Below are 115,343 nucleotides of genomic sequence, written 5' to 3' on the forward strand. Positions count from 1 at the left end.
CCATCGGCCTGGAGCTCCAGACGATGGAAGAGCCTCTGTCGATGATCGCTGAGCTTTCGGGAAACAGTGAAACGGGGAGGGCCGCCTCGGAGCAGACCTTAACGCTTCAGGGAGGATTTGCATACAGGGTGGCTCGCTCTTTCTCTTTAGACCTCTCGGTGGGACTCGGACTGACGAAGGACAGCCCAGATTATCTGATGAATGTCGGCTTTACCTACCTTTTCCAGTAAATAAGCTCAAATCAATTACAAACGGCCTTCTTATCGGATCACCGATTTTGAGGGAATTCCTTGCCGGAAGAGATCTTTTTCCGCCTCCACGATAAGATTGCCTTCTTTTTTAGGGAGGCGATAATGATCGCTAAAACCAAAGGCGGCAAGTAAGTTTAACTTTTTGTTTTGCACTTCCCACTGGAATGACTCAACGAGTTTTCTCACCTCTTGGCCCAATTGATGGGCCTGATCTATATCCCGATTCGGTAGGAGCCAGAAGAAGATACCGTCTTCCTTATAGCTGATTACCTCATTGGATCTTTTAAGCGCGGCCACTTTCGCGGCGAGCTTAAATAGGATTTCATTTTTCTGTTGCGACAGCTTAATGAGTGGAGGAAATAAGATCTGTATCGCCATACAGGTGAGCGCAGAATGCTTTTGATTGACATGCGTCAGCTCTTCACTGAGCCGAACCTCGAGATACAAAGAAGAAGCCAATACGTGAGCGGGGTCTTGCCAGGAAGGATTTCCATTCTCTCCGAGGGGAGCAGGTCTTTCGGCCGCTGGCTCCGTCGTGAGTGGATGGAGGCCTTCTTCCTTTAATTTTTGAATCTTCTCTGCCGCTTTGCTCACAAAGAAGCCTTCCTCGATCAGCATCTTAACTTTCTTTAGCGTCTCAACATCCTCATCGGTATATCGGTTAAACACCTTTGCCCCGCGGATGAGTTTGGCCGGATTGATTACTCCAATCATTCCCCAATATCCGAGCTGCCGTTGCGATATTCCTACAGCTTGGCAAACCGATTTGGGGCCATATGTCTTCTGCATTTCTCTCCCTCTTAATTCAAGAAAAAACGAAGAAAATTCTCTTTAGCACACAGAATTTGCAAGGGAAATGCCAGTTTAGACGGAGGACCTTATTTTTGAGTCGTTATTTTTTTTCTACTGAGAATCCATGCGCTTACGCTGGAGGTGCTCCTTCGACGGGAGCGGGAGGAATGGGGGTAAAAACAGAAGGAAGGTTTAAAGGAAGCAAACTACTTAGACATCGGACACAATTTGTCACCAAGGTCGGGGATCTATCCCGCCTTGATGACTTTTCCTGCTTTAATGCACGACGTACAAACCCGAATTCGCTTTACAGCCTTTCCGATCAGCGCACGAATGGTCTGGAGATTCGGTAGAAACCGACGTTTACTTTTATTGTTCGCGTGGCTTACCAGATTTCCGACTTGATGACCCTTGCCGCAGATTTCACATGTTCTTGCCATGAGACTCAATTCCTTTCATTCTAAAGTTCATTGATAAAAAAACAGGCCTATGTTATCATGAACTCCTCGAATAGGCAAGAGAAAACCGTGGACATCTAAGAGAGTTGCTTCGAGCACATGGACGAAAGGACCCCTCCGCCGCTTGACGTTGCCGTACCTCAGTGGGATTTGCCCATTCAATATATTAAGGGAATCGGCCCGAAAAGGGCCGTTCTTTTTAATAAGCTTGGCATCCAAACCCTCGAGGACCTTCTTCTCTTTCCCCCCTTTCGATATGAAGATCGTACCGCTTTAAAAAAGATCGCCCACCTTCAAGCCGGGGAGGAGCAGACGATCTTAGCCCAGGTCAAAGCCGTTTCCTTGGTGGAGACCTCTCGCCGCAGGATGAAGATCGTCGATATTGCGGTCATGGATGAGACCGGCCTGCTCCATGCAAAGTGGTTCAATCAACCCTACCTCAGAGAGCTCTTCAAACCGGGCGACAAGATCATGCTGAGTGGAAAGGTGAAAGGGAGCCACTACGGCGGCTATCATTTAGAAATGGAAAGTCCTCAATACGAGAAGGTTGACGAAGAAGAGATCCAGATTCATATGGGGCGGATTGTCCCGGTTTATCATGAGACGAAGGGATTGACCAGCCGGCAGATTCGATCCCTCATGAGATCGGTACTCCATCAGCATGGAGCGAAGATAGCCGAAGCCCTTCCGTCGAGACTCATCGAGAAGTACCGTCTTCTTCCTCTCTCCAAGGCGGTCCAGGAGCTTCATTTCCCAGCGGCCGGAACATCGCTGTCAGAGCTCAACCTCGGTCGCACCCCGGCGCACCGACGCCTTTCATTCGACGAACTCTTTCTTCTTCAAACCGGCCTCGCCCTTCGGAAGAGCCGGATCGCGACACAGGAAGCCGGAATTTCCTTTCATTTGAATGGAACGCTGACCGAGCGGCTGCGCGGCATTCTGCCGTTTCGTCTCACAGGCGCCCAGGAGAGAGTCCTTTCAGAAATTAAGAACGACATGGCCTTGGATCGGCCGATGAATCGATTGGTTCAAGGAGATGTCGGATCGGGTAAAACGCTGGTTGCGCTGATGGCCATTCTGATCGCATTGGAAAACGGCTATCAGGCCGCGTTGATGGCGCCGACCGAAATTCTGGCTGAGCAGCATTTCTTCTCAATCAAAGGATATCTGGAAGCCCTGGGGAGAATAGCCGTGCTCCTGACGAGCGACATGAAGAAAAAACCGAAAGAGGAAGCGCTGCAAGGAATCCAAGCGGGTCGATATGATCTCATCATCGGGACCCACGCGTTGATTCAAGAGGGGGTTGCGTTTAACCGCCTCGGCCTGGTCGTTGTCGATGAGCAACATAAATTCGGGGTGCTGCAGAGAGCAAAGCTGGCAGGAAAAGGGGTTCGGCCGGATGTCCTTATTATGACCGCCACGCCGATCCCGCGAACCTTGGCGCTGACCCTCTACGGCGATCTAAACATCTCGGTCATCGACGAAATGCCTCCGGGCCGGCCGCCGGTTCGAACCTCCCTCTTCTATGGAAAACAGAGAGAGCGGGCCTATGCCTTGATTGAAAAAGAGCTCGCCCAAGGAAGACAGGCCTACGCGGTCTGTCCCCTCATTGAAGAATCTGAAAAGACCGACCTCAAGGCAGCGATTGAACTCTCGGCCCTGCTGCAACAGGAGACTTTTCCCCATCGGCGGATCGGTCTTTTACATGGAAGGCTGAAGCGTGAAGAGAAGGAATCGATCATGCGCGATTTTAAAGAAAAGCGGATCGACCTACTCGTCGCAACCACGGTGGTCGAAGTCGGAATTGATATCCCGAATGCCACCGTGATGTTGATCGAGCATGCCGAGCGCTTTGGGTTGGCGCAGCTCCACCAGCTGCGCGGTCGCGTCGGTCGGGGAACCGATCAGTCATTTTGCTTTCTGGCGGCGGAGTACCCTTTGAGCGCGGAAGCTAAACGTCGCCTGGAAGCGATGGCCAGGAATGCGGATGGGTTCAAGATCGCCGAGATCGATCTGGAGATTCGCGGGCCGGGAGAGTTCTTCGGCACCCGCCAATCGGGGATCCCTGAACTGCGCATCGCCAATTTAATGCGGGACGCGGCCATGCTCGAGACCGCCCGCCAGGAAGCCTTTGCCTGGATCGACCGGGACCCGCACTTATCCGAATCGGAAAGCCGTCCGATCCGCACCCTCTTGGAGAGAAAATGGAAAGGAAAATTGGAGTGGCTCACGGCCGGATAATGGAGATCATCTGATGTCTCTTTCATGGGAGTTCTTTCTGAGAAAGTGGTTTAAAACCGACCCGGACCTCTTTCCAAAACGGTGGAAAGAAGATATGATCCGAGGATGGCAGACGGTGCGATCCCGGGCCGCCTCCGGGGTCGATCACACCTTCACCCATGTCGAGCTGGTTCGAATCCGCTATCGCTTGGAGCGGGTCAATCGGAGGCTCTTCGAAGCGTACCAGAATCTCGGCAAACGGGTTGTCGATCATTGGGGAGGAAAGGGGAGTCTCGCCGAAGAAGAAAGAAAAAGGGAATTTCGACGGATCGGCCTTTTGCTGGAGGAGCAGAAACATCTGATCGAGCAAATCCGTGAGTTGAACCAATCTACCGCTTCAGAAGAAAAGAGCGCACCTTAGAATCCAAATTAAAGCTTAGATCCAGTTTTATCTGCATCAATGGCCTTCAGTATCAGTATGAGATTGAGGAGAAGAAAGCAATGGCGGTTTTAGCTGGGATCGATATCGGCACGAACACCTTTCGTCTTCTGGTGGCAGAGATGAACGATGCACAATCGCTGAAGGAGATCTGCTCGGCCAAAGAAATTACACGGCTCGGCGAGGGGTTTTCGATCAACAAGGCCTTTCTTCCCGCCGCCGTCGAGCGATCGATCGTTGCATTAAAGCGCTTTAGAGCGCTTCTCCAAAAACATCCGGTGGACGATTTGATTATCGTCGGTACCAGTGCCGTCCGGGAAGCACAAAACCGAGAGGCTTTCCTGAAAGAAGTAAAACAGCAGACCGGATTCGATATCCAAGTCATCTCGGGAGAGGAAGAAGCCCTCTGTACTTTTCTCGGAGTGAACCTCGTCATTCAAAACGAAACGGAGCCGATGCTCGTCATCGATGTCGGCGGCGGAAGCACCGAGTTCATCGGGGCGGAAGGGGATGCGCCGAACTTCCTCCTCAGCACCGAGCTCGGTGTGGTTCACCTGACCGAGAAGTATTTAAAATCGGACCCGCCGACCTCGGAAGAGTTAAAAGCGTTACGGCTGGCGATTGACAAGGTCATTAAGCCGATCGGTTATCATTTCCCCCCAAAGGGCCTCTTTGCAGGAACGGCGGGGAGCATCACGACCTTGGCGGCGATCGACCAGAAGATGAAGGAGTACGATCCGGAAAAAGTCAATCGCTACCCGCTCTCACTCGGCGCCATCCAGCGCATTTTTAAGGAGCTCTCCGTGATGCCGCTGGAGCAGCGGCGGAAAACACTCGGCCTCGAGAAGGGGCGGGAAGATATTATCCTCACCGGAAGTTTGATTTTAATCGCCGTCATGGAGCTTTTCGGATATGATCCTGTGTATGTCAGTGATTATGGTTTGAGAGAAGGGGTATTGATTCATTTATATCAAAAGAAATATGACCCTCTCTCATAAATTGAGAAAACGGCTGCTCGTCCGCCCGACATTCAACGTGATAAGGAGATCAGGCAGAGATGATTGAGAAGCGGAAGCACATTCGGGTCACGATCAAATCGATCGCTGAAGTGATCTTGCCGGAGGGAGATTTCGATCAGGCTTATGTCGGCGGCATCAGCCGGGGCGGGCTGGAGATGTATACCGGAAAAGAGATGAAGCGCGAGACCCCCGTAAAAATCACCCTGCATTTCTTGCTTGAAGGACAGGAGGTCACCGAAGCGGTGCAAGGCGCGGTGAAGTGGAGCGCCTCCTTTAAAAATGCGTTCGTCTCCGGGATTGAATTTTCGAGCGTCCTCTCCGCAGAGGCAAACCCCAATCTCGTCCGATGCATCGAGCAGGCGGAATTGTTTTACAAATAATTTGATTTGTTAGGAGTAGCATGCAACCTCCAAAGTGCAGCGCGGAAGTGACCGACATTCAGATCTTGACCCACGATGTGAAGGAAATCAGCCTGAGAATGATCGATCCGCCGCAGTTGGGTTTTACCGCCGGCCAGTATGTCTCGATCGAGGTCACCGAGATCAGGGATGGACATCCCCGGCAAAACAATCGGCCCTATTCGATCGCCTCCCCTCCGGAAGAAAAAGAGGTGATTCGACTCTGCGTGAACCTGGTAAAGGGGGGACCCGGATCGACCCACCTTCATTCCCTTCGGCTCGGCGACAAGCTGAAATTCCTCTATCCGCTCGGTTATTTCACGGTCAACGAGACGGCAACGACCCCGCTCCTCTTCGTGGCAACCGGCACCGGCATTGCGCCGATTAAATCGATGATCGTTCACCTTCTTCGGAGCGGAAGCCAGCGGCCGATGACCCTCTACTGGGGGGTCCGAAACGAAGTTGATCTCTATTATCAAGAGGAGCTGACTGCGCTGGCCGGAAAGCATCCTCACTTCAAATTTTTCATGACCCTCTCCCAGCCGAGCGATAGATGGCAGGGATTGAAGGGACGGGTCACGCATCTCCTGCCCCAGCTGATTCAGACCGTCGATTCTCTCGATGCGTACCTTTGCGGCAACGGGGAGATGATCAAGGAAGTCCGCACCCTTCTCCTCGAAAAAGGAATGCCGAAAAAATCGATTCACTACGAAAAATTTTATTAAACGTCTTCCGAGGCCTCCCTCCCGGAAACCGCCTTTTTCTCGTTCCGACGAAATCTGTCTAAAGGGGATTGATTTCTCTATACCGAAAGCAGTCGGTCGTGTGATCCTGAACCATTCCGACCGCCTGCATAAAGGCGTAGCAGATCTTCGTTCCGACGAACTTAAAACCCCGTTTTGCGAGCGTTTGGCTCATCCGATCGGAGAGATCGGACCGGCAGGGGACCTCCTTGAACGTTTTAGACGCGTTTCGAACCGGGCGTCCCTCGACAAATTGCCATAGGTATCGATCGAGCGATCCGAACTCCTTCTGAACTTCAAGTGTCTTTTGCGCATTGAGAATCGCGGCGGCCACCTTCAGACGATTTCGAACGATCCCCGGATCATCCAAGAGGCGCTTAATCTTCGCATCGGTATATCGGGCCACCTTGGCGGGATCGAAATGGTCAAATACTTTTCGATAATTCTCCCTTTTTTCCAGAATGGTCCTCCAACTCAATCCCGCCTGAGCCCCTTCTAAGACCAGAAATTCGAAAAGGCGGTCCTCCTCATGCAACGGCACCCCCCATTCTTTATCATGATATTCGATCATCAGGGGGTGCTCTCCCGCCCAGGTGCACCGGATCATCACTGACTCCTCTTTTGGAATGCGTGGAATGGGCGGAATGGGCGGTGCGCCACCGGAATGACCCATTTATTGGCGGTGTGGGTCTCGGAAAAGCGGGCGACTTTCACAGCGACCCACCCCGCCTCTTTGGCGGCGGCAAAGATCTCACCCTCCTTTATCCCATCCTTGCCTTTCGGTGAGACCACCCAAATCGCCCCTTCGGGCTTGATCATCTTTAGCAACGGTTTCAGCTTCTTCAGCGCCGACGGCGCTTCAATCCCGAGGAAAACCAGATCGGACCCCTTTGCACACTTTCCTTCAACGACCTCTTTGGCCCGTCCCCGCAGCTCCTTAAGGAACGGTTCCGCCCTAATTCCCAAGATCGAGACGATCAAATCAGGCTTAACCCCGAGCTTATCGAGGAGGCTTTTCGGATTCCGAATCTTTTCCGCCCATTTCTCCGCCTGCGGGCCGAGATGAAAGAGGGCAACCCCATCCGAAAAGATGACCTTTAATCTCTTGCCGTCGGCCGCAACCGATTGGATCGACTTGAATGAAATCGAAAGCCGAAAATCGCCGCGAAATAAAAGCGCATCGGTCTCCAGCAGCGCCCTCCCCTTTGATGTCCGGTCGGAAAAATCGACCGTGCATTGCGCCTCCACTCCCATCTGTTCCCCCTGCGATCAGATCCGTTTTGGGAAATGTATCAAAACCGGCTTTGGAAAGCCACCTTGATCTCGGTCGATCCGGCAAAAAAATCGGTGCCGGAGACCCGGCCGCTCGGAGAAGAAAGATCGATTTCATCTTGACAATTTGGAGGCAAATCGTACATTATCTAGCGATTCTTCTTCATCTAAATCTAAATTTCCCTCTCGCGGAGAGGGCACGGGGAGAGAGGCGATTCGATGAGCATAACGAGCATTTATACCAGTCCGGGAAAACAGCTTCAAAAGTGGCGGGAACTCAACGATTGGATCAAGAAACAGTTTGCAAAAGATGCCATTCCGGAGGAGGCCTTTAAGCAGATCGAGCCGCAACTCAAAGGGCTCACCAGCAAAAGCCGGATTTTCTATGGCTTCGGCGACAACGGCCAAGGGCAGGCCGATCCGTTTCTCACCGGGAATATCTTCGCAACTTATTTGACCGGAAAGCACCACCTTGAGCGGTCGCGGTATATCGACTTTTATCCGACACCGCCCGATCCATCGCGCTTTGACTTCTACCGTCCCAAGATCAAGATGCGCGACGGCGCCGCACCCCGTCCGAAGGGGTTTTACATCAAGGAGCTCCTGCCGAAAGATTACGAAGAAGGAATCGGAACCACCTACAAAGAGCAGTCGCCGAATGAGGTCCGAAAACAATCCCCATGGGGCTTCGGTCCGGAGGGTTTCGAGTTTCTCGCGGTCGAAGAGGTCTATCTCCCGCTCTTGGCGGAGAAGAAGGTCCCGGTCTATGTCCTCGGCGACTATTCCGTCTCTCCGTATGGAGAAGGAGATTTCTCGAGCACGATGTTTATCGGCGCGGCCCGCGATAAAGTCGAACTCGGCTGTACCAACTCCCGCGACAACATCGCCAAGTACCGCGCTTCTCATTTTGCCTAAGACCGTCTTCCTGCGGGGCGAGCCGTCGCGCTCGCCCCGCAGCGAAAATCCAAAGAACGAGGATGTCCTTCATGGGTTCCAATTTAAAGCACAAAAGCCACATCATTACCGACGGGCCCGACCGGGCCGCGGCGCGCTCTTACTTTAAGTCGATCGGCTTCACCGAAGAAGATCTGCGCAAGCCGATCATCGGCGTCGCGAACACCTGGATCGAAGCGATGCCGTGCAACTTCCATCTTCGGCGGCTCTCGGCGAAAGTGAAAGAGGGGATTCGCGCCGCCGGCGGAACACCGATGGAGTACAACACGATCGCCATCTCCGACGGAATCAGCATGGGGACCGAGGCGATGAAGACCTCATTGATCAGCCGCGAGGTGATCGCCGACTCGATCGAGCTTTGCGCCCGCGGCTATCTCTTCGACGCGGTCGTCGCCCTCTCCGGCTGCGATAAGACGATTCCGGGAACGGTCATGGCGCTCGCCCGTTTGGATCTTCCCTCCATCATGCTCTATGGGGGATCGATCGCTCCGGGCCGTTTTGAAGGGCACGATGTCACGATTCAAGATGTCTTCGAGGGGATCGGCGCCTTTGCAAAGGGAAAGCTGACCGAGCTTCAGATGGCCGACCTCGAAGACCACGCCTGTCCCGGCGCCGGCGCCTGCGGCGGCCAGTTCACGGCAAATACGATGGCGATGGCGATGGAGATCATGGGGATCTCATTGGCCGGAAGCGCCGGCGTGCCGGCGGAAGATCCCGAAAAGGATCAGGTCGCTTTCGAAGTGGGACGGCAGGTGGTCGAGGCCCTCAAGCGCGACATCCGGCCGAGCCAAATCATCACCCGCAAATCGATCGAAAACGCAATCGTGTCGGTGGCGGCCAGCGGCGGCTCGACCAACGCCGTGCTTCATTTTCTCGCCATCGCGCAAGAGATGAACCTCCCGCTCGATATCGGCGACTTCGACACGCTCAGCGCCAAGACCCCGCTCCTGGCCGATCTCAAGCCGGGGGGGAAATATGTCGCCACCGACATGCACCGCGCCGGCGGCATTCGGCTTCTCGCCAAGCGGTTGTTGGACGCCGGGCTGCTCCATGCCGATCAGAAGACGGTCAGCGGAAAGAGCATCGGAGAAGAGGCCGCCTCTGCGAAAGAGACCGCCGGACAGGCGGTCATCCGACCTCTGTCCGATCCAATCAAGAAAACCGGTGGGCTCGTCATTTTGAAGGGAAATCTCGCGCCGGAAGGATGCGTCGTCAAGGTCGCCGGCCACGAGCGGCTGCTCCATCGCGGCCCGGCACGCGTCTTCGACTGTGAGGAAGAGGCCTTCGCTGCCGTTCAGTCGGGGAGTATCAAACCCGGCGATGTGATCGTGATCCGATACGAGGGACCGAAGGGAGGCCCCGGAATGCGGGAGATGCTCGGCGTGACCGCCGCATTGATGGGAGCGGGCCTCGGCGACTAGGTGACGCTGATGACCGACGGACGTTTCTCCGGCGCCACCCGGGGATTGATGGCGGGACATGTCGCCCCGGAGGCGGCGGTCGGCGGACCGATTGCCGCACTGAAGGATGGGGACACGATTACCTTCGACATCAAAGCGCGGCAGCTGAGCGTGGCGCTCTCCGACGAGGAAATTCAAGCAAGACTGAAAAACTGGAAAGCGCCGGAGCCCCGGTACAAAAGCGGCGTCATGGCAAAGTATGCGCGGCACGTCTCGTCCGCCTCAGAAGGAGCGGTGACGAGATAATGACCGAGCCGATCTCTTTACCTCCTTCCATCTCGAAATCAAAACAGGGACAGACCGAATTTGTCACCGCCGACTTCGGCCACGTCTATGTCCCGATGGGCGTTCTCTACAAGGGGACCACCGGCCTGCAGGAGATCGAGATTTATACGACCAACACCTTCGGCCGGATCATGTTCCTCGACGGGAAGATCCAGGTCTCCTACCTTGACGAAGAGCGCTATCATCAATATCTCGTTCAAGGACCGTTGCTCGCCTGCGAGAATCCGAAGAGCATCTATGTCATCGGCGGCGGCGACGGCGGCGCGATCGAGGAGGCGGCGAAACATCCGGGGATCGAGCGGATCGTGATGGCGGAGATCGATCAGGTCGTGATCGACAAATCGAAAGAATACCTCCCCGATATTTCACGCGGCGCGTTCGACGACCAGCGGCTCGACCTTCGCTGTGTCGATGCGTTGAAAGATCTGCAAGAAGAAAAGAACCGATACGATGTCATCATCGTCGATTTAACCGAGCCGCACGGTCCTTCGAAGATGCTCTATACCAAAGAGTTCTATCAGCTCCTCGCCTCACGTTTGACAGAGGGGGGAATGGTCGGCGTCCACACCGATAACTTCGATCTCTTCCCGGAATCGTACGGCACGATCTACAACACGCTGAAATCGGTCTTCGGCGCCAACATCTTGACCGCCCACGTCGGCATGCCCTGCTTCGGAATGGAGTGGTCCTACCGAATCGTCTCGCCGTATCGGATCAACTTCGAGCGGATCGAGAAAAACTTCCGCGCCGCCGTCCAACGCGGGATGCAGCTCGACTCCTTCCACCCCTCCACCTACCTCGCCCAGCCGACGGCACGCGAGCGGGCCGTCATCGAAAAATTCAACCGCGTCTCCACCAACGCCGGCCCCTACGACAAGTTCGAGCGGGCGGCGGGCTACATCACTGGAAAAATCTAAAGGATAGGAAATCATGGAAACGGCGTCGGGCGAATGGTCAGAAAAAGCACCGCTGAGCGCCCCTCGATCTCATCCGGCTGTCGCTGTTTACAAAGACAAGATCTACTCCTTCGGCGGCGGCGGACCAGCTTTTAAAAGCCTCAACCTCTCCGAAGTCTACGATCCCAAAACCGACCGCTGGTCCTCACTCCGACCGATGCCGACCCTCCGCTCCGGCGCAATGGCGGCAACCATCGGCGATGCAATGTACGTGATCGGCGGCGGATTCAAAAAGCCCGACGGAAAATTCAAATTCCTTACCACGGTCGAGACCTACTTTCCAAAGGAGGATCGATGGGAAACCGGTCCCGACCTTCTTGAGCCGCACGACTATCCCGCTTCCACGATCCTTGACGGAAAGATATATATCATCGGCGGCCATCACCCAAACGCCACCGAAGGGGGGCCGCAAACCGACCCGGCATTTTCCTTCTCGGAAAGATGGCAGCCCGGCATGCCCGAATGGGAAGAGGTCGCCCCGATGCCGACGCCGCGCTTTGCCGCGTCCGCCGTCGTAATGAATGGAGCGCTCTGGGCGCTCGGCGGCGTCGCCTTCACCCCGCAGGGATTTAACGAATACGATCGGATTGAGATCTTCGATCCGAAGACGGGAAAGTGGACGGTCAATTCGCTGAAGCTCCCCTGGGGGTCGGCAGGGCAGGGGGCCTGTGTGGTGAACGGTCGGCTTTATATCTTCGGCGGTTTTCGAGGAGATGAGGGGATCGGCACTCATGGTGCAGTCTTGGATTTAGCTTCAAAGAAGTGGTCGGAACTTCCTCCGATGCCGGAAGCACGTGCCGCGATGGGGGTCGCGATGATTGGTCAGACGATTTATCTCCTCGGCGGCTGGGCAAAGGATCGGTCGGTGATGGGGTCGGTTGTCGCCTACGAATCTGCCTGATTCTTTGATCGATCGGAGAGCCCGATCCCGAAAGTGTATTCAATTCGCCCTAATACCGCTCGACACGGGAGCGTGACCCGACGCAGACGATTCGGGGCAAATCGTCTCATCGCTCCACCCGCTTAAAATCAATAAATCCCTTCTCCACATCGGTACGAACCAGCTGCACGCGAACCCGCTGGCCGACGTCGACCCGCTCAAACCCGCTCACCAACCTTCCTTCAATCGGCGGATGGAGAAGACGGACCCAGGTTCCTTTGGAGGCTGCGCCGGTCACGATCGCATCAAACTGCTCCCCAATCCGCGATGCCAGAAGGAGCGCCGCCGCCGACTTTCTCACCTGCCGTTCGACCTTCCTTGCCGCATCCTCTTTTTCCGTGCACTGTTTGGCCAGGACGGAAAGGGCCTCGCTGCCATAGGGGGGCGGTTCTCCGCCGATCGCCGCTTTCAGCAACCGCTGTGTGATCAGGTCGGGATAGCGCCGGTTCGGCGCGGTGGAGTGGGTGTAATCTCGGATCGCCAAACCGAAGTGACCGGCGGACGGCTCGCCCGGACCTTCGACCGTATATTCCCCCGGTCCCATCAATTTGATGATCGAAAGGGAGAGATCCGGAAAGCCGACCGGGTCGGCGGCGCGCGCTTCAGTTAAAAATGCCTCCAACGCCTTTGAATCGGGTTCTTGAGGAAGGTTGAAGCGGCGCTCCGAGGCAAGCGCGACGATCCGGTCCCAGCGCTTCGGAGTTCGGACGACCCGCCGGAGCGAAGGAATCTTTTTCGAAGCCAGAAAGCGGGCGGTTGCGCCGTTGGCCGCGATCATAAAGTTCTCGATCATCTCCTTCGCCTGGTTCTTTTTGTCGGCCAGAACCTCTTTCACTTTGCCGTCATCGAAAACCAGGCGCGCTTCTACCGTCTCAAAGCTCAGCGCGCCGCATTCCTGTCGAAGCGCCTTCATCCGCTGGGCCACCCGATCTTGCAGCTGAAGGTTTTCGATCAGACCGGGAACCGCCCCGGCCTTCGGCGGGACCGGCGCCCTTTGCTCCAGCCAAGAAGCGAGGTCGTTGTAGGTCAGCCTCGCTTGATTGCGGACCCGCGCGACATAGACGTCGCTTTGCTCAAACGATCCGTCGCCGCCGAGGACCATCTCGACAATGATCGCCGATCGCTCCGATGCCTCGTTGAGCGAAGTTAAATCGGTCGAGATTGCTTCGGGGAGCATCGGAAAGATTTTAGCGACCGTATAGACCGACGTCGTGTTTTGACGCGCATGCTCATCGATCTCGGAATCCTTTTTCACCCACGCATCGACGTCGGCGACCGCAACCAGGAGCTTCACCCGGCCGTCCGACAGCGCTTCCGCAACCGTGAGCTGATCGAGATCGCGCGAGTCGTCATTGTCGATCGAGCACCAGAGGAGATGCCGCAGGTCTCGCGGCGCCGCCGGTCCGACAGGTGCCTGAAGGTGGCGCAACTCGGCGAGCGCCTGGGGTGAAAAGTCGGGGAGGAGACCTCGCTCGATCATGGCCTGGTCGGCGATTCGCTGCAGGAGGGGACGGTGCTGCGGATCCTTTGTCTCAATGGCCATATTCAGCGGTACCAGAGGGGAATTAAATGAAGGCTCTCTTTATGATCATTCCAAGGAGATGAAGATTACAAGGGAGGCCCTCTCTTCATAAATATAAAGTAGGGCTTTAGGTTTTACAGAATCACTTCTGCTTCTCTTTCTTCTCCGACATAATCGCATGGTGCTCCGCGAAGCAGCGCTCAAGTCTGTCTGAATCGACCGGGACCCGCGCCGGGGTTCCTTTCGGGGCGGCTCGGAGATATTGCGGGGGCCAAGGGATCGGGACGTCGAATTCAGAGGCCGCATGGAGCGGCCAGTAGGGATCGCGCAGGAATGCTCGAGCGAGCAGAACCAGATCGGCCCGGCCGTTCCGAATAATCTCTTCGGCTTGAGTCGGCGAAGTAATCAGGCCGACGGCGCCGGTCGGCAGGCCGGCCTCCCGGCGAATCCGCTCCGCAAAGGGAACCTGATAGCCGGGAGCGACCGGAATCTTGACATCAGGACGATTGCCGCCGGAGGAGCAGTCGAACAGATCGACCCCCAGCGGGTTGAGTTGTCGGGCAAGTTCGATCGATTCGTCGATGTCCCAGCCCCCCGGCGCCCAATCGGTCGCCGAGATCCGAGCGAAGAGCGGCAAACGATCGGGCCAGACGCCCCGAATCGCCGTGACCACCTCACGCAGGAGACGGGTTCGGTTCTCGAACGAGCCGCCGTATCGATCGGGTCGTCTATTACTGAACGGGGAGAGGAACTCATGGAGAAGATACCCGTGCGCCGCATGAATCTCGATGACGGAAAAGCCGGCCTCCAACGCGCGGCGAGCGGCCTCGGCGAATCCATTGACGACTTCTTGAATTCCCGCTTCCGTAAGCGCCTCCGGAACGCCATACCCTTCCGCAAACGGCAGCGGGCTCGGCGCGACGATCTTGCGCCATCCTCCCTCCGCCTCGGGAGCCACACCTTGTCCTTCCCACGGCCGGTAGGTGCTCGCCTTTCGCCCGGCATGGGCGAGCTGGATGCCCGAGAAGCTACCCTGCTCCTGAATAAAGCAGGTGATCCGCTTCAGCGGCGCGATGTGCGGGTCGCTCCAAATCCCGAGGTCTTGCGGACTGATCCGCCCTTCGGGAAGGACCGCCGCCGCTTCGGTGAAGACGAGGCCGGCGCCGCCGACCGCGCGGCTGCCAAGATGAACGAGATGCCAATCGTTCGCGAAACCGTCTCGGCTTGAATATTGACACATCGGAGAGACGACAATTCGATTTTGAAAAGTGATGTCACGGAGGGTGAAGGGTTCAAACAGACCGGCCATGGTTTTTTCACCTTTGGTTTGCCATTTCGTTTCCCGTCGTGAGAACGACCCGAAATCGTGCTTTGCCGCTCATCATCCGTTCATAACCCTCGGCGGCCCGCTCCAGCGGAAAGAGCTCATTCGTCGACCGGACCCCCGTCTGTGTGCTGAAGGCAAGGGTGTCTTGCGAATCGATGGATGATCCGGAAGGCCAGCCGACGATCGATCGCCGCCCTCCGATAAGCAGGCCGGCCGGCACCTGGAGCGGATCGGCCGGTGCGCCCAGGACGATCCGCTTCCCATTCATTGCGAGCCCTCCCAAGACGGCACTCATCGCTTCACCGTTCGTGACGGTGGCCAAGATCACTTTGGCGCCGCCGAGTTTGGACAACTCCGCTGCAGGATCTTGCGCCTGACTGTCGATGTAATGCTCCGCTGTGTACGAGTCGCTGTTACAAATGCCGCACGCTTGGACCTTGATTCGGACCGATCCGGCGCCCGGCTCCGGGATATCGCGTTCCACCCACTCAAAAGGTCCCTTGGCACGCGCTACTTGCACCGCTCGCATCTTTGCCATGACCCCTCCCATCTTCAACAGAATCTTAATTAAGTCATTTCCAGTCCGATATCGAATGTCCCCGCATACCCATCGGCTTCCTGGGTCATCTGAAGGATCAACTCCGGGCCGCCGTCGTTGAAAATGCCGTCTTGTTGATTCTTGACGGTCCGCTGGCCTTTCGTGTTGTAGGGCGGGTGTGCATGGATCTGGTCGGTCTGGGCATCGTCGAAATAGATCTGCGATGTGAATTCATATCCGCGTCTCGACTCCGGCGCGGTCCGAATCTTAAAGTGAATGTGGACGGTTCTTCCCTGATACCAACCGGGATAGATCGTCAGAAATACGGCCTTGCCGGCGGTATCGGTCGTTTGATAGCCCCGCAAGAATTTTTTCCCCCGCGTGTCGAAGGAACGATCCCGAACGTCGGAATAAACACCGGCCGCATCGCAGTGCCAAAGATCGACCCTCGCCCCCGCGAGTGGAGTGCAGGCGTTGTTTGTGATCTCATGAACCCGAATCGTCAGCCGGAGCGGCAGCCCCTCCTTCACCGAACCATCCGAAGGGTCGGAGCGAATGTCGGCGCGGTTGAGTTTCTCGTCGACAAAATAAGGACCTTCGGTCTGCTCCGGCCTCACGATGCAGGGCGGGATCGATGCCGCAGCCGTCTTCCCAGACCAGAGGCGCCGCCACCATCGTGGACCCGAGTTGGGTCCACATCCCGACAAGATCGTTATGGCGGCCGTGCCGATTAAACCGAGCATCATTCGCCGGCTCAAGCGCATCACAGCACTCACATTTTCCGATAAGCGGCCGCCAACTGATCGGCAAACTTTTCGAACGTCGTCGGCGTCGTGTTTCTTGGATTGCGTCCTTCGAGAGATCGAATCTTGCCGGTGTTGAACGCCTGAGACATCTCGACGAATGCGTCCGCGGCGCCCTGCGAGAAGCCGGCCTGAACGAGCGCTTTCGCAAACTCCGCGTCGGGAAACCGGACATACTTCAGATCGGGTTTGCCGATTTTTCCGCCGAGAATGCGCGTCGCCTCCGACATCGTATAGTCGCGGGGGCCGAGCAGCTCCCGCACCCCCGTTCCGTTAAATTTTCCGCCGATCAATTCTTCCGCGGCAACCGCGCCGATGTCGTTCGTCGCCGTCATGGTCACCGGGATCTCCGGTTCCATGGCGCCGCCGTTGATTCCTTGATGTTTGATGAGTCCTAATGACGAATAGAAATTCTCATAGAAGTAGCCGGGGCGAAGAACCAAGAGATCGATGCCGAGCCTCCGAAACCGCTCCTCCAGATCGTGCAGCCCCGTGATGGGGCCGGTCCCTTCCGACCGCTCGCCGCCGAGGCTGCTTAAAAAGACCACTTTGCGGACGCCCGATGAACGGAGCGCATTTTCGATTGCCGCGCCGATGCGATTGTAGTAGGCGCGCTGATCGGGCGCGGCATAGTCGGGGGGGACCATCGCATAAACACCCTCCGCTCCTTGAAAGGCCGAGGTGAGGAAAGCAACCTCATTCGCATCTCCCACCGCCGGCTCAGCGCCGCGCTTTGTCAGCGGCTGCAGTCGGTCGGTGGAGCGACCGATCGCCCGGACCTTCTTCCCCGCGGCCAGCAACCGATCCGCAACCACCCCTCCCGTATGTCCCGTCGCACCCATCACCGTAAACATCGCCGTCTCTCCTCTTCTTACCCGCTTCATGCGGGCATTCATCCATCCTGAACGCGCCTCTTCTCACACTACCGTGATCATAGGGAAACACCGGTTTGGTTGTCAAATAGCCCTTCTCGGTTTCCTTCATAAAACCTCTTTTCACGTTTCACTCAATGGGGTATTATAAGCATATTTCCAAGTTTGGAGAGCCGAGCTTCCATTCTAAGGGAGGGTGTCCGATGGGTTCCAAGATTCCTGGCATGCTCACGCAGGATGAGCTGAGACGGCGGGTGAGCGCGGGGGAGATCGATACCCTCCTGCTCGTCTTCACCGATCACTATGGCCGGTTCATGGGAAAGCGGCTCGATGCCGACTTCTTCTTGGAAGATGCCGCGAAGAAGGGAACCCACGCCTGCGACTATCTGTTGACCGTCGATATGGAAATGGAGCCGGTGCCGGGATATCGGCTGGCCAATTGGGAAAAGGGCTACGGCGATTTTCATCTCGTTCCCGACTTCACGACCCTCCGCGTTGCAAGCTGGCTGGAGAAGACGGCGTTGATCCTCTGCGATGTCCGGAACGATAAAAGCCACCGCCCGGTGGCGCAGGCCCCCCGCTCGGTGTTGAGAAAACAGATCGACCGGGCCGCCCAATTGGGATACCGCGCCGCGGCCGCTTCGGAATTGGAATACTACCTCTTCAAGACCTCTTATCGAGACGCCGCAGCCAAAGGCTACACCGGACTGGAACCGGCCGGCTGGTATCTGGAAGACTATCATGCGCTGCAGGGGGCGCGCGAAGAAGCGTTCAACGGCGCGGCGCGCCGCCACCTCAAGCAATCGGGGATCCCGGTGGAGAATTCGAAAGGAGAGTGGGGGCGGGGACAACACGAGCTCAACGTCCGCTACGCCGACATCCTGACGATGGCCGACCGCCATGCCATCTTCAAGGAGTGCTTGAAAGAAATCGCGGAGCAGATGGGGCTGAGCGTCACCTTCATGGCGAAGCTCGCCGCCGACCAGGCGGGATCGAGCTGCCACATCCACTTGAGTCTCTGGCAGAAGAACCAAAACGCCTTTCCCGGAAAGGGGCGGCTCGGGCCGGTCGCCTGCTCCGACACTTTTCGCTGGTTTCTCGGCGGATGGATCGCCCATGCGCCGGAGGTGATGGTCTTCTACGCGCCGACCGTCAACGCCTACAAGCGCTACCAGACCGGCTCCTGGGCGCCGACGCGGCTCGCCTGGAGCTACGATAACCGGACCGCCGGGTTCCGCGTCGTCGGGGAGGGGAGCAGCCTGCGGATCGAGTGCCGGATTCCCGGCGCCGACTGCAATCCCTATCTCGCCTTGGCGGCGGCGCTTGCCTCCGGGTTGGATGGGATTGAAAACAAAATTGCGCCGCCGCCGATTTTCGAGGGAGATATCTACGCCGCGCAACATCTCCCCCGGGTGCCGCGCACACTCCGCGACGCGACCGACCTCTTCGAGAAGAGTGCCTTCGCCAAAGAGGCATTGGGCGAGGAGGTCGTCGAGCATTACCTCCACTTCTACCGGACCGAGCAGGAGGCATACGATAAAGCGGTGACCGACTGGGAACGGCAGCGCTACTTTGAGCGGATTTAGAAGACCATGTCCACGCTGATCGGAATTACCACATATGGCCGTGGTGAAGAGAATCGTTTTTATCTCCCTGCACCCTATGTCGACGCAGTCCGGCGGGCGGGCGGCATTCCGCTCCTGATCCCACCGGGAGCGCCCGATTTAAAAAGGGTGATCGATCGGATCGACGGGCTGATTTTAACCGGGGGCGGCGACCTCGATCCATCTCTGTACGGCGGCGTTCGTCATCCGACGATTTATTCGGTCGATCCGGAGCGGGATCGGAGCGAGATCATGCTGGTGAAGCAGAGCCTCGACGCCCGATTGCCGACCTTCGGGATCTGCCGCGGCAGCCAGGTGATCAATGTCGCGCTGGGCGGAACGCTGGTCGAACACCTTCCCGATTTCGTCGGAGAGGCGGTGCCGCATCGCCTCCCGCCGCGCGAGCCGACCACGCATTCGATCCAGCTGGCGCCGGAGAGTCATCTGGCCGAGATCCTCATTGCGGAAGCGTTCGTCGCCCCCTCGTGGCATCACCAGGCGGTTCGCCGGCTCGCTCCCGGCTTAAAATCGACGGCGCAAGCACCGGATGGAACGATTGAAGCGGTCGAGCACATAGAGCACCCTTGGCTGATCGGGGTCCAGTGGCACCCGGAATTAGCCGCCGAGAAAGACCCGCTGCAGCAAAGATTGTTTGACGCGCTGGTAAAGGCTGCCGCAGATCGGCGAAGGAAATGACCTTCAGAAAGGAGAGACGATGCGATTAGCAAATAAGGTCGCCCTCATTACGGGGGCGGGGAGCGGGATCGGCCGGGAGTCGGCGCTCCTCTTTGCAAGCGAGGGGGCGCAGGTCGTCGCCGTCGATCTCAATGAAGCGAGCGCCAAAGAAACGGCGAAAATGATTGAGGCCAATACAAATAAAGGACAGGCGCTCCCCCTGCAAGCCGACATCATGCGGGCCCTCGATTGCGAGGCGATGATCGCGGCGACGGAAAAGGCGTTCGGCAGACTCGACATCCTCTTCAACAATGCCGGGATCATGGACAGCCGGGACGACGACGCCGTTCAGACGGAGGAAGCGGTTTGGGACAATACCATGGCGGTGAATCTCAAAGGGGTTTTCCTCGGCTGCAAATTTGGCGTCCCGGCGCTGCGACGCGCGGGTGGGGGATCGATTATCAACACCGCTTCCTTCGTCGCCTTCCTCGGCGCGGCGACGCCACAACTGGCGTACACCGCGAGCAAAGGGGGAGTGCTGGCGATGACGCGGGAGCTGGCGGTGATTCATGCGCGGGAGAAGATCCGGGTGAATGCCCTCTGTCCCGGCCCGCTCCGGACGGAGCTGTTGATGAAGTTCTTGAACACCGAGCAAAAGAAGCAGCGCCGGCTGGTCCATATTCCGATGGGCCGATTCGGCGAGGCGAAGGAGATCGCGAAAGCGGCCCTCTTTCTCGCCTCCGACGATTCATCGTATATGACCGGAGCGTCGCTGATGGTCGACGGCGGGATCACCGCCGCCTATGTCACACCCGAATAGGAGGAGAGCGTTGTATCTCAAAATCGTCAATCCTTACGATCAAAAAGTAATTGCGGAGCTTCCCTTCGACGAGGGGAAGACGCTCGAAGCGAAAGTCGCCGCCGCGCGCAAGGCGTATGAGCGGTGGCATCGCGTTCCGCTGGAAGAGCGGGCGCATCGGGTCGGGCAGGGGCTGAAGTACTTCCGAGACCAGACAGACCAGATCACCCGGGAGATCAGCCATCAGATGGGAAAACCGTTGGCCCAGGCGCACGCCGAGATGAAGACCTTCTTCGCCCGGGCCGAGTATATGCTCTCAATTGCAAGAGAGACACTCTCCCCTGGAACCCTCCCCTCGAAACCAGGCTTTCACCTTCGGGTCGAACATGCGCCGCTCGGCGTGATTTACAACATCGCCCCCTGGAATTACCCGCTCCTCACCGCCGTCAACGTTGTCGTTCCGGCGCTCCTTGCCGGGAACAGCGTGCTGTTAAAACACAGCCCGCTGACGCCGTTCGTCGGCCGACATTTCGAGAATGCCTTCGGCGACCTCGATCCTCCGAGTCTGGTGACCAGCCTGATCTTGACCGATAAACACGCGTCCCGGCTGGTCGGCGATTCCCGGATTAACTACATCGCTTTTACCGGATCGGTTGCCACCGGAACGAAGGTCTATGAGCAGGCGGCGAAGCATCTCCTCGGCGTCGGATTGGAGCTCGGAGGAAAAGACCCGGCCTACGTTGCGGCCGATGCCGATCTCGACTTTGCGGCGGAGAACATCGTCGACGGCGCCTGTTACAATGCAGGGCAATCGTGCTGCGCCGTGGAGCGGGTCTATGTTCATCGGACGCTTTACAAAGATTTTCTTGCCCGGGCAAAATCGGTGTTGGAGAAATATCAGCTCGGCGATCCGATCGACGAGAAGACGACGATGGGACCGCTCGCGCGCCGTGAGGCGATTGCTTTTTTAGAGGGCCAAGTCAAAGAGGCGGTCCACCGCGGGGCGCGGCTTCTTCTCGGCGGCAAGCGCCTGAAGGGAACGAAGGGAAATTTCTTTGAGCCGACGTTGCTCGCCGATGTTCCGAACGAGGCGAAGGTGATGCAGGAAGAGAGCTTCGGGCCGATCGTGCCGGTCCTCTCGGTTGCCGACGATGCCGAGGCGCTCGCGAAAATGAATGAGAGCCGCTTCGGCCTGACCGCCTCGGTCTGGACGCGCGACCGGATGCGCGCAGAGCTCTTCGCGCGGGAGTTGGAAGCGGGCACCCTCTTCCAAAATCGATGCGACTACCTGGAGCCCGCCCTTCCCTGGTCGGGCGCCCGTGAGAGCGGGCTCGGATCGACCCTTTCAACGTACGGCTTCTATCACCTGACCCGACGGAAAGCGATTCATTTCAGAAAAAGGCCGTAGCGCCCTTCAGGTTGAAAACCGCGCAGGGCTATTTTAACTGCCAGAGGTCATTCAACGCCGCCGACGCGCTTGAACCGCCGAACAAGAGTAGCCGTCCCACCGGAACCGCGGTCGGGAAGGTCCGTGCCGCAGGCCCGCCGCCCGGTCCGTCGGCGGATGAAAAGGTGGTCGCTCCCAAAACGAGCGCGTGAACCCGGTCATCCGAAGCGGGATTCCCGAACTGACCTCCTCCGAAGACGAGAAATTGGCTCCCATCCCAGAGACCGACCCCGCAACAGCGGGCCGCAGGGGCCGTCCCGACCGAAGGGGTCAGCTGCTGCCAAGTGGCCGTTGAAAAGGTCGGGTCGAACGTCAGCGTCCAGAGATCGCCGAAAAGAGCGGCGCCTCCAAAACCGCCGAAGATAATCATCCGTCGGTTTGCCGCATCGTATCCTGCCGCCATGCAACAGCGAGCCGAGGGAGGACCCCCGGAGGGGGTCACCTGCTGCCAGATTGGAGAGGTCGATGTTTGATGGAGGACCCACACCTCGGATAAAAGGGTCTGGCCCGTCTGCTCAATCCCGCCGAAGACAACCATCGTATCCGCTGCTAAATCGTAGACCGCCGAATGTCCCCAGCGATGGGTTGGAGCGGAACCGGCGGAGCGCGAGGTCCAATGAGAACCCGAAGGAACATCCGCATTGGTTAAACCCCAGAGGTCGTTCGTTAGCTGGTTGCCATTTGAGTCCAGCGCACCGCCGAAAATGACCATCTGATTCCCTTGATCGTTGTAAACAGCTGTATGACCGAGGCGTTTTGGAGGGAGAGTTGGAGCAAATGATTGGCTCCAGGTCGGAATCGTCCCTGAGGCGTTCTGCAGAATCCAAAGATCATTTTCCGGAGCGCCTGCGACCTTTCCTCCAAAAACAATCATTCTGTCGGAGGTGGAATCATACACGGCCGTGTGGCTGTCCCGCGCGGGAGGAAGGGAAGAAGGGGAACAGGGTGGCGTAGAACAGGTCTCCACTTTGAACCAGGTGCCCGGCATACTGCCGACGACATCGGACGGAAAGCTGGCGCCGGTGCTCAAATCGGAAGTGACCACATAAAAGACCGGGGTGCCGTTGGTCAGACCGGTATGGTGAAAGGTCGGTTGCACACTCGGAATCTTTGTCCCGGTCGTCACCGTCACGGTCGGCGAGGTAGACCAGTAGAGCGTAAAGGTCGATGCGGAGGTTCCGGTGCCGGGGGCCATCGTTAAGATATTCTCGCCATTTCCGGCGGCAATCGAAACTGCAGGGGCGCCGGGCAGCCCCGTCCCTCCCCCTCCGCTGTCATCCGTTGCACCCCCCCCGCCGGCGCATCCGGCGAGAAGGAATATCAATAAGCCGCTTAAAAGAGAGACGCTGATCCGCTCGGTCGAAATGACTTTCATCGATGATCCCAATGGTTAATTTTAAAAAACCCTCTCATTTTTACCCGATTTCCGAATGAGAATCAAGCCACCCCGAATGGATCCCTCCGTTGCTTGCCTCGCTTCTCGGCTTTGCTTTACCATAGAGAGAGAGAACTTCGTTGATTGAAATTTCGAGGCTGGGATAACGTATGGCCCTTCAGACCGTCCCCAAAATCTCCGATTATGCCGTCATTGGCGACGCGCGTTGCGCGGCGCTGATCTCCAGCACCGGCTCGATCGATTGGCTCTGTCTTCCCCGTTTCGACAGCCCGTCGGTTTTTAATCGTCTGCTCGATGCGCTGCGAGGCGGTTATTTCTCGATCCGTCCGACCCGCGGCTTCGCCGCCGACCAACGTTATATCAAAGACACGAATTTATTGATGACCGACTTTTATACCCAAAGCGGGCTTGTCCGGGTCACCGACTTCATGCCGGTCCTCACGGAGGAGGAGAAGCGGGAGATCATGATCCCGTTTCGAAGCATCGTTCGGATTGTCGAAGGGATCGATGGAAGCGCCGAGATGGCGGTCGACTGTCTGCCGCGTCCGGCCGACGGTCAATATATTCCGATCTTCAAACGCCGAGGCCGGGAAGGATACTTCTCCAATATCGACGGCGGGCTCTTTCACCTCGCTTCCACCATTCCGCTGGAGATGACGCGGGAGCGGCTGTCGGGGAAATTCACGGTTCGGGCCGGCGAGCGATTTATCTTTTGGCTCGCCTACTCGAAAGATGGGCCGGCGGTCTACCCGCGTCCCGATGATCGGGTGGAAGAGCTGAAGGAGCGCTCGATCCGGTATTGGCGTGCTTGGTCGCACCGCTCTCATTACCGCGGACCCCATCGAGACGCCGTCGTCCGAAGCGCGCTCACCTTAAAGCTCCTCTCGTTCGCCCCTTCGAACGCCATCGTCGCGGCGGCGACCTCGTCGTTGCCGGAGGCGATCGGCTTTAATCGAAATTGGGATTATCGCTACTGCTGGTTGCGGGATGCCTCCTACACCGCCCAGCTCTTCTTCCGACTCGGCTATCACGAGGAGGCAGCCGGATTCGTTCAATGGCTGATGAATGCAACCCGGCTGACCCAGCCGGCGTTAAAGGTGGTTTATGATATTTACGGCCGGCTCGGCATTCCCCAAAGTGAGGTCAACTACCTGGAAGGCTATTGGGGCTCCCGACCGGTCCATGTCGGGAACAATGCGCAATCACAGTACCAGTTGGATATCTATGGCGAGGTGATGGATGCCCTTTGGCTCTATGCAGATCATGGCTATCCGCTCGATCGAGAGATGCGGAAAAGCTTCTGCGGCATGGCCGATTATGTCGCCGACCATTGGACCTATCCCGATCATGGCATCTGGGAAATCCCCGGGCCGCGGCGGCACTATGTTCACTCCAAAGTCCTCTGCTGGACGGCACTCGACCGCGCCTCTCAACTGGCCCGGAAACTCGGCATGACCGGCAACCTGCGGCGCTGGGAGCGGGTCGCGCTGCAGATTCAGGAGGTGATCTTCAACGAAGGGTTTAATCCCTCTCTCGGCAGTTTCACACAAACGCTCGGAGGGGTGGCGCTCGATGCGACCGCCTTTATTTTTCCGCTGGTGGGCTTTATCGACCCCAAGGACTCTCGGCTGGCAACCACGATCGCCGCCCTCGAGAAAGACCTCGCCTCGGACGATCTGGTTTACCGATACCGAATGGATGACGGACTGCAAGGAAATGAGGGAACCTTCGTTGCCTGCGCCTTTTGGCGGGTCGAGGCGCTCTGCTTGGCCGGCCGCCGCGCCGAAGCGGTGGCGCTCTTCGATCGCCTCAGCCGCCGGGCCAACCATGCCGGCCTCTACTCGGAAGAGATCCGAGAAGACGGCCTCTTCCTCGGCAACATTCCCCAAGCGCTCTCACACCTCTCCCACATCGGCGCGGCGCTGAGGCTGAGCGGTTACCACCTGTAAAAGAAGCCAAGCACCAGACCAAAAGCAAGATGAGCGAGCATCGATACGATCGGGGTTTGATAGCCGTAATTCAGCGCGAGAAAGCCAGGCGGCTCCAAGAGACGGGTCGGCGTCGGACCCCAAAAATCCGAGGCCATTCGAGGATGCCCTCCCGGTAAGAGCGGAAGGGCGACGATCAAGACAAACGCGCCATGGGCGAGCCCCATGAGCGCTCCGAGCCACCAGGAGGCGAAACCGAAGGCATGAAAAAACACGGCGTAAAGAATCGAAATGAAGAGGCCATTCATAAAATGTAAGATCGATCCGATGACCTTGGCAAGATCGCGATCCGGGGTGAAGATTGTCCCCAGCATGAATGGAATATCCATTCGAGTATAACGCAACCCTTCCGCCGCGCGCATAATCGTCGTCAGCAAACCGGTCGCCAATAGCCCCCATAGGAGAATGCCATGCCAGTTCATATTCGCTCCTATCTTCAATTTTACAGAAAGGAGCTTCCCGAGGGCAACCGGGCTGGAATAAAGGCGGGGCTCAGGACCGGTCGAAGATCACCCGATCCTGAGCCCCTTCCTCAATTCTGTTTTATGCGGTCGTATTTATTCCATTGTGCCGACCGGCTCAAGCATCACTTTCACCCACCCCGGCTCTCTTTTATCGAATGCCTTGTAGGCATCGAGAACCGAATCGAGCGGCTCGTGCTGCGTGAGGACCTGGGTCGGATCGATCACGCCGGTCAAGATCAGATCAATCAGCTTGGGAATGTAGGTGCGATGGTTACAGTTTCCCATGTTGATTGTTAAGTTTTTATTCATCGCTTTTCCGATCGGGAAAAACCGATCTGTCGGAGGATAAACCCCGATGATCGAAACGGTCCCTGCCTTCGCCACCACCTCGACCGCCCATTGGGAGACGGCGGAAGGGGCGTCGCCCGGATGCCAATTGTCCCCCTGCGGTTGGGTTTGCGGCGCAATCTGCTGGACCTCCTGTTGAAATTGTTTTTCCATCTGTTTGAACTGCTCCGAGGCCGGTCCTTGATTCGGCTGCGAGGCGTCGACGCCGACCGCATCGATCGCCCGGTCGACCCCGATGCCGCCGGTGAGCCGGCGAATCGCCTCAATCGGATCTTCCTGGTTGTAATCGATCGTCATCGCCCCCTGCGCACGGGCCATCTCCAGACGGGACGGAATGGTATCGATCGCAAAGACCAACCCTGCGTCGAGGAGCTTGGCGCTTGCGATTACGAATTGTCCGACCGGACCGCAGCCGAAAACGGCGACGGTGTCCCCGGGCAGAATCTCCGCCAGCTCCGCGCCGAAATAACCGGTCGGGAAGATGTCCGACAGCAGAATCGCCTCATCGTCGGTCAAGCCGTCCGGAGCCAGGATGAGGCTCGAAGCGGCGAAGGGAATCCGCGCCTTTTCCGCCTGGAGTCCATTGAACGGACCGGTCTCGGCCGGCCCGCCGTAGAAAGCGGTTCCCGCCGTCGGCCCGTTGGGATTGGCGTTGTCGCACTGCGCGGTATATCCCACCCGGCAGTAAGTGCAATAGCCGCAGCAGATGGTGGAGGGGATGATCACCCGGTCGCCGATGTTGAAATTGCGGACGTCCGGTCCGAGCGCTTCAATGATGCCGACCCCTTCGTGCCCCAAAATCGTTCCCGGCTTCATCCCCGGCAGCGTTCCCCGGATCATATGCAAGTCGGTCCCGCAGATCGCACTGGCGATGATCCGGACCACGGCATCATTCGGTTTCTCGATCCGGGGATCGGGAACCTCTTCTAAACGAATATCACCCACGTTGTGAAAAACAACCGCTTTCATATCGCCTCCTTTATGATTAAGACGCTCCTCATAATTAAGACCCTTCTCGGTTTAAGCTCTTCATCGAAGAATACCGTTTCGATTCTTCGGCTGTCTATTTTACCGAAGAGAGTAATCCAACCGAGTAGGACCCGGTTTGCAGATTCAGATTGTCAACCGATTTTTGATCTGGTATAGATGTGTCAAGGCGGAGCCGAGGGGATCGATGAAGGTTGCATTTTTAGGGTTGGGCATTATGGGGAGCCGAATGGCCGAGCGGCTGATCGGCGCCGGCTTTGAACTAACCGTCTGGAACCGGACGCCGGGGAAAACCGAGGGGCTCAAAGCACTGGGGGCAAAAGAAGCGGTTTCACCCTGGGAAGCTGGAGCTGAAGCGGATGTGGCGATCACCATGCTCGCCGATCCCGCTTCGGTCGAAGCGGTCGCCCTTTCTAAAAAGGGTCTGCTCGAGGGCTTAAAAAAAGGAGCGCTCTATATCGACATGACGACGGTCTCCCCGGAGACGTCGAGGAAACTCGGCGCCGCCTGTCTGGAACGGGGAGTCGCCTTCCTCGATGCGCCGGTCACCGGCAGCAAGCCGGCGGCGGCCTCCGGTGAGCTGGTCCTCATGGTCGGAGGGGAGGCGGCGGTCCTGGAGCGGGCCCGGCCGGTGTTGCAGCCGATGTCGAAGAAGATCGTTTACATGGGGCCGGTCGGTCAAGGATCCCGGATGAAGCTGATCAACAATCTGTCGATGGCCGGAGCGATGGCAACGTTCTTTGAAGGGCTCACCCTCGGACAACGGGGCGGTCTCGCCCCAGAAGCGGTGCTGGAAGTCCTGACATCGGGCGCGCTCGCCTCACCCTTGTTGCGGCTGAAAGGAGAAGCGGTCTTAAAGGAAAACTTCGAGCCGCTATTTTCTTTAAAGCATATGGCGAAAGATGTTCGGCTCGCTGTCGAAGAATCGGAGCGGGAGCGGTTTGATGCGCCGCTCTCTCATCTTCTCGATCGCCTCTTTCAATCGGCGCTGGAAGCCGGTCTGGGAGAGGAAGATTACACGGCGCTGATCAAGCTTTTCAATTTCAACGGTAAAAAGAAGGGAACCATCCTGGATGGGAGTATACCGCAGTAATGAACTGCGCCATCCGATGCATCTACGTATTTTGTCCAAGAAGCCGGTTTCATCGTTCGACTGAGTGATCGGACACCAATACGATCAATTGAAAAGCCGAGATCCATGGTCATTAATTTATTGTCGTTTCCATTGAAAGTGTGGTATATTTCACGGCTTAGTTAAGGAAGAAGGATATCGCATGCCGACGCGCACACAAAAGACCCCCTCGACCAAAAAGGGCTCCGCCAAAGGGGCGCTTGAACAAAAAACACGCGAGCTCGAGCTCCTCCATCGGATCACGGAGCAGATCAGCGCGAACCTCGATCTGGAGGTCGTTCTCAAAGAAATCGTCGAGATGGTCGTTGAAATTACCCAGGCCGATGCCTGCCTTCTCTATCTTCTCGATGAAACCCAGAGGGAGCTGATCCTCCGCGCCTCGAAGAATCCCCATCCGAAATTAATCGGACGGATTCGTCTGGAGCTCGGGGAGGGGATCACCGGCTGGGTTGCCCGCGAAAAAAAGATGGTCGCCATTCCGAAAGATGCCTCCGAAGATCCCCGGTTTGCCGTCTTCCACAACCTGCCGGAAGACCGCTATCATGCGTTTCTCTCCATTCCGGTCATCAGTAAGGGAGAGGTGATCGGGGTCATCAATGTCCAGCACAAAAAGCCGCACCATCATACGGAAGGGGAGATCGCCCTCCTGACGACGATCGGCCATCAGGTCGGCAGCGCGATCGAGAACGCCCGGCTCTATCAGGAAATGAAAAAGAAGGCGATGCAGATCGATACCCTCTCTCGTGTCAGCACGATGATTACCTCGAGCCGATACCTCGAAGAGATCCTCAATTTGATTGTAACGATGACGGCCGGAATGATGGGATCGAAGATCTGTTCGATCATGCTCCTGGACGATCAAAAGGGAGAATTGAGGATCGTCGCAACGCAGAGCCTGAGCGAAGAGTATCGCCGGAAGGCAAACGTAAAGACCGGCGAGAGCGTCTCCGGTCGGGTGGTGAAAGAGCGGCGGCCGATCAGCGTTCTCGATGTCACGCACGATCCGCACTTCCGCTTCCCGGAGGTGGCGCAGAAAGAGGGGCTCTGTTCGCTTCTCTCTGTCCCGATGATGTTCAAGGACCGGGTCATCGGGGTGATCAACAGTTACACCTCCAAGGAGCACCAGTTTAGCCCGGAAGAGGTGAACCTCCTCCAGACGGTGGCCAACCAGGCGGCGGTCGCCATCGAGAACACCACCCTGATGGAACAGTCCTCCGCCATGCAGGAAGCGCTGGAGACCCGTAAAGCGGTGGAGCGGGCAAAGGGGATCTTGATGCGGCAGGGAAAGATCTCTGAAGAAGAGGCGTTCCGATTGATCCAGCGTCAGAGCATGAACACACGGAAGACGATGCGCGAGATCGCTGAGGCGATTATCTTGGCCTCGGAAATTAAAAAGGGTTAATTCCGGATTTCATGCCGCGGGCGCAGCGCAATCAGATCCAGCCGAGGAGATAGTAAAAAGTACTCTCCAGCACCCGTTGAAGCCGATTCCGACGGAGCCACTCCGGGGCGAGAATCTCTCGGGCCTGCTTTAAATCTTCCCAAAACATCTCCTCCATCTCCGCTCCGAAGGTCGTTCCAACCGCCACCACGTTGACCTCTAAATTATAGAGAAAGCTGAATGGGTCCATATTGGAAGAGCCGATGGTGCTCCACCTTCCATCAACGACCGCCGTTTTGGCATGAAGGACGGGGCCTTCCCATTCGAAAATCCGAACCCCCCACTTGAGAAGCTGGGAATAAAGAGCGCGGCTCGCGTAGTCGATTACCCGAACATCGGATCGTTTCGGAAGGAGGACCGACACCTCCACCCCTCGGCGGCGCGCTTTCTTCAATGCACGCAAAAACCAGGAAGGGGGGACGAAATAAGCGTTGGTGATGCAGATGCGGGTCTTGGCGCGAAGGATCGCCCGCAAGTAGGCTTTCTTGATTTGATTTCGCCCGCGAAGCCCATTGGAGGCGACGGTCGATACCATGACATTTCCGCTGCGCGGGACCGTCGGAAAATAGGATGCATCGTCCTTGAGCTTCCGTCTCTTATTTTTGAACCAGGTGGAGAGAAAAATCTGCTGAAGTCTAAAGACGGCGGGACCTTCGAGCTTGATATGGGTGTCGCGCCATCCGCCGCCCCCCTCTGAAAGGGCGTTGTATTCATCTCCGATGTTCGCACTCCCGACGAAGGCGCAGCGGCCATCGACGATCAAAACCTTGCGGTGGTCGCGCCGCTTGATACTCCATGGACGATTCCACCCCCGCTTCCAAGGTGCGATCGGGTGATATTCGAACAATTCGACGCCGGCCTCCTCCATAAACTGAAAGAAGCGAGGGTCTGCCGTCAGGGAACCGACCGCGTCATAAACGATTTTTACCGAAATCCCCCCTTTTGCTTTCGCGGCGAGCGCCTCGGCAAAGCGCCACCCCATTTGATCGCTCCGGAAAATATATGTTTCAAGATGGATCGTCTCTCTGGCCGCTTGAATCGCCTGAAGCATCTCCGGAAAGATCTCGGAGCCGTTCTTCAAAAGGCGAATCCGGTTTCCCAGAACTAAAGCGGGGCGCCTCGGCCTGAAAAGTTTGCGCAATCTTTGCATGCTTTATATTAACATAGACGATAGAACTGATTTAAGCCTTATTTTCCCGTCGGCCCCCTGCAAATCGACAAAGCAAACCGGTTATGTTAAGATCGTTGTAATGAGCCAAGGTGGTCGAAAATGAATGCATTCGTCTTGGCCGGCGACCGTGGCGCCAGCCACCAAATTCTTGGGATGAATAAAGCACTGCTCCCCCTAGAGGGGTACCCTCTTTTTCTCCATGTGTTGAGAGCGCTCGATCGAGTCGCTGCGATCAATCAGATCTATCTGATCGGACCGCAGAAGAAGATGATGGCTGAAATCGAGCGGGCCCTTCCCTATGTTCTCTTCACCAAGAAGATTGAAGTGATGGAACAGAAGGAAAGCCTGATAGAGAACATCCTCGCCGTTTACATGCGCTCCCTTCCAGGGTATGAGGAAGGGGTCGATCCGCAAAAATTAAACCACGGCAATCCGCCCGGACTTTTTTTGCCGGCCGACATCCCCCTGATCACGCCGGCGGAAATCGAATCGTTCCTTTTACGCTCGGATATGAACCGATATGACTATTGTCTCGGCTTTACCCCTGAGGCTGCGCTGACCCCTTTTTACCCCACGGCAGACCAGCCTGGAATTGAGATGGCCTATCTCTATTTAAGAGATAAAATTTACCGGATGAACAATCTTCATTTGGTGAAGCCTTTTCGGATTGGAGCGGGGAGAGCGGTTCAACAGATGTATGACCACCGTTATCAGCGATATCTCGGAAACCGGCTTCGACTGAGTCTTCAGATCTTAAGGACACCGACGTGGCTGAGAGGATTCGGCTATTACCTGTTGGCCCAAGGGGCCACCCTCTTTGCACAAGCCGGGTGGAACCGTTGGGCCTCTTTCTTTCGTAGACCGTTGTCGGTGGAAGCGGTCGAAAAAGAGGTCAGTCGTTTTTTAAAAACACGCTTTAAGGCGGTCGAGACCGAACTCGGCGGCGCGGCGCTCGACATTGATGATGAATTAACCTACCGGACGATTTCCGCCCGATTTCGAGAATGGCGCGACTACCTCGCTCGGTTCGATCGACCGGGGACAAGAGATTCCTCCTGTTCGCTCAAGACGGAAGCCTGCGGATAAGGGATAGGATAGAGAATGCAAAAGGGGAGACAAAAAAAAGCTTTCACGATAAGAACAGCTGTAAAGTGGATCGTGCCGTCTCTCTTGACCGTGCTCTTTCTTCTTTACTCGAAAGAGGCGTATGCCTGGGGGGTCGGGATGCATATGATGCACGGATCAACCCTTCTGCAAAACCTTCAATGGCTGACTGGATCGTTGGCGCAGTTGCTGAGAGCCTACCCGCGCGATTTCTTGTATGGCTGCGTCAGCGCCGATATCTTTATCGGAAAGGGCTCCAAGTATCATGCCGATCATTGCCACAATTGGTCGGTGGCCCGGCGTCTTCTGCAGCAGGCGTCGGAGCCGAAACTACAGGCATTCGCCTGCGGCTACATCGCTCACCTCGCCGCCGACATCATCGCCCATAATATCTATGTCCCCAATCAGCTCTATCTCACCTCTTCCACCACCCGATGGGGACATATTTACTGGGAGCTTCGCGCCGACGAATATGCCGACAAGAGATACTGGCGGCAGGTTCTGAATATTATGGAAGGCCCCAATGATTTGAGCGATCGCTTTGTACAAGAGGTGGTCAAGAAAGATCTCATCTCGTTCGAAATGAAAAAAAAGCTGTTCACCCAGGTGGTGAAGCTCTATGAGCTCGGGAAACGCCAACAGGCGGTCTCCCTCGTTTCCAGAAATTCGCGGTGGGATGTACAGCAGGAGTATGTTGAAATATTGAATCAGAAGTGTCTTGGCCTCGTCGTGAATGTCCTAAACCATCCCGAGGATTCGATCTGCTACCGGTACGATCCGATCGGGAGCCAGCGTCTTTCGGAAGCAAAAAAACTGCGGCAGTTCTCCAAGCGAATTCATGGAAAAGAGCCGACGGAGCTGATCTTCGATACACCGCTCGAAATCGAAGGTCTCTTTTGCCAACATATCCACTCGGGGGAGTCCCCTCCTTCCCTCCCTGCACACCGCCATTCCGGCGAGATCCATTCGACATAACATCTTCTTTAAGATTCTATTGTCAAACAGTCGCTGAAAGGAAGAATCGGTCTATCCTTCGCTCGTCGGATTGGGTTCTGCCTTGGAGAGAGTGGGTCGCTGTGCGATCGGAGTCAAATTTATCTTGCAGGAGAAAAGCCGGCATGCTATGCGGTATCCGGCGTTTGGAAAACTTCAGGATTAAGAGATGGGATAAAAACAGTTCGCGGCCAATTAGGGGAAGACCCCGCGCGCCAGCTTGGCGCTGGCGATTTTGCGGATGGCGAGCATCAACGCCGCCATCCGCATACCGACCTTCTCTTCTTGAGAGAGGGTCAACACGGCATTGAAGGCATTCGACATGATCTCTCTCAGCTTTTCATTGATCTCTTTTTCTTTCCAAAAAAAGTTCTGAAGGTCCTGCACCCACTCAAAATAAGAAACGGTTACCCCGCCGGCATTTGCCAGAATATCAGGAATCACGAAGATGCCCCGATCTTGAAGAAGGACATCTGCCGCCGGTGTCGTCGGCCCATTGGCCGCTTCGGCGAGGATGGTGCATGAGATTTTTCCTGCGTTCTCCTCGGTGATCTGTCCGGAAAGGGCCGCCGGCACCAAGACATCGCAGGGAAGTTCCAAGAGCTCGCTGTTCGTGACCGGCTCTCCGCCGGGGAATCCTTCGACGAACCGGCTGTGCGACAGATACTGAAGCAGGACGGGGATATCGATCCCTTTGGGATTATAAATCCCGCCGCGGACATCGCTGACGGCGATGACCGAGCATCCCTGTTCATGGAGCACCCGCGCGGCGTTCGCGCCGACATTGCCGAATCCTTGAACGACGACCCGCTTTCCTTCCGGAGTCAGTCCAAGATGTTTGAATGCTTCCATGATACAGTAAACCACGCCGCGACCGGTTGCCTCCGTCCTTCCGAGCGAGCCGCCGATGACGATCGGTTTTCCGGTGACGATCTCCGGAATCGAGTAGCCTTTAAACTGACTGTAGGTGTCCATCATCCAGGCCATGACCTGTTCATTCGTTCCGACGTCCGGGGCAGGAACATCGATGTCGGGACCGATGAAACGAATGATCTCCGCGGTATATCGCCGCGTGAGCCGCTGTAACTCGTTCCGCGAGAGGGCGTTCGGATCGCAGCTGACCCCCCCCTTGGCGCCGCCGAAGGGAAGTCCCATCAGCGCGCACTTCCAGGTCATCCACATCGCCAGCGCGCAGACCTCGCCGAGATTGACTTCCGGATGAAACCGAATTCCTCCTTTCGAGGGGCCGAGCGTATTGTCATGATGTACGCGGTAACCATGAAAGACCTCGATTTGAGAGTCATCCATCCGAATCGGAACACCGACCATAATCGCCCGCTTCGGTACGACAAAACGTTTTCTGAGATTCGGATCGAGCCGGAGTTGATCGGCCGCCTTCTCGAACTGGACGATCGCCATCCGATAGATGGGGGTCATGTATTCCGGCTCATGCCGTTTTTCTTCTTTTAAGTCCATTTTATCCGTCTCGGTCTCTGAGTTTAAAATCTCTTACTTTTGATTGGAAAGGAAACGGGGAAGATCGCGAATGGAGATCATCCCGATGAGGTCCCGAATGGAGAGAATACCGATAATCGCCCCCCCCTCGGTGACGGCCAGATGTCGAACCCCTTTCGTCGCCATGATTTCATTCGCCTCCTGAATGGTTCGGGAGAGGTCGATATCTAAAACCGGGGTGTTCATGATGACGCCGACCGGGATTTTCGAGGCGGTCAGTCCATAGCCGATCACCTTTCTGACCAGATCGGTCTCGGTCACGATTCCGACGTAACGCCCCTCGTCGGTAATCATCAATGAGCCGATCTTCTTTTCATCCATCCGGATCGCCGCCGCTTGGGCGGTGGCACCCGCTTCAATGGTCTGGATATCGCGACGGACCAAAACGGTCAACGGCTTTACAATATCGGCCATCGAATAAACCGGGCTCTTTTTGTCCATCGAGAAATGCCGAACGAGATCTCGGACGGAGATCATCCCGACGATTTTTCCCTGCTCGGAAACGGCGAGGTGTCGGATCCCGTTCAGATGCATCAGGTGATTCGCCTCGATCGGCGATTTTCCGATATCGATGTCGATCAAAGGGGCATGCATCAGGGAGCGGGCCGGGGTCTCCAGAGAAACCTCTTTGGTCAACGCCTTTCGAACCAGATCGCTCTCAGTGATAATGCCGACGTAGCGGCCTTCTTCTTCAACAAAAACGGAGCCGATTTTATAGCGCCGCATCATCCGTGCCGCTTCGACAAGGGTTGTCATCGGCTCGGTTTTCTTAATATCGGAATGCATCAACTCCTTTAATGACATCCGTTTTCCTCCTTCAATCAACCGTCCGGAATGATATCCAAATGTCCAGACTCTGTCAACAAGATCCCCCCTTTTGGGGACTTCGGGGCCGACCCATTATTTGGTATTTCTCCGTAACTGCTTTGGTTGACACCTCATTGGGCCTATGTTAAACTCAACCGGAAATTTCTGATTTCATTTACTTTTAGAACCGCAGGAGAGTCACAGATGGCCGAAGCTGAATTGACCCATTTTAACCAGGAAGGACGCGCGCGGATGGTCGATGTTTCTGGAAAAGCGGAGACAAATCGAACCGCGGTCGCCACGGGAACCGTCTACATGAAACCGGAGACGCTCGACCGAATCAAGGCCGGACAGATCGCCAAAGGAGATGTCCTGGCCGTCGCCCAGGTCGCCGGGGTCATGGGAGCGAAGCGAACGCCCGACCTGATCCCAATGTGCCATCCCCTCCTCCTGACCAATGTCGACATCCATTTCGAGCTCCGCCCTGCCGAAAATGGAGGCCCCGCCGCCATCCAGATCCAAGCGACGGTGAAAACCGCCGGTCAGACCGGTGTGGAGATGGAGGCGGTCACCGCGGTCTCCGTCACCGCCCTGACGATTTACGATATGTGCAAGGCGATCGACAAGGGGATTAGCTTCGGACAGATCGGCCTTCTTTCCAAGAGCGGCGGCAAGTCAGGAACCTATACCCGTCCCGAGCCTTTCCCGAAATGATCCAGATCGAGCACCTTACAAAAGAATACGCCTCCGGCCACAAAGCAATCGACGACATCACCTTTCAAGTTCAGTCAGGCGAGATCTTCGGCTTCCTCGGACCGAATGGCGCGGGAAAGACGACGACGATCAAGATCTTGACGACCCTTCTTCGCCCCTCATCGGGCCAGGTTCGGGTCGCGGGTCACGATGTCGTGGAGAACCCGCTGGCGGTTCGGATGTCGTTCGGCTATGTGGGCCAGCAAAGCGGCGTCGATCCTTCGATGACCGTTCGCGAAAATCTACTGCTTCAAGGCAAGCTCTATCATCTTCCCGTCTCGAGCCTCCCGGAGCGAATCGCCTTTCTGCTCGATCTTTTTGATATGAAGGACGCGATCGATTCCTGGGTCGGCGCCTTGTCCGGGGGGATGAAAAGGAAGCTCGATATCGCGACCGCCTTGATTCATCAACCCAAACTCCTCTTCTTGGACGAGCCGACCCTCGGACTCGATCCGCAGAGCCGTTCCGATCTTTGGTCCTACCTTCGGCGCCTCAATCAGGAACAGGGGGTGACCCTTTTTTTGACGACCCATTACCTCGATGAGGTCGATCAGTTGGCCCACCGCGCCGGAATTATCAACCATGGAAAGCTTCAGAAGATCGGAACACCCGACCAATTAAAAGACAGCCTCGGGGCCGATTGCATTCATCTCACCTTCAAACAGCCCCTCTCCGAGCCGATCCTCTCTTTCTTCCGTCAAAAAGAGCCGATCAAGGAAGTGATCCGTCAGCAAAATCAGCTTCGTCTTTATTTGGAGAATGGGAAAGCGGCCCTCCCCCGCGTGCTGCAATGGGTCGACGAGCACGGGCTGACGGCCGAAACGGTATTGTTGACCCGCCCCACCTTCGATGATGTCTTTCTTAAATACACCGGGAAGAGCTTTGCCGACGAAGATAAGAAAGAGGGGGACGCTTCCGGATGGGGCTGGGGAAAGAAGTGGGACAATGGCTCCGGCGAAAATGAGTGGAGCAAGAAGTGGAAAAAAGAAGACGCCTCCGGAGAGGCCTGGGGTGGAGAGTGGCAGGGAGACTGGCAGAAGGATCAGGGATCGGCCCAGACCGGAAGCGCTTCAGGGGAAGAGAGCAAATCCGAACCCGCTCCGACTGACGAAAAATCAGATGCCGAGACAAAACCGGAGACGCCATCCGAAAAACAGTGGCCGCAAGGGGAGTGGCCCCAAGGAGATTGGAAAAATCAACAATGGAGCAAAAAGTAATCGCAACACCCACCCCGGCATCCACCCTGCCGATCAAATGGCTCATCGCCGACACCGCCGTCCTCCTCAAAAAATATCTCGTGATGACCTGGCGAATGCCGATCTGGACATTTTTCGGTCTGGTCCAGCCGCTTCTCTGGCTCGTTATTTTTGGTCAGCTTTTTAAAAATCTCTCGCGTCTTCCTGGTTTTCCGGAGGGTGATTATATCGCCTTTCTCACGCCGGGTATTATCGTGATGACCGTTCTTTTCGGCTCCTCCTGGTCCGGGGTGAACCTGCTGCGCGACCTGACGTTCGGCATCATGGAAAAACTGTTGGTCGCGCCGGTCTCGCGAACGGCGATCGTGTTGAGCCGTCTGCTGCATGCGGGCCTCACGGTGGTCATTCAGGTTTTTCTTCTGATCGGGGTGGCCGCTTTGTTGGGGGCGGGACTTCCGCGCGGTGCGGGAATCTTCTGGGTCTGGGTCGCGGTTCTCTTTCTTGCCATCGCCTTTTCCGCCGTCTCCAATGCATTGGCGATGATCTTAAAAAAAGAAGAGCCGCTGGTCGTGATGGGAAATATGCTGACCCTTCCGCTTCTCTTTTTCTCCCCCGCATTGGTCCCGACCGAGTTCATGCCGACCTGGATGCAAATGGCCAGCCGAATCAATCCGGTGACCTATGGGGTCGAAGCGGTCCGCGCCTGTTATCGGGGAAGTTTTGAAAGTTTTTTCTGGATCAGCATGACGGTGCTGACCCTCTTTATGCTCGTCTCCGTCATCTCGGCCATATCAATTTTCAGCCAGGATCGTTCCTAAAAATGAGGACAAAAGAACAGGCAACCTCTTTCTTATTTCTCCGGCACGGGGCGACCGATTTCCCCGAAAACCGGTACTACTGCGACCCGGTTGAGGATCCTCCGCTGAATGCCACCGGGTTGCAACAGGCCTCGCTGTGGCCCGAGCGCCTCCGGAAAAGGGAGATCGCAGCCGTTTATGTCAGCCCTTCACGAAGGACCCAAGAGACGGCACAGCCGCTTCTGAAGCGGCTCAACATAAATGCCGAGACATTGGAGGGGCTTCGGGAGAGAAGTTTCGGAGCCTGGGACGGATCGACCAACGAGCTGATTCAGCAACAACGCTCCCAGGAATGGGCGGCATGGAAAAGCGATCCGCTCCACTTTGTCCCCCCGGGAGGGGAGTCGCTTGCCGGTTTCGCGAAACGGGTCGATGAAACGATCCAGTCTTTGCTGACGCGTCATCGGGGAGAGACGGTCTTGCTGGTCACCCACGTCGGCCCCATTCGGATGATCGTGGCAGCGGCCCTCGGCATGCCGATTGAAAATCAGAAACGACTCGTGGTCGGCTCCTGTTCCTTGACACAGATTGACTATACCGCCAGCTGGCCGAACCTGATTGCCTTTTCATTACGGCCGGAATAATCTTATGAGGAGAACCGTGAAGAAGAAGACAACCCCCCAACAAAAGACCGGAAAAAAGAAGACCGTCGCCCGCCGGAAGGCGACGAATGAGACCTTTGATCCGATGCGGGTCATGGGAATCAGCTCCGCCTACTGGCAGTCGCGGGTTCTGCATGCCGGTCAGCGGTTTGACATCTTCTCCCGCTTGAGAGATCGATCGGCGACCGCGGCGGAGTTAGCGGCGGAGACGGAGTCCGACCCGCGTGGGATGGAAATCCTCCTCATTACGCTCACATCGATGGACCTTTTGACGCGGAAGAAAGAGCGTTATAAAAATACGGCCCTGACCGAAATGTTCCTCGTCAAAGGCAGCCCAAGATACCAGGGTGGAATCGTCTCGATGTTCGACAGCTGGTACGACGCCTGGGGCGATCTTTACGAGGCGGTCAAGACCGGCAAGCCGGTCGTCGACAAGCCGCACGATCAGGGGCCCGAGGCGGTTCGCAACTATATCTATGGGATGCACTATCGCGCGCTTGCGCAAGGGGATCTGCTCGCAAAAAAAATCAATTTCTCCGGACGACGGCAGCTGATCGACATCGCCGGGGGACCGGGCACTTTCTGCATCAAGTTCTGCCAGCGCAACCCCGAACTCTCGGCGACGGTCTTCGATCTGCCCCAGACGTTGGAGGTGACCCGAGAGATCGTCGAATCGTTCGGAATGACGGAGCGGATCACCCTCAAGCCGGGAAACTATCTCGAAGATTCGTTCGGAAAGGGGTACGACAGCCTGCTCCTCTCGTCGATGTTCAATCAAGAATCTCCTCAGGTGATCAAACAGATCTTCCGAAAAGCCTACGAAGCGCTCGACTCGAAGGGAATGATCTTGATCCAAGATCAAATGCTGAATCGGGATAAGACGGGGCCGATGTTATCGGCGCTCATCGGTGTGAACCAGCTGATTCATACACCGGGAGGCGCTGCTTATTCGGAGAAAGAGCTGGCCGATTGGATGAAGGAGATCGGGTTCAGAAAGATCAAACCGGTCCCACTTCCTTCCCCGAGCCCGTTCACCGTTTTATTGGGAGAAAAGCCTTAAATCAGGAGCAAATGTCATGAATCGTAAAATCATGTTTTTAATTCTCACTCTTTGGATCATTGCCGCGGGGAGAGCCAGCACGGCTCTCGCAGCAGAGAACGCCCCCCCGAGCACCGGTGCGCTGAATGGAACGGAGATTATCAAAAAATCGAGAGAGCTCATTTATCAAATTCAAGATCAGAAAAATAAGGTGATCCTCTACCTGATCGAAAAAGATGGAACCAAGAAAAAAATCGAAGCGTCCCGTTTTTGGAAAAATTATAGGGGACAAGGGGGACTCGACAGCAAAATGCTCTTGGTCACCGATTTCCCTCCCGATTCACGCGGCATCTCTTTTTTGATTTGGGACTATTCTGAGGAGAACAAAACAGACGATCTCTGGCTTTATTTGCCCGCGCTTCGAATGGTCCGTCGCATCTCGGCGCAAGATCAGAACGATGCATTTTTAGGGTCCGATCTGACCTTCGGCGACATGGGACAACGCCGCCTCGACGAAGATGAACACAAGCTTCTACGCGAGGAAGGATATTCGGGTGTCCAGACGTATGTGGTGGAGAGTATGCCGAAGGAAAAAGAAAGTCTCTACAGCAAAAAGGTCTCCTGGATCTCAAAGGACAACTGGACTGTTTTGAAAACCGACTATTATGACCGGAATGGAAAGCTCCTGAAGCGGCAGACGATTGAGTGGCAGACGCTCAACAATTTTAACGTGTGGAAAAAGACGGAAGTGACCAATGTCCAGAATGGCCATCGCACCGTTTTTGAGGTGAGCGACCTTCATGTGAATGGCGGGCTTCAAGACGATGATTTTACCGAACGGTCGCTTAAGACCGGACTGCGGAAGTAAAAGGACCTTTTCTTTTAGTAGAGCTTCTCGAACGGTAGGGAGAAAATAACACTGCAGAAATAGTCTGCATGAACCAAATTCTGTCCAACGGATGGTCTTCTACGCTATTTGTCCTCAATGATATCCTTTTGCATTTTGCGTATTTTCGGTAGACTGACTTTTATCCCTCACAAATAAGGAATTCCGAAAATGATGAAGCGTTACGTCGAGAAAGTCGTTGGGCATCCCTATTTGGTGATCCTCTCCATTCTCCTGATAACCGTCTTCTTCTTCGTTCAATTTAAAAATCTGCAGATGATGTTCGATCCCAAATCGATCCTTCCGCAGGATCATCCTTATGTCCAGCTGAATAACAAGATTGAGGAGGCCTTCGGTGGCAGCCGCGTCGTCGTCATCGGCATCCGTCGCAAACAGGGAGATATCTTCAATGCGACGACCCTTTCCAAGGTGAAGGGGATTACTGACGATGTTAAAAAGATTGCCGGAATCAAGGAAGAAAATGTCGTCAGCATTGCCGACCGAAAAATTAAATATGTCGTCGGCACGGAGAATGAGATTAAGATTCGTCAGTTGATGGAAGAAGTCCCGACCACTCCCGAAGGACTCCAGCACTTCAAAGAACGGGTCTTCTCGAATCCACTTTATCTAAATAGCCTCGTCTCCAAAGATGGCACCGCAGCCGCGGTTGTCGTTGACTTTGCCAACATGGTGCCAACCTATGGCGAAGAGGGGGCTTCCGCGCAGGGATCCGATCCAAAAGGAGGTGGAGATTCAGGGGAATCGTGGAAAAAATGGCAACAGGGCGGAGACCAAAAACAACAGGGAAATGGAGCCGAGAAATCGGGGCAGGGGAGCGGCGATCGAAAGGGTTCAGGGGAAAACTGGCAAAAGACTCAGGGAGGGGAGAGCGGATCTCATTGCCAATCGTGGCAGCAGACCTGGCCGGGAAGCTGGCTGTCCGATTCGACGATTCACTGCAAATTGCTTGACGTCGCCGATAAATACCGCGACGCCGACCATGAGATCTATCTTGGAGGCATGCCCATTGTGCTCTCCTTCTTCGAGGCAGATTCTTTCCGGATGTTGGTCGTTCTTTTCCCCATCGCTATCATTATCATCGGCCTTCTTCACTACATTGCCTTTCGGACCTGGCAGGGGCTTCTTATTCCTCTCCTCACCTCATTATTGGCAGTCGCCTGGGCGATGGGCATGATGGGGCTTACGCACACGCCGCTCGATCCATGGAATGCGATGACTCCGATTCTTATTTTAGCCATTGCAGCAGGCCACTCGGTTCAAATTCTAAAACGTTATTATGAAGAATACGAACGGCTCGGTGATTCCAAGCAAGCGGTGATTGAATCAACAACCCAAGTCGGTCTTGCGATGATCACGGCAGGCCTGATTGCTTCGGCGAGTTTTGCCTCTTTAATTACATTCAAATTAAAAACATTCCAATCTTTTGGATTGTTTACCGCATTCGGGATTTTAAGCGCCCTCGTTTTGGAGCTGACCTTTATTCCAGCCCTTCGATCAATTCTTAAGCCCTCCCGCAAAAAAAAGGTCTTGCGGGGTCCTGATCTGCTCGACCGATTTTTAGCAGGGCTGGCACACCAGGTGACAGGAAGCGGGAGAACCCTGATTCTTACCGGCGCCGCCCTTTTCTTTGTCATCGCGGCGTTAGGAACACTCCGTGTTCAGATCAGTAACAGCAATCGCTCCCAATTTTTTGAGTCGACCGTCCTTCGGCAGGATGAACGAGCTCTCAACGACAAGTTTGCAGGAACATCTACATTCTATATTCTTTTAGAAGCGAAGAAAGAGGATGCTTTAAAGAGTCCGGAGGTCGCGCTGGCGATTGATCGTTTGCAGCGGAAGCTGGAAGGTCTGCCGGAGGTCGGCAAAACAGAATCTTACATCGATTATGTTAAACAGATGAACCAAACATTGAACGGAGGAAATGCCGCGTTCAACAAGGTACCCGACACTCAAGAGCAGATTTCTCAATTTCTTTTCCTTTATTCGGTCTCGGGAAATCCGGCCGACTTCGCCCGGTTGATGCGACCTCAACAGCAGGAGGCGGTTATTTGGGTTTTCCTCAAAAGCGATGATACACGCTTGGCCGAGAAGTTAATTCAAATCGTCGAGCAAACACGCGATGCTGATTTTGCGCCTCGGCAGGTCTCGCTCGGCGTGGCGGGGAGCTCTCCCGTGGTGGTTGCCTTAAACCAAGAAATGGTGCGGGGAAAAGCCTGGAACATCATTCAAATCGCGGCCATTACTTTCTTTATGACCGCCCTCGTCCGTCGCTCTCTCTTGGGCGGGGTTTTCGTGATGGTCCCGCTGGCACTCTCCGTTTTAATTAATTTTGGTATAATGGGATTGAGCGGTATTACGCTCGGGATTGGTACCGCCGCAATTACTGCCATGGCCGTGGGTATCGGCGCCGATTATGAAATTTATTTGATTTTTCGCCTGCGGGAGGAGTTTAGAAAAACCAGGAACATCGAGGAGGCAATCCGGGTCACGTTACAGACTTCAGGAAAGGCTATCATTTTTGTTGCTCTTGCGGTCTCCGTCGGCTATGGGCTTCTTGCTTTTACCGGTTTCTATCTTCACATGGAAGGGATTTTGGTTCCCTTGGCAATGCTGACAAGCAGCCTTGGCGCATTAACCATCCTTCCTGCTTTGGTCATAATCTTTAAGCCTAAATTTGTTTTTGATACTCAGGAACTGCCGCTGACACTGAAGACGAGTACGAAATGAGGCGTCATTCCTTTTTTCCCGGAGATAGGTTGAGTGGGAAGGAAATGGTTTCTAATCATGGTCTTTGCCTTTCTCCTTTTCTCCGTCCCCAGGTCTGGCTTTTCCCAAGAATCACGCTTCAGCATCGCCTATACAATGGGCGTATATCAACCCTCCCTTAAAACCCTGAACAAGATTCTCGGGGATCCCCATCTTGCAGTCTTGCAGGATCCCAACTATCTGCTCCCCCGTAACCGCTTATTACCGGTCGAGGTCCGAGATATTGTCTCCCCCGAAATCACAGGAAAAACAAATTATGGCTTAGAAGTCCAGTGGGAGGCGACAGATAAATTCTCCTTGGTCGGAACCCTCTCATTATGGGAAGGAGGGTCAGTCGGGGAAGATATCATTACCACTTTTTTGCGCCAGGATCTACCCCCCGTCTCCGCTCCAAGAACAGCGACCTATGATCTCAACGTCAAGCAAATTTGGCTGGGGTGGAAATATAACCTTTTTATGGATCCGGATCGGGGACGGTTCTTTGTAAACGTCGGCCTGATCGGGGTTTCTATTGCAGACCTTACGATGGACTCCGTCGTCCGTGTAAATAGCCCCGATTTAAATTTCGCTTCGATCAGTTCCACCGAGGCACAAGGGGTCGCATTTACATCACGCGTCGGCATCGGCGGGGAGTATTTCCTTACTTCTTGGCTTTCATTCGGTGTAAACGCCAACTACGTGATTGGAAGCAGTGCAAAGATTAAAGTAAAAAGACATTTTCGCTCAAGCTTCTTCGATATCCCACCACCACCTCCAGAAACCACGGATCTCCAAAATGTTCCACCAACCCCTCAGAATGGGGACACAGTGCGGTGGGCCCGCGTTCAAACCCAGAACATTACGGATCTTTGCGATCCTGGGGATAAAATTGGGGGATGCAGCAGAGGTACGGGCCGACCTTTAGAATTGGAGCTAAATGGGTTTCAAGTCAGTGGCTTACTCCGTTTATATTTCTAATCTATTCAAATCAATAGGTCTGCGACATCATTGTAAGATGGCCTACTATTCTTAGGAGAATATATTGACAGTCAATTCTTCTGTGGTATATTAAAGCCAAGGTTGAAAGTAAGAAAACCGCAATGCCGGTAAGACCGAACGGCCACAGCTAAAAACTTGCCAATATGTTATATGGATAAATAGACAAGGGGAGTCAGAAGGAGTCGAAAAGCGAGACCTGTTTTGAAGCCAGCATAAACAATTAGCCTCACAATGGCCTATCGCTTTAGAGACTGGTAGATTCGGACAATATTGTCACATTTTTTTTATTGACACGTAATCCTATTTCTCTATAGACTCTAACTGGGTGTGTCAATTTTCCATATTAACTTTTCAAGATTAAGGAGGTCGGATGAATCCCCTTGTCGACGGTTATAAAAGGACCATTACTTACATGCGTGTCTCCATTACAGATCGGTGTAACCTTAGGTGTGTCTACTGTATGCCTGAGGAGGGGTTGGAGTGGACTCCTACAGACGAAATACTTAGCTATGATGAGTTGACACGAATTATCTCTGTTGCTGCAAAAAGGGGCCTAAGAAAAGTTCGGATTACGGGTGGCGAACCTCTGGTAAGAAAAGGGGTTGTTGGATTTGTTGAACAGCTTAATCGTGTCCCAGGGATGAAAGAGTTGGCCTTAACGACGAATGGTGTATTTCTTAAGGAACTCGCAGGTGACTTATACAAAGCAGGTTTAAGACGGCTCAATATTAGTCTAGATTCACTTAATTCAAAGACTTTCGCCCAAGTTGTCCGGCGCGATATCTTCCACAAAGTTTGGGAGGGGATTGAAGAGGCAGAACGTGTTGGTTTTGAGCCAATTAAAATTAATTGCGTGCTCCAGCAGGGTGTTAATGACCATGAAGTGATGGACTTTGTTCGTTTAACCCTCCGTAAACCATATCATGTCCGTTTCATCGAATATATGCCCTGTGCCAATTGGGACACCTGGATGAAGACCTACAAACCCTTCACTGCAGTCGTTGACGAAGTTCAGACGGAGTTCGGAAAACTCACGCCAATCAGTGGTTCCAATGAGAACGATAGTGGTCCATCAGAGAACTTCAGGATACCGGGCGCGCCGGGCGTTGTTGGCTTTATCCATGCGGTAAGCCACGATTTCTGCGATACCTGCAACCGAGTTCGTTTAACTGCTGATGGAAAGATCCGTCCTTGTTTGTTCTCTGAAATCGCTGTTGATTTCCGTGAGGCACTTCGAAACGGTTGTACTGATGAGGAGATTGAAGGACTTTTGGATCAGGTCCTATACGTAAAGCCGGAATATCATGAACTAGACATGCTTCCGGAAGAAAAGAAATTGACTACCATGGTTAATCTTGGAGGCTGATTTCTAGCCTCCAAGGCTTCCAGGGCACTCGATACTTTTCTTCCTGCAATTAGGGGAAAGTGTGCGAGATGACTTATTAAGAAGAGGGAATCGTCACAGCCATGCTGCGTATGTTACCTTCTTAATTTTCTTTGCTACCCTGTTTTTTTCATCAGGAAAGGCATTTGGGGTATGCAATTTAGTTGGAGCAGTCACAAAACCTGATAGCACCACACAAACCCGTTGTACCGAACTCCGTACGACACCGACTGATCGCCTCGCACCCGGTTTTGATCCATCCAAGTTACTCTCTCACAGCTTTCTCGGCGAGGTCGGGGGAACAGCTGCAATTGATAGCGCCCTTGAGCTCTTTGTCGTTCTTGGTCCTGGGGAAATCACTGGCAATCCATTTGGTCAGCTTCTGGATAAAACCACCACCCTTTGTAGTGAAATGGGGGGACCGATTGGGCATGAATGCCAGGGACTAAATACTATCTCTTTAGGTCGTGCTAAATTCAATACAGCGACCCAAAATGATCTTCCCCCCAGTACAGGCCCGTGTTACGATAATTCTATTCCTCCCTCTCCAGGACTTCAAATAACAGCATCGAGCAGTCCCAGTAGCTTCAGCAACCCTCCACCTAATTCACAAATCGATTGCCCTGCAAACGACACTTCAGGTTATCTTCATAATAATTTTGTCACCCAGGGAGATTTTTTTCCATTCCAGCTCATTCATGTGGGGTTTGATAGCATTATCACCTTTGAGGCCGTACCGGGCGGAACGACCTCGCCCAAAACCCTTCTACCCTGCACGGCCCCATCCGGTTGGACCTGTGTGAATAGTAGCCAAACCGTAAAACAAATAACGGGTGTTTTTAATGACCTTGGAACAGGCTCTTTTACCGCGCCTGGAGCAGGAGATCAAATCGTAGTCAATAATGTCTCCGCTTGGTCAGTCCAATCAAAAGGAGACCTGAAATTCACCTCTCCTACGATTGCATGGACACAACAAGTTACTGATCCTGATTTTTCCGGTGTTGCAATCTCAGGATTTGACGAGCTGACTTCCGGATCTTTTACATACTGCCAGGGATCACATGCTTCTGGCGGTCCCTGCGAAACAAATAACGTACCACAGGTTTCATATACTTCGGGAGATAGCCAAAGAAATGGTACATTCAGTACGTTGGGAGGAGACTAAATGCTCCTTTCAATGAAACAAGCCCCTGCTAAAAACAGAAGCTCCGAATCGATCATGGTGATCGGCTCTGGACTTTCAGCTAAGAGCCACCTGCATGGGAAAGCACTCCTCACTTTTTTTGTCCTCTTTTTTATTTTGAGAATCAGTCCAATAGTATACTCTCAAGAGTTTGTTATCTTTACAAAGACCCAAGATCAACGTTTTCCAGCTTGCACTTCAACTTCACAACCACAATGTGAACGATTCAACGCAAGTCAGCCCCCATGCGCAGCAACCCTTTCTACATTCACATGCCGCGGCTATGATCCCACTCGAAACATCAGTTCAGGTTTGACAACTCCAATCAACTGCGCTGATATTCAAACCAATTGCCCCGCTCCAGCCGATGGGGCGCTTGAGCTTTTCATGCGACTGGGTCCGGGTGAAGCAACTGGAAATATGCACGGACGGATTCAAGGAGTTAATGGAAGCCTTTGTAAAGAAATCTCCTCTGTCGATCCTGCAAGCAAACTTTGCGCGGGAATTGGCAATCTTAATTTGGGTATTGAAAAATACAACCCTAAAAGTCAAGACGACAATGCTCCTTGCGTCGGATTACTGGATAACTCCTCTTCTACAGGAACGGGGACGCCCAATGCATCGGAGAACTGTACAAATCCGACGGGAAATGGAATCAATACCGCTGGTATGACTTCTGCCGACGGTCCTCATGGATTTGCTGAACAGTTTTCACGCAATGATGATTTTTTCCCGGGTGCAATCGAGCATGCCGGATTCAAATTCGGCGTGACCTTCAAGTGGATGGATCAAAATGATCTTACGATTTGTAATCAAAATCGAACTGGGATGGTCCAACATACTTCTGTGTGCACGTATGCAGATCAGAGTGTTGAACAGGTGACTGCACTCGATTCCGATCTCGGGATCGGTACCCGAGCCAACCCCGGACCGGGGGACCAGGTGGTCCAGATTAATGTTCTAGGTTGGTCCGCAAAGAATAATGATGACATCTACACGACTGCCGGAAATGCAGCAAACCAAGCAGCAGGGATTAATCCAAGAATTGCGTGGAAGCAAACGATAAATGATCCAAACTTTTCAGGTCTTTCGGGATATAACGATGAAATGAACGGGGCCTTCACTTATTGCCATGGTGCTCACAACACTTCGGGAGATCCTTGCTTTTCGGTGGTTCTTCCAGATGCGGTATATCCGACCGGAACCAGTCAGACAATCGGCGATTTCAAGAGTTGCTTGCATTATGATCCGTCTACCGGTACTACCGGAGGGAACTGTCCATGAGTCTTTTTAATAAAAAATGGCGGTTGCTCTCCCATGCGTTGGTTGCAACGATCTTCTTTTCCTTACTTATAGTGGATAAGACTGAAGCGCAACTGTCGGGTGCAAGTGATTTTAATATTAATTCCAGCAGTATTGCCCAGCGGCGGGCCGGCAGTGCAACCGATCCAAATAATTTTGCTCGGAATAATCCCGGTTTTGACCCCTGTCTCAGTCCAACCGGAATTCAGAGCGGCGCAAAATGTGACGGCAATACGAATCCCGCCTCCGGTACAATTCCTCTCCTTTCAGCAAAAAATTTTGGTGGTGCAACAAATGATGATAACAACCGTCAAGGCGGATTCTTTCATGCTACGAGCTTTGGTGCTGTAACAGATAATATGTTCGGAGCCGTCTCTGCGATTGTCAATTGTGGAAAAGATGGAATTTGCGGAGGAGCCAATGCAGCCGATGATAATGACCCTACCTTTTGTGGAGATCCAGCGGTCGATACGGGCGTGGTAACCGGCCAGAACTGTGGAAACCTTCGCTACAATCCTACGCGACAGGAGATGAAAATTCCTCAAGGATCTAACAGCTTTCACTCCTCCAACTTTCCACTCAGGCGATTTTTCTCGCTTGAGGTAGTATCAGAAGATAAAGACCAGAACGGAGACGGAGTTGCAGATTATGACAAATGGGGAAGTCCTGCAGGTTCACCGATCATCAAAACACCTGACAGAACCAGCTTTTGCGGATATACGAGTCCGACTGTTTCCCTATATGGTGTCACGGTCCCAAACGATCCCAGCTTAAAAGCAGTCTGTCAGGGACCTCTGATGTTTGCTGGAATCGGTACCGGTTTTTCTACTGATTTTACATTTAGACGTGCACCCTCGTCTGGGACCTTCAACTGCGGCAAAGATCCGAGACTGGCTACCGTTCAAACGACTACGGATCTGACATGTAGCGTGATGGGGGTCATCGTGGAAACGCAGCTTGAAACGGGTTTCCCCGACCAGCACACCGAAATGGGAGCTTACTTCCATCTGACAAATCCTGATTGCGTTGGATCATCAACCGGTGTTGGAGGAAACAACGATTGCGCTGCCGCAAACATTAAACCAGGAACTGGAAATCTATTGTCCTTAACAGAATCTCATACGCCAGCGGCCTACAGAGGAGGAAGCGATCCGGTCCCAGCCACCATAACTATTAATTGGGCACAACACGTCACCGACCCCGATATCGCTGGAGCGATTGATCCGAACCAACCCGCTGCATTTAGTTCAACCATGGCCGGTTCATTCCAGATCTGTAATCGAAATGTTTGGGCAACCTGTAATCAGACTTTCCCCTCCGTCAATGCTCCAACCGGGGAAAGTCAAACACGCGGAGATCCGAACTTCTTCATCGGGATCGACGGAAACTAAGGCGACATTATGAAATTGTTCTACTTAATAGTCGGCGCTCTCTGTCTCCTCTTTCTCTCAGAACCACTCTCGTATGCTCAGACCCAGGATTTCTTCAGTGCGACATCCACTGCAAACAGCCGCTACAAAAACTCAGGCGGTGGGAATGACTGCCTAAATTGTCCAGGATTTAATCCCTGTAATGGATCAACCATTGGGGGAACCAGTTGCGACGGCAATGGCCTGCTCCGCCAAACGACGGTAGATGTTAGCCTGAATGTGACTCAGGTCGGTCTTGTCGGTCCGCAGGTCTGCATCTCACTCTGTGTCGGAACACCGAGCAATCCGACAAATGACTCTAAATTAGAAGTAAAAGCAAGTCCACTCTTCGCGACGACCGGCCCGGGTGCTGTTACAGACAATATGTTTAATGCCATTGCGGACCCAACACGAACAGATGCAGAAGTGGCTGCGGGATCTCCCGCATTTGGCAGAGGAACTCGCGCTCCCAGCAAGTGTGGAAACAGTGCCGCGGACGGAAGCTTTGATTCCACGATTGATCCGGGAATCCGATCCGGTCTGAACTGCGGTTATTTGCGATATGATCCGACAACCCAGGGTATGACAATTCCCGTTGGGAATAATACGCTCCCAACAAGCCAGACGATGTTACGTGTTAACACAATGACACTAACATCGAATTCTGGAACCTCCTGTGTCCTCGCAACCGATCCGCCACGCGCAAATAATACTGGAACCGGTTGCGATAAAATTGATTTCAATGCTTCTGCCCATGCATTTACAAATCAGTTTCCGACTGGAACCGATTGGACAAGCGGAGCGTTCACCTCTATTCCGAATGGCCTCTATAATGAATTTTCATTCAGCAGGGGAGTTGTTTGTCGAACGGATACAGGAGATACAACGTGTGTTAAGCAGAGTATTGTTCAGGAGACCCAAACAGAGAACGGACCGGGTCCTTCCCATGCAGAATGGGCTTTTTTTTGGTCGACAAAGAATGTCGATCCTGCCGGTACACCCTCCTCCGGAGGAGCCACCTGTGGCAGCCCGATTAATGGAGTTGCTCAGACAACAGGGGGAAAGGTTTGCGTACACTGGTTTTCGGACTATGAGGATTCTCCTTGCAAAATCGTGGGGACATATAACCCAAACACAGACCCAGGCAGTTGCCGAGGCGTCGCGAGTGGATATGGATTCCTCGACGTAAGTGAGGGTTATTTTATTTATAACGGGGATGCAGCCGCACCCGGCCCGACAAGCTATCCATTGGGTCCAGCCGCCTCATTTGGAACCATCACCGGGTCTACAAGCCCATGAAGGTATATACCATATGGATATTTTACCTAATTTTTTTATACCATTTTTAGTTTTTGTGTTTATAATAGTTAAATAAGGGAGGTAAGTTTTAAGGCAAGATTTCAAGCGCCTTTAATCAGGAGGAACCAATGAACACCATCCATCACACATCCACTAAAAAGATTGCGCTACTTGTAGCGGCAATCGGCATTCTGGCTTTGTCATGCCAGGCCGCCTTCGCCCAGTCGAATGATTTTTTCAGCAATACTCAATCGACCGACCTTCGAGCGGCAGCCGGCACGCCGACTGCTCCCGGTTTTGATCCCTGTCGCGGTGGAACCACAATCAATTCGACCACCTGTTCTGGAGCCACTGCAGGATCGGAGCCTCTTTTGGATGCGGTGAATCTGACCACCCTCTTCCCCAAACTCGGACCAGGCGCCGTGACCGATAACATGTTTGGAAAAGTCGAGCGACCGACTGGCGCCTTTATATTGCAATGTAATTCCGGTGCCTCTTTCGGCGCAGACCGTCTTAATTGCGGCGACGGCAAGTGGGATCCTAGCTTGGAAGGCCAAACCCTTCCTACAGCGGGTACCAATCTAACCAGCGCAATGGCGGTCAATACACCGATTGATATGGATTCTGGAAGCGGTACGGCAGCACATCATCACTCCCAAATGGAGAGCGGATTCGTCTGGAACCCTACCAACGGCGCCATTACCGTTCCAGTGAATACTGCAAATATGCCGAATATCGTGGGTGCACCCACTGCGGATTCTTGTGCCGCGGGAAGTACCGCCAATCCAAGAGTCTGCGGACAGGATTCGTTAATTGAAACAACTGCCTTTGATGCCTCGACAGAAGTGGTTGTTAGCTTGGCAACCTCTTGGAGCACAACTAACGATGCGGCTGGCACAATGGGTGGGAATCCCACCGTCAGTTGGCGGAGTCACATCGTTCAGGGAGAGTTTGTCGGCGGTGGCACCTTTGACCAAACCCTTCAGGGGAGTTTCGTTTACAATGGGACAAACCCAAGCTTTAATGCCACCCAATATCCAAACGGCGAGAGCTTCACAATCCGTGCAGGTGGCGGCGGATCACCGGTTGAAACCATTCCATAATTTATGAATCTAGGGAGGTCGAACATGAACATCATCAATAAAAAAGCCTTCACGGTGCCGGTGTTCCTGATTGGGATCTTGACTCTGGCGGCAACCCAAGCACGGGCAGTCGATTTCAACATGAACACCCAGCTGACCGATCTTCGATCAGATGGGAGCAACCAAAATCCGGGATTTAATCCGTGCAGAGGAGGAACACGGCAAGCAGATGGGAGTTGCGGTGGTGCCCTCGTTCAGGATAGCAGCGCTCTTGCTTTGTTGGACCCGGATAACCTTAAGACAGTCTTCCCAAGCCTCGGTCCTGGTGCGATCACGGACAATATGTTCGGCATTGTCTCCGGACAAGATGCAAGTGGAACTCCAATTGCCGTAACCGCCTGCGGGAAGGTCACCAATGCGTCATTGGCCGGTTTAAACTGCGGCGATCTGCGGTTTGATCCAGCATCTCAAGGCCAAAGCACCCTTCTCTCTGGCGTTAATAGTGTTAATAACACCTTGGTTGCCGGTGGCGCAGGTCTTAACATGAACACTCAATTCGTCGCTGATTTCTGCGCGGGTGGGGCAACTGACTGCCAAATTACCGGAACGCAAAAAGATGCTGCCCATACCGGATTTAATATTACCAATAACTTCAATTTCCTTACCTCCAGCGCGACAGCAAGTATCGTGACAGGTTCTGATAATATTCGGCAAGTCACGGCTGTTAAAACGACTGGCGCTGGAACACAAGTTGCGCCGGGAACGGGCGATCAACTTGTAGTTGTCAATGCCAGTTGGGCAACGACTGGAGGGAATCCCTCCTCGAATGATGCCGCGGTCGGCCCCAGCAGCCTGACTGTCACCTGGAGCCAGACGCTGTCTGACCCAGATCAGTCTGGGACCGGCAGTGGATCGTTTACCCAGAACATCAGCGGAAGCTTTGTTTATCAGGGTACAGCTGCCGCCGTCTCCGCGCAATATCCCAATGGGAGAACACAAACGGAGCGGAGCATCGGAACTGCCGCTGGTTCGATTGTCGGAGAAACGTTGGATTTCCCTCTCGTACCATAGAGAGTTTTCAGATATTGTCATCGCGAAAGAGGAGAGATCAAGCGATCTCTCCTCTTTTTTTGTCCTTCGGTTGAGGGGATTAAGAAGAAACGAGCCGAAATAACTATTTTTCATTTCCTCTTTTAATTAGCGAACTCACAAAAGTTGACAAAGACCCCGCCTGTGGTAACCTAAAACAAGCTTCCTTTTATTCCGGCGGAGGATTTTGTGAGGAAACGAAATTATCCATTTAAAATAGTCCAATGGTGTCTGACCATTGCTTTGACTATGATCGTGATAAACTGTGGTGGGGGAGGCGGACGCAAATCCGAATCAACCCAAGTCCCCAACACTGACACAACATCTCCGACCGTTTCCTCAACCGCGCCGGCCAATGGAGACACACAGGTTGCGCCCAATTCAATCATTACGGCCACCTTCAGTGAGGCGATTGATTCAAATACCTTCTCAAATAACTTCATTGTCAAAATACTCGGAACGTCGGGAGTGGCATCCGTTTCCGGAACGATCAGTTACATTCCTGACACAAAGACCGTCACCTTTAAACCTGATTCTAACCTAAACATCAATACAACTTATTCCGTAACACTTACAACAAACATTGAGGATCTGGCAGGGAATAAAATGACCGATCTTTATCAGTGGTCATTCAGCACCGGAGCCGCGATTGACAGTATTCCACCTTCTTTTTCTGGAAATGATCCGCAACTGGTCGCTCAGGCAACGAGCACCACCTCCATCTCGCTCTCATGGAATGCCGCTACCGATAATGCAACCCCGACAAATCAAATCCGGTATCTCATCTGTCAATCGACCTCTTCAACCGCCTGCAATACCGATCCTTTCCCCCAGACAGGAAGCAGTGTTGTCCTTTATGAAGGTACAGCCGGAACGCTCACTTATGGAGTGACCGGATTAACCAGCAATACACTGTATTACTTTACGGTCCGGGCAAAAGATCTCGTGGATCTCATTGACAGCAACACAGCCCAGAAATCTGCAACCACTCCCGGAAACTTTGTCTCGCTCGGAGGAAGTCTCAATGCGATCTGTACGGGTACTCTGACTAAGACCTGCGACAAAGATGCCACCAGTCCCTCCATTGCTATTGCCGGAAGTACCCCTTTTGTAGCATGGCAGGAAGCGTCGAATGTTTATGTTCGTTCCTTTAATGAGACTACCAAATGGTCGACGCCTGTTTCAATAAACAGTGCTGGCACTACCGGACAAAATCCGTCCCTGGCGTTAGATAACGCTTCACCGCCTGGATTGTATCTTACATATATTGAATGTGCTGGGAGCAACTGTAATGTCCTCGTTAAGAAGAACATCAGCAGCACATGGAGCTCTCCTATTGGAGATACAATCAGCACCAACAAAGCTGAAAAAAGCATGATCGCCTTCACAGCCGATAATACTCCTTATGTTATCTGGGCGGAAAAAGACATATCTGGAATAACTCAAATTTATGTCAAACATCTGGCCGGACAAAATTGGATTTTAGACGGCGCCAGCCTCAATGTGAATCAAGATAGGTTCGGCGCTTCTGCTGCGGCCGAAGGGTCCAATCCCTCAATCGCAGTCAGTGGTACGACCGTCAAAGCAGCTTGGTCGGAATGTGTGGCCAATACACCTGATTGCCAACTTTACGTAAAGACCTGGGATTCGTCCAATCCTTCCGTATGGACTCCATCAAACCCGACCTCACTGAAATTTGGGGGTCCTATTGACCCATCCAACCCAAACAATCCATCGCTTGCATATATCAATGGCATTTTGCACCTAGCCTGGCATGAACCCGGAAAAGTCTATCTTCGAAAAGATACCGGCGGCGGTTTTGGCTCTGCGGAGGTTATATCGAGTTCGGCGCAGTCTGCGTCGAACACGCCGGTAAAGGGAACAGCTACATCAACTCAGGTTCCTTATCTCGTTTATGCGGATACCACGTCCACCTCTCCCACTAATCCTCCTTTCCTCTTTGTAAAGCGATGGAATGGGACTCAGTGGATTACCGAAGGAAGCGGTCCGTTGAATATGACGGGAGGCGCAGGCTCAGCCGCATCGATGAGCTCAGCTATCGCTTTTTCAGCCGGTACCCCCTATGTTGCATGGGTAGAGACAGGCGCCTGTGCAACTAATTTGTGTCAACAAAGTAATTCAACCAATTCTCAACTGTATGTAAAACGGCTTCAGTAAACCTTACCTTCACCCTCTATTTTCCTAAGTCGAGGAGAGCCTCTCGGCTCTCCTCGTTGCCTTGACATCCATTCGGCAATCGGGTAAAGTTTTAATCATTGTTGTCGTTCTACAAGTTATGAATTATTCGAATGAAACAGTTACTTCTCCCCTCACAATATCATCGGCGAAAGAGGCTGGGCCATGGATCGCCCTTGGTTGAAGTATTATGAATCTGCTGTTCCCCCGCACTTGCAGTACCCACCGGTCCCCCTTCATCAACTCTTAATCGATTCGGCACAAAAACATCCGGAACAAAACGCCGTCCTCTTTTATGGAAAGGGGATGACCTATCGCGAGCTCGACGCGGAAACCAATCGCTTCGCACAGGCGCTCCTCAAGCTCGGCGTTCGAAAGGGAGACCGCGTTGCGGTCATGCTGCCGAACCTTCCGCAGTGCGTCATCGCTTATTATGGCGCGCTGAAGGTTGGCGCCTTGGTTGTCATGACAAATCCGCTTTATGTGGAGCGCGAGCTCGAGATTCAGCTCTCCGATTCAGGGGCTGAGACCATCGTTGCACTCGATTTTTTCTATCCACGCATTGAGAGGATCTGCAAAAAGACCGCGCTCAAAAATATCATTTTAACCTCCGTTCGCGACAAGCTCCCTTGGCTGTTGAGCCTCCTCTATCCGATCAAGGCACGAAAAGAGGGCCAATGGATTCATATCGAAAAGCGCCCTCCGATATACGATATGATGAAGATGATGGATCAGGCTTCCTCGACCCCACCGGAAGTTCCTGTCTCCGCAACAGACTTAGCGCTGCTCCAATACACCGGCGGAACGACCGGGATTCCGAAGGGGGTCATGCTGACTCATCAGAATCTGGTTGCCAATACGGTGCAGTGTCGTCACTGGATGCCGATCCTCAGAGAGGGGAATGAGGTTCTGCTCGCCGTTATTCCGTTCTTTCATGTCTATGGGATGTCGGCCTGTATGAACTTGTCGATTTATCTTGGAACGACGCTGGTTCTGCTCCCACGATTCATCACAAAAGATGTCCTCCATACCATTCAAAAAACACGCGCAACAATCTTCATGGGTGTCCAAGCAATGTATGTCGCCATCAACAATTTTTCGAAAGTAAAGGAATACGACCTCTCCTCGATTCGGGTCTGCATCTCCGGAGCCGGTCCGCTCCATGTTGAGGTTCAGCGACAATTCGAGAGTTTAACCGGCGGAAAACTCGTAGAAGGATACGGCCTCTCGGAAGCATCGCCGGTGACCCACGCAAACCCCATTCACGGCAAGCGCAAAGAGGGAAGCATCGGATTGCCCTTCCCAGATACCGATGCGAAAGTGGTCGACCTCGAAACCGGCACGAAAACGCTCTCGGTCGGAGAGGTCGGAGAGTTGGTCGTCCGAGGTCCCCAGGTGATGCAGGGATATTGGAAGAAGCCGGAGGAATCGGCCGCAGTTCTGCGAAACGGATGGCTCCATACCGGCGACATGGCGACGATGGATGAAGAGGGCTACTTCTTTATCGTCGACCGAAAAAAGGATATGATTAAGAGCAGGGGGGAGAATGTCTACCCGCGCGAGGTTGAAGAGGTCCTCTTTCGACATCCGAAAGTGAAAGAAGCAGTGGTCGTCGGACTTCCCGATCCCTTCGCCGGAGAGCGGATCAAAGCCTATCTGGTTCTTAAAGAAGGGGAGCGCGCCACCGCTGAAGAGATTCTCAAATTCTGCCGGATCGAGCTTTCCAAATTTAAAGTTCCTCAAGAGATCGAATTCCGGGAAGAGCTTCCGAAGACGATTATTGGTAAAGTCCTTCGGCGAATTTTAATCGACGAAGAGACAAAAAAATTACAGGGCGGGACACTGAATGCGAAGGAGTCCAAATGAAAGAGATCGCCATTATTGACGGCGTCCGAACACCGATCGGAAATCTCGGCGGGGCGCTAAAAGAAATCACAAACCAAAAAATGGGGGAGTTGGTCGTTCGAGAAGTATTGAAGCGGACCCACGTCGACCCGGCCCGCATCGAGGAGGTGATTTTCGGCTGCGTCGGCCAATACAGTGACGCGACCAATCTGGCCCGTGTCATTGGCCTCATGGCCGGTATCCCGATTACGACACCAGCCTACACCGTCGCACGAAATTGCGCTTCCGGACTGCAGGCGGTGGTCAATGCCTGTCAGAACATTCTCTCCGATGACGCCGACATCCAGATCGCCGGCGGGGTGGAGAACATGAGTTTGGCGCCGTTCGTCTCGCGCGATATGCGCTTTGGCCATCGGCTGAAACACTCGATGATGATCGACTCGATCTGGGAAGGCTTGACCGACGGCTTCTGCGGACAGATCATGGGCCATACCGCGGAGAACCTCGCCGAAGAATTCAAAATCTCCCGGCAAGAGCAAGACAAATACGCCGTGGAGAGCCATAAGAAGGCCTTCCGTGCTACCCGCGAAGGAAGATTCAAGGAAGAGATCGTCCCGGTCTCGATTCCGAAGAGGGTCGCCGGCAAAGAGGTCACGCCGGAGCTTTTTGCACAAGACGAAGGGATCAACGTCGCCCTCAGCGAGCAGATGCTCTCTCTCTACCCGACGATCTTTAAAGAGGGAGGAACGGTGACACCCGGCAACGCCTGTCCGATCAGCGACGGTGCGGCAGCCCTGTTAATCATGTCAAAGGAGAAGGCGCAAGAACTCAAATTGGAACCGCTTGGCTATATCCGGTCGTATGCTTCCGTCGGCGTCGAGCCGGAGCGGATGGGAATCGGTCCGGCGCTCGCCATTCCGAAGGCGCTCAAAAAAGCAAATCTCTCCCTCTCGGACATTCAACTGGTCGAGGTGAATGAAGCCTTCGCGATCCAATACCTCGCGGTCGAGCGGGCGCTCGGCCTGAAACGGGAGATTACGAACGTCAACGGCGGAGCGATTGCGCTCGGACATCCGGTCGGGATGAGCGGCACGCGGCTGATCATTACCGTTCTGAAGGAGATGAAGCGCCGGAATCTCTCCCTCGGCGTCGCCTCCCTCTGCGTCGGCGGCGGAATCGGCTCGGCCATGGTGCTGGAGAGAAAATAAGAAGACAGCGATCCGCTTTCAGCCGTCAGCCGAAAACGGAACCTCGTTGAGCTGAAAAACGGACACCTTCATTTCGGAGTGCACTCATGTACATCTACAAAGCAGCGGTGATCGGCGCGGGAATTATGGGATCGGGGATCGCTCAGGTAATCAGTTACTCCGGGCTTCCGGTTATTTTGAAAGATGTCGATCAAAAGTCGGTCGACAAAGGAGTGAACGAAATCCGAAAAATATATCAAAGCCGGGTTGACAAGGGGAAGATGACCGCCTCTGAGCTCGATCAGAAAATGATGCTCGTCACCGGCGCCACCGACTATTCCGGATTCTCCGACGTCGATATCGTCATTGAAGCGATCTTCGAAGACCTCGACGTAAAACGAAAGCTCTTCCAAGAATTGGAGAAGAATTGTCCCGAGAGCACGATCTTCGCCAGCAATACCTCCTCACTGCCGATCTCGGCGATCGCGGCCGCGACAAAGAAGCCGGAGAAGGTGATCGGGATGCACTTCTTTAATCCCGCCCCGGCGATGAAGCTCGTGGAAGTGATCCCCGGACTCGGCACGTCGCAAGATACGATCGACGATGTGGTCGCTTTTACCGAGAGCCTCCGAAAGATTCCGATCCGGGTCCAAGAGTGCGCCGGCTTTTTGGTCAATCGTCTCCTCATGCCCTATTTGAACGAAGCGGCGCTGGCGCTGCAGGAGGGATCGGCGCCGGCGAAGGAAATCGACGAGGCGATCGTCGCTTTCGGCATGCCGATGGGCCCCTTCACCCTTTCCGACCTGATTGGAATCGATGTCGCTGTAAAGGTCGCAGACATCTTGTATGACGCCTACGGTCCGCGCGTGACCCCAGCCGAGATTCTGAAGGAATTATATCAAACAGGCCGGTATGGAACCAAAGGAGGCGCAGGGTTCTACCAGTATAGCGAGGAAAAGAAAGGGGACCTGGAAGGAATCGTCTCGAAAATTCAGAAGCAGACCGGAAAAAAGGGGACCCGCTTTTCGGTCAACCGGTTGATCATGCCGATGATCAATGAAGCGGTGATCTCCTTGCAAGAAGGGGTGGCAACGGCGGGCGACATCGATATCGCCATGATGGCGGGAACCGGCTTTCCGCAGGCCAAGGGAGGACCGCTGCATTACGCCGATCAGATCGGAATCGACGTTGTCCTCTCCGAATTGCAAGCGCTGACAAAGGAACTCGGACCGCGCTTCTGGCCGGCGCCGATGCTCAAGCGAATGGCAATGGGCGGCTACCTCGGCGTAAAAACAGGAAAGGGGTTTTTCACTTACTAGCAGGAACGAGCGATGGGCTCTGCCAGAGCGAGCGCGGGTTGGACGGTCCTTTCAGACTTTTTTTAGGAATCGGACTTTTTGAACTCCAGATTCGAGAACAACAAAGGCGAGGATCAGGCGGTGCCTGTCCGAGCCGCGGGGTGTGGGGGCATCGGAGGACCCTTTCTTTGTCACTGGCCGGATGGGCCCCCACTTAAAAATAGGAGGAGACCTTGGCGAACCAGTTCGTCAATTACACCGTAGAAGATCGTGTTGCGACAGTGACCCTCAGCAATCCTCCGGCGAACGTTCTGACGATTCCACTGATGACCGAATTGGATAAGGTCATCGGCGAGCTGTCCGAAAATGAGGAGGTGAAAGTTCTCATTCTAAACGGGTCGGGAACCCTCTTCGTCGCAGGAGCCGACATCAAGGAGATCGCCTCCATCTCCTCATCTCAGAAGGGGGAGGCGCTGGCGCTGATGGGCCAGGGCGTTTTCAACAAGATTGAGCAGATGCAAAAGCCGGTCATCGCCGCCATCACCGGCTTCTGTCTGGGCGGGGGAATGGAGCTGGCGATGGCATGTCATATGCGGATCGCCGGCGATCGGGCGCGGATGGGCCAGCCGGAGATTAACTTGGGAATCATCCCGGGGTTCGGAGGAACGCAACGCCTCACGCGGCTCGTGGGACGGGCGAAAGCGATTGAAATCATCCTCACCGGCGACATGATTAACGCCCAGGAGGCAAAAGCGCTTGGGCTGGTGAACAAAGTCGTTCCGGAGGGAGAAGTGTTGAAACAGGCGGTGGGACTCGCCAAAAAGATTGCGTCGAAGGGGAAAAAGGCCGTTGCGGCGGCGATGGTCGCCATTCAGGAGGGGCTTACGCAACCGCTCTCGCAAGGGCTCGCCTTGGAGGCGAACCTCTTCGGGCAGATCTGTGAGACAAGCGATATGAAGGAAGGGATCTCGGCCTTTCTCGAAAAACGCCAGCCCAAATTCCAAGACAAATAGGAATGACAACAGATTGCCAATCCTTCCACTGGAGGAGAAATGGAATTCAACTTTACCGAAGAACAGGTGATGCTCCGCGATATGGTTCGGAAGTTTACCGACAACGAGATCAAACCGATCGCGCAGCGGATCGATAAAGAGCACAACGTCGACCTGGTCAAAGAGATCTTCAAAAAAGGGGCGGAGCTCGGACTCTGCGGAATTCCTTTTCCGGAGCAATATGGCGGCGCCGGATTCGGTGAGATGGGCTACTGCATCCTTCTGGAAGAACTCTCGCACGGCTGCGCCTCGACGACGGTCACCTTCGGCGCCCATATCGGCCTCGCCGGAACCTCCATCTTTTTGGGTGGGACCGAAGAGCAAAAGCAAAAATATCTCGTCCCGCTGGCGCAGGGACAAAAGATGGGCGCCTACGCTCTCACCGAGCCGGGCGCCGGCTCCGATGCGGCGAATATCCAGCTTTCCGCCAAGCGCGACGGAGATCATTATATTTTGAACGGAACGAAGCTCTGGATCACCAACGGCGACATCGCCGACATCGTCGTCGTCTACGCCGTCACCGATCCGGCGCTGAAAGCCCGCGGAGGAATCACCGCCTTCATCGTCGAGACAAACACGCCGGGATTCTCCGCCCATCGGATCGAGGACAAAATGGGGCTGCGCGGCTCGGCGACGGCGGAGCTGGTTTTCCAGGAGGTTCGGGTTCCGAAAGAGAACATCCTGGGAGAAATTGGAAAAGGGTTCGTCATCGCGATGCAGACGCTGGACGAGTCGCGCCTCTCGCTGGCCGCAGGCTGCATTGGCGGCGCCAAGGAGATGATCGCCATGTCGGTCGACTTCGCCAAGAAACGGGTCGCCTTCGGCCAGCCGATCGCCCAATTCCAAGCGATCCAGTTCATGATCGCCGAGATGAGCGCGGAGACCTATCTGATGGAGTCGGTCGTTTATCGAACCGCCTGGATGTATGATCAGGGGAAAAAGATCCCGCGCGAAGGAGCGATCTGTAAACTGTTCTGCACTGAAGCGCTCGACCGGATCGTCGACAAAGCGGTCCAAATCCACGGCGGCAATGGATTCATGGGAGAACACCCGGTGGAACGGGCCTACCGCGACTCTCGGATCAACCGGATCTTCGAAGGGACCAATGAAATTCAACGGCTTGTCATCGCAGAAGATGTGATCAAAAAAGGAGGGTTCTGAGGAGCGACTCCGACCCCGCCTATGGCTGTTCAAATTGTCGTTCTCATTAATCCAATCCCGGACCTCGGCAAAGCAAGCCTGAGCAAGAGCCAGGCAACCCTCTTTGAAAAGGGGCCCCGAATCATGGATCCCTCCGACCGAAATGCCCTCGAATTCGCCCTTCAAATCCGAGAGAAGGGGGGGCAATGGAATGCAGCCGCAGGGAAGGTGACGGTCACTACCCTTATGCTGGCCCCCTCCGACTGCGAATCGATTCTCAAAGAAACCCTCGCACTCGAGGCGGACCAAGCGGTCCTCCTCTCGGATCCCGCATTTCAAGGCGGGGATGATGTCGCCGTCGCCGTCGCGCTTGCGCGGGCGGTTTCCAAGTTAAAGGCCGATTTAACCCTCTCCGGCGCCGGCATCGTCGGGCATCGCGTCGCCGAGGAGATGAAGATCCCGTCGGTGGTGTCGGTCTCCGGAATCACCTTCAACGAAGGACGTCTTCAGATCACCACCGAGGATCGTCCGGGACCCCTCAAGGTCTCTCTTCCACTTCTCGCCTCCGTTCTCGCCGGCAGCAACACCCCCCGCATCGCCAATGCCATTAAAATCATGAAGGCCGCAAAGCGAGAGGTGTTGAAGTGGACCCCCGCCGATCTCAACCTGGCCACCGAGGAGGTCGGCCCTGCTGCCTCCGGCATCGCGCGCACACGCTCTTTCCTGCCGGAGAGCGGCTAGACTTAAGGTCCATGCGCTGAGAAATTGACGACCGATCGGAAGGTGATATACTCATGAGTGATATCAGGAACGAGGTTATCTGGACGAACATTTTGATTATTGCGGAGACCGAATCAGGCCGGCTCACCGCAGCGTCAAGAGAACTTTTTGGAAAGGGGAGAGAATTGGCGGACCAACTCGGCGTCTGGGTCATGGTCTATCCCCAGCCGTTTCCTTCGGATGAAGGAAAAGAGATCTTTTCCTACGGCGCCGACCTCGTTCTCAAAACCGCTCTCCCTTCCACCCTTTCACCCGCAGAAGACCTTTCATCTGAAGCAGAACAGATTGCCGCGCTGATCGAGACAAAACGGCCGGAGATCGTCCTCTTCGCCGAATCGGACCGGGCCGCTGCGTTGGCGGCACGCGTCGCGCAACGCTTTCGAACCGGCCTGGTGACCGGATGCACGTCGCTGACGCTTGATTTAACTGAACGGCGCCTCGTGGCGGCTTGCCCGGTTTATCAGGGGAGACTGATGGAAGAGTCTGTCTGGCCGACGAAACGACCTCAGATCGCGACGCTGGCGCCCGGCGCTTTCCCGGAAGGATTTCCAGATCCCTACCGCGAGGGAACGGTCGAAACCGTCGGATAGAATTCAAGCTGTCTATAAGGAGATTGGATGAATATTGCAGTCTGCATCAAGCAGGTCCCGGCATCGGAGTCGAAGGTAAAACCTTCCGCCGACGGAAAAGATATCGATCGAACCGGCCTCACCTATATCGTGAATCCTTACGATGAATTCGGTCTGGAAGAAGGGCTCCGAATCAAAGAGCGGCTGAAGGTCGGCCAGGTCACCGCAATCACCACCGGTCCCGACAAGGCGGCCGAAGCACTCCGGAATTGTCTGGCGGTCGGGGCCGACCAAGCGATCCATATCAAAGATCCGGCGCTGGAAGGAGGAGACACTTATACAACGGCGCTCGTTCTGGCCGCCGCGTTGAAGCGGAATCCATACGATGTCATCTTTTTCGGAAAGCATGCGATTGACGATGACCTCGGCGCCGTCGGGGTCGAGGTCGCCGAACTGATGGGCCTCCCTCATGTCGCCGCCGTAGCCAGGTTGGAAATCGACGCCGAGAAAAAGCAGGCGGTCGCCCACCGTCAGATTGAAGGGGCGATCGAGGTCGTTGAAGTCAAGCTTCCCGCGATCTTCACCTGTCAGAAGGGGATGAACGAGCCTCGCTATGCCTCGCTTCCGGGGATCATGAAGGCAAAGCAGAAGCCGCTGACGGTTCTGTCGCTTGCCGATCTCGGCATCGATCCGAACCAGGCCGGCGCCGGCGGAGCAAAGCTCATCGTGGAGAGGATTGAATCTCCGGCCGTTCGCTCGGCGGGGAAGGTGATTGAAGGGGAGCCCGCCCAAGCGGTGGCGGAGCTGATTCGGCTGCTGCGGGAAGAGGTTAAAGTTCTCTAACCTCGGTCGCTTTGGTAAAAACATATGATACAAGAAAATGGTCCCGATTCTCAGGCCGGGTTAGAAGGGAAAAGTCCACGGGCAAAACGGGCGCTTGTCCTTGCCGGCGGGGGGATTCCCGGCTGGATGTATGAAATCGGATGCTTGACGGCGCTGGATGATTTCTTTGACGGCTTCTCGGTCAATGATTTCGATATTTATGTCGGCACCAGCGCCGGGGCCGCCGTCGCCGCGCTCATTGCCAATGGCGTCCGGCCTCGATCCATTTATGAGGATATTAAGAACGATCGGAAAACGCCGTATAACTTCGCCCGGCGGGACATCTACAGCTTCGGCTATCAAGAGACCTTCCATATCCTCAAAAAGTTCCTGAAATCCCTGTATCAGATCGGTCGATATTACATCCGAAGCGGTCGCCCCGTTTCGATTTTGGATCTCTTAGACCTCCTGCAGGAGAGCCTTCCTTCAGGGATCTTTACCTTGAAAAACTTTGATCTCTATCTCTCGAATTTCTTCTCCCAAGAGGGGTACACCAATGATTTCCGGAAATTGAAGAAAGAGCTTTATATTCCCGCGGTCGACGTCGATCTGGGCCGATATGATGTGTTCGGAGAAGGAGAGTTTGCCGGCATTCCGATTTCTCAGGCCGTCATCGCCTCCGCCGCCATGCCGATCCTTTTTCAGCCGGTCCATATTAACGGAAAAGATTATATCGACGGCGGGGTTGGAAGGGTTGCCTATATGGACATCGCGATGAACCACGGCGCCGAGATGATGTGGGTGATCAATCCGATTCAATACATCGTCAACGATCGAAACCATGTCCGCCTCCCCTCGCTCTCGGCCGATGGTCAGAGCGTCGGAATCAAGGACAAAGGGCTTTCCTATATTTATGATCAGGCGATGCGGGTCAACACTTCGACCCGGATGTACCTGGCGATGAAACGCTACATCTTCGAACATCCGACCAAGCAATTTATTCTGACCCAACCGAAGCCGTCGGAGGCGTTTATGTTCGCGCACCATGCGATCAGCTACAACAGCCGCGTTCAGGTCCTCCGATACGGGTACCACTCCACCATGCAGACTTTAAAAGAAGAATTCGTTTACTATAAAGACTGCTTGAATCGGAATCAGATCGAGGCGACGCTCGATAAATTTAAGGAACCGTGAAGAAGGGGCGGAAGAGAGAAGAAGACGGAAGTCGGGGGTCAGAAGAAAAACGTTATCGGTCGGAGAGCTGAATTCTGACTTCTGTCTCCTTTATTTGGGGAGGAATTATGCCAGGCATTTTGGTCTTTGCGGAGCAAAGAGAAGGAAAGGTCAAACGGGTCGGCTTGGAAGCGCTCGCCGCCGCCAAGCGGCTCATCACCCAGGCGGGCGGGGAGGTCGGTGCCGTTTTAATCGGCGATCAAGTCGCCTCCGAGGCAAAAGCCCTCGCCGCCGGCGGCGCCGACAAAGTCTACCTGGCGGAAGCGCCCGAGCTGCGGCTCTACTCCTCAGAGGGATATGCTTCCATTGTCGCCGATGTTGCAAAACGGAGCGACGCCACCCTCCTCTTGATGGGGGCAACGGCAATGGGAAAAGACCTCGGCCCCAAGCTGGCGGCCAAACTAAAGGGCCCGTTCATCGGAGATTGTATTGCCCTGGAGGTCGGCGCCGGAGGGATCGCTTCTGCAACCCGGCCGATCTATGGCGGGAAACTTCTCTCAAAGGTCGTCAGCCGGCAAGCCTCCTTTCAGGTGGCGACCCTCCGACCGAATGTCTTCCCCGCAAACGCACCCGATGGATCCCGCCAGCCGGTGATCGAGCGGGTGGCCCCATCGATCGACCTCGCACAGTTAACGGCCAAGGTGAAGGAGCTTCTGGCCTCGGCCGGATCAAAAATAGAATTGACCGAAGCCCAAATCATCGTGTCGGGAGGACGGGGATTGAAAGCGCCGGAAAACTTCAAGCTGGTGGAAGCGCTCGCGGAAGCGCTCGGCGCGGCGGTCGGCGCCTCTCGCGCCGCCGTCGATGCCGGATGGAAACCGCATGCCTATCAGGTCGGTTTGACCGGGAAGACCGTCTCTCCCTTGCTCTACATTGCCTGCGGCATCTCCGGGGCCATTCAGCATCAAGCGGGAATGTCCTCTTCCAAATATATTGTTGCAATCAACAAAGACCCGAATGCGCCGATCTTCAAACTTGCCAATTACGGTATTGTCGGCGATGTCTTCGAAATTCTTCCGCTTCTGACCGAGGCGGTCCAGAAAGCCAAGGCGGAGGGATAATCTTCGCTTCTATTACAGTCCATTTTTTCTAGATCTTTCTATTCTGAATTTTAAATTCCTCAAATAAAAAGGGGCGCGGTATTTCAATGCCGCGCCCCTTTTATAAAGATCCCTTCAAAATTGGATCGAAGGAAATTCCGTATTCCTATTTCTTCCCCAGGATGGAGTCCTTTGCCGCCTTTGCAACGCGGAACTTCACCACACGCTTCGCCGGTATCTTAATCGCCTCGCCTGTCTGGGGGTTGCGTCCCATCCTCGCCTTGCGATTCACAAGAACAAGCTTCCCGAGGCCGGGGAGGGTAAAGCTGTTTTTTGCCTCCCGATATGCAAGCGATGCGAGTTCATCCAGAAATTGAACCGCCACTTTTTTGGCAAGACCGGTTTTCTTCGAGAGCTGGTCGGCGATCTGAGACTTGGTCATGGCTTTTGCCATACGTTCATCCTCCTTATCAGATAGAAGTACGCTTCATCCAACGTTCACGCCGGGACACGAACTCCTCGGCCGTCACCACGAACGGGCCACACATCTTCTCTCAAGACTGATGCGCTACTCAGTCGGGAGGGGGCCCCGATACCCTCCCACCACATAAGGATCGAGGAAATATATCCTGATTTTAAAGATAGGTCAAGAGAAGAAAATACAGAAAAAGAATTTCTTCACAAATTCCCTTTAAAAAAGCCGGCTGATATGCGGCTCATAGAGGACTTGAATCACATTTCCGTCCGGATCGGCCATGTAGAATGAATAACTTCCGTCCCGATGTCGCTTGAGCGGCTTGATGATCGGAACGCCCGCCGCTTCCATCCGCTGAAACGCCGTATCGACCGCCGCCTCATTCTCGGCGATCAATCCAAAATGATCGAGACGCTGTTCGGCCTCCGGTGCAAACATCCCTTCCGGCGGCGTCTGATGCAGCGCGAGGTTGTCTGCGCCGAAGCTCAGATAAATATTCTCCCGATCAGGCGCCCAGACAACCTCCATGCCGAGGGTCTCTTGATAAAACCGGCGCGACGTCTCCATGTTGCTCACCCGCAGCGCCAGGTGCCGGAGCCCTCGCACCGGAAGGGGTTCTCTCTTTCCGGACATTCGTTCTCCTTCTTCTTTCTTACACGATTCTTACGCGCTTGCGCGCTCAAAGCAGCTCAATCAATTCGTCGAGCTTCTCCTGCGCTCCATATGAAATTCCTTCGAGATCACGGTATGGAATCCGAAGCAGGTCTTGGCTGTAAATCGCCCCTTGGCGCATAAAGAGCTCGCCCAGCCAGATCAGCCGCTCGCCGATCCGGCTCTGCCGTGCGATCCGTTCAATTTCTTCCGGAATCATCGAATACTCGTTGGCCAACGCTTCCGCCGTTTCACCGGCAGCGAGTCGACGAAGGATCGTTTGGTTTCGCCGAAGGGGAGAGGTCAGCGAAGAGACGTCGAGATAGACCTCATCCCCTTCGAGCTTCACCGCGAAGCAGTCCACCCTCATCGAAGGGGCTTCGACCATCGCGCCGGTCCGGACGTCAAACCGCCAGAGATGCCACGGACAGGTGACGATGCCGTCTTTCACCGGCCCATGCCCGAGCGGTCCGCCTTCATGGAGGCAGAGGTTGTCGATCGCATAAACCTTCCCATCCAATCGAAAGAGGGCGATCTCCTTTCCCTCCACTTGGATCACCTTCCCTCGCTCCGTCGGGATCTCATCAAGCGTCGCCACTTTGACGAACTCTTCGGACATACAGACCCTCATCACTCAAATCGATGGGTTAGTTTACCTTGCCAGACCTGCTTTTTCAATAGAAACGATCAGGGTGGGACCGATTCATCGGCGGGAGGCTCTCCCTTTTTTTCCTGGGAGAGAGAGGGAATCTCATCGATTGCGGCGGGATTTTCAACGGAGGTCAAATCCCCCAGCGGCGCGCCGAGGAGCTTCGCCCGAATTACCCTTCGGACGATCTTGGCTGACCGGGTCTTGGGGAGATCGGAGACAAACCGGATCGATCGGGGACGGAGCGTCTTCCCCATCTTCTCGACGATCCGATCCGCGAGCGCCGCCTCATCAACCGAATGGCCCGGTTTCACCACCACGAGGCAGACGATCGCCTCTCCCTTGACCGAATCGGGGAGGCCGATCGCCGCCGCTTCGGAGACGGAAGGATGGCCGATTAGGACCGATTCGATCTCGGCCGGACCGACACGCCGGCCGGCGACCTTCATCGTGTCGTCCGAGCGACCCTGAAGAAACCAATACCCCTCCTCATCGACGCGCGCCCAGTCGCCGTGAAACCAGACGTTCGGCCACCGCGACCAATAGGTCGCAAGATATCGCTCTTTGTCTTTCCAAAACCCCCGCGTCATCGACGGCGCCGGCTGCTTGCAGACCAGATGCCCCGTCTTCCCGCGGACTGGATGACCGGCGTCGTCGAACACATCGACATCCATTCCCAACGCCGGGTGGCCGAGCGTGCACACTTTGAGCGACTCGATCGGCAGCGGAGCGAGGAAGCAGCCGATGATCTCGGTCCCGCCGGAGATGTTCATGATCGGAAGCCCCCCTCGGCCGACCTTTTCGAAAAACCAGCGATAGCTCTCCGGATCCCACGGCTCACCGGTCGATCCGAGCATCCGAAGAGAGGAGAGGTCGTGCCGGGCCACCGGCGCATCCCCGGTGCGGATCAGAAGACGAATCGCGGTCGGGGAGAGGCCGAGATGCGTCAGCCGATGGCGATCAACCATCTCCCAAAGGCGATCGGCCGTCGGGTAATCCGGCGCCCCTTCAAAAAGGAAGACGCATCCCCCCTGCAGGTGAACGCCGATGATCATCCAGGGACCCATCATCCAGCCGATATCGGTCAGCCAGAAAAAACGATCGTCCGGCTTGACGTCAAAGTGATAGGCGAGCTCTTTTCCGATCTGCACCAGAGAGCCGCCGTGGGTGTGGACGGTTCCCTTGGGGGCGCCGGTCGTGCCGGAAGTGTAGAGAATCAGCGCGGGCGATTCGGCCTCGAGCGGCTCCGTCGGCAGCCTCTCCGACCGGTTCGCCACGAAGTCGTCATACCAGCAATCGCGCGTGGGGTCCCAGTCGATCCGGTTTCCCAGACGCCGCAGCACGACCCGCCGGCGGAGGGTTGGGATCTGAGGAGAGGCCGCATCGGCCGCGCGCTTGATCTCGACCGTCTTTCCCCGGCGCAATGTTCCATCGGCGATAAAAAGAATTTTCGCCTCGGCGTGGGCCAAGCGGGCCGCCAGCGGGGTGGCGGCAAACCCGGAGAAGATCGGGATGCAGATCGCTCCGATTTTAAACGCGGCATAAAGGACCGCCACCATCTCGAGCGACATCGGCATGTAGATCCCGACCGTGTCGCCTAATCCGATCCCCTCCCGACGGAGCGCATCGGCCAAGCGGGAGACCTCCCGTTGCAGTCGGTCATAGCTCCAACGTCGGACCTCGCCGTTCTCTCCCTCCCAAACCAGCGCGATTTCGTCGGCGCGGGCGGGGAGATGTCGATCGATACAGTTCGTCACCAGGTTTGTCCGGCCGTCGATAAACCATCGGCTCCAAGGGAAGCCGTCGGAAGAATCATAGACCTGACGATAGGGGCGGGACCAGACCATGTTCAAATCGTCCGAGACCGCGCCCCAAAAGCGGCCGATGTCTTCAATCGACCAGCGGCGTAGCGCCTCCGGATCGGCGAGATGATGGCGCTGCATCAGCCGCCAGACGTTCGACTGGCGGATCATTGCCTTCGAGGGGGACCAAATGATTTCGCTCATCGAGGGATTATAACATTCCGCATCCTTTATGCCCATGAAGAAGGTTCAGAGTAATCTAGTCCACATAATTGGTAATTTCTTGCACATCTCCAGCTCATCCGTTCATCCTGCATGTAAAAGTTTTTTGCAATTCTGCAAAATACTGCAACCTCAAATGAGGATAAAGCGGGGCCATACTCATGTAGATCTCTCTTTTACAGGTACAAACGTTGCACTATCTAAAAGGAGTACTTCAAGGAAGGAGCGTGACAATGAAGACCGATCAACAGCGCACTGTTTTGATGGTGGCTTTTATCCTATTTATTCCTTTTCTCGCGTCATGTGGAAGCGGCAGCAGCCCGAAAGATGCAACGGCCCAGGCCGCAGAGACTTCTCAACCGGTCGCTTCTTCCAACGCCTCCGGCTCGACTCGCTCAACAGACACCCCCGCCGCGCCGCCTGCGGCGACGACGGTGGCCGATCCCGGTGTTGTCGACGCCGGACCGCCACCCACCTCGACGCCGACGGTCGGCACCGGAAGCGCAGCCGCGCCTCCTCCTGCACCTGCGCCGACGCATAATCCTCCTCCATCCCCTTCACCTGGACCGGGACCGACGACCGGAGGGGAGAACGGTTCGAGCGCCGCGAGTCAATGGAAGGCCGTCGGAGGTCATATTAATACCTCTAAAGAAGGTCCCGCCTTCGCGACTATGCTGACCACGGTTCAAGGAGTGCCTTATTTGGTCTGGAAAGAGGGTCAGCTCGAACAGGGAACCTGGGTCGAAGGAAAAAAGATCTATGTCGCCGGCTGGAACGGAACCGAATGGCGCGTCGAAGGGCCGCTTAATATAGATCTAAATAATGAAGCCAGCGTCCCCACTTTAACGACCGATGGTCAAGCGCTCTATCTTTCATGGGTGGAGGGGATTGATTCGAATAAATCGGCCTATGTTCTGCGAAAAGATCCCGGCAGCTGGGTCACAGTGGCGGTTCAAGAACCTCCCGCGGGTAGCGGTTGCGCCCCGCTGAATGCCAGCCTTGCAATCTGGCAGGGGCTTCCGACATTGGCTTGGGATCCTGCTTGCTCCGACACCCCTTACACGTCGACCGTGGTTCAACAGTGGAAAGGAAGCTGGCTGAATCTGGGTGGGGCCGGAAGCCATTATGCAGACACCCCCGATCCGAGAAAATATCAGATCGCCTCAAACGGGGAGCAGCTCTCCTTGGCGGTGATCTCTCAGAATGCCGCCTTCGATGGGATTACGCTTGACCTCTATCACCACGAGGGGAGCGGGTGGATTCAAGACGGCGGACCGGCCAATGATCCGCTTTCTTATCTTCCGTCGGTCTTTTCTCTGGCCTTCGTTCAAAAGCTTCCGACCCTTGCCTTTCGGCAGGATGGCCTTGGCATCCGGGTGCGACAATGGACCGGCAAAGAATGGACGACCCTCGGCGGAGCCCTCTCGAAAGAGGGAATCGAGCCCGCCTTGGCCGCCGTCGGCGACACCCCGTATGTCGGATTCGGCGGGGCCAAAGCGTCGGTCTTGAAATGGGATGGAACGACTTGGTCGCCGAAAGGGGAGCCGTTGAATCAGAACCCCGGCGCAACCACATCATCCGTCTCGCTTGCTGCGGCGGGCCAGCAGCTTTTTGCCGCATGGATCGAGAACGGATCGATCTTCGTGAAGAGCATCTCCGCCCAGTAGGGGGCAGCGGGGTTGACGCTCCTTCTTAAAACCATTATCCTTTGAAACGTTTTTGCTTTCAAACGGGAATCAGGTTCAGGAGGGGGCGATCGGATCGGTTCTGCTGATTGGTTGTGGCTATGTCGGAATCGCGCTGGCCCGGGGGTGGATTGAGAAAGGGCTGACCGTCTACGGCACGACCCGTCGCGCCGAAAAACTTCCTTTCCTGAGAGAAGAAGGAATCCGACCGCTCCTGGTCGATCTGCTGAAACCACCCTTTGTGCTGCCCCGAACCGACTGGACTTACTTCATGGTCGCCGGGTCGCACGATGAAACCTTGCCGCGCGCCATGGCAAATGTCCTCGCCGCTTTTCGTGAGTCCGTTCCAACCCGGTTTATCTACACCAGCAGCACCGGGGTTTATGGCGATTACGGCGGCGCCTGGGTCGACGAATCTTCTCCGCGGCAGGCGGCACATCCCTCCGGAATCCGTCTGATCGAAACCGAAGATCTCCTCTTTTCGGCCATTGAAGAGCGGCAGTTCCCGGCGATCCTGACCCGCCTCTCCGGGATCTACGGTCCGGACCGGCTCCCGGGGCGCGATCGCCTCCTGAACAAAAGTGTCCTCCGGGGAGATCCCAACGGCTATTTGAATTTGATCCACCTCGAAGACCTGATTCCCCACCTGATGGCGGCCCCTCTCTTCGGAAAAATCGGCGACTGTTATCTTCTTACCGACGATCAGCCGGTCCTTCGAAAAGAGTATTACGAGGCCCTTGCCTCGCGGCTGGGGATCTCCGACTTTGAACCGACCTGGGCGGCGCTGGACAGCGCCGCCACAAGCCGCCGTTGCCGGAACCAGAAGATGAAAGCGCAATTCAAACTCGATCTCGCCTACCCCTCCTATCGCGAAGGGCTCGCCGCGCTCCTTCCCGGCGAACCAGAGCCGACCCGCTAGGGCGACCCGGCAACACCCCCGCCAAAAGCGAGGACGACAATCAAAATTAATATTTGGATCAGCCAGCCGATGACGCAAACGCCGACCGCGCGCAGGGTGCTCTGATAATCGAGCGCCTGCCGTACCGCCACGATCATGGCGATGAGCATCCAGATCGAGGCGCCCAGAAAAATGAGACCGGTCACAGGGGGGAAAAAGCCCAAGATCCGGATCATTCCCGGCGCGCTGGCGAAGCCGATCGTCCGGAGCAGCTCCCCGTGGCTCGATTTCGTCTGCGGCTCCGGAAGAATTTTCGTCCCGATCATATAGGTCAGAAAGGCCCAAACATACCAGCCGACGAGCGCCGCAACCGTTCCCGTCAGCAGCCGGGCCATCCCCCCTTCGCCGAGGCTTCCGATTCCGGCCGCCAGGCTGGAGAGAACGACCACCGACAACGCCTGCCCCATCGCCTTTTCATCGGCCTCGACTTCTTCGTAAAGATTGACGTCGAGTCGCGCCGCCCGAATGATCCGATCCAGAAATTGTCCCATGATCTTCTCTCTCCTGACCCTCTGATTTTCGAAGTGATTGCCAGCGGTGACCTGTAAGATCCCAGAACGATATCAAAACGGTAAGGCGGAGTCTAGCAGATTTGTCGCTACGCTCCGCCGCAGCTTGCAGATCGGCCGCTTCCACGATAAGATGATCTCATGCGCATCCTGGTGGTGGAAGATGATCCGAAGATCGCTTCATTTATCGAGAAGGGGCTTCGCGAGGCCGGCTTCGCCGTCGACCCTGCGGCCGACGGGGAGGAGGGGCTTCAGCTCGGAGCGAGCGCGCCGTATGATGCGGCGATCGTCGACGTCATGCTTCCGAAACGAGACGGCCTCTCGTTGATCGAAGCGCTTCGGAAAGAGAAGATCACGACGCCGATTTTGGTGCTCAGCGCCAAGCGCTCGGTCGATGACCGGATCAAGGGGCTCCAGATCGGCGGGGATGACTACCTCATCAAACCGTTTGCCTTCTCGGAGCTGTTGGCGCGGGTCCAGGCGCTGATCCGCCGTGCGAGCGGCGCCGCCGAGCCGACCCGTCTCAGCGTGGGCGATCTCACGTTCGACCTCCTCACGCGCGACGTTACGCGGGGCGGCCGGAAGATCGCGCTTCAGGCGAAGGAGCTCTCCCTCCTTGAATATCTCATGCGGAATCCCGGTCGGATCGTCTCAAAAACGATGATCTTAGAACATGTCTGGAACTACAGCTTCGATCCTCAAACGAACGTCGTCGATGTACTGGTCCACCGCCTCCGGAGCAAGATCGACCGTGATTTTCCAGCCAAGATGCTCCACACCCTCCGAGGGGTCGGCTATGTCCTTAAGTCGCCTTAATCGTTTTCGAAAAAAAATCGGAGTCCGCCTCTCATTTTGGTATGCGATCCTCTTCACCCTCAGCGCCTTAATTCTCTTCGGCCTCGCTTACTTATTGGTCTCAAAGTCGATCAAACAGAGAGATCACGATGAAATCCGACTGACGCTTCAGACGCTTGCGAAGGAATACCACTCCGGCGAGGTGGAATCGCTGGAAGAAGGGGCCGGGCTTGAAGAGGCGGCTCGGCAAATGGGACCGCTCTTCATCCGGATCGCCGGGCCCGACCGCAAAACGCTCTTTCTGAATCATCCCCGCGAGTGGGCCCGCTTCGACCTCTCGTCGCTCGAAACCGGCTCGGCGGCCCCACAGGGGGAGTGGATCCTCCTTCGGGAAAAGGACGACCATCACCGATTGGAGATCGCGTCGGTTCAGCTGCCCGACGGGGTCGTCCTCCAGGTTGGGAAAAATACCAAGGAGCGGGAGGAACTCCTGGAGCGATTCCGGAGGATCTTTCTTGCGGTCGCTTTCCCGATTGTTGCGCTCGGCGCCGTCGGCGGGAGCCTCTTTGCCCTCCGCGCGCTCCGGCCGATCCGCGATATCATCGCCACCGTTCAATCGATTGAAGAAGGACGGATGGAGGGGCGCGTCCCGGTCACCTCGACCGGCGACGAGCTCGACGAATTGGGCCGACTCTTTAATCAGATGCTCGGTAAAATCGAGGCGTTGATCAATGGAATGAAGGGGTCGCTCGATAATGTCGCCCACGATCTCCGAACGCCGATGACCCGATTGCGCGCCGTCGCCGAGATGGCGCTTCGCAATGATCTCGATCGAGAAGCCTACCGGGAGGCGTTGATCGCCTGCCTGGAAGAATCGGAGCAGATCCTCATGATGCTCAACACCTTGATGGACATCTCCGAGGCCGAGACCGGAACGATGCCGCTTCAACGGGCGCCGGTAAATCTCGCTTCTTTAATGGAAGATGCGGTGGATCTCTATCGTCCCGTTGCGGAGGAGAAGGGGATCGTCATCGAAATGAAATCGCCTTCAACATTAATCTCGATCGTCGATCCGACCCGGATGCGGCAGGTCCTCGCCAATTTGATCGACAACGCCGTCAAATATACCGCTCGCGGTGGACGGGTTGATTTGGAAGCAACACAGGAAGGAGAAGAGATCGTCATCCAGGTAAAAGACACCGGCATCGGCATCCCGCCGGAAGAGATCGACCGGATCTGGGACCGCCTCTATCGCGGGGATCGAAGCCGCTCCGAGCGGGGGCTCGGCCTCGGACTCAGTCTGGTGAAAGCGATCGTCACAGCGCATGAAGGAAAGATCACCGCTTCAAGCGGCCCCGGCGCCGGCTCACGATTCACCCTCTCCCTGCCGGCCGCACCCCGCTCCGCTGCTTTATTCCCCCCTTCTTCCATTACATAAATGTCATTTTCCAGCAAGGTTGCTGTAAGGTTCCCTTGATAGAGTGAAGTTGTCACGAGAGCGTGTGACCTAACCCAGTCAAGGAGGAACGCCATGAAATATCTTTTGTCAGTTCTAACCGTTCTGCTGGTCGGCGGATTGGCGGTGGGGGCATTCGCCCGTGCCGAGCCGCAGACCAAAGAAAAAAATAAAAAAGAAATCACTACAGCCAAAGAAAAAGGAGAAGACGAGGGGAAAGAATCGGCCGAATCGGGTGAAGCAATTCCGTCCGGAGCGGCCAAGGTCACCCTTCAAGAGGCGATTCAAACGGCGCTCGGCCGGGTTCCCGGATCAGTCCAAGAAGCGCAGCTCGAAGAAGACGACGGCCCGCTCCACTATGAGGTCGCCATCGTCGGGCCCGATCACGCTCGGACTGAAGTGAGGGTCGATGCGCAATCGGGCCAGATTCTCAAGGTCGGAAAAGGAGAGATCGAAGAGGAGCACGAGGAAGAGAACGAAGGTTAATCGATCGGCGTTCCGGGGGCGGCGGTTCCGCCCCCGGATCACCCGGTCAGCCTATAGAGGAGGAGATCCCATGAATCATCCCATTCATCCCATCTTGGTCCACTTTCCGATTGCGCTTTTATTTACTTCGGTCTTTTTTCGACCTGATCGCCCTAGTCACAAAGCGGGCATCGTTCCGGCAAACCGGGCTCTGGCTCCTGATTTTGGGGTGGCTTGGCGGGCTGGCGGCAACCCTCTCCGGCTTTTTGGGAGAAGACGCAGCCAAAAAAATCGGCGTCCCGGAAATGACCATCGACCGACACGAATCTTTCGCGATCGCAACCCTGATCGTCTTCGCTGCCCTGATGCTCATTCGGTGGTGGAGAGCGTTCCGTCCTTCAGATCGAAAAAACATCGCCTATTTAATCGTCGCAGTGATCGGACTGGGACTGCTCGCGACCACCGGGTTCCTGGGAGGGGATCTCGTTTATCGCTATGGCGCGGGCGTTCAGCCGAACCCATCGGCAGTTCGCATCCTTCCACCTGTGGCACCCGGCGGGTAGGGCCAATTTGACGGAGACGATTCCCGCGTTTTTCATCTCGGTTTTCATCTATAGAGGGAGGGTTTGTCCGAAGGAAGAGCTCAATCACGTGGATCGCGTGCCTCAGTTCGTGGGTAAAACCCCACGAACTTGAGGCAGCAAGTGGGCGTAGGGGCAATGCCCCATGCCATCGTTCTTGACCTTTATAAATGACGACGCGTGCTCCCCCTCCATCTCTCCTTGAATTCTCCGTCCTGAGTATGATAAATAAAGAGGCCGAATCTGCCGGGGAATTATGCCTTACGCCGACGCAATTGATTATCTCTACCGCCTTCAATGGCACGGAATTCAGCCGGGCCTCGAGAGGATGGAACGCCTTCTCTCCTTGCTCAGTCACCCGGAGAAACAGTATCGTTCCGTCCATATCGGCGGGACAAACGGCAAGGGCTCGACGGCGGCGACCGTGGCCGAAGTCCTGAAGCGGGGAGGATACCGTGTCGGGCTCTACACCTCTCCCCACTTGATTGACTTTTCGGAGCGGATTCGTCTCTCGGGCAAGCCGATTCCGGCAGGGGAGATCGTCCGCTTGACCGGCCTGATCCGGGCGCGGATTGCCCAGGAAGCGCCGGAGCTGCAAGCATCCCTCACCTTTTTTGAATTCACCACCGTGATCGCCTTTCTCTACTTCGCCGAGCAGAAGATCGACCTGGCGGTCGTTGAGGTCGGTTTGGGCGGCCGGTTCGATGCCACGAACCTGCTTGCACCGATGGTCAGCGCCATCACCCAGATCGATCTCGATCACGAGCGTTATTTGGGAACGACCGTGCTCCAGATCGCCGCGGAGAAGGCAGGCATCATCAAACTGCGCACCCCGCTGGTGACGGGCGCCGTTCAACCCGAGGTCCTCTCCCTCTTCGAAGAAGAAGCGCGATCGAAAGAGGCGCCGCTGATTCGGGTCGACCGTGAGATCACGGTGGAAGGGGAGCGTCCGAGCCGATTTATTTATCGCGGCGTTCGAGAACGGGTTGTCTCTTCGCCCCTGTTGGGACGGCACCAGATCCGGAACGCCGCCATCTCGATTGGGGTGATTGAGCAGCTCCAGAAGCAGGGGATCGCCGTCCCGGAAGAGGCGATTCTGGAAGGAGTGCGGCGGGTCCGATGGTCGGGGCGATTGGAGATGATTCGGAAGGAGCCGCTGATTCTTCTCGACGGCGCCCATAATCCCGCCGGCGCGCGGGCGTTGGCCGACTTTCTGAGCGGGGTCGATCCGGAGCGCCGCGGAAGACATTGGCTGATCGTCGGAATTATGCGCGACAAAAATATCTCCGAAATTCTCTCCCCCTTGCTTCCGTGGGCCGACGAAATTGTCTTGACCCGTCCCGAGATCGAACGGGCCGCCGAACCCGACCTGCTGATCGCCTCCCTTCCTCCGTCACTGCACGCGACGATTCGAGAACAGATTCCCGATGCGATCGCCCATGTCGAGTCGCTCTTGACCCCTTCGGACACCCTTGTGATCACCGGCTCCCTTTATACGGTCGGAGAAGCCAAAGCGGTCTATGCCGGGACCGCCCCTTCCCTCTTGCGAGGATGACCCCCTCCGGTCCCTCAACGCCATCTCCTTCTTGTTCTATCCATCCCGGACGCATTCTTTTTGTTCTTATATTAAAAACCGTCCCGGCCGGGCTGCTCCTCGTCACCCTGCTCCTTTTCGGATATCTGCTCTTCGCTCTTCCGCTCCCGGCCTCTGCGGCCTCGAAGAAAATGACGATCCCGACCCTCAAACGGCCGGAGGCCCAGACACCGGTCCAGCTGACCGCCGACCGGATTGAGTATGATAAAGCGAGCAATTTCTTCTTTGCCGAAGGGTCGGTGGTTGTCACGCAGGGTCCCACTCAGGTCGAATCCGATTACCTAAGCCTCAACAATGCAACCGGAACCCTGATCGCCACCGGCAACGTCCATTTCTCGGACGGGGAGAATACCGTCACCGCCGAGCAGATTGAGACCGACGTCAACACCCAGCTTGGCATCCTCTATGGCGCGCGGCTCTTTATTAAAAGCGAAAATTATACGATCGACGGAGAGGTGATGGAGCGGACGGCGCCGGACCGCTACGTGTTAGAAGACGCGTCGTTCACCGCCTGCGATTGCCCCGATGATCCGGAGTGGCGGGTCCGAGCGAGCCGGATCCGGGTCCACCTCGATAATTTTCTGGTATTGCAACACTTCGTCTTCTATTTCGACGAAATCCCGATCTTCTATCTCCCTTATTTCATCTACCCGGCCAAAACGCAGCGGCAGACCGGATTGCTGGTGCCGCGGGTCGGGTACAGCACCCGCTGGGGGCTTCGTTATTATCAAGATTTTTTCTGGGCCATTTCCAAAAGCCAAGACATGACCTTCACCCTCGATCATCGGGGAAACAAAGGGGACGGCGGGGTCTTTCAGTACCGTTATGCGCTCGCCAAAGAGACCGACGGCCGGTTGGACGTCCACTACTTCCATGACGTCGTGAGCCAGGTCGACCGCTACGAAGTCCAATATACCCACCAGGAGCGATTTACCGATCGAATCAGTGGGAAGATCGATATCCATTATGTGAACGAGCAGAACAATTTTCTGGTCCTCTCCGAATCGACCGCGGAGAGAGCACAGCAAAACGTCGAGTCGAATGTTTTTCTCACCTACCGCGGCGACGAGTCGTTTGCCTATCTGCTCGGCCGGTATGTCCAGAGCTTGACGGGACAGAGCAGCGGCACCATCGCCCAGCGCCTCCCTGAAGTCGGCTATTCGATCGCCCAGCACCGCTTTGGAGAGAGCCCGATTTATTTTAACTGGCAGAGCACGGCGACCAATTTCTGGCAGCAGAGCGGACCCGACATCCAACGGGTCGATCTCTTTCCGAAGCTCTCGATGCCGCTTGATCTCTCTTCCGCCGGGACGTTGACCCCTTGGACCGGATTCCGCGAGACCTGGTACAGTCGGGGGGTGATGGAAGATGCCGCGATCAGCCGCCCGATCTTTCCGGTCGGGATCGATTGGGAGGCGCCGGTCGAGCGGGACTGGGGAAGCGTGACCCACGTCGTTATCCCCTCATTGATGTATGACTATATCTCGGGGAATGATCTGACAGACATCCCGCAGTTTGACGAGATCGATCGGCTCCACAAGCGCAACAGCTTCACCGCCTCCTTAGCGCAACGGTTCTTCACCCGGAACGATAAAGGGGAGCGGCTGGAGAGGGCTTTTTTTCGGGTCACCGAAAGCTACAGCCTCCAGGTTCCGCAACCGAGCCTGGTCGATTCTCACCTCTTCTCCGACGTTCGCGGTGAGGGGAGCGTTCGCGTCAGCGAATACCTGACCTTTGGGGTCGATACTTTCTATGATCCGTATCGTCACCTCTTTTCTTCCTGGAATACGGATGTCTCGGTCGCCCTCGCACCGCGCGTGACCGCCACGTTCGGCCAGCGCACCACCCGGGAGGGGAGCGTGCCGCAAAAAGGAGATCTCTTCAACCCGCTTTACATCGGCGATCGGGAGACCACGCCACGGATAAACTTCCTCACCGACAAAGTGGTGGTCCGAACCCCCTGGGGAATCAATCTGGCGACCCGCGCTTATTATGATGTCAGCCAAAGCAAGTTCGTTGAAATCGCCTACGGCCTCCAGTACGAGCGGCAGTGTTGGAGCTTTACCCTCGACTATCTCGATCTGCGGACCCGCAACGAGCTGGTCTTTCTGGTCAACCTGAAGGGCCTCGGCGCCACCGACTCCCGCAAATCGATTAATCTCTTTTAAGGTCCTTGCCCGGACCCCCTTTTTAACAAGCGGACTCTCTTAAGGCCGTACTGCGCCGCTGCCGATCAGGGCCCTGACCGCTCCAGGCGGATTGATTTAATAGAATCTAAGCGAACCTGACGAGATGAGCAGCGTGGGATCGGACTCGGTCTCGGAGGATGTTCCGGTTTTTTTCCCCGTACACAATCACGATGATCGATTGCCTAAGAGAGCAGCCGTTCCATCGCAGTTTTTAAAGCAATGAGGTGAATTTCGACCCGCTGCTGCATCTCAAGATGCACCGGGGTCTCCGAGGTAAGGACATGGGGGGTTCCATTTTTGTAGAAATAGACCGCCTGAGGCCAGAGCCGCCGCCGGGCCATCCGCTGCTTGAAGAAATCCGACGCGGCATCCGGGCTGATTAAACCGCCGCTTGCCGGCGCCCCTTCAATCGATGATTCCAAGTTGATCGGATATTTTCGGGCGACCCGTTGAATCACTCTCCGCCCGACCGTTTGAGACGGATCATGACAGAGCTCATACATATAAAAGCCCGGCGTATCGATGTCTTCGTGAAACTCGATGTCGAGGTCAAACCACTTCCCCTCGATCGCCTTTTTCACCAAGCGCACCTCCGCCTGCGGCCGCTTGCGATAGTACTGGCGGTTGAGATCGACCCGGGAGCGGTTCTGCCGGGTGTTGTGCTCGTAACCGAACGGGTTGATACAGGGGAAGAGGGTGAAGTGAAACCGTTGGAGGAGGCTCGGCTTCTTCTTGATCATCTCGATGACGGCGAGAATCGTTTCGACCCCGGCCGGTTCATCGCCATGGATTCCGCCGGAGAGACAGATCCGCTTTTGACCGGGTCGATCGGAGGTAGAGAGCATCCAAAAGGGATACTGCGTCGGGTAAGCCCGCACCCGCCCGAGAAGGTGGGCCTCGATCCCTTTCGCCTCTTTAGCCGTCTGGAGAATCCGCTCGATCACGTCAGGGTAGGAACGGCTTTTCTTCGGCACCGGAAAGGCCTTTACCGAAACCACTTACGAAGCTCCCTTCGTTCTCTGTTTTAACCGGTCGAGGAAACGGCGGGCCGATGCAACCCGCAGGTCCTTCGGCGAGAGCTCCGTATTTTTGACGAACGTCTCCAGCGCCAACCGGGCCGGTCCATTCTGCCCGAGTTCTTGATAGGCCATCCCGAGATAGTACTGAACAATGCTCGCCGAGGCCTGGCTGCCCAGCTCTTTCTTTGCTTCTTCCAATTCGGCCGCAGCCGGTTTAAACATCCCAAGGATAAATAATCCGGTGCCGCTGTAGAGGCGGCTCAACGGCGCGGAGACAATCCGATCGAAGAGAAGCGCCATCCGCTCCTCCTCCGGAATTTGGATCCCCGCCTTTCGACGCCACTCCACCTGCTTGAGATAGGGGAGGGTGGAGAATCGCTTCGGATCGGTCTCCAGCTCCTTCCGCCACTCGTTGAGGCTCCCGAGGAATCGATTCAGGGCCTCTTTGGCCTCCGCTTCTTTTCCCAATTTGGTAAACACCAAGTTTTGATAGTAGTAGCCGAACGGCTCGGAGAAGACGAGCCCCTGCGCCAACTCCTCCAGCGCCTTTTGATATTGTCCGAGGTAATATAAATTGATCCCGTGGTAGAACGCCCCTTGCAGCTTCTCAGGATAGGCCGTCCTCAGGCGGGTGAAGAGCGGCTCCGCCTCCTTAAACGCCGCCTGTACTTGGTAGTGCTGGGCCAGGCTCAGGAGCGCCTCCATGTTCGACGGCTCTTTTTGAAGGGCCGCTCGCCAGGCGCGGGCGGCCCCCTCCCGGTCGCCCAGTTTTTGGAACACCCGCCCCATCAGCCAATCTCCTTCGGCGGCCGGGTCGAGAAGCAGTCCCTTTTGAATCATCTCGCGGGCTTCGTTCTCTTTTCCGTTTCGGAGCAGCCCCTTGGCGATGGCAAAATAAGCCGACCCCTTGGTCCGGTTCGACTCGGTCGGCTTCACCAGATAGAGCGGGCCGGTCCGGGCCGCCCCTTTCATCTCGGCGAGATGGATCGAGAGGGTGTCCTCAAAGAGCGATTTCGGCGTCTGGAACTCAACCACAGTGTAATCGTCGGTGTTGAAGATCCCATTGCCGGTGTAGCGATCGATCTCATTCGGTCCCAACATGAAATAGGCCCAGAGATCGAATGGGGAATAGACCTCGACATGGGCGAGGTCTGCGGCGACGGAGGGAACGGCGATCCGTCGGGCGATCTCCTGGCTGTCGATTGCGATCTCCCGGTCCGAACCGACGAGAATCAGGTCTCCCGCATCGGTATAAAATATAAAGACCTGGGGGAAAACGGCATGAAAGGTCCGGACGACCGCTTTCAACTCCGGGGCGCGGATGCCGTAGAAGTGAATCCACTGCGTGAAGATTCCCCCCGGCTTGAGGTGGGCCCGGCCCAATCGGAAGAACTCTTCGGTAAAAAGCTTCGAAGAGCCGTTCCGCCACGGATGCGACGGCTCGGAAACGATGATGTCGAATTGATCCTTGGAAAGAATCAGATAGTTCCGGGCGTCGTCGATCACCATCTGAACGCGGGGATCGCCGAGGACGTTCCCATTGAACGAATCAAAGAGGTGCGCCCCCTCGACCACGGCCGGCTCGATTTCGAGCGTGACCAGCTTGGAGAGGGGATGGGTGGCAATGGCGCCGGCGGTGATACCGCTCCCCAATCCGACCAGCATCACCTCCTTCGCCTGTGGGGCGAGAAGCATCGGAAGATGCCCGACCAACAGCTGCGTCTTCATGTCGCCGGTCGTCGATGCGTTCGCTTTGCCGTCGATGGCGAGGGTGAGATGGGCGCTCTTCGCCAGCGTCGGATGCTGGACCACCGTCACCGTGGAGGAGACCCCCTCTTTATAAAAAAGCAGGTCGAGGCTGGAAAGCTTGCCGAACAGCTCGCTCGACATCTGCAGCGGATTCCAAGCAGGCGTCGAAAGGGAGACGACGAGGAGGAAGGCGCCGACGCCGCCGACCGCCCAGAGACGCGCTTCGCCGATCTCCCGCATCCGGATCCACAACGCCAAGCTCAGAATCGCGTTGGTCAAGATGGCAATATGGAGGCTCCGTTGAATCCCGAGTGAGGGAAGAAAGATAAAACCGATTGCGAAGGAGCCGACAATCGTTCCGATCGTGTTGATGGCGTAGGCGCGTCCGACAATCGAGCCGAGGCCGGCATCGGCTGGCGGCGTACTTGAACCTTTCTTCTGAGGGGCGGTCCCCCCAGAAGTGAGAAGGTGGATCACCAACGGGAAGACCCCTCCCATGAGGATCGTGGGGATGAGCATCGCCGCCCCGGCAATGAAGAATTTGGAGGCGGAGAGAATCCCCCCTTCAGAGTGAAAGATCTCCAGGAGCTTGAAGAAGAGGACGGGGAGAAGCGGAAAGAGATACTCTCCGGCAAAGGCGAAGAGGGCAATCCCCCCTTGGACCACGGCCAACAGGAGAAACGGCCTGGAAAAACGCTTGAGCAAGAAGGAGAAGAGGAAGCTTCCGATCGCAAGCCCCAGGAGGAAGGTGGCGAGCATCGTTGCGAACGAATAGAGGGTCGAGCCGAGAATCAAGGTCAAAATCCGCGTCCAGACGACCTCGTAGATCATCGCGGCAAAACCGGAGAGGGCGAACACAACGTATAAAATACGCCGCCGCCCGCTGTCAGAGCCTTCTGGAGGGAGGGTCTTCCCCTCCCGTACCGGATCGGGAGCAACCGTTGTCTTCCGGCCGAGGGAGATCGCAATTAATCCGACGGTCCCGTTCAGGAGCGCCGCCAGGAGAATTGTTTTCTGGTGTCCGAACGTCGGCAACACGAGAAATCCAGCCCCCAAGACGCCGGCCATCGCCCCCATGGTATTAAAGGCATAGAGAAGACCGACCCCCTTTCCGACCTCTTTCTTGTTTTTATAGAGGCGGGCCAACACCGGGAGGGTTCCCCCCATCAAGGCGGTCGGGAGGAGCAGAATCAAGACCGCCATGACGAACCGGACCAGGCTGAAAGCATAAAACGAAAAATGAAAGAGACGATGAAGGAATTGATAAATCGGAATCAGCGATGAAAAGAGGAGCGGGACCAAAAAGGCATATCCGCCGATTCCCAGCTCCAGTAAACCATAAACACGAAGTGGGTTGGCATAGTGATCGGCGCGTTTCCCAAAAATTTCACTGCCGAGCGCCAAGCCCCCCATAAATGCGGTCAGGAGGGTAGAGATAGCAAACATCGACGCGCCGAAGATGAGCACCAGTTCCCGCATCCAGACCATCTGGTAGATTAAGGCGGTCACGCCGGAGAAAAAGAAAAGAATCGGAATCAAATGAGCCGAGCTCCATAGAATTAAAACCCCTTATCATAGATCATCTTCGTTTAAATTTCAAATCCCTCGGAAAGACGGTTGACAGTCGTTTCAAGAAAATGTTACAAACATCCTTCATATTCTGATATCCCCTGTAGTCAAGAGCCGCTAGCTCAGTTGGTAGAGCACCGCCCTTTTAAGGCGGGTGTCCTGGGTTCGAATCCCAGGCGGCTCACCAATCCTTTCAATCCCTTCTGAACACCCTCTTAAGCAGAATTCAGGATATTCCTCTATAGAATGTATGCATTCTCTTGACAGGGAGGGGGAACGCCTCCCCCGATCGTCTTTAAAATACAATGAATTTGCTCTAACGCGCGACATGGGATCGATAAAAACGCTCTTCGGCAAGAGGGATCCCAGGCTTCCAGGGTTGGTATTTTTGTAACGAGAACGGGTATGGGAAGGACAGGTTGAGCAAGTTTAGAATGCGGAGAAGTGCAAACAGATGGATCAACATCACCGGGAACGTATCGGAATGTTCCCAACTACGATTGGGATGAAAAAGGGGACCGATCCTTTTTTATCTTGGACGACAATGATCATTTGTTAATTGAATGGTCTATCGAGCCGATCAGACTTTCTTTTCTTCTTAATAGCGAGCGTCACCTCGGCGAGGACTCTTGGAATTTCGAACGGCTTCATTAAATAACCACAGGCTCCCAGTCGAACCAACTCAATTGCACTGGTCACCGTCCCATATCCGGTGATGATCAGAACTTGTATTTTTGGATGATATTTCTTAATGGCTGTTAAGACCGCCACCCCCTCCATCCCGGGCATTCTCAAATCAAGCGTTACCAGATCTACCGTCTGTTGACGGATGAATTCTAACGCCTGCAAACCGTCGCTGACTTCTTCCACCTGACAAAATGGCGCCAGCACCATTTTTAGAGACTCTCTCGGTCCACTTTCATCGTCGACGATTAAGACTTTACTTCTGAAATTCATCATTCACCCCTCCCAGAGTATACCTTACAAGTATTAAACGATCTACCTTGAAGAATCTATCGGCGAGGCGAAACATTTTAATAGGATAGAAAACACTTATGCGGAAAGTGAATGGGCTTCTTTCCTCGAGCAGGAGAGGAGACCCCGTAAACCGCCTACCCATTTCTGTTTGGGAAGATCGAGAGGGTCTCCGAAACGCCATACCACAAGGGTAGAAATGCCTCACCTTAAACATAAAAATGATAGAAACCCTGTATTCACTTGGTTCGATGAGTATGTTATTGTTTGTTTGGTGAGTATGAACGCCTTTTTTTGAAGGTGTCGGCGGTTAAACTCCAGACGGCTCATCCAATTAACGGCTTTGCCCCCGCAGTTAAAGTATCCGATTATAATTCCCGGATTTTAATCCTTTTTTAATCTACTTTTAATTTTAAAAATTTATGATAGAGTATATTCCTAATGTCTATTATTCCGTCATCTCGTCTCGTCCGCTTCTGATGGGGGTCTCGTTGGACCGTGATGCCGTCTCGAGAAAAACAGATCCGACCCACCGGGTAGGCCTTCCCATCGGTTATCGTCGCCCCCCTCATTTCAATTCCGCTTCTGATTATATCGATCCATCTTTATTCCATCATCGAGGCTTTACTCGGACCTATATCGGCCTGTTCCACAGGTCCGCCGACAACCATCATTTTACTTAGAAGGCATCATATGAGCCAGCATGACCGTCGATCTTATTTTCGGGTGAGAGAGACACTCAGTCTCCGCCTGCTCCTGAGGGATCCTTATACTAAAAAGCAAAAAATATATCATAGCAGCGCCATCGACATCGGCCTAAAAGGCCTTTCCATCTCAACGGAGAAAGCGCTTCCGCGGATTGATAAAGGGATCGTTGAAGTCGCGCTCCCCCTGCCTCTGCAGCGGCTAAAAGCGCGGGTGCGGGTAAAGTGGAGGAATGAAGAGAAATACTTATATGGAATCGAATTCGTTCAGGCGCCCGACAATCAGGTGGGCGACTGGGAGACGTTCATCAAGACCTCTCGGGCTTCCGTTCCCGACCGGCGGGAGAAAGACTCCGGCCGGAGAACCACCCCCCTCCCGTCGGACGATGATTTATCGAACAAAGAAAAGAGAAAGATCATCCGGCGCATTTCCGATTTATTAAGCACCGATTTTGAGCCGGAAGACCGCGCCTCTCTATCGAGGGCCGATTTGGTGCCGAAGCAGAAAGAGATCGACTACACCCTGGCCGCGGCGAAGACGCGAAGAGAATGGCTGAGCGCGAAGACCGGGGCCACGCTCAATCACATCGCCGTCTTCAGCGAAGATCCAAAAAACATGCAGGGGAACATTGAAAATTTTATCGGGGTGACGCAGGTCCCCATCGGGGTGGCCGGACCGTTAAAAGTAAACGGACAATATGCGAAAGGAGATTTCTACGTTCCTCTCGCAACGACGGAAGGGGCGCTGATCTACACCTACACATTGGGGATGCAGGTGCTCCATCTCTCGGGGGGGGTTACCACCCGGATCATCCGGGATGAAACACACATTTCTCCGCTCTTTACTTTTGAGAGCTTAAGCCAAACCACTCAATTTTGCTACTGGCTTGAGGCGAACTTCTCCCAGATTAAAAAACATGCGGAGGCGACCACCCGGCACGGAAAGCTCTTGCGGGTTGAACCGATCCCCTATGATCGAAATGTCATCGTCAAGTTCTGCTATTCCACCGGCGATGCAATGGGTCTCAACATGATCAATTTTGCAACCGAGGCGGCCTGTCACTTCATCGTGCCGATCGTGAAACCGAAGCGGTTTTATTTGCGCTCCAATTTTTCAGCCATCAAAAAGGTCTCCGCGCACAATTATGCCGCCGGCATGGGGAAAACCGTGATCTGCGAATCGGTGATTCCAAGCAAAGTGATAAAAAGAATTTTTGACATCACGCCTGTAGAGGTTGCGGCCTATTTTCAGGCGGCCATGCTATCGGGTATTCATTCGGGAATGATCGGAATGAACGGGCATGTGGCAAACGGACTCACCGCCCTTTTTATTGCCTGCGGACAGGATGTCGCGAGCATTGTCGACTCTCACATCGGGATCAGCAATTTTGAGATAACAGAGGAAGAAGACCTTTATATCAGTCTTAAATTGCCAAACCTGGTGGTCGGAACGGCGGGAGGAGGTGTGGCGCTGGCAAGCCAAAGAGAATGCCTCGAACTAATCGGTTGCTATGGAACGGGTAAAGCAGAAAAGTTTTCAGAAATTGCAGCAGCCACCTGCCTTGCGGGAGAAATCGCTATCTGCGCGAACGTCGCTAACGGGAAGTTTGTCAATGCCCATAAGATGTACGGCCGAAAACAACCCGAGACACCTAAATGACCTCTTTTAACATCTCCTGTACAGGAACCGCGATTGTCAGCCTCCTTATCGGTCTGTTCGTTTTTATCAAAAATTGGCAAGGCTCGATCAATCGAAAGTGGGCGCTCTTTTGTCTGAGTGTCGCCATATGGAGTTATGGTCTTGGAATGATGACCTCCGCGACCGATATCGAGTCTGCCGAATTTTGGATCCGTATTCATTACCTCGGCGCAATCATGATCGGCCCTCTTTTTATGGACTTTGTTCTCAGGCTCTTGAATCAGAGTAGGCGGACTGCTTTGATTGTTTCCTACTTCTCCGCCGGTCTTTTAGAAGTAATGAACTTAAGCCATCTGCTCGCTTACCCGGCACCGCTCCCACCCTTTAATTACTATACGAAACCTGAAAAGCCTTACTTCCTTTTCGTGGCATTTTTCGCCACGGTCGTTACCTATTCGTTGAAACTTCTCTTTGAAGCCTATAAAAGTGCGACCGGTCAAACTCGGAATCAACTTAAACTGCTTTTTATTGGTCTGGCCGTCGGATTCTGCGGCGGCTCAACCGCCTTTTTTCCCGTCTTTAATCTTCCTCTTTTTCCCTATGGTATTTATTTTGTAGCAGTATATACCATAATTGTTACTTATACTATTATTCAATACCGCTTCTTCGACATCCAGACAGTACTTCACAAGACGCTGACCTGGCTGACCATTTCTTCTATCGTTCTTGTACCTTTGATTGGTGGTCTTTACTTTACAAAAAATTTCTTTGTATCGCTATCTCCAATTCGATTTGCAACATACATTTCGGCGGTGGTTGCTCTTCTCATCCCCTATACTAAATTCATTCAACCCCACATTGATCATCTTTTTCAACGTCGCCGTTATGACATGCAGAAAATATTGCAGGGGATGGTAAAAGAGCTTGTGGCATTAAAAAGTGTAGCTGGTCTTATCGGAAAAATTGCAGGAACCATTGAGGAGGCGCTCTATGTTTCGAGAGTAACCTTGATTTTATGGAGCGATAAGGAGCAGCGATTCAATGTCGTGAAAGGAGAAGCCCCGTCCGAGGAGGCCCCGATTACGGGAGATTATCTTTTTCTAACATGGATGAGAGAAAAAGATAGAGTTATTGAATGGGAAGAGCTCTCTTATAATCCCGAATATGAGTTTATTCGTCCGTTGGCTCACGCTTACTTTAAAAAATTTAATGCAAAAGTGGCACTGCCCCTTATCCATGATGGAAAACTTATTGGCTTAGTTAATCTGGGCGAGAAGGAAAATCTCAAGCCTTTTTCAAGTATGGATCTCGATTTCCTCTCAAACCTGCGCGCGGAAGCCTCGATCGCGCTGAGCAATTCGCTCCTTTACGATGATGTCGCCAAGATGTCGGAAGAGTTACGCCGATGGGCCAGCGAACTGGAGCGCAAAGTAGAGGACCGGACCTCCGAGTTGGCCGAAAGCAAGCGTCAGCTCGAGGAATCGTACCAGAAGCTTCAAGAGCTCGATCAGCTGAAATCGAAATTCTTCGCCAACATCAGCCATGAACTACGGACCCCGATCACGCTCATCCTCGCCCCCACGGAGATGATGCTCAATCGGGACCTCGGGGAGTTAAACCCGGACCAGGAAAAGTATCTCTCCATCATGCAGACCAACTCCCTTCGCCTCCTAAAATTGATCAACAATTTATTGGATTTGGCAAAGGTCGACGCCGGAAAGATGGAGCTTTATTACAACCGGGCCGATTTCTCAAAGTTCGTGAGCGGGGTGGTCGCCTCCGTCAGTCCGATGGCGGAGAAGAAATCGTTGGCGCTGCGGTTCGAAAGCGACCCTTCCATTCCGGAGATTTTCTTCGATGCCGACAAAATCGAGAAGGTTCTGCTGAACTTGATCTTCAACGCTTTAAAATTTACGGAAAAAGGGGAGATCAAGGTCGCCTGCATAAGAGAGGACAATCAGGTGGCCGTGCGCATCACCGATACCGGGATCGGAATCCCAAAAGGGCATATGTCCAAGCTCTTTAGCCGTTTTTCCCAGGCCGACAGCTCCGCGAGCCGAAAATTTGAAGGAACCGGGATCGGCCTCGCCCTTGCCAAAGAGTTGGTCGAGCTCCATCAGGGAAAGATCTGGGCAGAGAGCGAAGAGGGGAGAGGGAGCACCTTTCATTTCGTCCTTCCAATCTATGTCCGGCTGGAAGAGGTGCCCGGGGCGCTCGATCGGCGGAGCGAGGCGCTCCCCGTCTCCGAAAAAAGGCGCGAGGAAGATTGGACTCGGTCCTTGCAAACGAAGGCCGATTATGCAACCGATGAACTCGTCCGGGAAACGGCCTCCCTCCCGGAAGAGAGCCCACACAGCGGCGTTGAATATCGCATTCTCCTGGTCGATGACAACCCCGACATGTTGAGTTATATCGCCTCCCAGCTCAAGGCCGATTACCGACTCCTCTTTTCAAAAGACGGAAAAGAGGGGGTGGAACGGGCGAAATTGGAACTTCCCGACCTGATCATTTCGGATGTGATGATGCCGTATAAAGACGGCTATCAACTCTGCCACGAAATAAAAGAAGAACCGCGCACCTGCCATATTCCCATTATCCTCCTGACAGCCAAAACGGATCTCTCAACGAAGATCGAGGGGCTGGAGCATGGCGCAGACGACTACCTCACCAAACCGTTTAACGCTCAGGAACTACGAGCCCGCGTCCGCTCTCTCATCAATCTCAGGAAGCTGGAGCGGGAGATTCAGCAGCGGAGCAATCAGCTGGAAGAGACCCTCAATACGTTAAAAGAGACGCAGGGGCAGCTGGTTCAATCCGAAAAGATGGCCGCGCTCGGCCTCCTCATCGCCGGGGTGGCGCATGAGATCAACAATCCGGTCAGCTTTGCAAAGGGAAGTCTTGCGATTGTCCGGCGCGTCCTGGACGAGATGAAAAATGCAGAACGTTTAAGCCCGGCGGAGCTCGCCGAGCTTTCGGAAGATTTAGAGACCTCCATTCAGGTGATTAAAAACGGCCTGGACCGGACGGAAAACATCATCAGAAATCTCAAGAGTTTCGTTCGAAAAGATGAAGAGATCCTCAAAGCCTATCATCTCGAAGAGGGGATTGAGTCGACCCTTCAACTTTTCCGGCATGAGACGACCCACCGAATCACCCTCCTCCCCGATTACGGGAGAACCCCTTCGATCGAGGCGATTCCGGGACAGATCAACCAAGCGATCATGAACATTCTTCAAAACGCGGTTCAATCGATTTCGGATCGCGGAGAGATCGTGATCAAAACCGAGCAGATCGGAAACCAGGTCCGAATTTCTATTCGGGATACCGGCTGCGGCATTCCCGAGAAAGATCTCCCCCGAATTTTTGATCCCTTCTTCACCACCAAGGAAGTCGGCAAAGGAACCGGCTTGGGAATGACCATCACTTATAAAATCATCGAAAATCATCACGGTCGCATTGAGGTGACAAGTACCGTCGGACGTGGAACGGAAGTTGTTCTCCATCTCCCCATCTCTCAACCGGGTGGTTCCAGTCTGATCGGAAGGGGACTCTATGCCGGAAGCACTCCCATATAAGGAGTATCCCATTCTCTTTGTCGACGACGAAGAGATGGCTCTCATTACCTTCAAGAATCTCTTTAAAAAAGAATTCAAAATCTATACGGCAAGGAATGGGGAGGAGGCGCTCGACCTGGTCGATTCACATCCGGACCTGGCGATGATCGTCTCGGACCAGCGTATGCCGCGGATGAGCGGGGTCGATCTGCTCCATGCCTGCTCGAAAAAAAGGCCCGATTTAATCCGGATGCTGATGACCGCCTATACCGAAATTGATCTGGTGATCGAAGCAATCAACCAGGGAAATATCTACCGGTACATTACAAAACCGTACCACGAAGAAGAGTTGAAGCAGACGCTCAAGCAGGGGATTGAACGCTATTTCCTGGGGAAAGAACGCGACCGCCTTCATGCAGAGAAGATCGAAACCTTAAAACGGATGGCCCAGGCAAATCGACTCACCGCCATCGGCGTCCTGGCGGCCGGCATGGCACATGAGATCAACAATCCGCTCGTTGCAATCAACACCTTTCTCCAGATGATCCCGAGGAAGTTCGATGAAGAAGTGAAGGATGAGGAGTTCTGGGACAAGTTTTATAAGGTGGCGCTGGACGAGACCCATCGGATTCAGATGCTCGTCAGCGATCTCCTTCACTATTCGAAAACCCCGGAAGACAGTCAGATGAAATGGACGCAGGTCAATATCAATGACCTTCTCCATGAGACAATGACCTTTCTGGAAAATGAGGCGAGAAAAAAGGGGCTGACCATTCGGAATGAGTTCGATCACAACCTTCCGCCCTGCTTGGTCGACCGGGAAAAGATGCGTCAGGTCTTTTTGAATCTCTTCTTAAATGCAATTCAAGCGACATCTGAAGGTCACATTTTGGTAAAAACCTCTTTCGATTCGGAATCGCAACATCCTTTTTTTCACGTCGTCCTTCAAGACACCGGTATCGGCATTCCGGAAGAAAACTTGCAGCGGCTCTTTGACCCGTTTTTTACCACGAAAAAAAATGAAGGAACGGGACTGGGGTTGATGATGTGCAACCACATCATCGACGAGCATCGCGGCAGCATTGAGGTCAAATCGGAGGTCGGAAAGGGGACGACCATGACGCTCCATCTGCCGGTCAACCCATCGCACTTCAATCGCAGAAGGTCGGAACGACGGGGAAGCGCACCTCCTTCGGGGGCCAAGCCCCACGCTTCTTCCGGCAGGTAGATTATCTCCCGCAATGATCATTCTATGAAAACAAAAACGGCCCCTGTCTATTGAGACAGGGGCCGTTTGGTAACAGATCGACGCTTATTTTTCTCTCGGCTTTAGGACGATAAAGAAGGCGCGATTCTCCCGGCTGATCCGGAGAAGTACCGCCTCGCTTTTCTTGGTCTTTTCCATCATCTTCTTGAACTCTTCCGAGTTGTTGACCTTCTCACGGTTGACCTCTTTGATGAGATCTCCCTCTTTCAAGCCTTCCGCTTCCGCGGCGCTTCCCGGTTCGACCTTGGTGACGATGATTCCCTTTTCGTCCTTGATCTTAAAGCGCTCCGCAATCTCCGGCGTTAAGTCTTGGATGCTCAACCCGAGAAAGCTCTCTTGGCGCTTCGGAATCGCCGCCTGAACCGCCTCTTCTTTTCGCTCAATCAGTTCAATTGTCTTAATGACCCTCTTTCCATCCCGGAGGACTTCCAGGTTGGCTTTCTTACCGGGGATCAAGCTGGCGATCACCCGTGCCAACGAGTTCGGCGTATCGACCGGTTGATCCTCGACCTTGAGGATGACATCTCCCGGCTGAATGCCCGCTTTGCTGGCGGGATCTCCGTCGAAAACCTCGTTCACCAGAACCCCTTCTCCCTCTTTGACCCCAAACTTGCCGGCGAGTTCCGGCGTCAGCGGTTGAATGCCGACCCCGAGCCATCCGCGGGTCACCTTTCCTTTTGCCATCAACTGGGTGGAGATCGATTGAACCATGTTCGACGGAATGGCAAATCCAATTCCCTGTGCGAAGTTGATAATCGCCGTGTTGATTCCGACCACCTCGCCCCGAATATTGAACAGCGGTCCCCCGGAGTTACCGGGATTAATCGACGCATCGGTCTGGATGAAATCCTCATAACGGGAGAGGTTTACATTCTCTCTGCCGAGCGCGCTGACGACACCGACCGTCACCGTCCGATCGAGACCGAAAGGGTTCCCGACCGCAATCACCCATTGTCCGACTTTGATCTTTGAAGAATCCCCCAAGGCGACAAACGGGAGATCCTTCGTCGCTTCGATCTTGACCAATGCCAGATCGGTATCCGGATCTTTACCGATAACCTTTCCGGTAAATTTCGTCTTATCCGAGAGCCGAACCTCAACCTCTTCGGCATCGCCGACGACGTGATTGTTGGTCACGATGAATCCTCGCTTGTCGATGATCACCCCTGAGCCGGAGCCGGGAGGCGCTTCCGGCGCCCGTTCACGCGGCGCTTCGCGCGGACCTTCATCCGGACGGCTGACATGGGGAGTCGCACTCAGAGGAGCGATGTTTACGACCGTCGGCTTGACGCGATCCGCAAGATTAACGAAGGTATTCTGAAAGTCTTCCAACATCTTTAAGCCGGCATCCGGATTGTCTTTTGCGTCCGCCAGCACCAGGGTACCGGGAAGCAGCAAAATCATCATCAGAGCGAAAGTGGTCACTCTTCTGAACATACATTCTCCTTATCAAGGGTCATTAAAGTTGGGTGGGAAAGCATCGTTACTGATAGAAAATTATTGTATAATAAAAGAAATCCTATTACAAGGGGACCTCCCTACACCGCTTAAACCCCACATTTCACTTGATCCGCTCCCCCGGTCGGGCTATTCTGACACCAGACCATTCAAAAAAGCGGACTCAAACGGACTCAATCGGTGGGATAACGATGGGAAATTTGGTTTTGGTGGCTGCGTGCATCTTTCTAATCTTTATGGCGGCGATTGTGGTGAAGCCTCCTAAGGGACCTTAAACATCCGACGGTTTCGGCGGTCCGGCTCGCCGTCCCATGGTCTTTCCTACGTGCAATTCGGAAACGTCCTCTCGTTCTACCGGGTCCTGATCACCTGATCGGTCGAAATAAATAAATCCTTCCTTCACCCGGCTTTGTTCTCTTTATCCGAATTACTTTCTTTTAAATCGAAAACGAAACAGCGCGAGAACAGATCGGTCATGGGTCGACCATTGCGCATGGCAAAACGTCGGCAAAGCGCGGCGAAACGGGGGATAGGACGGGGGATAGGATAAGACCGGTCAGTAACGGATGGTAACCATAAAAGCGAGGGGGGCGGACGTCACGGCGGCTTCTCGATTGAAGAGGCGTTCATTTTCAAAAACGACGATCTCTTCCTGATATCGGATGGTGTCTAGAATCGAAGAGGAGAATGGCTCGGGGAGATAAAATGCAGCCAAGATGGACAGGGTGTAAATGAAGAAGTAGCGGTTGATCCGGGCCGCGGTCGGCTGCCGGCCCAGCAGGGGGTTGTTTTCCTCAAACCCACGATGACCCAATTGAAGGGTCTGCGTCCAATCTTTCATAAGCGAGGGAAGGAGGGAAACATATTTCGCGAGCTTGACCTCCTCGCCGGGAGGGAGGAGATATTTCTCCGACAGCGTATAACCGATGGGGGAGGAGACCGGCGCTTCAAATGCCCCCGCAGCCGCCGCCTCGGCCGGACCCGCCATCACTCGGACAATCAGTGCGATTAGAACGATTAGAATATTCATACCGCAGATAAGTATACCAATAAATTAAATTTTTGGAGGGAGGATCCGGATGGAAGGATCGGCGGCCTGACAAAAGGTCGGGGGGGCTCATCCGCAGGTCATCGGCCAGAGGCGCCGGCGCGGCGTCGGATTCGAATAAGGGACAGAGGGGCTGGAGGGCCCCTCATCCGGGCAAGACCGGGCGGTTTAAAAGGAAGGTCGGCGAATCAAAACGGAGGGGAAGAGCGGACGGATCCCGCTGAACGTAAAAAAACGGGGCGGATCAGATCCGCCCCGTTTTTCGTCCTTCCTTCGGACGGCTTTAAGCATCTTTCACCGCCTGAAGAATCGTCTGATAGGCTTCACCGATCTTCTCAGGCGTCAGGGTATCCTGCATTTTCTCCATGAACTTCAACGTGAGTTCCATGGCAATTTCTTCGTCACTTGGTCTTTCAGCCTCCATCATTCGCTCCAGGTTTAGTCACGGTTCACAACTATATTAGACAGGACGATTCGCAAAGTGCAAGGGCGGCAGAGACGCCCGACCCTTGCTCTGGGTCATAGACGTTTTTCGGAATCAGTTTCAAAACGATAGCAATGGCAATAGTAAAGAAGGGAAGACGATTATCAAATATTTGAGATAAGTGATGCCGAGACGCAGAATTGAACTGCGGACATAAGGCTTTTCAGGCATAACCGAGATTAATCTATCATGACCCACCCTGAGAGATCAAGAGATTAGGCGCCCTGGTTCTTGTAATGGGTCACGATAGATCATGGTGAATTGGGATGGATCGGTACTAAAGTGCGGATTTAATCTTCTAAGAGGATGGCGCTATGCCGAGATTTAAAAAAGAAGCTCTATGGATGATGATCAGCCCTTCATCCTAACCGTGCTCGCTGTCCTCATTTTAATATTCACACCGATTTTCATTAATTGGCTGAGACGGTTATCGGGCCGATGATTTTGTTCCTTCCAATGTCATCGTTTCTAACTGCAAGAACCCTTTTGGCAAGCGGTCCTCGTTTTCTAAATTCCTGAATGCCTCATCCTCGCTCTCTTTGAGATTGCATCTCGTAATTTTTCTGAAACCTGTTCTTTCCATGGACGAGCGGAGTGTCTTCTCGTCATAAATGAAGAGGTGCCCCCAATCTCGTACGAAGTTGTTAATAACGAATGTGTCATCAGGATAGGGGGCCTCATTGATGAAATTCTCTGTGGCCCATTTGATATATTCTTTCTGCAGATCTGATTTTTCCTTTTTGTAGAGGTTCATTAAGAACAACAAATCAGGCGTCGATATTCGAACCTTTCCCCCTTTTTTAAGGACACGCGCACATTCAGTCAGCATCAGTGAGCCTTGCGAATAGGTGACATGTTCGATCATGTGCTCACTGAAGATGTAATCAAATACGTCATCATCAAACGGAAACGGTCGAATTGCATCTAAGTGCAAAACAGTCGGCGACTTCGGATTGTAGTCTGAATTAAGCCACCCTTGAAGAATGTTAACGCCGCATCCGAGATGTAATTTTCGTATGTTGTTCCGGCTTAAATATTCCTCAATCATTCTGGTCCCCGAGTTCCTTTTATCCATTCGTTTGGTTCTGATGATATGATCCAGCTTTTCCGAATGGGCGGGCAATCCTGAGAACCACAGCAACCTTCTCCGGAGGAGATTCTATCCGGCGCTCCGTCGGGCGGGTTTCAGATAGATCCGCTTTCCATGACCTCGCCATCCGTTCGCATGCCTCATTGATCATGAACAATAAACAGCGAAATATATTTAGGATCAACTCGGTCATTCTTCGATCAAAGTCACGATGGATCTCTATGGGCATCTGATGCGACCGACGACAGCCGGGCGGCAGAGAAACTCGCCGCCCCGGCTTTGGGAGATCAAAAAGAAGCTGAAACAAGTAGCAAAATGGTAGCAATTGGAAGGGCTGGAGGAGGTGAGCTAATGCAAATCCTTGATCTAAGTGGTGCCGAGACGCAGAATCGAACTGCGGACACGAGGCTTTTCAGGCCTCTGCTCTACCGACTGAGCTATCTCGGCAATGAGGCAGAACTTAACAAAGGATCGGGAGATTGTCAACAGGTTTTTTGACCAAAGGAGAGAGTTACGGCTTTACCTTAATTGCTTGAAGGAAGGCATAATCGAAGGGATTTAACTCGTACGTGGCCTCATCCAGTTCTTCTATCTCTTCTCCGTCTTCCTCTTCCATTTCCACTTCAAGATCGTCTTGATTCGGAAGCAGGCGGCTGAGGGAGGCGACGACGAGGTCGACCTGGTATCCCTCCTTCTCAATGCTTTCGAGAATTTTTTTAATCTGATCATTGTCCGCGAAGAGTTGACCGATTTTTTCCGTCAATTCTTTCACCAAAGCCTGTAGATGCTCGTTCTCCAAAGGCTCTTCACTCGAATTTGGATCCATAGAATCCGACGTCCTCCTTGACTCCTACTATACAGAAGTCGTTGAAAGTGTGTCAAGGCGGGTTTGGAGAAGAAGAGAGTTTATCGAGTGTCTCCATTTTAACCTGAGCTTTGCGGATATAATCTTTGGCTTCAGTATACTCAGGCTGGATAAGAAGGACATCTTGCCAGGCATAAATCGCGTTCTGGAGCTCTCCCCGGCGATATAACAGAACTCCCTTGTCCATAAAAAGGCGAATCAGTTGCTCCAGCCGCGTCCCAATCTCTTCGATCGGAAAGGGGAGCTCCTGCGCCAAGGTTGGATCGTTCTGTAACGCATAAAAGTTGAGCGCCTCTTTCCAGGTCTGTCCCGCTTTGAGAAACTCATTCTGATGATAAAACTCCATTCCTCTTTCATTCAGCTGAATCAAACTTTGGACGCTTTTATCCCGCTCTTCTTTTATCTTTTGCTCGGCCAGATGAAAACCGTTCGTGGCGGCGAGATGGCCCGGGTCGACCTTCAGGATTGATTCAAATTCCACAATCGCTTCTTTGTACCGGCCCTGCTTGAGCAGCCGTTGACCGATTTCGAGATGGGGATTTTCTTTCGGGATCGAGAGAGGAGGGGTCGGGATCGGAGCCGGGGCCGCCGGGGGGGGTGGAGCCGGGGGCGAGGCCGCGGGGGGAGGAAGGGTATTACAACCGTTCAGAATGAAACCTCCCACCAAGATGATCAGGAGGCCGATCCTCAAGGAGAACATCAACATCGATTAAATAAGTTTATATTGTTCAGAATCAAGATCCACCTTTTTATCAAAACGGGCGTCGGTCATAAAACCGACCACCACAAAAACTTGGATCTCTTCTGATTTTCCCCGCACCCGGGTCGGGGGGAGAGGGATCGCTTCGAGAATTCCTTCCAGACGCTTATACGTATCGGACGAGATCAAGATCTGTGTATGATACCGTTTGTTCAACTTCTCAATCCTCGCCGCCATGTTCACGCTGTTTCCGATGACGGTATAGGCGAGCCGCTTTAAGGAACCCACATTGCCGGCAACGACTTCACCGGTATTGATCCCGATGCCGATCTCAATTTCGGGATACCCTTCGCGAACCCATTTTTGCTTGAGCAGCTGGAACCGCTCATTCATCTCCAACGCCGCACGGACGGCCCGCTCCTCGTCGTTGTCGTGACGAATCGGGGTTCCGAAGACCGCCATCGCCGCATCGCCGATAAATTTATCGAGCGTTCCCTCATACTTTTGAACAATCTCAACGACGGCGGCGAAATAATCATTTAAGATATGAACGACCTCCGGCGGATCGAGGCGCTCCGCCAGCGAGGTGAATCCTCGAATGTCGGTGAAAAGAATCGTCGCCTCGGTCCGGGTTCCGCCGAGCTGCAGGCTCCTTGGGTTTTGTAAAAAGGTCTCGAGGATATTCTCGGAGATATATTGGGAGAACGCCCGCTTGATCAGCTCCTTCTCCCGAAGGTTTCGCGACATCTCGTTGAAGGTCGACACCAGAAGACCGATCTCATCATTCGACTTCATCTCAATCTGCGGATAGGTCCCCTCGGTAATGGACTTCACCCCGTCGACCAGTCGGCGGATCGGCTTGACAATATAGTAGGCGAGCAGCCAGGCGCCGAGCAGGCCGACGCAAAGGGCGAGAAAGATAAAGATGCCGATCTTTTTTTGGGACTGGGCGACGGTCTCATAGATCGGCCGCTTGGAAAAACCGACATGGACCGATCCGATCCGCTTCTGCCCGGTAAAAAGGATCGGCGCAATCAGATCGAGCCGCTCCTTCCCATCCGCCTCGTGCGACGTCAATAGTTCGACCCCCCCCTTAAACTCCTTCTGTCCGCTGTAGTTATCGGGGGGGAAATAAGGCTTCCCTTGCTGCGTCAGATCGGTATGGGCGAGGATGTTCTGTTTGACGTCAACGAGGAAAATATAGAGGATCGCCGGATCTTTCGACGCCTCGCTGATCATCGTCTCAAGGGCCAGGCGGTCCCGAGTCAAAATCGCTTCCTGGCTATATTGAGCGATCCCTTGGGTAATGGAGATCGCCCGAAGCATCGCCTCCTCGGTCAATGATTCGGTCATCAGCCCGGACGTAATAAAATAGGAGAGAGAAAGGGTTAACCCCAGGAGGGTACTGATCAGGATCGAAAACTTAATCTTGAGGTTAAATTTCCTAATTTTGAGATTAAACTTTCGAAGGGACATTGATCGATATCCATTGACGACAGAGCAGTCCTAACCTAAATGTAGCTTATGAGATCGATATTAACAAAAAATGAGAACTTAATTAAAATGGTATTAAATTAATCCCCTTTTTGCAAGCGAAATGAAACCGCGAAAAGAGCCGACCGATCCGACGCTCTCTCTATCCGTCTATCCGCCTGCGTCTCTCCTTTTCTCTATAAAGTCGGGCTGAATAGGATGCACGATTGCCTCATGGCGTTCCTCGCCGCCGGGAGAGAGGCCGTTTCTACCTGAAACCGATCCCGCTTCAGCCATGGCTGCAACGGGATTCAGGGCCAGTGGCCCGGATCTCAGTTCATCTCAGAAATAAGATTACACCGTGGCTGTTTTCCTTTTTGACAAAGGGGTTTAAAATCAATATAATTCTAAAGTTTATAGACCTAGGAAGGGCCCTTGCAAGAATATATCAGAAATTTCTCGATTATCGCCCATATTGACCATGGAAAATCAACGCTGGCCGATCGGATTCTGGAGCTGACGGGGGCGGTCACCGCACGGGAGTTTAAAGATCAGCTCCTGGACGACATGGATCTGGAGCGGGAGCGGGGGATCACCATCAAAGCCCATGCCGTGCGGCTAAAGTACCGCGCGGACGATGGGCATGATTATGCCTTCCACCTGATCGACACGCCGGGCCACGTCGATTTCACCTATGAAGTCTCTCGGAGCCTCGCCGCCTGCGAAGGGGCCCTTTTGGTCGTCGACGCGACACAGGGGGTGGAAGCGCAGACGATCGCCAACGCCTACCTCGCCATTGAAAACAACCTGGAGATCATCCCGGTGATCAACAAGATCGATCTCCCCAGCGCCGATGTCGAGAAGACCAAACAGCAGATCGAGGACATCCTCGGGATCGACTCCTCGGAGGCGATCCTTGCCAGCGCGAAAGAGGGAAAGGGGATCAAGGAGGTCCTGGAGGCGGTCATCCGCAGGATTCCGGCGCCCAAAGGAAAGGTCGAGGCTCCTCTGCGGGGGCTGATCTTTGACTCCTGGTTTGATAATTACCAAGGCGCGGTCGTTCTCGTTAAGATTATCGACGGCACCGTTCGGAAAGGCTCCCGCATCCGGCTGATGTCGAACGGCATCGAGCATGAAGTGCTCTCCCTCCATGCCTATACGCCCAAATCGGAAGAGATCCCCTCACTCTCGGTCGGAGAGGTCGGCGGTTTGGTCTCCGGCATCCGGACGGTCAGCGAGACGAAGATCGGCGACACCGTCACCGACGCGAAAAATCCGGCGACGGAAGCGATCCCAGGCTATAAAGAAGTGAAGCCGATGGTCTTCTGCGGCCTCTACACCATCGACACCGATCGCTATGCAGATCTTCGCGATGCGCTCGAGAAGCTGCGGCTCAACGACTCTTCATTCCAATACGAGCCGGAGACCTCCTTGGCGCTCGGCTTCGGATTCCGATGCGGCTTTCTCGGCCTCCTTCATATGGAGATCATCAAGGAGCGCCTTGAGAGAGAGTATCGCCTCTCTTTGATCAGCACGGCGCCGACGGTGGTCTACCGGGTGACCACGCAAAAGGGAGAGGTCCTCCATATCGACAACCCGGCGAAGCTTCCGGCACCGAACTATATCGCCGGTTTTGAGGAACCGTTCATCGAGGGGGTCATCATTACCAAGGATGAGTTCTTGGGCTCCGTGATCAAGCTGTGCCAAGACCGCCGGGGGATACAAAAGGATTTAAAGTATCTCGATGTGGGGCGGGTCATGGTCACCTATGAGCTTCCTTTAAATGAAGTGATCCTCGACTTCTACGATCGCCTCAAATCGCTCTCGAAAGGCTACGCGTCGCTGGACTATGAGTTCATCGGCTATCGAGAAGCCGACCTGGTCAAGGTCGATATCATGCTCAACGGGGAGACCGTCGACGCCCTCTCCTTTATCGCCGCGAAAGACAAATCGCAGATACGAGCCCGCCAGCTGGCTGAAAAGATGAAAGAGCTCATTCCAAAACAGATGTTCGAAGTGGCCATTCAAGCGGCCATCGGGAGCAAAATCATCGCGCGCGAAACCGTCAGCGCGATGAAAAAGAATGTCACCGCCAAATGCTACGGCGGGGACATCACGAGAAAGAGGAAATTATGGGAGAAACAGAAAGAGGGGAAGAAAAGAATGAAGCAGGTCGGCCGGGTGGAGATCCCTCAGGAAGCCTTTCTTGCAGTCCTGAAAGTGCAGGATTAGCTTTGTCGGAAGAGCCCAAGCTCAAATCAACCATTCGGGAGTACGCCGAGACCCTCGTCATCGCCATCGTCCTGGCGCTGGTGATTCGCACCTTCGTCGTCCAGGCCTTTAAGATCCCCTCCGGATCGATGATCCCGACGCTCGACATCGGCGATCATATCTTGGTGAACAAATTTATTTACGGTGTCCGTCTCCCCTTTACCGATGTGACGCTGATTCCGATTCGCCTGCCGCACCGGGGGGACGTCATCGTATTCCGTTTTCCGAAAGATGAGTCGAAAGATTTCATCAAAAGGGTGATCGGCGTGCCGGGGGATACGATCGAGGTCAAAAACAAAGACCTCTACCTCAACGGCCAGAAACAGGATGAGCCGTATGCAATCCATGAGGATAAGAATCCCGACCACACCATCCCCGAGCGCGACAACTTCGGGCCGGTCTCCGTTCCGAAAGATGCCTTCTTCGTGATGGGAGACAACCGAGACCATAGCCTCGACTCCCGCTTCTGGGGATTCGTCGACTTCACAAAGATCAAAGGACAAGCCTTCATCATCTACTGGTCGTGGGACAGCGAGAGCAGCTGGGTTCGCTGGAATCGAATCGGAAAGTTAATCCACTAGGTCGGAGATGCGCACCCCTCGAAAAAAAAGCACCGCGCGTCCGCGCAGCGGCAGAACGGTGAAAAAAGAGAGAGGACCCGAAGCCGCCTCCAAAACGAGCCTTCGGCAGCTCCTCGACCGGTTTGAAGGACATCGGGTTTTGGTCGTCGGCGATCTGATGCTCGACCATTATATCTGGGGAAGCGTCCAGCGGATCTCGCCGGAAGCGCCCGTTCCGGTCGTGAATGTCTTGCGGGAGTCGGTCCTGTTGGGCGGCGCCGGAAACGTCCTCCATAATATCCTGACGTTGGGCGGACGGGGACTGCTCTGCGGTTTGGTCGGAAACGATGAGGCCGGCCGGTGGTTGTCGGAAGAATTAAAGGCAAAAGGGGTCGGCGTCGAGGGAATCGTTGCGGAAGAGGAGCGTCCGACGACGAAAAAGACCCGGATCATCGCCCATCAACAACAGGTGGTCCGTTATGACCATGAAAAGAAGGGCGAAGTTTCACAAAAGACGGAGAAAAAATTTATCCAATATATTAATGATCAGATCGATCAGATCGACTGCATGGTTCTCTCCGACTATGCCAAGGGGGTGATCACCCCAGGGCTGTTGGAGGCGATCTTGCCCCGGGCGCTGCAGCGGGGAATCCCGGTGGTGGTCGACCCGAAAGTCAGCCACTTTCCGCTCTACAAAGGGGTCACAGTCGTTACGCCGAATCATCTGGAAGCGTCCCAAGCGGCCGGCATCGAGATCGAGAATGAATCGACCCTCCATCGGTCGGGTGAGATCCTCCTCGAGAGGCTCGGCTGTCAGGCGGTCTTGATCACCCGGGGAGAGCAGGGGATGAGCCTCTTCGAGAGAGAAGGGAGGCGGACCGACATTCCGACCGAGGCGCGGCAGGTCTTTGACGTCACCGGCGCCGGCGACACCGTCGTCGGCACGCTCGCGCTTGCGATCTCGGCGGGGGCCTCGCTCCCTGCGGCGGCGAAGCTGGCCAACCATGCCGCCGGCATTGTCGTCGGGATGGTCGGGACGACGGCCGTCGACAAGTCGATGTTGCGGAAGGCGCTCTCATGACGATGTCGGCCGATTCCGTCCTCGTTGTCATTCCGGCGAGGTATCCTTCGACCCGTTTTCCGGGCAAGCCGCTCGCCGATTTGAACGGAAAGCCGATGGTCCAGCATGTCTGGGAGCGGGCGGTGGCGGCGAAGCGGCCGAGCCGCGTCCTGGTCGCCACCGACGACACGCGGATCGCCGAGGTGGTCCGGCGGTTCGGGGGAGAGGTGATGATGACCGCATCGACCCATCGGACCGGCACCGAGCGGGTCGCCGAGGTCGCCGAGCAATTTCCGGCCGAGCTGGTCGTCAACCTGCAAGGCGATCTCCCTCTCTTTCGGCCTGAAACGCTCGATCGGCTGATCGAGATCGGCGGCGAGTCCATTCGACGCCGGGAAGCCGATCTGATCACCGCCAAATCGGCGATGATGAACGAGGAGGAGATCTTTTCACCTCATACCGTCAAGGTGGTCACCGACCATCGGGATCATGCCCTTTATTTTTCCAGATCTCCGATTCCATATGCGGAGCGGGGCCAGCTCGGTGCATCGGGCCAATCGGGATCGTTCCTTTTTTATAAACATTACGGCATCTATCTCTATCACAAAACATTTCTCATCCAGGTGGCCAGGTCACCGGAAGGGAAGCTGGAAAGAAAAGAGCGGCTGGAGCAGCTCCGTGTTTTGGAGCAGGGAGGCCGGGTCCGGGTGATCGAGATCGGGGAGGGAGAAGCCCGGTTTTTCTGGGAGGTGAACACGCCCGAAGATATGCTCCGGGCCCGGGAGATTCTGGCCAATGAAGGAAAAGCGTGACGCGTAAGGGTTCGCCTCTTTGGCAGAAAGACCCCTTACACCTGACGCTTCACCCTCACGTTATTCAGCAGTTGGAGGAGATCATTGAAAAAACAGAAGAAGACAAAATATATCTTCATTACCGGCGGCGTCGTCTCCTCGCTTGGAAAGGGGCTCTCGGCCGCAGCGATCGGCAATCTGCTTGAATCCCGCGGATTCTCGATCACCTTTCTGAAGCTCGATCCCTATATCAATGTCGACCCGGGGACGATGAATCCCTATCAGCATGGGGAGGTCTTCGTCACCGACGATGGGACCGAGACCGACCTCGACCTCGGCCATTATGAGCGTTACACCTCGGCGCGGATGTCGAAAAAGAACAATTACACGACCGGAAAGATCTACAACAACGTCATCACCAAAGAGCGCCGCGGCGACTACCTCGGCGGGACGGTCCAGGTCGTCCCCCACATCACCGACGAGATCAAGCGCTGCATCAAGGGGGTGGGAGATGGGGTCGACATTGCGATCGTCGAAATCGGGGGAACCGTCGGCGACATCGAGAGCCTTCCCTTCCTCGAAGCGATCCGCCAAATGCCGTTCGACATCGGCCGGGAGAATGTCCTCTACATCCACCTGACGCTCGTTCCCTTTATCAAAGCGGCGGAGGAGCTGAAGACCAAGCCGACGCAGCACAGCGTCAACAAGATGCGCGAGATCGGCATTCAGCCCGACATCCTCCTCTGCCGGACCGACCGTTTCATCTCCGCCGACCTCAAACGGAAGATCGCCCTCTTCTGCAACGTCGAGCAGGAGGCGGTGATCACGGCAAAGGACGTCGACAGCATCTATGAAGTGCCGCTCGTCTTTCATCAGGAAAAGCTTGACGAGACAATCGTCAAAAAGCTTAAGTTAAAGGCGAAGGCGCCGCAATTCAAAGCGTGGGAGAAGATCGTTCATATCATCAGACATCCTCAGGATGAAGTTCAGATCGCGCTCGTCGGAAAATATGTCGACCTCAAAGACTCGTACAAAAGTTTGTGCGAGTCGCTCATCCACGGCGGGATCGGGAACAGGGTGCGGGTCGTCATCGACTGGATCAACAGCGAGCGGCTGGAAGATGAGGGGGTCGAGCCGGTCTTGAAAGGGGCCCACGGCATCTTGGTGGCGAGCGGGTTCGGCAACCGCGGGATCGAGGGAAAGATCGGGGCGATTGAATTCGCGCGGGAGCGGGAGATTCCGTTCTTCGGGATCTGCCTCGGGATGCAATGCGCCGTCATCGAGTTCGCCCGGCATATTGCCGGACTCGCCAAAGCGAACAGCTCCGAGTTCGACTCGAAAACACCCGATCCGGTGATCGACTTTCTACCCGACCAACGACAGATCCAAGACAAGGGGGCGACGATGCGTCTCGGCGCCTATCCCTGCCGGATCGAAAAGGGGACGCGCGCCTACGAGGCTTATCAGAAGGTCGAGGTCTCCGAGCGGCATCGTCACCGATACGAGTTTAACAACCAATACCGGGAACGGCTCACCTCCAAGGGGCTGGTCCTGTCCGGATTGTCGCCCGATGGAAATTTGGTCGAGATCGTCGAGCTGGCGGCGCATCCCTGGTTTCTCGCCGTGCAGTTCCATCCGGAGTTTAAATCGCGGCCGCAAGATCCTCACCCGCTCTTCCGCGATTTTATCAAAGCGTCGCTGAAGCGACGGCGGGCAGGCTAGTCAAACCACATTCAGAGAAGGGGAATAGGTTGGCCCAATCGGTTCAAATCGGGAAGATGACCCTCGGCGACGGACACTTTTTCCTGATCGCCGGTCCCTGCGTGATTGAAAGCGAAGATCTGGTTCTCAAGACCGGCGAGCAGATCGCCCGGATCGCCGCAGCGCACCAGGTCCCGTTCATCTTCAAGTCTTCGTACGACAAGGCCAATCGAAGCGCGGTCGACTCGTTTCGGGGGATGGGGATGGAGGAGGGGCTTCGCATTCTTCAGAAGGTGAAACAGGAGATCGGCGCCCCGGTCCTCTCCGACGTGCACGGCCCGGAGGAGGCAACCGCCGCCGCGGAGGTGTTGGATGTGCTGCAGATCCCGGCCTTTCTCTGCCGGCAGACCGATTTGCTCTTGGCCGCCGGGAAGACCGGCAAGGTGGTGAACGTGAAAAAGGGACAGTTTCTCGCGCCGTGGGAGATGGCCAACGTCGTCGAAAAGGTCGAATCGACCGGGAGCCGAAAGATTCTATTAACCGAGCGGGGAGCGAGCTTCGGCTACAACAACCTGGTGAGCGACATGCGCTCGCTCGTCATCATGCGCCGGACCGGTTATCCGGTGATCTTTGACGGCACCCACAGCGTGCAGCTTCCGGGAGGGGGGGGGAAGGTCTCCTCCGGCCAGCGGGAGTTCGTCCTGCCGCTCACCCGCGCCGCGGTCGCCACCGGCTGCGACGGCCTCTTTCTTGAGGTCCATCCCTCGCCCGATCAAGCGCTGTCGGACGGTCCGAACCAGATCGACTTGTCGCAGCTCGACCAGCTCCTCTCACAGGTGAAGCGGATCTTGGAAGCATTAAAGGAGACAGAAATCAGGAGTCGGAAGTCAGAATAAAATCGAGAAGGAATAGCTTCCTGATCCTTCTTCTGTATTCTGACTCCTGGCTTCTGACTTCTTCATTAAGGATGTTGGTGTGATCTTAGAAGAAGGAAAGCGGGTTCTTAAAATTGAAGCGCAGGCGATCTTAGACCTGATCGAGCGGATGGACGGCCGGTTCGTCGAGGCGGTCGAGCTTTGCTACAACAGCAAAGGGCGGATGGTCGTGGTCGGGATGGGCAAATCGGGGCTGATCGGGAAAAAGATCGCCGCAACGCTGGCGAGCACCGGCACCCCCGCCTTCTTCCTCCATCCCGCAGAGGGAATCCACGGCGATCTCGGCATGGTCTCTAAAGACGACCTCGCGCTGTTGATCTCCAACAGCGGCGAGACCGAGGAGATCCTTCGGATTCTGCCGTCGCTCAAGCGGCTGAACCTGAAAATCATCACGATGACAGGCAGCATTAAGTCGACCCTCGCAAAGCTCAGCGACGTCATCCTCGATATTTCGATTAAAGAGGAGGCTTGCCCGCTCGGTTTGGCGCCGACCGCCAGCACCACGGCGACCCTCGCGATGGGAGATGCGTTGGCGGTCGCACTGCTTCAAAAGCGGGGATTCAAGCAGGAAGATTTCGCCTCGTTCCATCCCGGCGGGTCGCTCGGCCGACGGCTGCTCTTCAAGGTCGAAGATGCGATGCAGACCGGAAATGACATTCCGAAAGTCTCCGAGGAGACGCCGATGAGAGAGGTGGTGCTCGAGATGAGCGCCAAGAAACTGGGGATGACGACGGTCTTGGATGACGCCGGGAAGCTGGTCGGGGTGATCACCGACGGCGACCTCCGGCGTCTGATCCGTAAGATCGATCACGAAGGGCGCGAGATTTTTTCTCTGCCGGCGAAAGAGGTGATGAGCCGAAATCCGAAAACGATTTTGCGCGGGTCGCTGACGGCCCAGGCGATCCATTTGATGGAGTCGCACTCGATCACGGCGCTGATCGTGGCGGGCGCCGACGGACAGGTCGACGGCATCCTCCACCTGCACGATCTGTTGAGACGGGGAGCGGTTTAGGTGGGTCGCCGAAGCGCCCCGCTTCCGCAGCGGCGGCAAAAAGCGAAACGGATCCGCTACCTTCTTCTCGACGTCGATGGGGTCATGACCGACGGGACCCTTTATTTCGACGCCGCAGGAAATGAGATCAAAGGGTTTTCGATTTACGACGGCCATGGGATCCGGCTTCTCCAAAAGGCCGAGATCGGCGTCGGGATCATCTCGGGCCGGACCTCCGCCGTGGTGACATGGCGGGCGAAAGAGCTCGGGATCGAAGAGGTGCATCAGGGCCGCCGCGACAAGGTGGCGGCGTATGAAATGATCCGGGAGAAAAATCATCTCGCCGATGAGGCGTTCGCCTATATCGGCGACGACGTGATCGATATTCCTCTCCTTCGGCGGGTCGGCCTCTCGATTGCGGTGGCCAATGCGGTCGATGCGGTCAAGCGGGAGGTCGATTGGATTACCCAGAAAAAGGGGGGGGAAGGGGCCGTCCGGGAGGTGATCGATTTTATCCTCTCGGTTCAACGGCCGAAACAGAAAACAGGTGGAGCGTAGAAAATGACTTTGAAGCGGGACGATTCGGTTCCGCTCAATTTTCACCCTCCCCTTCATGTATTTGAAAGAGACGCGCTATGAAAGTGTGGAAAAAAATTCTTCGTTCTCTGATCTTCTTCTCGCTCACCTCGATCGCCTTCCTGACCCGTCGTCTCTCCTGGAAATGGGGGGTCCGCTTGGGGGGGGCGATCGGAACCGTTCTCTTCTATTCTCTCCGGAGGGAACGGGCCCGGTCGCTTGAGGGCCTCCGGATCGCCTTCGGCACCGGCAAAAGCGATGCAGAGCTCTATCACATCATGCGGCGCAGCTTCCAGAACCTCGGCAAAGGCTTGATTGAAATCCTCAACTTCGATCATCTGAAACCGGAGGAGATCGGCTCGTTGATCGCCGTTGAAGGGGAGGAGTATCTCGATCAGGCGGAACAAGAGGGGAATGGAACGATTCTGATCACCGGGCATATCGGCAACTGGGAGCTGATGGCGGCGGTGTTGGCGCTTCGCGGCTATCCGCTCCATGTGATCGCCGCGCCGTTGTACGACCCCCGGATCGATGAATGGATCGTTCGCCTTCGCGCCCGCTTCGGGGTGGAGACGATCAGCCGGGGAAGTCCTTCTTCTTCTAAAAAGATTTTGGGGGTCCTGCGGAAAAAAGAAATTTTGGGACTGCTGATCGACCAAGACACCAAGGTCAACGGGGTCTTCGTCAACTTCTTCAACAAAAAGGCATACACCCCGGCCGGCGCCGCGGAGCTTGCCCTCCGGAGCGGCGCGGCGACGATGATGTGCTTCGTCACCCGGCTTCCAAACGGCCGGCACCGGATCACCATCGAGAAGCCGATGACGCTTGTCCAAAGCGCCGACCATGCGAAAGATGTAGAGATCAACACCGCACGCTTTACCTCCCGGATCGAGGAGCATGTGAAGCAATATCCCGATCAATGGATCTGGATGCATCGGCGGTGGAAGACCAAGCCGGAAAAGGTGGGATCTTGATCGATGGGAAACACTCTCTCGCGCGTCGCCCTGTAACGTCTGGATAAGATCTCATGAATCTCCCGAACATTCTCACCATCATCCGGGTGCTGTTGATCCCGTTCTTTATCTTTTTCTTTTCTCAGGCGTCGTTGCGCTCGGAGATCATCGCCGGGATTATTTTCCTGGTGGCGTCGCTGACCGACCTGCTCGACGGCTATCTCGCCCGCCGGACGTCGCAGGTCACCCAGTTCGGAAAATTCCTCGATCCGGTCGCCGACAAGCTCCTCATCGTCTCGGCCTTGGTTCTTCTGGTCGGAAACGGCCGGGTGCCGGCGTGGGTGGCGATCGTCATCATCGGCCGGGAATTCGCCGTCACCGCCTTCCGCGCCATTGCGTCTTCCGAAGGGATCATCATCGCCGCGGAGGGGACCGGGAAATACAAGATGTTCCTTCAGACGGTCGCCATCATTTTCCTGATCACCGACCTTCCCTCCCCCCATTTTCATCAAATCGGCCTCGTTTTCCTCTTCGCCGCAATGCTGCTGGCGATCTATTCCGCGGGACAATATTTCATTAAATTCGGCCGGCAAGTCAACCTTCTTAAAGTCAAATAGACGCATGCTCGCCCTCGGATCGATCATCGCCGCGTATCTCCTCGGGTCGGTCCCGGTCGGGCTGATCGTCTCCAGATCGACCGAAGGAATCGACCCCCGAAAGGGGGGGAGCAAGAACATCGGGGCGACCAACGTCATGCGGGTGGCGGGGAAAAAAGCCGCCGCCCTCACCTTACTCGGCGACCTTCTCAAAGGGCTTCTGCCGGTCGTCGGCGCCCGGCTTCTCGGCCTGCCGGAAGAGGCGCTCCTCTTCGTCGGCTTTGCGGCGATCGTCGGCCATATTTTTCCCCTCTTTCTCAAGTTCAAAGGGGGAAAGGGGGTTGCGACGAGCTTCGGCGTTTTTTTAGGGCTCTCTCCCATCATCGCATTGAGCGCGCTCGTCATCTGGATCGCCGCGGCATGGCTGACCCGGTATTCTTCCGTGGGGGCTTTGTCGGCCTTCGGCGCCCTTCCTCTCTTGGCCTACCTCTTTAAACCCGATACAAAATTCATCCTCTTCTCCTCCATAATTTCAATTTTGGTGTATATTCGTCATAAGGAGAACATTCAGCGGCTCCTTTCCGGACAGGAAAAACAGGCCCATCGTCGATGAAAAATAAAATTCAGTTTCTTCTCGTCCTCGTGACGACCCTCTGGGTCGCGCTCGGGCACCCGGCGTTTGCGGAAGAGCCGACCCCGGCCGCACCGGCCGCTTCATCGGAGGCGCCCGCTCCGGCGCCGCCCGCGCCGGAGGCCGAAGCAACGGTCGCGCCGAAGGCGGCGCCGGCGGTTTCATTCGAATCGTTGCTGGAGGCCCGGCAGCTCCCTGCGTTTAAGACCGATCACGGCATTGAGCGCTCCGACCTGGCCGCAGGCTACCTTCTGCTCAAAGCGGAGGAGGCGATGGGGGAGGGACGCCTCTCCGACGCCGAGCGCCTGGGGGAAATGGCGGTGGAGTTCTCGCCCGACTCCCCCCTCCCGCAGTTCTTTTTGTCGCGCCTCGCTTGGGATAAAAACAAGACCGACCTGCCGGGCGTGGTGAAACACTACCTCGCGGCGTTGAGGCTGGGGGCGCTTGATTTCTGGTTTGCGCATGCCGTCGTCGGGACGGCGCTGGTTTTGGTCCTCTCGGCGCTCTTGCTCAATCTGCTCACCTTTATTTTGTACTCTCTTTTTACCTACAGTCCCCTTTGGATCCATCGCATTTGTGAGGGATCGCGCGGCTATTTTCATCCCCTTTTCGCCTGGTTTATTTTCGTCGCGATTCTGGTCGTCCCTTTTCTTTTGGGGCTGTCGATCTTCTGGTTTGTCTTGTTCTCTTTCCTTCTCTTCTGGGGCTTCTACAGCCGCTCCGAAAAGGTGGCGGCGCTGGCGCTGCTCGCCGTCCTCGGAACGCTCACCTGGAGTCTTCCCTTTCTCTTTACTTTTTTTACGGCGAAGAGCGACCTGCCGTTCAACGAATTGATTCGATACCAACAGCGGGATTTTTTCTGGTCTCCCCCCCGGCTCGACGTGGCGCGGACGGACGGGCGCGGCACCGTGGTCGACGCCGCCTATCACACCCAGGAAGGGGATTACGGCCCGGCGGAATTGCTCTATCAGAAAATTCTCGTCGAGCGTCCCGGCTCGGTCCTCGCGTTGAACAATCTCGGCAACCTCGCCTTCTACCGGAAAGAATATCCGAAGGCGGTTTCCTATTATAAACAGGCGATCGCCGCATCGCCGGGGCTCGTCTCTGCCCACTACAACATGAGCCTCGCTTATCGCGAGATGCTCTCCTTTGAGGAGGGGACGAAGGAATACAACGTTGCAAAAGGACTCGATGCCGGCAAGGTGGAGGAATATACGCGGAAGAGCGTCCTCTTTCCGACCCTCCCCTTGATCGACGAGCGATTCGACCCGCGGGCGCTCTGGCGGGAGACGGTGATTCCGAATGCGGCCCATCTCTCCGCGGCCGAGAAAATCTGGCAGGGGATGGCGGGCGACCTTCCGCTCAAGAGATCGCCGCTGATCGCCCTCTGCTGGCTGTTGATCCTCGCCCTTTCTCCCTTCTTGCTCGGCGGTCTTTACAACGCCTCCTTCTGCGTCATCTGCCGGAAGGCGCTCTGCAGCCGCTGTCAGAGAACCGTCCTGAGTTATCGGGTCTGCGGACAGTGCGGGACACAATTCAAATCGATTAAGAAGAGCGACCTCGCCCTCTTGGAAGGGGAAGAGAAGAAGGTTCAGCGCCGGCTCTTTCCGTTTTTTCTCCTTCCGGGGGGCGGCCATCTGGTGATGAAAAAAGCGGGGACCGGTTTTATTTTCCTCCTCCTTTTCTATTTTGTCGTCAGCTACCTTTGGCTCGGTGAAATCCTCTTCTCATCGACGCAGTGGCATCTGGACGGGGCGAGATCGATCGGCGTTCCCCTCGCGCTCTTTATCCTCTATGCCCTCTCGACCCTCGATCTTCTCCGTATCTGGAGCAAACAGACATGGCTTTAGAAGGATCGATCGAAGAGTTTGGACTCCCTGAGATCTTTCAGATGATCGTCCTCCAGAAGAAAGAGGGGATTCTGATGCTGACGCATGAGAAAACCTCCCTCTCCATCGAATTTAAGCAAGGAGAAATCATCGCCGCGGGAAACGGGGACAATGATGCCCGTCTCGCCGACCTGCTGATCAAGGCGGAAAAAATCGGCGCCGAAAAGCTAAAAACCGTTTTGAAGGAGCAGAAAAAAACCAAGCGGCCGTTCATCCAAATTCTCTCCGAGGTCGGAAAGATCGCCCCGGACGACCTCAAGAAATTAAACCGAACCCTCATGGAAGAGTCGGTCTTCGAGCTCTTCGAGTGGAAGACCGGCAGCTATAAATTTGAACCGGAGAAGACCGCTTTCGACGCGAAATTCGTTGCGCCGCTCGGCACCGAATTCGTCTTGATGGAAGGGGTGCGCCGCATCGACGAATGGCCGATGCTGAAAAGGAAAATCTCCTCCCGAGAGATGGTCTTCGAAAAAATCGAGACCGCTCCGGTCGAAGCGGCTCCGGTCGACACCGTCGAAGAGAAAAATGAAGACTCGTTCGAATCGATGGGAGAGCTCTCCAGCTCAAGTGAAGAGGAATCCGAAGGGGCCTGGCTGCTTCCCTGGATTGATGGGAAACGGACCGTTCAACAAGTTATCGATCATTCACAAGCGGGCGCGTTTCCGGTTTATAAAGGGCTCTGCGACCTCCTCGCCGAAGGAAAAGTCACCCTCAAAGAGGCGCCGCAAAAAGGGCAAACAAGGAAAGGAAAATCGCTTTCGTTCAAAGAGCTCTCCCGGCAGCAGCAAGCGATCCGCATTTTTTCAAACACGATCGCCGGCGCCGCCCTGATCGCCGCATCGATCTTCTTTTCACGCTCCGTCTACCTTTCGGTCTCAAGCGCGCTGCGGCCGCTCGCGGAGATCTACGCCCTTCGCACCGGATTAGAACGTGACACCCTTTTCTTCGCGGTCGATCTCTACTACTTGAAACACCACCGATATCCCGATTCCCTTCAGCAACTCGTCGCGGAAAACTTCCTGAAATCGGACCGGGAAAGAAAGATCGACCTGACCAAATGGAACTACACCCCCAACGGATCTTCTTTCACATTGATTCATCGGTGACTTGATTTAGATATTTCATTGTGAGATATTCCCTAGTAGTCATGTAAGGCTCTGAACGGAGGAGACAACGAATGGGAAAAAAGAAGGCGACCGAAGCAGCGGAACCGTGGAAAGAACGGGGCATCCCGAGAACCTTTGGAGAGAAGGCTTATCGGCTCCAACAGCTCTTTACCGACTGGCTGGATGGAAACATGGACCGTCTCAAATTTCGGGATGACGGCGACTGGATTACCACCCGAATGGTTGAGTTGCTGCTGCTGGAAAAGGCGGCCGAGTGCAGCAGCCGCACGCGGGTCGACTCGATGCGGCTGGTCGCCACCGACATGATGTCGAAGATCGTAAAAGATCCTACCACGCTCAAGGAGATCGAGGCCAAGATCGACGAGCTGTTCAGAGATCTCGAAGCCTATGACGAGATGGGCCTAAATGACCCACGCTACCACGCCAAGGTCCGCGAGCTAACAGACAAGTTGTCCGGAAAAAACAAACCGACAGAATAAAACCATCCGCTATTAAAGCTGATCCGCATCGCTCTCTTCTATTTGGCTTATCGTACTTAACATAATATGTATTATCAGACGTTACTTGTCACAGTCCGCCGTGGATTCGTCATCTAATAAAACGCTTAGGAATCGACCCTCGCTGATATACTTTTCAACATGTTAGAACTCTTAGGTGTTGAAGATCACGGAGCAACTATTACTGTGACACTCCGCCTGAATAAGCGTCTCGCGGGGTACTTTATGGGAATATTGGACCACGTGACAGGAATCGCCCGGCAGCTCCACTGGAAAGCGAAATGCGGCAATGCTGAGCGCCGGGCAATCCTTAAAAGCCTTCCCAAATGGCTATACCAGAAGAAATTAACTAAAGTCCGAGATGAGATTTACAATCTTACCCCACGAATTTATGAAAGATTCTCTCCAGATTAGTCAAATTGAACCCCTATAATTCAGTATGAGCCCTCCACGCAAAACCGCGACTTGCCGGAAAAGCAACCACCAAATCATAAAGAGCCTGAATTACATCATCAAGTAAACTCGGCCGTCCAGAAAAAAAGTCTTCGACTATTGGCTCACTGTCCGTAATCTCTTTTATATACTTTTGTGCGGCAGCATCTGCAAAGTAAAATCTAAACTGCCTAAGCAATTTACCACCAGCACTAACCCGGGATATATAAGGTTCTTTGCCTGAAACAAAAAACTTGCTATAACCAATAAATAATTCACCTGCATCGTAATGAAAGGCCAGCTTATTACGTATCGTCCAAAGAGCTTTCACAAGAGGATCACTGGAATTTTTACCGTGAGCAGACTCATAAGCAGCCTTTTTTAACGAATTCCAGGAAGCCCTTCCTTTCGAGCTAATTTTATTTACCAGCTTCGCAAACGCAGGGTGATTTATTATGTTTTTATTCTTCCTTATCAACCTAAGAAGTTCATCGATGACCCCCGCCAAAATTCGCGTAATAACCGTGTCCAATCCACAAAGCTGTCCCCTTTTTTGTGAGACTGCAGTAAGATCCTTTAA

Annotated in this window: 100 protein-coding genes, 2 tRNA genes and 1 pseudogene (2 of these 103 cut by a window edge); 70 read left to right on the top strand and 33 right to left on the bottom strand. The window is 54.7% G+C overall.

Annotated features, from left to right (window positions below; genetic code table 11):
• Positions 1-230 carry the end of a transporter gene (locus tag HY282_06100; GenBank protein MBI3803318.1) on the top strand. It extends 556 nt beyond the left edge of the window, so the window shows 230 of its 786 coding nt (coding positions 557-786); the start codon falls outside the window, past its left edge; its stop codon occupies positions 228-230.
• A 30-nt stretch (positions 231-260) separates the two neighbouring features.
• Here HY282_06100 and HY282_06105 read toward each other — a convergent pair whose 3' ends face one another.
• Both HY282_06105 and HY282_06110 read right to left on the bottom strand, forming a co-directional pair.
• Positions 261-1,040 carry a MerR family transcriptional regulator gene (locus tag HY282_06105; GenBank protein ID MBI3803319.1) on the bottom strand — a complete coding sequence of 260 codons (780 nt, stop codon included), beginning with the start codon at positions 1,038-1,040 and terminating at the stop codon, positions 261-263.
• Between the two features lie 251 nt (positions 1,041-1,291).
• A complete protein-coding gene (locus HY282_06110) occupies positions 1,292-1,483 on the bottom strand; it encodes a 50S ribosomal protein L28 (protein ID MBI3803320.1) in 192 nt (63 codons plus the stop codon).
• A 117-nt stretch (positions 1,484-1,600) separates the two neighbouring features.
• Between HY282_06110 and recG the strand changes: the two genes are divergently transcribed.
• The 5 genes from recG to HY282_06135 all read left to right on the top strand — a co-directional run bounded on the left by recG (position 1,601) and on the right by HY282_06135 (position 6,302).
• Entirely contained in the window at positions 1,601-3,742 is a 2,142-nt protein-coding gene (gene recG / locus HY282_06115) for an ATP-dependent DNA helicase RecG (GenBank protein ID MBI3803321.1), read from the top strand.
• Between the two features lie 13 nt (positions 3,743-3,755).
• Positions 3,756-4,142 carry a hypothetical protein gene (locus HY282_06120; protein MBI3803322.1) on the top strand — a complete coding sequence of 129 codons (387 nt, stop codon included), beginning with the start codon at positions 3,756-3,758 and terminating at the stop codon, positions 4,140-4,142.
• An 80-nt stretch (positions 4,143-4,222) separates the two neighbouring features.
• A complete protein-coding gene (locus HY282_06125) occupies positions 4,223-5,158 on the top strand; it encodes a Ppx/GppA family phosphatase (GenBank protein MBI3803323.1) in 936 nt (311 codons plus the stop codon).
• A 59-nt stretch (positions 5,159-5,217) separates the two neighbouring features.
• The gene (locus HY282_06130) at positions 5,218-5,559 is read left to right on the top strand and encodes a PilZ domain-containing protein (GenBank protein MBI3803324.1); all 342 of its coding nucleotides are present in this window, start codon (positions 5,218-5,220) and stop codon (positions 5,557-5,559) included.
• A gap of 20 nt (positions 5,560-5,579) precedes the next feature.
• Entirely contained in the window at positions 5,580-6,302 is a 723-nt protein-coding gene (locus HY282_06135) for a hypothetical protein (GenBank protein MBI3803325.1), read from the top strand.
• A 58-nt stretch (positions 6,303-6,360) separates the two neighbouring features.
• Here the strand turns inward: HY282_06135 and HY282_06140 are convergent, their stop codons facing one another.
• Together HY282_06140 and HY282_06145 are read right to left on the bottom strand one after the other, a co-directional pair.
• A complete protein-coding gene (locus HY282_06140; GenBank protein MBI3803326.1) occupies positions 6,361-6,927 on the bottom strand; it encodes a DNA-3-methyladenine glycosylase I in 567 nt (188 codons plus the stop codon).
• Positions 6,927-7,574 (bottom strand): DUF3052 family protein, encoded by a 648-nt coding sequence (locus HY282_06145; protein MBI3803327.1) that lies wholly within the window; start codon positions 7,572-7,574, stop codon positions 6,927-6,929. Before HY282_06145 ends, HY282_06140 begins: the two co-directional genes overlap by 1 nt.
• Before the next feature lie 237 nt (positions 7,575-7,811).
• On the opposite strand from HY282_06145, the gene HY282_06150 reads away from it, so the two are divergent.
• From HY282_06150 to HY282_06165, 4 genes and pseudogenes are all read left to right on the top strand, one after another.
• Positions 7,812-8,507 (top strand): hypothetical protein, encoded by a 696-nt coding sequence (locus HY282_06150; protein ID MBI3803328.1) that lies wholly within the window; start codon positions 7,812-7,814, stop codon positions 8,505-8,507.
• Positions 8,508-8,578: 71 nt separating this feature from the next.
• A pseudogene (gene ilvD / locus HY282_06155) lies at positions 8,579-10,252 on the top strand (dihydroxy-acid dehydratase).
• On the top strand, positions 10,252-11,208 hold the full coding sequence (locus HY282_06160; GenBank protein ID MBI3803329.1) for a fused MFS/spermidine synthase: 957 nt from the start codon (positions 10,252-10,254) through the stop codon (positions 11,206-11,208). Before ilvD ends, HY282_06160 begins: the two are co-directional and overlap by 1 nt.
• A 13-nt stretch (positions 11,209-11,221) precedes the next feature.
• Positions 11,222-12,148: a hypothetical protein gene (locus tag HY282_06165; protein ID MBI3803330.1), complete on the top strand. Its 927-nt coding sequence runs from the start codon at positions 11,222-11,224 to the stop codon at positions 12,146-12,148.
• Between the two features lie 106 nt (positions 12,149-12,254).
• On the opposite strand, the gene HY282_06170 is transcribed toward HY282_06165, so the two are convergent.
• The 5 genes from HY282_06170 to HY282_06190 form a co-directional block, all read right to left on the bottom strand.
• Positions 12,255-13,730: an RNB domain-containing ribonuclease gene (locus HY282_06170; protein ID MBI3803331.1), complete on the bottom strand. Its 1,476-nt coding sequence runs from the start codon at positions 13,728-13,730 to the stop codon at positions 12,255-12,257.
• Positions 13,731-13,851: 121 nt separating this feature from the next.
• The gene (locus HY282_06175; GenBank protein MBI3803332.1) at positions 13,852-15,018 is read right to left on the bottom strand and encodes an NADH:flavin oxidoreductase/NADH oxidase; all 1,167 of its coding nucleotides are present in this window, start codon (positions 15,016-15,018) and stop codon (positions 13,852-13,854) included.
• 7 nt (positions 15,019-15,025) lie between these two features.
• Positions 15,026-15,574 (bottom strand): hypothetical protein, encoded by a 549-nt coding sequence (locus HY282_06180; protein ID MBI3803333.1) that lies wholly within the window; start codon positions 15,572-15,574, stop codon positions 15,026-15,028.
• Positions 15,575-15,603: 29 nt separating this feature from the next.
• Complete coding sequence (locus HY282_06185; GenBank protein MBI3803334.1) at positions 15,604-16,317, bottom strand: intradiol ring-cleavage dioxygenase; 714 nt, start codon at positions 16,315-16,317, stop codon at positions 15,604-15,606.
• Between the two features lie 29 nt (positions 16,318-16,346).
• On the bottom strand, positions 16,347-17,231 hold the full coding sequence (locus HY282_06190; protein MBI3803335.1) for an NmrA family NAD(P)-binding protein: 885 nt from the start codon (positions 17,229-17,231) through the stop codon (positions 16,347-16,349).
• A gap of 221 nt (positions 17,232-17,452) precedes the next feature.
• On the opposite strand from HY282_06190, the gene HY282_06195 reads away from it, so the two are divergent.
• Genes HY282_06195 through HY282_06210 form a run of 4 tightly spaced genes read left to right on the top strand, consistent with a single transcriptional unit; the run spans position 17,453 to position 21,735 of the window.
• Positions 17,453-18,835, top strand: coding sequence for a glutamine synthetase (locus HY282_06195; protein ID MBI3803336.1), 1,383 nt, complete (start codon positions 17,453-17,455; stop codon positions 18,833-18,835).
• A 6-nt stretch (positions 18,836-18,841) separates the two neighbouring features.
• Positions 18,842-19,549 (top strand): gamma-glutamyl-gamma-aminobutyrate hydrolase family protein, encoded by a 708-nt coding sequence (locus HY282_06200; protein MBI3803337.1) that lies wholly within the window; start codon positions 18,842-18,844, stop codon positions 19,547-19,549.
• Positions 19,550-19,568: 19 nt separating this feature from the next.
• Positions 19,569-20,348, top strand: coding sequence for a glucose 1-dehydrogenase (locus HY282_06205; GenBank protein ID MBI3803338.1), 780 nt, complete (start codon positions 19,569-19,571; stop codon positions 20,346-20,348).
• Positions 20,332-21,735 carry an aldehyde dehydrogenase family protein gene (locus tag HY282_06210; protein ID MBI3803339.1) on the top strand — a complete coding sequence of 468 codons (1,404 nt, stop codon included), beginning with the start codon at positions 20,332-20,334 and terminating at the stop codon, positions 21,733-21,735. Before HY282_06205 ends, HY282_06210 begins: the two co-directional genes overlap by 17 nt.
• Positions 21,736-21,763: 28 nt before the next feature.
• Here HY282_06210 and HY282_06215 read toward each other — a convergent pair whose 3' ends face one another.
• The gene (locus HY282_06215; protein MBI3803340.1) at positions 21,764-23,149 is read right to left on the bottom strand and encodes a hypothetical protein; all 1,386 of its coding nucleotides are present in this window, start codon (positions 23,147-23,149) and stop codon (positions 21,764-21,766) included.
• 170 nt (positions 23,150-23,319) lie between these two features.
• Here HY282_06215 and HY282_06220 point away from each other — a divergent pair, with 170 nt between their 5' ends.
• The gene (locus HY282_06220) at positions 23,320-25,119 is read left to right on the top strand and encodes a glycoside hydrolase family 15 protein (protein MBI3803341.1); all 1,800 of its coding nucleotides are present in this window, start codon (positions 23,320-23,322) and stop codon (positions 25,117-25,119) included.
• Here HY282_06220 and HY282_06225 read toward each other — a convergent pair.
• Together HY282_06225 and HY282_06230 are read right to left on the bottom strand one after the other, a co-directional pair.
• Positions 25,107-25,580: a hypothetical protein gene (locus HY282_06225; GenBank protein ID MBI3803342.1), complete on the bottom strand. Its 474-nt coding sequence runs from the start codon at positions 25,578-25,580 to the stop codon at positions 25,107-25,109. The genes HY282_06220 and HY282_06225 overlap by 13 nt on opposite strands.
• A gap of 135 nt (positions 25,581-25,715) precedes the next feature.
• Positions 25,716-26,939 (bottom strand): glutathione-dependent formaldehyde dehydrogenase, encoded by a 1,224-nt coding sequence (locus HY282_06230; GenBank protein MBI3803343.1) that lies wholly within the window; start codon positions 26,937-26,939, stop codon positions 25,716-25,718.
• Between the two features lie 205 nt (positions 26,940-27,144).
• On the opposite strand from HY282_06230, the gene HY282_06235 reads away from it, so the two are divergent.
• Both HY282_06235 and HY282_06240 read left to right on the top strand, forming a co-directional pair.
• Positions 27,145-28,050, top strand: a complete 906-nt coding sequence (locus HY282_06235) for an NAD(P)-dependent oxidoreductase (GenBank protein ID MBI3803344.1) — start codon at positions 27,145-27,147, stop codon at positions 28,048-28,050.
• Between the two features lie 181 nt (positions 28,051-28,231).
• Positions 28,232-29,491, top strand: coding sequence for a GAF domain-containing protein (locus HY282_06240; protein MBI3803345.1), 1,260 nt, complete (start codon positions 28,232-28,234; stop codon positions 29,489-29,491).
• A 31-nt stretch (positions 29,492-29,522) separates the two neighbouring features.
• On the opposite strand, the gene cls is transcribed toward HY282_06240, so the two are convergent.
• Entirely contained in the window at positions 29,523-30,680 is a 1,158-nt protein-coding gene (gene cls / locus HY282_06245; GenBank protein ID MBI3803346.1) for a cardiolipin synthase, read from the bottom strand.
• Between the two features lie 120 nt (positions 30,681-30,800).
• Here cls and HY282_06250 point away from each other — a divergent pair, with 120 nt between their 5' ends.
• Together HY282_06250 and HY282_06255 are read left to right on the top strand one after the other, a co-directional pair.
• A complete protein-coding gene (locus HY282_06250; protein ID MBI3803347.1) occupies positions 30,801-31,787 on the top strand; it encodes an NTP transferase domain-containing protein in 987 nt (328 codons plus the stop codon).
• Positions 31,788-31,859: 72 nt separating this feature from the next.
• Positions 31,860-32,780 carry a zinc dependent phospholipase C family protein gene (locus HY282_06255; GenBank protein MBI3803348.1) on the top strand — a complete coding sequence of 307 codons (921 nt, stop codon included), beginning with the start codon at positions 31,860-31,862 and terminating at the stop codon, positions 32,778-32,780.
• A 213-nt stretch (positions 32,781-32,993) separates the two neighbouring features.
• Here the strand turns inward: HY282_06255 and HY282_06260 are convergent, their stop codons facing one another.
• Together HY282_06260 and HY282_06265 are read right to left on the bottom strand one after the other, a co-directional pair.
• A complete protein-coding gene (locus HY282_06260) occupies positions 32,994-34,235 on the bottom strand; it encodes a Glu/Leu/Phe/Val dehydrogenase (protein MBI3803349.1) in 1,242 nt (413 codons plus the stop codon).
• 72 nt (positions 34,236-34,307) lie between these two features.
• Positions 34,308-35,117, bottom strand: a complete 810-nt coding sequence (locus tag HY282_06265; protein ID MBI3803350.1) for a CBS domain-containing protein — start codon at positions 35,115-35,117, stop codon at positions 34,308-34,310.
• Between the two features lie 207 nt (positions 35,118-35,324).
• Here HY282_06265 and moaC point away from each other — a divergent pair, with 207 nt between their 5' ends.
• Genes moaC through HY282_06295 form a run of 6 tightly spaced genes read left to right on the top strand, consistent with a single transcriptional unit; the run spans position 35,325 to position 40,435 of the window.
• Positions 35,325-35,834, top strand: a complete 510-nt coding sequence (gene moaC, locus HY282_06270) for a cyclic pyranopterin monophosphate synthase MoaC (GenBank protein MBI3803351.1) — start codon at positions 35,325-35,327, stop codon at positions 35,832-35,834.
• Entirely contained in the window at positions 35,831-37,090 is a 1,260-nt protein-coding gene (locus HY282_06275) for an ATP-binding cassette domain-containing protein (protein MBI3803352.1), read from the top strand. Before moaC ends, HY282_06275 begins: the two co-directional genes overlap by 4 nt.
• Entirely contained in the window at positions 37,075-37,887 is an 813-nt protein-coding gene (locus HY282_06280) for an ABC transporter permease (GenBank protein MBI3803353.1), read from the top strand. The genes HY282_06275 and HY282_06280 overlap by 16 nt, the downstream gene beginning before the upstream one ends.
• Positions 37,888-37,889: 2 nt before the next feature.
• Complete coding sequence (locus HY282_06285; GenBank protein MBI3803354.1) at positions 37,890-38,510, top strand: histidine phosphatase family protein; 621 nt, start codon at positions 37,890-37,892, stop codon at positions 38,508-38,510.
• A 16-nt stretch (positions 38,511-38,526) separates the two neighbouring features.
• Entirely contained in the window at positions 38,527-39,588 is a 1,062-nt protein-coding gene (locus HY282_06290; GenBank protein ID MBI3803355.1) for a methyltransferase, read from the top strand.
• A gap of 16 nt (positions 39,589-39,604) precedes the next feature.
• Positions 39,605-40,435, top strand: a complete 831-nt coding sequence (locus HY282_06295) for an outer membrane lipoprotein-sorting protein (GenBank protein MBI3803356.1) — start codon at positions 39,605-39,607, stop codon at positions 40,433-40,435.
• Positions 40,436-40,549: 114 nt separating this feature from the next.
• Here the strand turns inward: HY282_06295 and HY282_06300 are convergent, their stop codons facing one another.
• Entirely contained in the window at positions 40,550-41,047 is a 498-nt protein-coding gene (locus HY282_06300) for a hypothetical protein (GenBank protein MBI3803357.1), read from the bottom strand.
• A 369-nt stretch (positions 41,048-41,416) separates the two neighbouring features.
• Here HY282_06300 and HY282_06305 point away from each other — a divergent pair, with 369 nt between their 5' ends.
• The 19 genes from HY282_06305 to HY282_06395 all read left to right on the top strand — a co-directional run bounded on the left by HY282_06305 (position 41,417) and on the right by HY282_06395 (position 66,149).
• Positions 41,417-43,201: an MMPL family transporter gene (locus HY282_06305; protein MBI3803358.1), complete on the top strand. Its 1,785-nt coding sequence runs from the start codon at positions 41,417-41,419 to the stop codon at positions 43,199-43,201.
• 33 nt (positions 43,202-43,234) lie between these two features.
• Positions 43,235-44,197, top strand: coding sequence for a hypothetical protein (locus HY282_06310; GenBank protein MBI3803359.1), 963 nt, complete (start codon positions 43,235-43,237; stop codon positions 44,195-44,197).
• Between the two features lie 391 nt (positions 44,198-44,588).
• Positions 44,589-45,584 carry a GTP 3',8-cyclase MoaA gene (gene moaA / locus HY282_06315; protein ID MBI3803360.1) on the top strand — a complete coding sequence of 332 codons (996 nt, stop codon included), beginning with the start codon at positions 44,589-44,591 and terminating at the stop codon, positions 45,582-45,584.
• Between the two features lie 61 nt (positions 45,585-45,645).
• Complete coding sequence (locus HY282_06320; GenBank protein MBI3803361.1) at positions 45,646-46,767, top strand: hypothetical protein; 1,122 nt, start codon at positions 45,646-45,648, stop codon at positions 46,765-46,767.
• Complete coding sequence (locus HY282_06325) at positions 46,768-48,069, top strand: hypothetical protein (GenBank protein ID MBI3803362.1); 1,302 nt, start codon at positions 46,768-46,770, stop codon at positions 48,067-48,069.
• On the top strand, positions 48,066-49,478 hold the full coding sequence (locus HY282_06330; protein ID MBI3803363.1) for a hypothetical protein: 1,413 nt from the start codon (positions 48,066-48,068) through the stop codon (positions 49,476-49,478). Before HY282_06325 ends, HY282_06330 begins: the two co-directional genes overlap by 4 nt.
• Before the next feature lie 1,445 nt (positions 49,479-50,923).
• Positions 50,924-51,898, top strand: a complete 975-nt coding sequence (locus HY282_06335; protein ID MBI3803364.1) for a hypothetical protein — start codon at positions 50,924-50,926, stop codon at positions 51,896-51,898.
• A gap of 24 nt (positions 51,899-51,922) precedes the next feature.
• Positions 51,923-52,948 (top strand): hypothetical protein, encoded by a 1,026-nt coding sequence (locus HY282_06340; protein MBI3803365.1) that lies wholly within the window; start codon positions 51,923-51,925, stop codon positions 52,946-52,948.
• Positions 52,949-53,155: 207 nt separating this feature from the next.
• Positions 53,156-55,144, top strand: coding sequence for an Ig-like domain-containing protein (locus tag HY282_06345; protein MBI3803366.1), 1,989 nt, complete (start codon positions 53,156-53,158; stop codon positions 55,142-55,144).
• A gap of 183 nt (positions 55,145-55,327) precedes the next feature.
• Positions 55,328-57,028: a long-chain fatty acid--CoA ligase gene (locus tag HY282_06350; protein MBI3803367.1), complete on the top strand. Its 1,701-nt coding sequence runs from the start codon at positions 55,328-55,330 to the stop codon at positions 57,026-57,028.
• Complete coding sequence (locus HY282_06355; GenBank protein ID MBI3803368.1) at positions 57,025-58,215, top strand: thiolase family protein; 1,191 nt, start codon at positions 57,025-57,027, stop codon at positions 58,213-58,215. Before HY282_06350 ends, HY282_06355 begins: the two co-directional genes overlap by 4 nt.
• 86 nt (positions 58,216-58,301) lie before the next feature.
• Positions 58,302-59,513: a hypothetical protein gene (locus HY282_06360; GenBank protein MBI3803369.1), complete on the top strand. Its 1,212-nt coding sequence runs from the start codon at positions 58,302-58,304 to the stop codon at positions 59,511-59,513.
• Between the two features lie 212 nt (positions 59,514-59,725).
• The gene (locus HY282_06365) at positions 59,726-60,505 is read left to right on the top strand and encodes an enoyl-CoA hydratase (GenBank protein ID MBI3803370.1); all 780 of its coding nucleotides are present in this window, start codon (positions 59,726-59,728) and stop codon (positions 60,503-60,505) included.
• A 39-nt stretch (positions 60,506-60,544) separates the two neighbouring features.
• Complete coding sequence (locus HY282_06370) at positions 60,545-61,705, top strand: acyl-CoA dehydrogenase family protein (GenBank protein ID MBI3803371.1); 1,161 nt, start codon at positions 60,545-60,547, stop codon at positions 61,703-61,705.
• Between the two features lie 21 nt (positions 61,706-61,726).
• Positions 61,727-62,425, top strand: a complete 699-nt coding sequence (locus HY282_06375; GenBank protein ID MBI3803372.1) for a hypothetical protein — start codon at positions 61,727-61,729, stop codon at positions 62,423-62,425.
• Between the two features lie 53 nt (positions 62,426-62,478).
• A complete protein-coding gene (locus HY282_06380; GenBank protein ID MBI3803373.1) occupies positions 62,479-63,054 on the top strand; it encodes a hypothetical protein in 576 nt (191 codons plus the stop codon).
• A 27-nt stretch (positions 63,055-63,081) separates the two neighbouring features.
• Positions 63,082-63,876: an electron transfer flavoprotein subunit beta/FixA family protein gene (locus HY282_06385; GenBank protein ID MBI3803374.1), complete on the top strand. Its 795-nt coding sequence runs from the start codon at positions 63,082-63,084 to the stop codon at positions 63,874-63,876.
• Between the two features lie 24 nt (positions 63,877-63,900).
• The gene (locus HY282_06390; protein ID MBI3803375.1) at positions 63,901-65,049 is read left to right on the top strand and encodes a patatin-like phospholipase family protein; all 1,149 of its coding nucleotides are present in this window, start codon (positions 63,901-63,903) and stop codon (positions 65,047-65,049) included.
• A gap of 104 nt (positions 65,050-65,153) precedes the next feature.
• A complete protein-coding gene (locus tag HY282_06395) occupies positions 65,154-66,149 on the top strand; it encodes an electron transfer flavoprotein subunit alpha/FixB family protein (GenBank protein ID MBI3803376.1) in 996 nt (331 codons plus the stop codon).
• Between the two features lie 145 nt (positions 66,150-66,294).
• On the opposite strand, the gene HY282_06400 is transcribed toward HY282_06395, so the two are convergent.
• The 4 genes from HY282_06400 to HY282_06415 all read right to left on the bottom strand — a co-directional run bounded on the left by HY282_06400 (position 66,295) and on the right by HY282_06415 (position 69,909).
• On the bottom strand, positions 66,295-66,582 hold the full coding sequence (locus HY282_06400; GenBank protein ID MBI3803377.1) for an HU family DNA-binding protein: 288 nt from the start codon (positions 66,580-66,582) through the stop codon (positions 66,295-66,297).
• Positions 66,583-66,819: 237 nt separating this feature from the next.
• The gene (locus HY282_06405) at positions 66,820-67,236 is read right to left on the bottom strand and encodes a VOC family protein (protein MBI3803378.1); all 417 of its coding nucleotides are present in this window, start codon (positions 67,234-67,236) and stop codon (positions 66,820-66,822) included.
• A gap of 46 nt (positions 67,237-67,282) precedes the next feature.
• Complete coding sequence (locus HY282_06410) at positions 67,283-67,873, bottom strand: Rieske 2Fe-2S domain-containing protein (protein ID MBI3803379.1); 591 nt, start codon at positions 67,871-67,873, stop codon at positions 67,283-67,285.
• 68 nt (positions 67,874-67,941) lie between these two features.
• A complete protein-coding gene (locus HY282_06415) occupies positions 67,942-69,909 on the bottom strand; it encodes an AMP-binding protein (GenBank protein ID MBI3803380.1) in 1,968 nt (655 codons plus the stop codon).
• Between the two features lie 251 nt (positions 69,910-70,160).
• Between HY282_06415 and HY282_06420 the strand changes: the two genes are divergently transcribed.
• Both HY282_06420 and HY282_06425 read left to right on the top strand, forming a co-directional pair.
• The gene (locus HY282_06420) at positions 70,161-71,594 is read left to right on the top strand and encodes a hypothetical protein (protein MBI3803381.1); all 1,434 of its coding nucleotides are present in this window, start codon (positions 70,161-70,163) and stop codon (positions 71,592-71,594) included.
• 52 nt (positions 71,595-71,646) lie between these two features.
• Positions 71,647-72,531, top strand: coding sequence for an SDR family oxidoreductase (locus tag HY282_06425; GenBank protein ID MBI3803382.1), 885 nt, complete (start codon positions 71,647-71,649; stop codon positions 72,529-72,531).
• On the opposite strand, the gene HY282_06430 is transcribed toward HY282_06425, so the two are convergent.
• Positions 72,528-73,061 carry a YIP1 family protein gene (locus HY282_06430; protein ID MBI3803383.1) on the bottom strand — a complete coding sequence of 178 codons (534 nt, stop codon included), beginning with the start codon at positions 73,059-73,061 and terminating at the stop codon, positions 72,528-72,530. The genes HY282_06425 and HY282_06430 overlap by 4 nt on opposite strands.
• Positions 73,062-73,220: 159 nt before the next feature.
• On the opposite strand from HY282_06430, the gene HY282_06435 reads away from it, so the two are divergent.
• The 6 genes from HY282_06435 (at position 73,221) to HY282_06460 (ending at position 80,138) form a co-directional block, all read left to right on the top strand.
• Entirely contained in the window at positions 73,221-73,895 is a 675-nt protein-coding gene (locus HY282_06435) for a response regulator transcription factor (GenBank protein MBI3803384.1), read from the top strand.
• The gene (locus tag HY282_06440; protein MBI3803385.1) at positions 73,876-75,312 is read left to right on the top strand and encodes a HAMP domain-containing protein; all 1,437 of its coding nucleotides are present in this window, start codon (positions 73,876-73,878) and stop codon (positions 75,310-75,312) included. Before HY282_06435 ends, HY282_06440 begins: the two co-directional genes overlap by 20 nt.
• A gap of 93 nt (positions 75,313-75,405) precedes the next feature.
• Positions 75,406-75,816, top strand: coding sequence for a PepSY domain-containing protein (locus HY282_06445; protein MBI3803386.1), 411 nt, complete (start codon positions 75,406-75,408; stop codon positions 75,814-75,816).
• Positions 75,817-75,926: 110 nt separating this feature from the next.
• Entirely contained in the window at positions 75,927-76,358 is a 432-nt protein-coding gene (locus HY282_06450; protein MBI3803387.1) for a DUF2231 domain-containing protein, read from the top strand.
• Positions 76,359-76,632: 274 nt separating this feature from the next.
• Positions 76,633-77,931, top strand: a complete 1,299-nt coding sequence (locus tag HY282_06455) for a bifunctional folylpolyglutamate synthase/dihydrofolate synthase (GenBank protein ID MBI3803388.1) — start codon at positions 76,633-76,635, stop codon at positions 77,929-77,931.
• Complete coding sequence (locus HY282_06460) at positions 77,928-80,138, top strand: LPS-assembly protein LptD (protein MBI3803389.1); 2,211 nt, start codon at positions 77,928-77,930, stop codon at positions 80,136-80,138. The genes HY282_06455 and HY282_06460 overlap by 4 nt, the downstream gene beginning before the upstream one ends.
• Before the next feature lie 203 nt (positions 80,139-80,341).
• On the opposite strand, the gene HY282_06465 is transcribed toward HY282_06460, so the two are convergent.
• Complete coding sequence (locus HY282_06465; GenBank protein MBI3803390.1) at positions 80,342-81,157, bottom strand: M14 family metallocarboxypeptidase; 816 nt, start codon at positions 81,155-81,157, stop codon at positions 80,342-80,344.
• Entirely contained in the window at positions 81,158-84,466 is a 3,309-nt protein-coding gene (locus tag HY282_06470; GenBank protein ID MBI3803391.1) for a fused MFS/spermidine synthase, read from the bottom strand.
• Positions 84,467-84,607: 141 nt separating this feature from the next.
• Here HY282_06470 and HY282_06475 point away from each other — a divergent pair.
• Positions 84,608-84,683: transfer RNA gene (locus tag HY282_06475), tRNA-Lys, on the top strand.
• Between the two features lie 368 nt (positions 84,684-85,051).
• Here HY282_06475 and HY282_06480 read toward each other — a convergent pair.
• Complete coding sequence (locus tag HY282_06480) at positions 85,052-85,456, bottom strand: response regulator (protein MBI3803392.1); 405 nt, start codon at positions 85,454-85,456, stop codon at positions 85,052-85,054.
• Between the two features lie 708 nt (positions 85,457-86,164).
• On the opposite strand from HY282_06480, the gene HY282_06485 reads away from it, so the two are divergent.
• Genes HY282_06485 through HY282_06495 form a run of 3 tightly spaced genes read left to right on the top strand, consistent with a single transcriptional unit; the run spans position 86,165 to position 92,596 of the window.
• On the top strand, positions 86,165-87,835 hold the full coding sequence (locus HY282_06485) for a PilZ domain-containing protein (GenBank protein ID MBI3803393.1): 1,671 nt from the start codon (positions 86,165-86,167) through the stop codon (positions 87,833-87,835).
• Positions 87,832-91,389, top strand: a complete 3,558-nt coding sequence (locus tag HY282_06490) for a response regulator (protein MBI3803394.1) — start codon at positions 87,832-87,834, stop codon at positions 91,387-91,389. The genes HY282_06485 and HY282_06490 overlap by 4 nt, the downstream gene beginning before the upstream one ends.
• Entirely contained in the window at positions 91,367-92,596 is a 1,230-nt protein-coding gene (locus tag HY282_06495) for a response regulator (GenBank protein MBI3803395.1), read from the top strand. The genes HY282_06490 and HY282_06495 overlap by 23 nt, the downstream gene beginning before the upstream one ends.
• Before the next feature lie 84 nt (positions 92,597-92,680).
• Here HY282_06495 and HY282_06500 read toward each other — a convergent pair whose 3' ends face one another.
• The 8 genes from HY282_06500 to HY282_06535 all read right to left on the bottom strand — a co-directional run bounded on the left by HY282_06500 (position 92,681) and on the right by HY282_06535 (position 99,756).
• Positions 92,681-94,039 carry a DegQ family serine endoprotease gene (locus HY282_06500; protein ID MBI3803396.1) on the bottom strand — a complete coding sequence of 453 codons (1,359 nt, stop codon included), beginning with the start codon at positions 94,037-94,039 and terminating at the stop codon, positions 92,681-92,683.
• A gap of 610 nt (positions 94,040-94,649) precedes the next feature.
• Positions 94,650-95,123, bottom strand: a complete 474-nt coding sequence (locus HY282_06505; GenBank protein MBI3803397.1) for a hypothetical protein — start codon at positions 95,121-95,123, stop codon at positions 94,650-94,652.
• 301 nt (positions 95,124-95,424) lie between these two features.
• The gene (locus tag HY282_06510; protein MBI3803398.1) at positions 95,425-95,568 is read right to left on the bottom strand and encodes a hypothetical protein; all 144 of its coding nucleotides are present in this window, start codon (positions 95,566-95,568) and stop codon (positions 95,425-95,427) included.
• A gap of 484 nt (positions 95,569-96,052) precedes the next feature.
• Entirely contained in the window at positions 96,053-96,673 is a 621-nt protein-coding gene (locus tag HY282_06515; protein MBI3803399.1) for a methyltransferase domain-containing protein, read from the bottom strand.
• A 413-nt stretch (positions 96,674-97,086) separates the two neighbouring features.
• Positions 97,087-97,162: transfer RNA gene (locus tag HY282_06520), tRNA-Phe, on the bottom strand.
• A gap of 64 nt (positions 97,163-97,226) precedes the next feature.
• Positions 97,227-97,541 carry a hypothetical protein gene (locus tag HY282_06525; protein ID MBI3803400.1) on the bottom strand — a complete coding sequence of 105 codons (315 nt, stop codon included), beginning with the start codon at positions 97,539-97,541 and terminating at the stop codon, positions 97,227-97,229.
• 52 nt (positions 97,542-97,593) lie between these two features.
• Positions 97,594-98,280, bottom strand: a complete 687-nt coding sequence (locus HY282_06530) for a hypothetical protein (GenBank protein ID MBI3803401.1) — start codon at positions 98,278-98,280, stop codon at positions 97,594-97,596.
• A 9-nt stretch (positions 98,281-98,289) separates the two neighbouring features.
• Entirely contained in the window at positions 98,290-99,756 is a 1,467-nt protein-coding gene (locus HY282_06535; protein MBI3803402.1) for a HAMP domain-containing protein, read from the bottom strand.
• Positions 99,757-100,188: 432 nt separating this feature from the next.
• Here HY282_06535 and lepA point away from each other — a divergent pair, with 432 nt between their 5' ends.
• From lepA to HY282_06605, 14 genes are all read left to right on the top strand, one after another.
• The gene (gene lepA, locus HY282_06540; protein ID MBI3803403.1) at positions 100,189-101,985 is read left to right on the top strand and encodes an elongation factor 4; all 1,797 of its coding nucleotides are present in this window, start codon (positions 100,189-100,191) and stop codon (positions 101,983-101,985) included.
• Positions 101,886-102,605, top strand: coding sequence for a signal peptidase I (gene lepB, locus HY282_06545; GenBank protein MBI3803404.1), 720 nt, complete (start codon positions 101,886-101,888; stop codon positions 102,603-102,605). The genes lepA and lepB overlap by 100 nt, the downstream gene beginning before the upstream one ends.
• A gap of 7 nt (positions 102,606-102,612) precedes the next feature.
• Positions 102,613-103,665 (top strand): D-glycero-beta-D-manno-heptose-7-phosphate kinase, encoded by a 1,053-nt coding sequence (gene rfaE1, locus HY282_06550; protein MBI3803405.1) that lies wholly within the window; start codon positions 102,613-102,615, stop codon positions 103,663-103,665.
• A gap of 2 nt (positions 103,666-103,667) precedes the next feature.
• Positions 103,668-104,456, top strand: a complete 789-nt coding sequence (kdsB, locus tag HY282_06555; protein MBI3803406.1) for a 3-deoxy-manno-octulosonate cytidylyltransferase — start codon at positions 103,668-103,670, stop codon at positions 104,454-104,456.
• Positions 104,457-104,540: 84 nt separating this feature from the next.
• Positions 104,541-106,157, top strand: coding sequence for a CTP synthase (locus HY282_06560; protein ID MBI3803407.1), 1,617 nt, complete (start codon positions 104,541-104,543; stop codon positions 106,155-106,157).
• Between the two features lie 56 nt (positions 106,158-106,213).
• On the top strand, positions 106,214-107,032 hold the full coding sequence (kdsA, locus tag HY282_06565) for a 3-deoxy-8-phosphooctulonate synthase (GenBank protein ID MBI3803408.1): 819 nt from the start codon (positions 106,214-106,216) through the stop codon (positions 107,030-107,032).
• Positions 107,033-107,111: 79 nt separating this feature from the next.
• Positions 107,112-108,083 carry a KpsF/GutQ family sugar-phosphate isomerase gene (locus HY282_06570; protein MBI3803409.1) on the top strand — a complete coding sequence of 324 codons (972 nt, stop codon included), beginning with the start codon at positions 107,112-107,114 and terminating at the stop codon, positions 108,081-108,083.
• A gap of 84 nt (positions 108,084-108,167) precedes the next feature.
• The gene (locus HY282_06575) at positions 108,168-108,620 is read left to right on the top strand and encodes an HAD hydrolase family protein (GenBank protein ID MBI3803410.1); all 453 of its coding nucleotides are present in this window, start codon (positions 108,168-108,170) and stop codon (positions 108,618-108,620) included.
• A 77-nt stretch (positions 108,621-108,697) separates the two neighbouring features.
• Positions 108,698-109,612, top strand: coding sequence for a lysophospholipid acyltransferase family protein (locus HY282_06580; GenBank protein ID MBI3803411.1), 915 nt, complete (start codon positions 108,698-108,700; stop codon positions 109,610-109,612).
• Positions 109,613-109,665: 53 nt separating this feature from the next.
• Positions 109,666-110,208: a CDP-diacylglycerol--glycerol-3-phosphate 3-phosphatidyltransferase gene (pgsA, locus tag HY282_06585; protein MBI3803412.1), complete on the top strand. Its 543-nt coding sequence runs from the start codon at positions 109,666-109,668 to the stop codon at positions 110,206-110,208.
• A gap of 4 nt (positions 110,209-110,212) precedes the next feature.
• Positions 110,213-110,800, top strand: a complete 588-nt coding sequence (gene plsY / locus HY282_06590; GenBank protein MBI3803413.1) for a glycerol-3-phosphate 1-O-acyltransferase PlsY — start codon at positions 110,213-110,215, stop codon at positions 110,798-110,800.
• Positions 110,797-112,668 carry a tetratricopeptide repeat protein gene (locus HY282_06595; GenBank protein ID MBI3803414.1) on the top strand — a complete coding sequence of 624 codons (1,872 nt, stop codon included), beginning with the start codon at positions 110,797-110,799 and terminating at the stop codon, positions 112,666-112,668. The genes plsY and HY282_06595 overlap by 4 nt, the downstream gene beginning before the upstream one ends.
• Positions 112,659-113,813: a DUF4388 domain-containing protein gene (locus HY282_06600; protein ID MBI3803415.1), complete on the top strand. Its 1,155-nt coding sequence runs from the start codon at positions 112,659-112,661 to the stop codon at positions 113,811-113,813. Before HY282_06595 ends, HY282_06600 begins: the two co-directional genes overlap by 10 nt.
• Before the next feature lie 71 nt (positions 113,814-113,884).
• Complete coding sequence (locus HY282_06605) at positions 113,885-114,313, top strand: hypothetical protein (protein MBI3803416.1); 429 nt, start codon at positions 113,885-113,887, stop codon at positions 114,311-114,313.
• Positions 114,314-114,758: 445 nt separating this feature from the next.
• Here HY282_06605 and HY282_06610 read toward each other — a convergent pair whose 3' ends face one another.
• A protein-coding gene (locus HY282_06610; protein ID MBI3803417.1) for a hypothetical protein crosses the window boundary here: on the bottom strand, positions 114,759-115,343 show its 3' portion. Its footprint extends 174 nt past the window's final position; only the last 585 of its 759 coding nucleotides appear in the window; its start codon lies off the right edge, out of view; its stop codon occupies positions 114,759-114,761.

The organism is Candidatus Manganitrophaceae bacterium (assembly GCA_016200325.1).
In the GTDB taxonomy this organism is placed as follows: Bacteria; Nitrospirota; Nitrospiria; order SBBL01; family Manganitrophaceae; genus Manganitrophus.

Coding starts and splice junctions, on each gene's coding strand:
- HY282_06105 (MBI3803319.1), bottom strand. CDS start 1,040: ATGCAGAAGACATATGGCCCCAAATCGGTTTGCCAAGCTGTAGGAATA.
- HY282_06110 (MBI3803320.1), bottom strand. CDS start 1,483: ATGGCAAGAACATGTGAAATCTGCGGCAAGGGTCATCAAGTCGGAAAT.
- recG (MBI3803321.1), top strand. CDS start 1,601: ATGGACGAAAGGACCCCTCCGCCGCTTGACGTTGCCGTACCTCAGTGG.
- HY282_06120 (MBI3803322.1), top strand. CDS start 3,756: ATGTCTCTTTCATGGGAGTTCTTTCTGAGAAAGTGGTTTAAAACCGAC.
- HY282_06125 (MBI3803323.1), top strand. CDS start 4,223: ATGGCGGTTTTAGCTGGGATCGATATCGGCACGAACACCTTTCGTCTT.
- HY282_06130 (MBI3803324.1), top strand. CDS start 5,218: ATGATTGAGAAGCGGAAGCACATTCGGGTCACGATCAAATCGATCGCT.
- HY282_06135 (MBI3803325.1), top strand. CDS start 5,580: ATGCAACCTCCAAAGTGCAGCGCGGAAGTGACCGACATTCAGATCTTG.
- HY282_06140 (MBI3803326.1), bottom strand. CDS start 6,927: ATGATCCGGTGCACCTGGGCGGGAGAGCACCCCCTGATGATCGAATAT.
- HY282_06145 (MBI3803327.1), bottom strand. CDS start 7,574: ATGGGAGTGGAGGCGCAATGCACGGTCGATTTTTCCGACCGGACATCA.
- HY282_06150 (MBI3803328.1), top strand. CDS start 7,812: ATGAGCATAACGAGCATTTATACCAGTCCGGGAAAACAGCTTCAAAAG.
- HY282_06160 (MBI3803329.1), top strand. CDS start 10,252: ATGACCGAGCCGATCTCTTTACCTCCTTCCATCTCGAAATCAAAACAG.
- HY282_06165 (MBI3803330.1), top strand. CDS start 11,222: ATGGAAACGGCGTCGGGCGAATGGTCAGAAAAAGCACCGCTGAGCGCC.
- HY282_06170 (MBI3803331.1), bottom strand. CDS start 13,730: ATGGCCATTGAGACAAAGGATCCGCAGCACCGTCCCCTCCTGCAGCGA.
- HY282_06175 (MBI3803332.1), bottom strand. CDS start 15,018: ATGGCCGGTCTGTTTGAACCCTTCACCCTCCGTGACATCACTTTTCAA.
- HY282_06180 (MBI3803333.1), bottom strand. CDS start 15,574: ATGGCAAAGATGCGAGCGGTGCAAGTAGCGCGTGCCAAGGGACCTTTT.
- HY282_06185 (MBI3803334.1), bottom strand. CDS start 16,317: ATGCTCGGTTTAATCGGCACGGCCGCCATAACGATCTTGTCGGGATGT.
- HY282_06190 (MBI3803335.1), bottom strand. CDS start 17,231: ATGTTTACGGTGATGGGTGCGACGGGACATACGGGAGGGGTGGTTGCG.
- HY282_06195 (MBI3803336.1), top strand. CDS start 17,453: ATGGGTTCCAAGATTCCTGGCATGCTCACGCAGGATGAGCTGAGACGG.
- HY282_06200 (MBI3803337.1), top strand. CDS start 18,842: ATGTCCACGCTGATCGGAATTACCACATATGGCCGTGGTGAAGAGAAT.
- HY282_06205 (MBI3803338.1), top strand. CDS start 19,569: ATGCGATTAGCAAATAAGGTCGCCCTCATTACGGGGGCGGGGAGCGGG.
- HY282_06210 (MBI3803339.1), top strand. CDS start 20,332: ATGTCACACCCGAATAGGAGGAGAGCGTTGTATCTCAAAATCGTCAAT.
- HY282_06215 (MBI3803340.1), bottom strand. CDS start 23,149: ATGAAAGTCATTTCGACCGAGCGGATCAGCGTCTCTCTTTTAAGCGGC.
- HY282_06220 (MBI3803341.1), top strand. CDS start 23,320: ATGGCCCTTCAGACCGTCCCCAAAATCTCCGATTATGCCGTCATTGGC.
- HY282_06225 (MBI3803342.1), bottom strand. CDS start 25,580: ATGAACTGGCATGGCATTCTCCTATGGGGGCTATTGGCGACCGGTTTG.
- HY282_06230 (MBI3803343.1), bottom strand. CDS start 26,939: ATGAAAGCGGTTGTTTTTCACAACGTGGGTGATATTCGTTTAGAAGAG.
- HY282_06235 (MBI3803344.1), top strand. CDS start 27,145: ATGAAGGTTGCATTTTTAGGGTTGGGCATTATGGGGAGCCGAATGGCC.
- HY282_06240 (MBI3803345.1), top strand. CDS start 28,232: ATGCCGACGCGCACACAAAAGACCCCCTCGACCAAAAAGGGCTCCGCC.
- cls (MBI3803346.1), bottom strand. CDS start 30,680: ATGCAAAGATTGCGCAAACTTTTCAGGCCGAGGCGCCCCGCTTTAGTT.
- HY282_06250 (MBI3803347.1), top strand. CDS start 30,801: ATGAATGCATTCGTCTTGGCCGGCGACCGTGGCGCCAGCCACCAAATT.
- HY282_06260 (MBI3803349.1), bottom strand. CDS start 34,235: ATGACCCCCATCTATCGGATGGCGATCGTCCAGTTCGAGAAGGCGGCC.
- HY282_06265 (MBI3803350.1), bottom strand. CDS start 35,117: ATGTCATTAAAGGAGTTGATGCATTCCGATATTAAGAAAACCGAGCCG.
- moaC (MBI3803351.1), top strand. CDS start 35,325: ATGGCCGAAGCTGAATTGACCCATTTTAACCAGGAAGGACGCGCGCGG.
- HY282_06275 (MBI3803352.1), top strand. CDS start 35,831: ATGATCCAGATCGAGCACCTTACAAAAGAATACGCCTCCGGCCACAAA.
- HY282_06280 (MBI3803353.1), top strand. CDS start 37,075: ATGGAGCAAAAAGTAATCGCAACACCCACCCCGGCATCCACCCTGCCG.
- HY282_06285 (MBI3803354.1), top strand. CDS start 37,890: ATGAGGACAAAAGAACAGGCAACCTCTTTCTTATTTCTCCGGCACGGG.
- HY282_06295 (MBI3803356.1), top strand. CDS start 39,605: ATGAATCGTAAAATCATGTTTTTAATTCTCACTCTTTGGATCATTGCC.
- moaA (MBI3803360.1), top strand. CDS start 44,589: ATGAATCCCCTTGTCGACGGTTATAAAAGGACCATTACTTACATGCGT.
- HY282_06325 (MBI3803362.1), top strand. CDS start 46,768: ATGCTCCTTTCAATGAAACAAGCCCCTGCTAAAAACAGAAGCTCCGAA.
- HY282_06330 (MBI3803363.1), top strand. CDS start 48,066: ATGAGTCTTTTTAATAAAAAATGGCGGTTGCTCTCCCATGCGTTGGTT.
- HY282_06335 (MBI3803364.1), top strand. CDS start 50,924: ATGAACACCATCCATCACACATCCACTAAAAAGATTGCGCTACTTGTA.
- HY282_06340 (MBI3803365.1), top strand. CDS start 51,923: ATGAACATCATCAATAAAAAAGCCTTCACGGTGCCGGTGTTCCTGATT.
- HY282_06350 (MBI3803367.1), top strand. CDS start 55,328: ATGGATCGCCCTTGGTTGAAGTATTATGAATCTGCTGTTCCCCCGCAC.
- HY282_06355 (MBI3803368.1), top strand. CDS start 57,025: ATGAAAGAGATCGCCATTATTGACGGCGTCCGAACACCGATCGGAAAT.
- HY282_06360 (MBI3803369.1), top strand. CDS start 58,302: ATGTACATCTACAAAGCAGCGGTGATCGGCGCGGGAATTATGGGATCG.
- HY282_06370 (MBI3803371.1), top strand. CDS start 60,545: ATGGAATTCAACTTTACCGAAGAACAGGTGATGCTCCGCGATATGGTT.
- HY282_06375 (MBI3803372.1), top strand. CDS start 61,727: ATGGCTGTTCAAATTGTCGTTCTCATTAATCCAATCCCGGACCTCGGC.
- HY282_06380 (MBI3803373.1), top strand. CDS start 62,479: ATGAGTGATATCAGGAACGAGGTTATCTGGACGAACATTTTGATTATT.
- HY282_06385 (MBI3803374.1), top strand. CDS start 63,082: ATGAATATTGCAGTCTGCATCAAGCAGGTCCCGGCATCGGAGTCGAAG.
- HY282_06390 (MBI3803375.1), top strand. CDS start 63,901: ATGATACAAGAAAATGGTCCCGATTCTCAGGCCGGGTTAGAAGGGAAA.
- HY282_06400 (MBI3803377.1), bottom strand. CDS start 66,582: ATGGCAAAAGCCATGACCAAGTCTCAGATCGCCGACCAGCTCTCGAAG.
- HY282_06405 (MBI3803378.1), bottom strand. CDS start 67,236: ATGTCCGGAAAGAGAGAACCCCTTCCGGTGCGAGGGCTCCGGCACCTG.
- HY282_06410 (MBI3803379.1), bottom strand. CDS start 67,873: ATGTCCGAAGAGTTCGTCAAAGTGGCGACGCTTGATGAGATCCCGACG.
- HY282_06415 (MBI3803380.1), bottom strand. CDS start 69,909: ATGAGCGAAATCATTTGGTCCCCCTCGAAGGCAATGATCCGCCAGTCG.
- HY282_06420 (MBI3803381.1), top strand. CDS start 70,161: ATGAAGACCGATCAACAGCGCACTGTTTTGATGGTGGCTTTTATCCTA.
- HY282_06430 (MBI3803383.1), bottom strand. CDS start 73,061: ATGGGACAATTTCTGGATCGGATCATTCGGGCGGCGCGACTCGACGTC.
- HY282_06435 (MBI3803384.1), top strand. CDS start 73,221: ATGCGCATCCTGGTGGTGGAAGATGATCCGAAGATCGCTTCATTTATC.
- HY282_06440 (MBI3803385.1), top strand. CDS start 73,876: ATGTCCTTAAGTCGCCTTAATCGTTTTCGAAAAAAAATCGGAGTCCGC.
- HY282_06445 (MBI3803386.1), top strand. CDS start 75,406: ATGAAATATCTTTTGTCAGTTCTAACCGTTCTGCTGGTCGGCGGATTG.
- HY282_06455 (MBI3803388.1), top strand. CDS start 76,633: ATGCCTTACGCCGACGCAATTGATTATCTCTACCGCCTTCAATGGCAC.
- HY282_06460 (MBI3803389.1), top strand. CDS start 77,928: ATGACCCCCTCCGGTCCCTCAACGCCATCTCCTTCTTGTTCTATCCAT.
- HY282_06480 (MBI3803392.1), bottom strand. CDS start 85,456: ATGATGAATTTCAGAAGTAAAGTCTTAATCGTCGACGATGAAAGTGGA.
- HY282_06485 (MBI3803393.1), top strand. CDS start 86,165: ATGAGCCAGCATGACCGTCGATCTTATTTTCGGGTGAGAGAGACACTC.
- HY282_06490 (MBI3803394.1), top strand. CDS start 87,832: ATGACCTCTTTTAACATCTCCTGTACAGGAACCGCGATTGTCAGCCTC.
- HY282_06495 (MBI3803395.1), top strand. CDS start 91,367: ATGCCGGAAGCACTCCCATATAAGGAGTATCCCATTCTCTTTGTCGAC.
- HY282_06500 (MBI3803396.1), bottom strand. CDS start 94,039: ATGATTTTGCTGCTTCCCGGTACCCTGGTGCTGGCGGACGCAAAAGAC.
- HY282_06505 (MBI3803397.1), bottom strand. CDS start 95,123: ATGAATATTCTAATCGTTCTAATCGCACTGATTGTCCGAGTGATGGCG.
- HY282_06510 (MBI3803398.1), bottom strand. CDS start 95,568: ATGATGGAGGCTGAAAGACCAAGTGACGAAGAAATTGCCATGGAACTC.
- HY282_06515 (MBI3803399.1), bottom strand. CDS start 96,673: ATGATTGAGGAATATTTAAGCCGGAACAACATACGAAAATTACATCTC.
- HY282_06525 (MBI3803400.1), bottom strand. CDS start 97,541: ATGGATCCAAATTCGAGTGAAGAGCCTTTGGAGAACGAGCATCTACAG.
- HY282_06530 (MBI3803401.1), bottom strand. CDS start 98,280: ATGTTCTCCTTGAGGATCGGCCTCCTGATCATCTTGGTGGGAGGTTTC.
- HY282_06535 (MBI3803402.1), bottom strand. CDS start 99,756: ATGTCCCTTCGAAAGTTTAATCTCAAAATTAGGAAATTTAACCTCAAG.
- lepB (MBI3803404.1), top strand. CDS start 101,886: ATGGGAGAAACAGAAAGAGGGGAAGAAAAGAATGAAGCAGGTCGGCCG.
- rfaE1 (MBI3803405.1), top strand. CDS start 102,613: ATGCGCACCCCTCGAAAAAAAAGCACCGCGCGTCCGCGCAGCGGCAGA.
- kdsB (MBI3803406.1), top strand. CDS start 103,668: ATGTCGGCCGATTCCGTCCTCGTTGTCATTCCGGCGAGGTATCCTTCG.
- kdsA (MBI3803408.1), top strand. CDS start 106,214: ATGACCCTCGGCGACGGACACTTTTTCCTGATCGCCGGTCCCTGCGTG.
- HY282_06575 (MBI3803410.1), top strand. CDS start 108,168: ATGACCGACGGGACCCTTTATTTCGACGCCGCAGGAAATGAGATCAAA.
- HY282_06580 (MBI3803411.1), top strand. CDS start 108,698: ATGAAAGTGTGGAAAAAAATTCTTCGTTCTCTGATCTTCTTCTCGCTC.
- pgsA (MBI3803412.1), top strand. CDS start 109,666: ATGAATCTCCCGAACATTCTCACCATCATCCGGGTGCTGTTGATCCCG.
- plsY (MBI3803413.1), top strand. CDS start 110,213: ATGCTCGCCCTCGGATCGATCATCGCCGCGTATCTCCTCGGGTCGGTC.
- HY282_06595 (MBI3803414.1), top strand. CDS start 110,797: ATGAAAAATAAAATTCAGTTTCTTCTCGTCCTCGTGACGACCCTCTGG.
- HY282_06600 (MBI3803415.1), top strand. CDS start 112,659: ATGGCTTTAGAAGGATCGATCGAAGAGTTTGGACTCCCTGAGATCTTT.
- HY282_06605 (MBI3803416.1), top strand. CDS start 113,885: ATGGGAAAAAAGAAGGCGACCGAAGCAGCGGAACCGTGGAAAGAACGG.